This is a genomic window from Paenibacillus oleatilyticus (assembly GCF_018998565.1).
Classification (GTDB): domain Bacteria; phylum Bacillota; class Bacilli; order Paenibacillales; family NBRC-103111; genus Paenibacillus_G; species Paenibacillus_G oleatilyticus.
Genome location: NZ_JAHNZO010000006.1, coordinates 1 through 115343, shown reverse-complemented (window position 1 = coordinate 115343; position 115343 = coordinate 1). Strand labels below are relative to the sequence as shown.

The 115343-nt window shown below is 51.7% G+C and carries 124 protein-coding genes, 1 tRNA gene, 1 pseudogene, 1 riboswitch and 1 other annotated feature; of the genes and pseudogenes, 118 read left to right on the top strand and 8 right to left on the bottom strand.

Translation table 11 applies throughout. From position 1 onward, the window contains the following. The first annotated feature begins 65 nt into the window (after positions 1 to 65). From KQX66_RS09780 to KQX66_RS09745, 8 genes and pseudogenes are all read left to right on the top strand, one after another. Entirely contained in the window at positions 66 to 1322 is a 1257-nt protein-coding gene (locus tag KQX66_RS09780) for a Gabija anti-defense Gad2 family protein (protein ID WP_216792265.1), read from the top strand. 228 nt (positions 1323 to 1550) lie between these two features. Continuing rightward, a complete protein-coding gene (locus KQX66_RS09775) occupies positions 1551 to 1745 on the top strand; it encodes a hypothetical protein (protein ID WP_216792264.1) in 195 nt (64 codons plus the stop codon). 86 nt (positions 1746 to 1831) lie between these two features. Then, positions 1832 to 4396: a PHP domain-containing protein gene (locus KQX66_RS09770; protein WP_253957045.1), complete on the top strand. Its 2565-nt coding sequence runs from the start codon at positions 1832 to 1834 to the stop codon at positions 4394 to 4396. A gap of 259 nt (positions 4397 to 4655) precedes the next feature. Further along, complete coding sequence (locus KQX66_RS38090; RefSeq protein ID WP_216792263.1) at positions 4656 to 5423, top strand: NUMOD1 domain-containing DNA-binding protein; 768 nt, start codon at positions 4656 to 4658, stop codon at positions 5421 to 5423. 33 nt (positions 5424 to 5456) lie between these two features. Continuing rightward, complete coding sequence (locus KQX66_RS09760; RefSeq protein WP_253957044.1) at positions 5457 to 6848, top strand: helix-hairpin-helix domain-containing protein; 1392 nt, start codon at positions 5457 to 5459, stop codon at positions 6846 to 6848. Between the two features lie 328 nt (positions 6849 to 7176). Beyond that, entirely contained in the window at positions 7177 to 7836 is a 660-nt protein-coding gene (locus KQX66_RS09755; protein ID WP_216792262.1) for a hypothetical protein, read from the top strand. A 268-nt stretch (positions 7837 to 8104) separates the two neighbouring features. Further along, entirely contained in the window at positions 8105 to 9709 is a 1605-nt protein-coding gene (locus KQX66_RS09750) for a recombinase family protein (RefSeq protein WP_216792261.1), read from the top strand. Positions 9710 to 9728: 19 nt separating this feature from the next. Next, positions 9729 to 9986: pseudogene (locus KQX66_RS09745) on the top strand (peptidylprolyl isomerase); the annotation flags it as partial. A gap of 68 nt (positions 9987 to 10054) precedes the next feature. Here KQX66_RS09745 and KQX66_RS09740 read toward each other — a convergent pair. Together KQX66_RS09740 and KQX66_RS09735 are read right to left on the bottom strand one after the other, a co-directional pair. After that, positions 10055 to 10249 (bottom strand): hypothetical protein, encoded by a 195-nt coding sequence (locus KQX66_RS09740; protein WP_216792260.1) that lies wholly within the window; start codon positions 10247 to 10249, stop codon positions 10055 to 10057. A gap of 35 nt (positions 10250 to 10284) precedes the next feature. Beyond that, positions 10285 to 10452, bottom strand: coding sequence for a hypothetical protein (locus tag KQX66_RS09735; RefSeq protein ID WP_216792259.1), 168 nt, complete (start codon positions 10450 to 10452; stop codon positions 10285 to 10287). A 200-nt stretch (positions 10453 to 10652) separates the two neighbouring features. Beyond that, a riboswitch (FMN riboswitch) is annotated at positions 10653 to 10813 on the top strand. Between the two features lie 313 nt (positions 10814 to 11126). On the opposite strand from KQX66_RS09735, the gene ribD reads away from it, so the two are divergent. The 20 genes from ribD (at position 11127) to KQX66_RS09635 (ending at position 29606) form a co-directional block, all read left to right on the top strand. Beyond that, positions 11127 to 12242, top strand: coding sequence for a bifunctional diaminohydroxyphosphoribosylaminopyrimidine deaminase/5-amino-6-(5-phosphoribosylamino)uracil reductase RibD (gene ribD / locus KQX66_RS09730; protein ID WP_308647216.1), 1116 nt, complete (start codon positions 11127 to 11129; stop codon positions 12240 to 12242). 48 nt (positions 12243 to 12290) lie between these two features. Further along, positions 12291 to 12965 carry a riboflavin synthase gene (gene ribE / locus KQX66_RS09725; RefSeq protein ID WP_216792258.1) on the top strand — a complete coding sequence of 225 codons (675 nt, stop codon included), beginning with the start codon at positions 12291 to 12293 and terminating at the stop codon, positions 12963 to 12965. Between the two features lie 40 nt (positions 12966 to 13005). Beyond that, positions 13006 to 14220 (top strand): bifunctional 3,4-dihydroxy-2-butanone-4-phosphate synthase/GTP cyclohydrolase II, encoded by a 1215-nt coding sequence (locus tag KQX66_RS09720; RefSeq protein WP_216792257.1) that lies wholly within the window; start codon positions 13006 to 13008, stop codon positions 14218 to 14220. A gap of 37 nt (positions 14221 to 14257) precedes the next feature. After that, a complete protein-coding gene (gene ribH / locus KQX66_RS09715) occupies positions 14258 to 14728 on the top strand; it encodes a 6,7-dimethyl-8-ribityllumazine synthase (RefSeq protein WP_036680785.1) in 471 nt (156 codons plus the stop codon). Between the two features lie 38 nt (positions 14729 to 14766). After that, the gene (locus KQX66_RS09710; RefSeq protein ID WP_010498962.1) at positions 14767 to 15552 is read left to right on the top strand and encodes a segregation and condensation protein A; all 786 of its coding nucleotides are present in this window, start codon (positions 14767 to 14769) and stop codon (positions 15550 to 15552) included. Next, positions 15521 to 16135 carry an SMC-Scp complex subunit ScpB gene (scpB, locus tag KQX66_RS09705; protein ID WP_216792256.1) on the top strand — a complete coding sequence of 205 codons (615 nt, stop codon included), beginning with the start codon at positions 15521 to 15523 and terminating at the stop codon, positions 16133 to 16135. The genes KQX66_RS09710 and scpB overlap by 32 nt, the downstream gene beginning before the upstream one ends. Positions 16136 to 16256: 121 nt before the next feature. After that, the gene (locus tag KQX66_RS09700) at positions 16257 to 16931 is read left to right on the top strand and encodes a DUF2953 domain-containing protein (protein WP_216792255.1); all 675 of its coding nucleotides are present in this window, start codon (positions 16257 to 16259) and stop codon (positions 16929 to 16931) included. A 151-nt stretch (positions 16932 to 17082) separates the two neighbouring features. After that, positions 17083 to 17580: a GerW family sporulation protein gene (gene ytfJ / locus KQX66_RS09695; RefSeq protein WP_216792254.1), complete on the top strand. Its 498-nt coding sequence runs from the start codon at positions 17083 to 17085 to the stop codon at positions 17578 to 17580. Positions 17581 to 17857: 277 nt separating this feature from the next. Continuing rightward, the gene (locus tag KQX66_RS09690; protein ID WP_216792253.1) at positions 17858 to 18964 is read left to right on the top strand and encodes an HD-GYP domain-containing protein; all 1107 of its coding nucleotides are present in this window, start codon (positions 17858 to 17860) and stop codon (positions 18962 to 18964) included. Positions 18965 to 18981: 17 nt separating this feature from the next. Further along, positions 18982 to 19659: an SOS response-associated peptidase gene (locus KQX66_RS09685; RefSeq protein WP_216792252.1), complete on the top strand. Its 678-nt coding sequence runs from the start codon at positions 18982 to 18984 to the stop codon at positions 19657 to 19659. A 185-nt stretch (positions 19660 to 19844) separates the two neighbouring features. After that, positions 19845 to 21017 carry a D-alanyl-D-alanine carboxypeptidase family protein gene (locus tag KQX66_RS09680; RefSeq protein WP_216792251.1) on the top strand — a complete coding sequence of 391 codons (1173 nt, stop codon included), beginning with the start codon at positions 19845 to 19847 and terminating at the stop codon, positions 21015 to 21017. Between the two features lie 19 nt (positions 21018 to 21036). Then, positions 21037 to 21636, top strand: a complete 600-nt coding sequence (locus KQX66_RS09675) for a nucleoside recognition domain-containing protein (protein WP_216792250.1) — start codon at positions 21037 to 21039, stop codon at positions 21634 to 21636. Between the two features lie 6 nt (positions 21637 to 21642). Next, complete coding sequence (locus tag KQX66_RS09670; protein WP_216792249.1) at positions 21643 to 22176, top strand: spore maturation protein; 534 nt, start codon at positions 21643 to 21645, stop codon at positions 22174 to 22176. Between the two features lie 139 nt (positions 22177 to 22315). Beyond that, the gene (locus KQX66_RS09665) at positions 22316 to 22657 is read left to right on the top strand and encodes a peptidoglycan recognition protein family protein (RefSeq protein ID WP_216792248.1); all 342 of its coding nucleotides are present in this window, start codon (positions 22316 to 22318) and stop codon (positions 22655 to 22657) included. A 19-nt stretch (positions 22658 to 22676) separates the two neighbouring features. Then, on the top strand, positions 22677 to 23438 hold the full coding sequence (locus KQX66_RS09660; RefSeq protein ID WP_216792247.1) for a pseudouridine synthase: 762 nt from the start codon (positions 22677 to 22679) through the stop codon (positions 23436 to 23438). A 73-nt stretch (positions 23439 to 23511) separates the two neighbouring features. Further along, positions 23512 to 24051 carry a thiol-disulfide oxidoreductase ResA gene (gene resA, locus KQX66_RS09655; RefSeq protein WP_216792246.1) on the top strand — a complete coding sequence of 180 codons (540 nt, stop codon included), beginning with the start codon at positions 23512 to 23514 and terminating at the stop codon, positions 24049 to 24051. Positions 24052 to 24053: 2 nt separating this feature from the next. Next, positions 24054 to 25733: a cytochrome c biogenesis protein ResB gene (gene resB / locus KQX66_RS09650; RefSeq protein ID WP_216792245.1), complete on the top strand. Its 1680-nt coding sequence runs from the start codon at positions 24054 to 24056 to the stop codon at positions 25731 to 25733. Next, complete coding sequence (ccsA, locus tag KQX66_RS09645) at positions 25730 to 26977, top strand: cytochrome c biogenesis protein CcsA (protein WP_216792244.1); 1248 nt, start codon at positions 25730 to 25732, stop codon at positions 26975 to 26977. The genes resB and ccsA overlap by 4 nt, the downstream gene beginning before the upstream one ends. Positions 26978 to 27046: 69 nt before the next feature. Further along, complete coding sequence (locus KQX66_RS09640) at positions 27047 to 27763, top strand: response regulator transcription factor (RefSeq protein ID WP_025846431.1); 717 nt, start codon at positions 27047 to 27049, stop codon at positions 27761 to 27763. A 1-nt stretch (position 27764) separates the two neighbouring features. After that, positions 27765 to 29606, top strand: coding sequence for an ATP-binding protein (locus KQX66_RS09635; RefSeq protein WP_216792243.1), 1842 nt, complete (start codon positions 27765 to 27767; stop codon positions 29604 to 29606). 108 nt (positions 29607 to 29714) lie between these two features. Here the strand turns inward: KQX66_RS09635 and serA are convergent, their stop codons facing one another. Further along, a complete protein-coding gene (gene serA / locus KQX66_RS09630) occupies positions 29715 to 31298 on the bottom strand; it encodes a phosphoglycerate dehydrogenase (protein WP_216792242.1) in 1584 nt (527 codons plus the stop codon). Between the two features lie 73 nt (positions 31299 to 31371). After that, positions 31372 to 31613, bottom strand: a binding site (T-box leader). 161 nt (positions 31614 to 31774) lie between these two features. Here serA and KQX66_RS09625 point away from each other — a divergent pair. Beyond that, positions 31775 to 32095 carry a rhodanese-like domain-containing protein gene (locus tag KQX66_RS09625; protein WP_216792241.1) on the top strand — a complete coding sequence of 107 codons (321 nt, stop codon included), beginning with the start codon at positions 31775 to 31777 and terminating at the stop codon, positions 32093 to 32095. 63 nt (positions 32096 to 32158) lie between these two features. Here the strand turns inward: KQX66_RS09625 and KQX66_RS09620 are convergent, their stop codons facing one another. Further along, positions 32159 to 33073, bottom strand: coding sequence for a hypothetical protein (locus KQX66_RS09620; RefSeq protein WP_216792240.1), 915 nt, complete (start codon positions 33071 to 33073; stop codon positions 32159 to 32161). Positions 33074 to 33141: 68 nt separating this feature from the next. Here KQX66_RS09620 and KQX66_RS09615 point away from each other — a divergent pair, with 68 nt between their 5' ends. After that, positions 33142 to 33738: a CPBP family intramembrane glutamic endopeptidase gene (locus KQX66_RS09615; RefSeq protein ID WP_216792239.1), complete on the top strand. Its 597-nt coding sequence runs from the start codon at positions 33142 to 33144 to the stop codon at positions 33736 to 33738. Further along, the gene (locus KQX66_RS09610; RefSeq protein WP_216792238.1) at positions 33735 to 33965 is read left to right on the top strand and encodes a hypothetical protein; all 231 of its coding nucleotides are present in this window, start codon (positions 33735 to 33737) and stop codon (positions 33963 to 33965) included. Before KQX66_RS09615 ends, KQX66_RS09610 begins: the two co-directional genes overlap by 4 nt. On the opposite strand, the gene KQX66_RS09605 is transcribed toward KQX66_RS09610, so the two are convergent. Beyond that, positions 33955 to 34845, bottom strand: a complete 891-nt coding sequence (locus KQX66_RS09605; RefSeq protein ID WP_216792237.1) for a polysaccharide deacetylase family protein — start codon at positions 34843 to 34845, stop codon at positions 33955 to 33957. The two genes, KQX66_RS09610 and KQX66_RS09605, sit on opposite strands and share 11 nt — an antisense overlap. Before the next feature lie 120 nt (positions 34846 to 34965). On the opposite strand from KQX66_RS09605, the gene KQX66_RS09600 reads away from it, so the two are divergent. The 63 genes from KQX66_RS09600 (at position 34966) to KQX66_RS09290 (ending at position 86257) form a co-directional block, all read left to right on the top strand. Further along, complete coding sequence (locus tag KQX66_RS09600) at positions 34966 to 35307, top strand: hypothetical protein (protein ID WP_216792236.1); 342 nt, start codon at positions 34966 to 34968, stop codon at positions 35305 to 35307. 292 nt (positions 35308 to 35599) lie between these two features. After that, positions 35600 to 36199, top strand: a complete 600-nt coding sequence (locus KQX66_RS09595; protein WP_216792235.1) for a genetic competence negative regulator — start codon at positions 35600 to 35602, stop codon at positions 36197 to 36199. A 90-nt stretch (positions 36200 to 36289) separates the two neighbouring features. Then, on the top strand, positions 36290 to 37795 hold the full coding sequence (locus KQX66_RS09590) for a DnaB-like helicase C-terminal domain-containing protein (protein WP_216792234.1): 1506 nt from the start codon (positions 36290 to 36292) through the stop codon (positions 37793 to 37795). A 201-nt stretch (positions 37796 to 37996) separates the two neighbouring features. Further along, on the top strand, positions 37997 to 38689 hold the full coding sequence (gene prsW / locus KQX66_RS09585) for a glutamic-type intramembrane protease PrsW (RefSeq protein ID WP_216792233.1): 693 nt from the start codon (positions 37997 to 37999) through the stop codon (positions 38687 to 38689). Positions 38690 to 38742: 53 nt separating this feature from the next. Then, a complete protein-coding gene (locus KQX66_RS09580) occupies positions 38743 to 38907 on the top strand; it encodes a hypothetical protein (protein WP_167336428.1) in 165 nt (54 codons plus the stop codon). A 140-nt stretch (positions 38908 to 39047) separates the two neighbouring features. Then, positions 39048 to 40409 (top strand): germination protein YpeB, encoded by a 1362-nt coding sequence (gene ypeB, locus KQX66_RS09575; RefSeq protein ID WP_216792232.1) that lies wholly within the window; start codon positions 39048 to 39050, stop codon positions 40407 to 40409. 356 nt (positions 40410 to 40765) lie between these two features. Then, positions 40766 to 41419 carry a flagellar brake protein gene (locus KQX66_RS09570; RefSeq protein WP_216792231.1) on the top strand — a complete coding sequence of 218 codons (654 nt, stop codon included), beginning with the start codon at positions 40766 to 40768 and terminating at the stop codon, positions 41417 to 41419. A gap of 66 nt (positions 41420 to 41485) precedes the next feature. Further along, positions 41486 to 41719 (top strand): hypothetical protein, encoded by a 234-nt coding sequence (locus tag KQX66_RS09565; protein WP_216792230.1) that lies wholly within the window; start codon positions 41486 to 41488, stop codon positions 41717 to 41719. A 121-nt stretch (positions 41720 to 41840) separates the two neighbouring features. Beyond that, positions 41841 to 42521, top strand: a complete 681-nt coding sequence (cmk, locus tag KQX66_RS09560; protein WP_216792229.1) for a (d)CMP kinase — start codon at positions 41841 to 41843, stop codon at positions 42519 to 42521. Position 42522: 1 nt separating this feature from the next. Further along, entirely contained in the window at positions 42523 to 43104 is a 582-nt protein-coding gene (locus KQX66_RS09555) for a lysophospholipid acyltransferase family protein (RefSeq protein WP_216792228.1), read from the top strand. A gap of 91 nt (positions 43105 to 43195) precedes the next feature. Next, the gene (rpsA, locus tag KQX66_RS09550; RefSeq protein WP_216792227.1) at positions 43196 to 44413 is read left to right on the top strand and encodes a 30S ribosomal protein S1; all 1218 of its coding nucleotides are present in this window, start codon (positions 43196 to 43198) and stop codon (positions 44411 to 44413) included. 51 nt (positions 44414 to 44464) lie between these two features. After that, the gene (gene fni / locus KQX66_RS09545) at positions 44465 to 45520 is read left to right on the top strand and encodes a type 2 isopentenyl-diphosphate Delta-isomerase (RefSeq protein WP_216792500.1); all 1056 of its coding nucleotides are present in this window, start codon (positions 44465 to 44467) and stop codon (positions 45518 to 45520) included. Positions 45521 to 45592: 72 nt separating this feature from the next. Beyond that, entirely contained in the window at positions 45593 to 46231 is a 639-nt protein-coding gene (locus KQX66_RS09540; RefSeq protein WP_438804185.1) for a YphA family membrane protein, read from the top strand. A 43-nt stretch (positions 46232 to 46274) separates the two neighbouring features. Continuing rightward, complete coding sequence (locus tag KQX66_RS09535; protein WP_216792499.1) at positions 46275 to 47189, top strand: YIEGIA family protein; 915 nt, start codon at positions 46275 to 46277, stop codon at positions 47187 to 47189. A gap of 5 nt (positions 47190 to 47194) precedes the next feature. Next, positions 47195 to 47377: a capping complex subunit for YIEGIA gene (locus KQX66_RS09530; RefSeq protein WP_216792225.1), complete on the top strand. Its 183-nt coding sequence runs from the start codon at positions 47195 to 47197 to the stop codon at positions 47375 to 47377. A gap of 177 nt (positions 47378 to 47554) precedes the next feature. Then, positions 47555 to 48877 (top strand): ribosome biogenesis GTPase Der, encoded by a 1323-nt coding sequence (der, locus tag KQX66_RS09525; RefSeq protein ID WP_216792224.1) that lies wholly within the window; start codon positions 47555 to 47557, stop codon positions 48875 to 48877. Between the two features lie 12 nt (positions 48878 to 48889). Next, positions 48890 to 49489, top strand: a complete 600-nt coding sequence (plsY, locus tag KQX66_RS09520) for a glycerol-3-phosphate 1-O-acyltransferase PlsY (protein ID WP_216792223.1) — start codon at positions 48890 to 48892, stop codon at positions 49487 to 49489. A 24-nt stretch (positions 49490 to 49513) separates the two neighbouring features. Then, positions 49514 to 50563 (top strand): NAD(P)H-dependent glycerol-3-phosphate dehydrogenase, encoded by a 1050-nt coding sequence (locus KQX66_RS09515; RefSeq protein WP_216792222.1) that lies wholly within the window; start codon positions 49514 to 49516, stop codon positions 50561 to 50563. A gap of 82 nt (positions 50564 to 50645) precedes the next feature. Further along, on the top strand, positions 50646 to 50924 hold the full coding sequence (locus tag KQX66_RS09510) for a stage VI sporulation protein F (protein ID WP_216792221.1): 279 nt from the start codon (positions 50646 to 50648) through the stop codon (positions 50922 to 50924). Between the two features lie 113 nt (positions 50925 to 51037). Continuing rightward, a complete protein-coding gene (locus tag KQX66_RS09505; RefSeq protein ID WP_216792220.1) occupies positions 51038 to 51217 on the top strand; it encodes a DUF2768 family protein in 180 nt (59 codons plus the stop codon). A gap of 15 nt (positions 51218 to 51232) precedes the next feature. Beyond that, a complete protein-coding gene (locus tag KQX66_RS09500; protein ID WP_216792219.1) occupies positions 51233 to 51526 on the top strand; it encodes a 2Fe-2S iron-sulfur cluster-binding protein in 294 nt (97 codons plus the stop codon). Positions 51527 to 51553: 27 nt separating this feature from the next. Continuing rightward, on the top strand, positions 51554 to 52168 hold the full coding sequence (locus KQX66_RS09495) for a nucleotidyltransferase family protein (RefSeq protein WP_216792218.1): 615 nt from the start codon (positions 51554 to 51556) through the stop codon (positions 52166 to 52168). 17 nt (positions 52169 to 52185) lie between these two features. Further along, entirely contained in the window at positions 52186 to 52527 is a 342-nt protein-coding gene (locus KQX66_RS09490) for a 2Fe-2S iron-sulfur cluster-binding protein (protein ID WP_216792217.1), read from the top strand. Further along, positions 52527 to 53252, top strand: a complete 726-nt coding sequence (locus KQX66_RS09485) for a YphF family lipoprotein (RefSeq protein WP_216792216.1) — start codon at positions 52527 to 52529, stop codon at positions 53250 to 53252. The genes KQX66_RS09490 and KQX66_RS09485 overlap by 1 nt, the downstream gene beginning before the upstream one ends. A 254-nt stretch (positions 53253 to 53506) precedes the next feature. After that, complete coding sequence (spoIVA, locus tag KQX66_RS09480; protein WP_054977384.1) at positions 53507 to 54985, top strand: stage IV sporulation protein A; 1479 nt, start codon at positions 53507 to 53509, stop codon at positions 54983 to 54985. A 194-nt stretch (positions 54986 to 55179) separates the two neighbouring features. After that, complete coding sequence (locus KQX66_RS09475) at positions 55180 to 55452, top strand: non-specific DNA-binding protein Hbs (protein ID WP_010494971.1); 273 nt, start codon at positions 55180 to 55182, stop codon at positions 55450 to 55452. Positions 55453 to 55615: 163 nt separating this feature from the next. After that, positions 55616 to 55689: transfer RNA gene (locus KQX66_RS09470), tRNA-Pro, on the top strand. 177 nt (positions 55690 to 55866) lie between these two features. After that, a complete protein-coding gene (gene hprK, locus KQX66_RS09465) occupies positions 55867 to 56775 on the top strand; it encodes an HPr(Ser) kinase/phosphatase (protein WP_216792215.1) in 909 nt (302 codons plus the stop codon). Positions 56776 to 56973: 198 nt separating this feature from the next. Then, on the top strand, positions 56974 to 57900 hold the full coding sequence (locus KQX66_RS09460; RefSeq protein ID WP_216792214.1) for a phosphatase PAP2 family protein: 927 nt from the start codon (positions 56974 to 56976) through the stop codon (positions 57898 to 57900). Positions 57901 to 57988: 88 nt separating this feature from the next. Further along, complete coding sequence (gene mtrB / locus KQX66_RS09455; RefSeq protein ID WP_216792213.1) at positions 57989 to 58210, top strand: trp RNA-binding attenuation protein MtrB; 222 nt, start codon at positions 57989 to 57991, stop codon at positions 58208 to 58210. Between the two features lie 107 nt (positions 58211 to 58317). Further along, positions 58318 to 58839, top strand: a complete 522-nt coding sequence (locus KQX66_RS09450; protein ID WP_216792212.1) for a hypothetical protein — start codon at positions 58318 to 58320, stop codon at positions 58837 to 58839. A gap of 88 nt (positions 58840 to 58927) precedes the next feature. Next, positions 58928 to 59791: a heptaprenyl diphosphate synthase component 1 gene (locus KQX66_RS09445; RefSeq protein ID WP_216792211.1), complete on the top strand. Its 864-nt coding sequence runs from the start codon at positions 58928 to 58930 to the stop codon at positions 59789 to 59791. A 10-nt stretch (positions 59792 to 59801) separates the two neighbouring features. Then, positions 59802 to 60542: a demethylmenaquinone methyltransferase gene (locus KQX66_RS09440; protein WP_284439796.1), complete on the top strand. Its 741-nt coding sequence runs from the start codon at positions 59802 to 59804 to the stop codon at positions 60540 to 60542. A gap of 4 nt (positions 60543 to 60546) precedes the next feature. Then, on the top strand, positions 60547 to 61422 hold the full coding sequence (locus KQX66_RS09435; RefSeq protein WP_216792209.1) for a UbiA-like polyprenyltransferase: 876 nt from the start codon (positions 60547 to 60549) through the stop codon (positions 61420 to 61422). Further along, positions 61419 to 62024: a UbiX family flavin prenyltransferase gene (locus KQX66_RS09430; RefSeq protein WP_010495117.1), complete on the top strand. Its 606-nt coding sequence runs from the start codon at positions 61419 to 61421 to the stop codon at positions 62022 to 62024. Before KQX66_RS09435 ends, KQX66_RS09430 begins: the two co-directional genes overlap by 4 nt. Further along, a complete protein-coding gene (locus KQX66_RS09425; RefSeq protein ID WP_216792208.1) occupies positions 62017 to 62880 on the top strand; it encodes a menaquinone biosynthetic enzyme MqnA/MqnD family protein in 864 nt (287 codons plus the stop codon). The genes KQX66_RS09430 and KQX66_RS09425 overlap by 8 nt, the downstream gene beginning before the upstream one ends. Continuing rightward, a complete protein-coding gene (locus tag KQX66_RS09420) occupies positions 62877 to 63851 on the top strand; it encodes a polyprenyl synthetase family protein (protein ID WP_216792207.1) in 975 nt (324 codons plus the stop codon). The genes KQX66_RS09425 and KQX66_RS09420 overlap by 4 nt, the downstream gene beginning before the upstream one ends. 241 nt (positions 63852 to 64092) lie before the next feature. Beyond that, positions 64093 to 64536 (top strand): nucleoside-diphosphate kinase, encoded by a 444-nt coding sequence (gene ndk, locus KQX66_RS09415; protein ID WP_216792206.1) that lies wholly within the window; start codon positions 64093 to 64095, stop codon positions 64534 to 64536. An 18-nt stretch (positions 64537 to 64554) separates the two neighbouring features. Then, on the top strand, positions 64555 to 65334 hold the full coding sequence (locus KQX66_RS09410) for a CheR family methyltransferase (RefSeq protein ID WP_216792205.1): 780 nt from the start codon (positions 64555 to 64557) through the stop codon (positions 65332 to 65334). A gap of 83 nt (positions 65335 to 65417) precedes the next feature. Next, complete coding sequence (locus KQX66_RS09405; RefSeq protein ID WP_216792204.1) at positions 65418 to 65582, top strand: hypothetical protein; 165 nt, start codon at positions 65418 to 65420, stop codon at positions 65580 to 65582. Between the two features lie 204 nt (positions 65583 to 65786). Next, entirely contained in the window at positions 65787 to 66950 is a 1164-nt protein-coding gene (aroC, locus tag KQX66_RS09400; protein WP_216792203.1) for a chorismate synthase, read from the top strand. 17 nt (positions 66951 to 66967) lie between these two features. Continuing rightward, positions 66968 to 68065: a 3-dehydroquinate synthase gene (gene aroB / locus KQX66_RS09395; RefSeq protein WP_216792202.1), complete on the top strand. Its 1098-nt coding sequence runs from the start codon at positions 66968 to 66970 to the stop codon at positions 68063 to 68065. 3 nt (positions 68066 to 68068) lie between these two features. Then, the gene (aroH, locus tag KQX66_RS09390; protein ID WP_216792201.1) at positions 68069 to 68446 is read left to right on the top strand and encodes a chorismate mutase; all 378 of its coding nucleotides are present in this window, start codon (positions 68069 to 68071) and stop codon (positions 68444 to 68446) included. A gap of 321 nt (positions 68447 to 68767) precedes the next feature. Then, complete coding sequence (gene trpE / locus KQX66_RS09385; protein ID WP_216792200.1) at positions 68768 to 70309, top strand: anthranilate synthase component I; 1542 nt, start codon at positions 68768 to 68770, stop codon at positions 70307 to 70309. A gap of 30 nt (positions 70310 to 70339) precedes the next feature. Then, complete coding sequence (gene trpD / locus KQX66_RS09380; RefSeq protein ID WP_216792199.1) at positions 70340 to 71383, top strand: anthranilate phosphoribosyltransferase; 1044 nt, start codon at positions 70340 to 70342, stop codon at positions 71381 to 71383. Beyond that, positions 71373 to 72182, top strand: coding sequence for an indole-3-glycerol phosphate synthase TrpC (gene trpC / locus KQX66_RS09375; RefSeq protein ID WP_216792198.1), 810 nt, complete (start codon positions 71373 to 71375; stop codon positions 72180 to 72182). The genes trpD and trpC overlap by 11 nt, the downstream gene beginning before the upstream one ends. Positions 72183 to 72189: 7 nt before the next feature. Then, complete coding sequence (locus tag KQX66_RS09370; protein ID WP_216792197.1) at positions 72190 to 72882, top strand: phosphoribosylanthranilate isomerase; 693 nt, start codon at positions 72190 to 72192, stop codon at positions 72880 to 72882. Further along, the gene (gene trpB, locus KQX66_RS09365) at positions 72875 to 74080 is read left to right on the top strand and encodes a tryptophan synthase subunit beta (protein WP_216792196.1); all 1206 of its coding nucleotides are present in this window, start codon (positions 72875 to 72877) and stop codon (positions 74078 to 74080) included. The genes KQX66_RS09370 and trpB overlap by 8 nt, the downstream gene beginning before the upstream one ends. Further along, positions 74067 to 74879 carry a tryptophan synthase subunit alpha gene (gene trpA / locus KQX66_RS09360; protein ID WP_216792195.1) on the top strand — a complete coding sequence of 271 codons (813 nt, stop codon included), beginning with the start codon at positions 74067 to 74069 and terminating at the stop codon, positions 74877 to 74879. Before trpB ends, trpA begins: the two co-directional genes overlap by 14 nt. A gap of 46 nt (positions 74880 to 74925) precedes the next feature. Further along, positions 74926 to 76026 carry a histidinol-phosphate transaminase gene (hisC, locus tag KQX66_RS09355; RefSeq protein WP_216792194.1) on the top strand — a complete coding sequence of 367 codons (1101 nt, stop codon included), beginning with the start codon at positions 74926 to 74928 and terminating at the stop codon, positions 76024 to 76026. Beyond that, positions 76023 to 77111, top strand: coding sequence for a prephenate dehydrogenase (locus KQX66_RS09350; RefSeq protein ID WP_216792193.1), 1089 nt, complete (start codon positions 76023 to 76025; stop codon positions 77109 to 77111). Before hisC ends, KQX66_RS09350 begins: the two co-directional genes overlap by 4 nt. 395 nt (positions 77112 to 77506) lie before the next feature. Beyond that, positions 77507 to 78100 (top strand): RNA polymerase sigma factor, encoded by a 594-nt coding sequence (locus KQX66_RS09345; protein WP_025846334.1) that lies wholly within the window; start codon positions 77507 to 77509, stop codon positions 78098 to 78100. Next, positions 78097 to 78723 (top strand): anti-sigma factor family protein, encoded by a 627-nt coding sequence (locus tag KQX66_RS09340; RefSeq protein WP_216792192.1) that lies wholly within the window; start codon positions 78097 to 78099, stop codon positions 78721 to 78723. The genes KQX66_RS09345 and KQX66_RS09340 overlap by 4 nt, the downstream gene beginning before the upstream one ends. 65 nt (positions 78724 to 78788) lie before the next feature. Further along, on the top strand, positions 78789 to 79379 hold the full coding sequence (locus KQX66_RS09335; protein ID WP_216792191.1) for a histidine phosphatase family protein: 591 nt from the start codon (positions 78789 to 78791) through the stop codon (positions 79377 to 79379). Between the two features lie 185 nt (positions 79380 to 79564). Continuing rightward, positions 79565 to 80692, top strand: coding sequence for a hypothetical protein (locus KQX66_RS09330; protein ID WP_216792190.1), 1128 nt, complete (start codon positions 79565 to 79567; stop codon positions 80690 to 80692). A gap of 92 nt (positions 80693 to 80784) precedes the next feature. Next, positions 80785 to 81297, top strand: coding sequence for a gamma carbonic anhydrase family protein (locus tag KQX66_RS09325; protein ID WP_216792498.1), 513 nt, complete (start codon positions 80785 to 80787; stop codon positions 81295 to 81297). A gap of 54 nt (positions 81298 to 81351) precedes the next feature. Beyond that, entirely contained in the window at positions 81352 to 81543 is a 192-nt protein-coding gene (locus tag KQX66_RS09320) for an IDEAL domain-containing protein (RefSeq protein WP_025846329.1), read from the top strand. 115 nt (positions 81544 to 81658) lie between these two features. Further along, a complete protein-coding gene (locus KQX66_RS09315) occupies positions 81659 to 82111 on the top strand; it encodes a DUF2487 family protein (RefSeq protein WP_216792189.1) in 453 nt (150 codons plus the stop codon). Positions 82112 to 82351: 240 nt separating this feature from the next. Continuing rightward, positions 82352 to 82897, top strand: a complete 546-nt coding sequence (locus KQX66_RS09310; RefSeq protein ID WP_010501010.1) for a Rieske (2Fe-2S) protein — start codon at positions 82352 to 82354, stop codon at positions 82895 to 82897. 19 nt (positions 82898 to 82916) lie between these two features. Continuing rightward, the gene (gene qcrB / locus KQX66_RS09305; protein WP_054977352.1) at positions 82917 to 83588 is read left to right on the top strand and encodes a menaquinol-cytochrome c reductase cytochrome b subunit; all 672 of its coding nucleotides are present in this window, start codon (positions 82917 to 82919) and stop codon (positions 83586 to 83588) included. A 57-nt stretch (positions 83589 to 83645) separates the two neighbouring features. Next, positions 83646 to 84542, top strand: coding sequence for a menaquinol-cytochrome c reductase cytochrome b/c subunit (locus KQX66_RS09300; protein WP_216792188.1), 897 nt, complete (start codon positions 83646 to 83648; stop codon positions 84540 to 84542). Between the two features lie 152 nt (positions 84543 to 84694). Next, positions 84695 to 85318, top strand: a complete 624-nt coding sequence (locus KQX66_RS09295; RefSeq protein ID WP_216792187.1) for a DUF1405 domain-containing protein — start codon at positions 84695 to 84697, stop codon at positions 85316 to 85318. 54 nt (positions 85319 to 85372) lie between these two features. Beyond that, positions 85373 to 86257, top strand: coding sequence for a sporulation protein YpjB (locus tag KQX66_RS09290; RefSeq protein WP_216792186.1), 885 nt, complete (start codon positions 85373 to 85375; stop codon positions 86255 to 86257). 7 nt (positions 86258 to 86264) lie between these two features. Here the strand turns inward: KQX66_RS09290 and KQX66_RS09285 are convergent, their stop codons facing one another. After that, complete coding sequence (locus KQX66_RS09285) at positions 86265 to 87131, bottom strand: YitT family protein (RefSeq protein WP_216792185.1); 867 nt, start codon at positions 87129 to 87131, stop codon at positions 86265 to 86267. A 208-nt stretch (positions 87132 to 87339) separates the two neighbouring features. Between KQX66_RS09285 and KQX66_RS09280 the strand changes: the two genes are divergently transcribed. The 14 genes from KQX66_RS09280 (at position 87340) to KQX66_RS09215 (ending at position 100755) form a co-directional block, all read left to right on the top strand. After that, on the top strand, positions 87340 to 87675 hold the full coding sequence (locus KQX66_RS09280) for a nucleotide pyrophosphohydrolase (RefSeq protein ID WP_010501017.1): 336 nt from the start codon (positions 87340 to 87342) through the stop codon (positions 87673 to 87675). An 89-nt stretch (positions 87676 to 87764) separates the two neighbouring features. Then, positions 87765 to 88286 (top strand): tetratricopeptide repeat protein, encoded by a 522-nt coding sequence (locus KQX66_RS09275; RefSeq protein WP_216792184.1) that lies wholly within the window; start codon positions 87765 to 87767, stop codon positions 88284 to 88286. Between the two features lie 43 nt (positions 88287 to 88329). Further along, on the top strand, positions 88330 to 89133 hold the full coding sequence (gene dapB, locus KQX66_RS09270; protein ID WP_216792183.1) for a 4-hydroxy-tetrahydrodipicolinate reductase: 804 nt from the start codon (positions 88330 to 88332) through the stop codon (positions 89131 to 89133). Positions 89134 to 89224: 91 nt separating this feature from the next. Continuing rightward, complete coding sequence (mgsA, locus tag KQX66_RS09265) at positions 89225 to 89644, top strand: methylglyoxal synthase (RefSeq protein WP_216792497.1); 420 nt, start codon at positions 89225 to 89227, stop codon at positions 89642 to 89644. After that, the gene (bshB1, locus tag KQX66_RS09260; RefSeq protein WP_216792182.1) at positions 89641 to 90345 is read left to right on the top strand and encodes a bacillithiol biosynthesis deacetylase BshB1; all 705 of its coding nucleotides are present in this window, start codon (positions 89641 to 89643) and stop codon (positions 90343 to 90345) included. The genes mgsA and bshB1 overlap by 4 nt, the downstream gene beginning before the upstream one ends. 45 nt (positions 90346 to 90390) lie before the next feature. Next, positions 90391 to 91557, top strand: coding sequence for an N-acetyl-alpha-D-glucosaminyl L-malate synthase BshA (gene bshA, locus KQX66_RS09255; protein ID WP_216792181.1), 1167 nt, complete (start codon positions 90391 to 90393; stop codon positions 91555 to 91557). 22 nt (positions 91558 to 91579) lie between these two features. Then, on the top strand, positions 91580 to 92875 hold the full coding sequence (locus KQX66_RS09250; RefSeq protein WP_216792180.1) for a CCA tRNA nucleotidyltransferase: 1296 nt from the start codon (positions 91580 to 91582) through the stop codon (positions 92873 to 92875). Then, positions 92875 to 93846 (top strand): biotin--[acetyl-CoA-carboxylase] ligase, encoded by a 972-nt coding sequence (locus tag KQX66_RS09245; RefSeq protein WP_216792496.1) that lies wholly within the window; start codon positions 92875 to 92877, stop codon positions 93844 to 93846. The genes KQX66_RS09250 and KQX66_RS09245 overlap by 1 nt, the downstream gene beginning before the upstream one ends. Positions 93847 to 94181: 335 nt before the next feature. Continuing rightward, entirely contained in the window at positions 94182 to 95057 is an 876-nt protein-coding gene (gene panB, locus KQX66_RS09240) for a 3-methyl-2-oxobutanoate hydroxymethyltransferase (protein WP_216792179.1), read from the top strand. A 21-nt stretch (positions 95058 to 95078) separates the two neighbouring features. Then, the gene (gene panC / locus KQX66_RS09235) at positions 95079 to 95966 is read left to right on the top strand and encodes a pantoate--beta-alanine ligase (RefSeq protein WP_216792178.1); all 888 of its coding nucleotides are present in this window, start codon (positions 95079 to 95081) and stop codon (positions 95964 to 95966) included. Between the two features lie 56 nt (positions 95967 to 96022). Continuing rightward, positions 96023 to 96406: an aspartate 1-decarboxylase gene (gene panD / locus KQX66_RS09230; RefSeq protein WP_010501035.1), complete on the top strand. Its 384-nt coding sequence runs from the start codon at positions 96023 to 96025 to the stop codon at positions 96404 to 96406. Between the two features lie 118 nt (positions 96407 to 96524). Beyond that, positions 96525 to 97172, top strand: coding sequence for a tetratricopeptide repeat protein (locus KQX66_RS09225; protein ID WP_216792177.1), 648 nt, complete (start codon positions 96525 to 96527; stop codon positions 97170 to 97172). A 113-nt stretch (positions 97173 to 97285) separates the two neighbouring features. Next, positions 97286 to 100138 (top strand): ATP-dependent DNA helicase DinG, encoded by a 2853-nt coding sequence (gene dinG / locus KQX66_RS09220; RefSeq protein ID WP_216792176.1) that lies wholly within the window; start codon positions 97286 to 97288, stop codon positions 100136 to 100138. Beyond that, positions 100135 to 100755, top strand: coding sequence for a redox-sensing transcriptional repressor Rex (locus tag KQX66_RS09215; protein ID WP_216792175.1), 621 nt, complete (start codon positions 100135 to 100137; stop codon positions 100753 to 100755). Before dinG ends, KQX66_RS09215 begins: the two co-directional genes overlap by 4 nt. A gap of 83 nt (positions 100756 to 100838) precedes the next feature. Here KQX66_RS09215 and KQX66_RS09210 read toward each other — a convergent pair whose 3' ends face one another. Both KQX66_RS09210 and KQX66_RS09205 read right to left on the bottom strand, forming a co-directional pair. After that, a complete protein-coding gene (locus KQX66_RS09210; RefSeq protein ID WP_216792174.1) occupies positions 100839 to 101840 on the bottom strand; it encodes an inorganic phosphate transporter in 1002 nt (333 codons plus the stop codon). A 57-nt stretch (positions 101841 to 101897) separates the two neighbouring features. Next, positions 101898 to 102518: a DUF47 domain-containing protein gene (locus KQX66_RS09205; RefSeq protein ID WP_063183934.1), complete on the bottom strand. Its 621-nt coding sequence runs from the start codon at positions 102516 to 102518 to the stop codon at positions 101898 to 101900. A 275-nt stretch (positions 102519 to 102793) separates the two neighbouring features. On the opposite strand from KQX66_RS09205, the gene KQX66_RS09200 reads away from it, so the two are divergent. The 10 genes from KQX66_RS09200 to KQX66_RS09155 all read left to right on the top strand — a co-directional run. Beyond that, positions 102794 to 104092 (top strand): amidohydrolase, encoded by a 1299-nt coding sequence (locus KQX66_RS09200; RefSeq protein ID WP_308647206.1) that lies wholly within the window; start codon positions 102794 to 102796, stop codon positions 104090 to 104092. Between the two features lie 36 nt (positions 104093 to 104128). Further along, the gene (locus KQX66_RS09195) at positions 104129 to 104623 is read left to right on the top strand and encodes a cell wall elongation regulator TseB-like domain-containing protein (protein ID WP_216792173.1); all 495 of its coding nucleotides are present in this window, start codon (positions 104129 to 104131) and stop codon (positions 104621 to 104623) included. Between the two features lie 265 nt (positions 104624 to 104888). Beyond that, positions 104889 to 105422 carry a hypothetical protein gene (locus tag KQX66_RS09190; protein WP_253957043.1) on the top strand — a complete coding sequence of 178 codons (534 nt, stop codon included), beginning with the start codon at positions 104889 to 104891 and terminating at the stop codon, positions 105420 to 105422. Beyond that, positions 105415 to 106914 carry an AAA family ATPase gene (locus tag KQX66_RS09185; RefSeq protein ID WP_216792172.1) on the top strand — a complete coding sequence of 500 codons (1500 nt, stop codon included), beginning with the start codon at positions 105415 to 105417 and terminating at the stop codon, positions 106912 to 106914. The genes KQX66_RS09190 and KQX66_RS09185 overlap by 8 nt, the downstream gene beginning before the upstream one ends. Positions 106915 to 107131: 217 nt before the next feature. Then, positions 107132 to 109015: an N-acetylmuramoyl-L-alanine amidase gene (locus KQX66_RS09180; RefSeq protein WP_216792171.1), complete on the top strand. Its 1884-nt coding sequence runs from the start codon at positions 107132 to 107134 to the stop codon at positions 109013 to 109015. A gap of 13 nt (positions 109016 to 109028) precedes the next feature. After that, the gene (locus tag KQX66_RS09175; RefSeq protein WP_216792170.1) at positions 109029 to 109637 is read left to right on the top strand and encodes a GerMN domain-containing protein; all 609 of its coding nucleotides are present in this window, start codon (positions 109029 to 109031) and stop codon (positions 109635 to 109637) included. A gap of 44 nt (positions 109638 to 109681) precedes the next feature. Next, positions 109682 to 112435: an S-layer homology domain-containing protein gene (locus tag KQX66_RS09170; protein WP_216792169.1), complete on the top strand. Its 2754-nt coding sequence runs from the start codon at positions 109682 to 109684 to the stop codon at positions 112433 to 112435. A 169-nt stretch (positions 112436 to 112604) separates the two neighbouring features. Beyond that, the gene (gene nth, locus KQX66_RS09165; RefSeq protein WP_216792168.1) at positions 112605 to 113312 is read left to right on the top strand and encodes an endonuclease III; all 708 of its coding nucleotides are present in this window, start codon (positions 112605 to 112607) and stop codon (positions 113310 to 113312) included. 28 nt (positions 113313 to 113340) lie between these two features. Then, positions 113341 to 113613, top strand: a complete 273-nt coding sequence (locus KQX66_RS09160; RefSeq protein ID WP_010501064.1) for a hypothetical protein — start codon at positions 113341 to 113343, stop codon at positions 113611 to 113613. A gap of 101 nt (positions 113614 to 113714) precedes the next feature. Then, positions 113715 to 115343 (top strand): dynamin family protein (locus tag KQX66_RS09155; RefSeq protein ID WP_216792167.1); only part of this gene is annotated, 1629 nt, incomplete at its 3' end.

Sequence of the window (115343 nt, the reverse complement as noted above, 5' to 3'; positions counted from 1 at the left end):
TTCAAGTGGAAATATAAGCCAATAAAAGTATCATTTTATATAAAAATAAAAAAGGAGAAATGTAAATGTCAAATAATCTTTTGAATGTAGTAGAAGAAGCTGTTAAAAATCATATTGAAACAAGCAATCGAAAATTGTACCAGTTTGAAAAGAATAAACTGTATGACTATCTGGGAACTGCGCTAGTGAATCGACTGAAAATGCATAAATGTTTTATTGCTGGAGGTGCCATTACAAGTCTTTTTACAGGCACAAAAATCAATGATCTGGATATTTACTTTAGAAATGAAGATTTATGTGTTAAATTTGTTGAGGATAGCTGGGAAGATCGTGATGATTGGATTAATATGCTGACCAAGAAATCAATTTTGATGAGAGTGGAAGACAAAGAAATACAAGTGATTCATTTCAATTTTTTTGAAAGTGCTCAAGAAATTTTTGACTCATTCGATTTTACTGTATGTATGGGGGCTTTCGATTTTGAGACAGAACAATTTACTTTACATGAAGAATTCCTAAAACATAATTCCCAGAGAATTATTAAGTTTAATAAAAATACAGCCTTCCCGGTTGTTTCATTGTTAAGAGTTCATAAATACAATAACAAATCTTACACTATTTCAAAGCCAGAATTCCTACGCATTGCAATGAAGTGCATGGATCTGGATATCAAAAACGCGGAGCAGCTAAAAGATCATTTGGGTGGTATGTATGGTATTAATTACGACAAAATTATCAAATTCAGTGAAGGTGAAGAGTTTAGTCTAGATAAGGTAATTGATAAAATTGAAGATTTGTGTCTTGATGAGGATTATTTCAAGAAACCTGAAGAAGTTAAATTTGATGATTTAGATGACGTTATTGATACAATTAAAAAGAAGAACATTAAGATCACAACAATTAAAGATAAAGTATATAAAATTAGATATAATAATACACTTAGTGTATTGGCACTTAAACCAGCGTTTTATGATGAAGTTTCAGGAAAAGAATACATAGAAAATAATAAGTTTTATAAATTTGTTGAAAAGGAAGACAATACATATAAAAGCCATTGGGATAGTAATTTTACTTATAAAATTGGCGAGATTGCAGAAGCAAAAGGTGATTTCCTATACTTCAATGAGAAAAATGAAATTGATAAGTCCTCATATAAATTTAATGGTGCTCTACTTGAAGTGAAAATTGAATATGATGATTTTCAGAAGAAATACGACAATAACATTCTTGCTAAGAAGTGTTTTGTTGTTAGAGAGGTTCCAAAGGATGAGTATATGAAATGGGTCAATGAAGAAGAAGAAGGATGTCCATTTGAAGATTAAGCGAATAAAAGAGTTATTTTACATGAGTTTTGGGGGGAGAAAAAAATTATAGTTTCGGTGGAGATTGAATCCTGCGATAAATGCCCACATGCTGAAGTTAAGAAAGTGTGGACTCCTGATTCATGGGAAGATGTTAGAAAGATTCATTGTAAGCTTTTGAAAGAAGATGTTTATGGTTATTAGACTGGTATGATAAATCAGCCATTCCCGACAAGTGTCCATTTAATAATGAAAGCAAGTGAAAGAACAATTGCATGGGGAGTTGGTCAAATGGAGCAGTGTCCAAATGGTTGTGGAGAGATGACAGAGGCAAGATACAAGGATCTTGAACTTGAGGATGGCAAAGGTAATTCAGTTATGATTACGATCTATTATGAATGGTGTCCAGAATGCTATTTTGAAAATAATATTTGGACAGGTTAATGTCGCTAAAAGGAATCCTTTATAGCTTATATTTAAGTTAATTGAGAACATGGTTATCATACGCCGTGTTTGAAGGAGGTAAATGTTTGGAGAAATGTTGTGGATACATTGGTCTTCATAATCATACTGCTAAGTCCAATATTCGTTTAGTTGATTCAATAAACAAAACAAAGGATTTAATCAAAACAGCAGCGAAACTAAATTATAAAGGCTTAGCGATCACTGATCATGAAGTGTTATCGGCACACGTAGAAGCTATAAAAGTAACGAAAGAAATGAAGAAAAAAGGAGAGATGCCAGAGGATTTTAAGCTTATTCTTGGTAATGAAATTTATTTGGTTGATTCGCTTGAAGACGTTCGTGACAATTATCAGAGTGGAGTTACAAAATTTCCTCACTTTATTCTACTTGCATGCGATTCAACTGGTCACAAACAGCTAAGGGAACTATCCTCAATAGCTTGGAGCAATAGTTTCACGACAGGATTAATGGAGCGCGTACCTACAGAAAAACAAGTGCTCGCTGATATTGTTAATAAGGATAAAGGACATCTTATTGCGACTTCAGCTTGTCTTGGTGGGGAACTAGCTATCAATACTCTTAAATTAATTGAAGAAGAACGAAAAGAAATAAAAGATGCAGAAGCTATTAGTGAATTAAAAGAAGAAATTGATGAATTTATTAATTGGTGCATCAATGTTTTTGGAATAGACAAATTCTTTATCGAATTACAACCAGCATTATCAAAGGAACAGATTACATTTAATCAAAGAGCTATCAAGATTGCCAATTATTATCGTCTAAAGACCATCGTCGCAACTGATTCACATTTTTTAAGACCAGAAGATTTAATTATACATAAAGCCTATTTAAATTCAAAAGATGGCGAGCGTGAAACAGAAAGTTTTTACGAAGCATGTTTTGTTCAAAGTATTGATGAGATTATTAAACGTTTAGGACATGAAGGAAGTCTAACTCAAGAGCAAATCACAGAAGCAATACATAACACATTAATGATTGGTGATATGATCGAAGAGTATGATCTTTTTCATGATCCAGTAATACCCAAGATTGAGTTGCCAGAATTCAATTTAAGACATTTATTCAAACCAGCATATGATAAATATCAATACATAGCTTTGATGGCTAACTCAAATGAAGAACAAGATAGATATTTAATGAAACTTATTGAAGACGGTTTTGATGATAAGTTTCCAAGAAATTTACTCACAAGAGAATATTTTCATAAAATTTTACACAGGATTGACATTGAACTTGAAGAGTTATGGAAGATCACTGAAGCCTTAAAGCAAACAATGTCCTCCTATTATATTACTGTCCGTGAAATTATTAATATTATTTGGGATGATTGTGGAGGGAATAGCTTAGTAGGAATTGCGCGTGGATCAGCAGCGGGTTTCTTGATTAACTATCTACTCGATATTACTCAGTTTAACCCGATGGATTATAACCTTCCACACTGGAGACATTTACATCATTCACGACCAGATATGCCGGATATAGATATCGATACGGAAGGTTCAAAAAGGTTGACAATCCTAAAGGCTTTTAAATCTAGGTTTGGCGAACGCCGTGTACTCAATATTGCAACGTTTGGCACTGAAGGCTCTAAAAGTGCAATACTTACGGCATGTCGTGGGTTAGGTATAGATAACGACATTGGAATGCATATTGCCTCTTTAATTCCGTTCGAAAGAGGTAGCAACTGGTCGCTTTCTGATTGTCTAATTGGAAATGAAGAAAAACAAAGGGAGCCTGTTCAAGAATTTATAAATGAAATAAATAAATATGAAAATTTAAAAGAAGTAGCTCTAAAAATTGAAGGGATAGAAAATAAACGAAGTATTCATGCTGGTGGTATATATATATTTAATGGTGATTTTATTGAAAGCAATGCAATGATGAAAGCTCCAAATGGTCAGTGGATAACTCAATTCTCAATGGGTGATAGTGAATATTTAGGAAATGTAAAATACGATCTTTTGACAATTGAAGCTCTAGATAAAATAAGGGAAACCATGAACCTGTTGGTTGAATATGGAGAAATTGAATGGCAGGGCAGTTTGCGTGCAACATATAACAAATATTTTCATCCTAATACCCTTGAATATGAAAACCCAGAGATGTGGAAAAAACTTGGCGAGGGAGAAGTGATAGATCTTTTCCAATTTAATACTCAGATAGGAATTGAGACAGCCAAGAAGGTGAAGCCATCAAATTTATTAGAAACAGCAGTTGCAAACTCTCTGATGCGACTAATGAGTGATGGAGGAAATGAGCAGCCTGTTGACCAATATGTACGATTTAAAAATGATATCTCTCTTTGGTATGAAGAGATGTCTAGTCATGATCTAAATGAAGAAGACATAACAACCATGGAGAAGTATTTGAAGGATATCTATGGAGTTGCAGATACCCAAGAAGTGGTAATGCAAATAGTTATGGATGAAAAGGTAGCTGCTTTTGATGTAGCATTATCAAATAAATTAAGAAAAGCAATAGCAAAAAAGTCTGAAAAAGATATGAAAGAAGTTCGAGATATCTTTTACAGAAAGGGGAAGTCAGTTGGAGCTTCAGAAGCGTTATTGAATTACGTCTGGAATGTGCAGATCAAGCGACAAGAGGGGTAGTAAATGCTCCACTATGTAGTAATACATAGTTAAAAATGTGGTGAACTTGGAAAAAACAAGGTGTCTTATCAACGTTAGTTCAAGTAGGAAATGACTTGTTAGTGATAAGGCTAACAGGGGAAGCCTAAATCCTTGGAAACGGTGATCCTGTGCCAAGCCCTTGCAGGGAAGGTTAAACGACTATTCCGAAAGGAAGTAGCTTGCAGGTGCGATTCCTGCTTGCGAAGTGCCACACATCCACACCAAAGGAGGTGACAGAGTGGAAGAATGGAAAAGAATATACATAAAGAACAAGAAAACAAATTATGAAATTTCAAATTTTGGAAGATGCAGAAATGTATTTAGACTAGATTGGAAGAATAAAGGAATTCTTAAGCCCAAATATAATAAAAAGAATGGTTACAATCAATATTGTTTAAAAATAAATAATACTGCTTATTACAGATATGCGCACAGATTAGTTGCAGAATATTTTGTTGAGGGAAGTTTACTTCTTCATGTAAATCATAAAGATGGAAATAAGAGAAATAATAATGCAACTAATCTTGAATGGGTTACACAATCCCAAAACATGAAACATGCTTTTGATCATGGATTAGTTCCAACATCCAAAGAAGTGGAGCAATATGATCTAAAAGGAAATTATATTGCAACTTATATATCAATCTCTGAAGCAGCAAGGAAAACAGGAATTAACGTAAGTTCTATAAGTGCAAGTGTTTTGAGAAGAAATATGTTCTCCGGTAGATTTCAGTGGAGATATAAAAATGATTCTCATGACATAAAAGACATTAGTAAGAAGATAGTACAATATAATAATGGTGTCGTAAAACTCACATTGGACGGTCAGTATATTACTGAATATGAAACAATTACAGAGGCATATAAAGAACTGAATAAAATTGATAATGGCATGATTTCGCAGGTTTGCAAAGGAAATAGAAATCGTTATTCTGGTTTCAAATGGATGTATAAAACAAATTATTATGGTGTGGATGAAGATATAGTCTACTCCCACTCAAATTAATGAGTGTTAAAGTACCTCGAAAGAGGGGGTAAAATGGATTCTTTCTCTTTACTACACACCTTGGCATATAGTCTGATAGCTCTTCAAGAACTTAACATTTATTTTAAATATGATCCTCTCTACTGGAACACGGCTTGTTTAACTGTAAATTCAGCAAGCACTGAAGAAGACGAAGACGAGGATGAAGAAGAAAAGAAAAACAAGTCTACAAACTACGGAAAAGTTGCAGCAGCAATAGGCATGATGCAACAGCATGGAGTAAAGATTGGCCTACCTGACATTAATAAAGCTTCATTCGGTTTTAAGCCCGATTTTGAAACTAGACGAATAATTTATGGATTCAAAGGTCTTGTTGGTATTGGAGATGAACTTGCGTCTTTGCTAGTGGCAAACAGACCATATAAATCACTTAATGATTTCATGGAAAGAATGTATGATTCCGGTCAAGTAAAGAAATCTCAGGTATTGCAATTGATTAAGGCAGGTTGTTTTGATTCCTTTGGAGATAGAGTTGGATTGATGAAACAATTTATTGCTTCAAAAATTCATACGTCAAAAGAGAAGCTTACAATGCAAAATTTCAATATGCTTATTGAAAATAACCTAATACCTGAGGAACATCAACTTTATCAGCGACTATACAAGTTTAGAAAATATGTTACCAAAAAGGTGTTTCGAGAAGAGGATAAAAATAAACTTTACAAATTAGATAAAATTTCAACTGATTTTTATTATGAGCAATTTACCAGTGATGGCATTGTTGAATATGAAAATGGGCTACCTATTATCTCAGAGAAAATATTCAAAAAAGAATACGATAATAAAATGAATGGTATAAAGGATTGGCTTCAAAATGAAGACACATTGAGTGATGTAAATCATTATTTATATGAACAAGAGTTTCAAAAGAACGCTTCAGGTAACCTAAGTAAATGGGAAATGGATTCATTATCGTTTTATTATACTGAACACGAATTGAAACATATCGATAAAAAAATGTATGGAATTCAAGACTTTAATTCATTGTCAGAAGAACCTGTTATTATTGGACACTACACTTCAAAAGGAAAGCAAAGACCAAAATTCAAATTAACTTGCATTGCTGGCACTGTTCTTGATCGGAACAAAAACAAACACACGGTCACCCTTTTAACAACTGATGGAGTGGTAACGGTTAAATATTACGACGGTGCCTTTGCTCACTATAATAAACAAGTGTCTAGATCCAAGGCTGACGGCTCAAAAGAAATACTGGAGAAAAGTTGGTTTACACGTGGCACTAAACTAGTTATTCAAGGGTATAGACGTGGATCTCAATTTAAGCCACATAAATATTTTGACTCAAAGGTAAAGCATACAACAATACTTATTTCTCAAGTAAATGAAGATGGGACTATCCTTGTGAAAACTGAACGAACACAATGAAGGAGGTAGAAATGACTCGATTGAGCAATTCACCTTCAAAAATATCAAGGAGTTACTTGGTTTATTTAGACGAAAATTCCGATAAAATCACTCTTTCATTCAGAAATGAGAAAGGAGGTGGTATAACTGGATCGATTTGAATATACAGATGAGGGTGAATCCCCAGAAGAATATTCTATATGTGCAAATAATTTATGTAGAAGAACTTTATTCGTAGGCGATGAAATTTTAGAACACTATGGACTAGTTTGTTGTAGATCATTGAGATGTCTTATAGCAATTACTGAGACAAAAGAAATGATTGCTGAAAATAATGAGGAGTGATTGATTGAGTAATAAAAGTAAAACGAGTGAAGGAAAGAGATTTGAGGAGAATTGGAAGAATAGTTATAAAGATCTGCCTATTTATTATCTTCGTTTGAGAGATGCTGCCAAATGGAATAGAGGAAACAAATCTACATTTACGCCAGAAAATCCGTATGATTGTCTTCAGTTTAGCCCACCGTTTCTTTGGTTATTGGAATTAAAAAGTACAAAAGACGCATCCATTAGTTTTAATCCAATAAAACCATATGAGACACCACAAAACGAGAAGACAAAAGTTATGATTAAACATAATCAAGTTATTGCATTGATGGAAGCTGCAACAAAAGATGGAGTAATTTCAGGGCTTGTTTTAAATTTTAGAGAACGAAATCTTAAGACTAAATCTGAACCCAATATAGTTTACTTTGTACATATTAATGACTTTTTAATATTCGCTGAAGAGAGCAAAAAGTCAACAATAAATAGAGATGACTGTGAAAACATTGGCATTCAAATTAATTATCTAAAAAAGAAAGTTAATTATACATATTTGATTAGTGAATTTGTAGAACATTCATCCGAAATTTATTTGAGAAAAAATTATATCGATATTTCAAAATTGAAAAGGAATCATGAGTGGATAGGAAGCTTAATTCAAAAAATTTCAGTAAAGGAAGACTAGATCATTAATAGTCTAAGGTGAAAAGTGTTGGAGCCAGTTTTTTTTAATGAAGAAAAATATAATTATGATCGAGAAAATAGAACACTATCATGTGAGAGAAACAACCACGGATTTAAAGTACTTATAAAATTTAGTGATGATTCTAATGAAATTAATAACTCAATAAAACAGGTAGGAGAATTCTTTGCAAGAGAAATCTTGTAGAGAATTTTCTTTTTTTATTTTATAATAATAATGTAGGCAAAATATGCATATTGGAGGAAATGATATGACAGCTTTTCTAAGGGTTTGGACACTGTATAGGGTATCAACCAAATCTCAATTAACTAATGATGAAATTCCAACACAAAGGACCTCATGCAGAAAATATATTGAAACACAACCACATTGGAAATTAACAAAAGAAGTTAGTGAAAATGGTGTCTCAGCATTTAAGAATAAGGCGATGGACCGAGAACTTCTTAATTACATTTTAGCAGCAGCAATAAACAAAGAATTCGACATTTTATTGATATACAAAGGCGACAGACTTGGTAGATTATTTATGGATACCACGCTATATCTTCTTGAGTTATTTAATAATGGGGTAAAAACGTACTCCACTGTTGAGAATTATCTTAACGTAGAAACACATGCATCCAGATTAACAACCAGTATTATATTTTGGCAGTCTGAGGGAGAAAGTTTAAGCACATCTCAACGAGTAAGTGATTTTATGAGGCAATACAACGAAGAAGGGCAATTCATGGGGGGAACTCCACCATACGGATACAAGGTAATAGATACAGAGATTCCACATCCCAAAAAAGACAAGACGATAAAAGCATTGGCTATTTTTGAGGATGAGGCAATTATTATTAGAGAGATATTCGATCTTGCTTATTACTCTGGATTTGGCTCTGAAAGAATCGCGTCATACCTAAATGAACATAATTATAAAACAAGGGTGGGTGGTGAATGGAGAAGTAATGTCATTGTGAGACTTTTACGAAATTCTGTTTATATTGGATACAAAAGATTTAATACTGTAGACAAAAACAATCGTATAAAAAGCAAGGAAGAGATATTATTGCAACCATTTAATCCATCACTTGTTATGATTGAAGAATATAAGTTTTGGAAGGTTCAAGAATATATCTCGAATAGGTTGACGAGAGATTTTAATGACACAAATAATGCAAATAATCCGACGAAAGGGAGAATGCAATTCACTGGTATTGCTAAATGTGGCTATTGCGGAATTAAATTGAAAGCAGATTATAGTATAAAGTATCATACAAAAAAGAATGGGGAAGTTTCACGCTACAAGGTGCTAAGGTATTCATGTAATAATGCAAAAGACAATAGGTCTCCTCATGAAATAAAATATTTTTCTGCAAAAAAATTTGAAAATATGGTGGAGCAATTAATCATTGAGTTTATATCAAAATTAGACATTAAATCATTTGAGGGACAATCTAAAAAATTCATTCATGATGCTATTAGCAAATTGGGAAAAGAAATTAATCAAATAAAAAATGAAATATTGAAGAAGGAGAAAGAACTAGGGATGCTAAAAGCAGAAGTAACCAAGGTGATTATGGGGGAGAGTAAATTTAGTAGCGAATTATTACAGGAGTTAATTTTAAAAAAAGAAGAGGAAATTAAAAAAGATAAGATAAGACAGAAAGAAATTGAAAATGAACTAAATAGTGCGAAACTGGAAATGACGAATTCAGAAAAACTAAAAGAAGAATTCTTTGAATGGAAGGACAAATACAAGCATGCCCCAATTGAGCAGAAAAAGATGATGTATTCAAAAATAATTAAAGAGTTAAAGTTTAAAAAAGATAATGTATACTTAGATATAGCTCTCCCATTTGAATTGAAATAATTATAGGTACATAATATACCCTATTCCGACAGGCACCGGCGGCCCAGGCTATACGATCAACTGCGAGATCAACCCGAACAAGCATGAGCGCGGAACGCTCGCCATGGCGCATGCCGGCCGCAACACCGGCGGCAGCCAGTTCTACATCTGCTACCAGCCGCAGCCTCATTTGGACGGTCAGCACACCGTGTTCGGGAAAGTCGTCAAAGGCATGGAGCATGTCGATGCGTTCAAAGGTCGCGACAAAATGGAATCCGTTCAAATCGTGGAAGTTTAATCGGTTTCGTGTCTTGACGCGAGAAAACGCCGAAGCCCTGTTAAGCAAAGGGATTCGGCGTTTTTTGATTAGTGGTGTCTTTTTTTCTTAAAGATAAACACATTCTTTTTGATGTTGATTTTCTTCTTGACGATACTTACATTGGAAGCGTTGATTGCGAAGGCATTGCCCTGGCCTGCTCTTGCTTTGCTCGATTGCCAGACGTCGACTTTAATGTGTTTGCTTCTTTTCTTGTCATGTTTTTTGTCCTTTTTGAATGACATGGTCATCACCTCCTTTCCCGAGAGGATAGGGATGATTATACTTTTCGCAGTTTCGGTTTCTTGAATATTTTCACGTTAACCGCATTGCTGGCCAAAGCATTGCCGTGTCTTACTTTTGAGATCGCCTTCTGGAAAATTTTAATGATGACAAACTGATTTTTGCCTACTTTATGCTTGAACGTTTTTACAACCGTCCGGTTCATCGCTTCGTCCTCCTTTGTTATTGGATTCTCTATACTTTATGTCAGAGTTAACAAACGAGTCTCGGCGAATGCTAGGGAGCAAGCGAAAAGGGTATGTGGCCCCGTTTAAGGGCAAAAGGCAACTTGCAATTTTTACTTCGCGATGGTACTATTGCAATCAATGCTAGGTATGTTTTTCTGGTAGACCACAAGTTCATACAGCTTACCTTCGGGGCAGGGTGAAATTCCCTACCGGCGGTGATGTTTCGGCTGGTTTGTGTAGGCCGAACTCAGTCCGTGACCCGTGCAGCCAATTCTGGTTGCCGGTGGACTCGGTGCAATTCCGAGACCGACAGTATAGTCTGGATGGGAGAAGGGAAAGCGGAATCGGCGATAGACTGTCTGCGTGCGTATGTGCGTTATTTCACATACTCAACTTGCCACAGGTGTATCTGTTCGAGCATGTCTTCTTGCCATGTGTTTTTGGACATGGGCAAGGTTTATTTAGGCATGCATCGACGCGGCCTTAGCAGCATGCATGGCATTGCATTGCGATCTCTCGCTGCAAGGGATTCCGCCTGCGTTTTTTTACCTGAACGCGACACTTCTCACAAGCCCCTTTTTGTTAAGCAAAAAGAGGGCTTTTTCGCATTTTCCGGCAAGCTAATCAGGAGAGGAGGCTGCGTCAATTGACTGTGAGGTTGCTGAACGACGAGTATTACATGAATCTGGCTTTGCAGCTGGCCGCTTCGGCGGCCGGACAGACGGGCATTAATCCGGTCGTTGGCTGCGTCATCGTCAAGGACGGACGCATTGTCGGCATGGGCGCCCACCTGAAGCGGGGCGAAGCGCATGCCGAAGTTCACGCGCTGGACATGGCGGGAAGCGAAGCGGCGGGCGCCACGGCCTATGTGACGCTGGAGCCGTGCAGCCACTTCGGCAGGACGCCGCCGTGCAGCGACCGGCTGATTCGCGAAGGCGTCAAGCGGGTTGTCGTTGCGGCAACCGACCCGAATCCGCTTGTAGCTGGCAGCGGAATCGCCCGGCTTCGGGCGAGCGGCATCGAGGTGACGGAAGGGGTGCTGGAACGGGAGGCCAACGCCTTGAACGAAGTGTTCAATACGTTCATTGTCACCCGGCGGCCGTTCGTCACCGTCAAATCAGCCAGCACGCTGGACGGCAAAATCGCTGCGAGGACGGGCGACAGCAAGTGGATTACGGGCGAGGCTTCCCGCGCCTGCGTTCATACGCTGCGGCATCGCCATCAGGCGATTATGGTCGGCATCGGCACCGTGCTGGCCGACGACCCGTCCCTGACGACCCGGCTGCCCGTGCCGGGTCTGCACCCCATCCGCGTCGTCGTCGACTCGACGCTGCGGCTCCCGCACGAGGCGAAGCTCGTGCGGGACGGGACTGCGCCGACGGTCGTGCTTACGACCGAACAGGCGCCGGCGGCGCGCCGCCGCGAGCTCGAAGCGCGCGGCGTAGAAATCGTTGACTGCGGGCCGGGCCCCGCTGTCGATCTGGACGCCGCCATGGCGCGGCTCGGCGAGCGCGAGATCGGCTCGCTGCTCGTGGAGGGCGGCGGCAAGCTAAGCGGGGCGCTGCTGGAGCGCAGGCTCGCCCACAAGCTCGTGCTCTTCCTCGCGCCGAAGATCATCGGCGGAGGCGCGCTGGCGCCGGCGAACTTCGATTTCGCCGGCTTTGGGCAAATGCGCGAGGCGATTCGGCTGGAGCGCATACAGGTCGAGACGCTCGGCGACGATCTGTGCCTGATCGGGTACCCGAGGTACGTCGAACCGAACGAGTAGACAAGCTGTTTCGAGAAGACGAATAGCGATGAAAAGGAGGGACATTCCGTGTTCACTGGAATTATCGAGGAAATTGGCACGCTTCGCCGCATGGCGAAGCAAGGACAGGCGATGGTGCTGACGATCGGGGCGAAGCGTATCCTGGACGATGTCAAGCTTGGCGACAGCATTGCGGTGAACGGCGTCTGCTTGACCGTCATCGCTTATGACGAGGTGTCATTCACCGTCGATGTGATGCCGGAAACGTTCCGGCGGACGAACTTGTCCCGGCTGTCGACCGCGTCGCCGGTTAATTTGGAGCGGGCGATGACGGCAGGCGGACGGTTTGGCGGTCACATCGTGCAGGGGCACGTCGATTCGACCGGCATCATCCGGGGGCGGACACCGGAAGAAAACGCCGTCGTCTTCCGCGTAGAGCCGCGCGACCCGGGTATCTTAAAATATATTATCCCGCACGGCTCGATCACGATCGACGGGATCAGCCTGACGGTCGTCGAGCTGGGAGACACGTCGTTTACCGTATCCATCATCCCGCACACGCTGGCGGAAACGGTGCTTCAGTACAAGAAGCAAGGGGATGAAGTCAATCTCGAAGCCGACGTTCTCGGCAAATACATCGAGCGGCTGCTGACCTTCCGAACGGGAGAAGGAGCCGCTGCAACCAAAGGGACAACCCCAGGCGGTCTGAGCGCGGCGTTTTTAACGGAGCACGGGTTTCTGTAATTCGGGCCCGGCTCCCATCGACAAAAAGGAGGAGAGAGGAATGGACGAACCGATCCGGTTTCATCCGATTGAAGAAGCGATATACGATCTGATGCTGGGCAAAGTCGTTATCGTCGTGGACGACGAAGACCGCGAGAACGAGGGCGACTTCATCGCTCTGGCCGAGAAAGCGACGCCGGAGGTCATCAACTTCATGATCAAGGAAGGACGCGGCCTCGTCTGCGCTCCGATTACCGAAGAGCGGGCTAGGGAGCTGGACTTGCCGCAGATGGTATCGCGCAATACGGATTACCATGGCACGGCCTTCACGGTTTCGATCGATCACGTCGAAACGTCGACCGGCATTTCCGCATCGGAGCGTTCCCGGACCGTGCAGGCGCTGATCGATCCGCAGACGAAGCCGCAGAGCTTCCGCCGTCCGGGACATATTTTTCCGCTCACGGCCAAGAAAGGCGGCGTGCTGCGCCGCGCCGGACATACGGAGGCGGCAGTCGATCTGGCGCGCATGTGCGGCGCTTATCCCGCTGCCGTCATCTGCGAAGTAATCAAGGAAGACGGCGAAATGGCCCGCGTCCCAGACCTGATCGAGATCAGCCGCAAGCATGATCTGAAGATCATCACGATCCAGGACCTGATCCGCTACCGCAATCAGAAGGAGAAGCTGGTGCAGCGCGAGGTCGAGGTGCGGATGCCGACGGACTTCGGCGTCTTTACCGCGATCGCCTACTCGAATGACGTTGACCGCAAAGAGCATGTGGCGCTCGTGAAAGGTAAGATCGATAGTAATCGTCCGACGCTTGTGCGTGTTCATTCCGAATGCTTGACCGGCGACGTTTTCCACTCTCACCGCTGCGATTGCGGACCTCAGCTCGCGGCGGCACTGAAGCAGATCGAAGAGGCGGGCTCCGGCGTGCTGCTGTACATGCGGCAGGAAGGACGCGGCATCGGCTTGATCAACAAGCTGAAGGCGTACAAGCTGCAGGAGCAGGGGCTCGATACCGTCGACGCGAACCTGAAGCTGGGCTTCGCCCCCGATCTGCGGGATTATGGAATCGGCGCGCAAATCTTGAAGGATCTCGGCATCGGACGCATCCGGCTCATGACGAACAATCCGCGCAAAATTCGCGGTCTGGAAGGCTATGGGCTTGAAGTGGACGAGCGTGTGCCGCTGCAAATGGAAGAAAACGAGGACAATACGAACTACCTGCATACGAAGCAGGCGAAGCTGGGGCATCTGCTTGATTTTACCATCTAAAAAAATATTTCATCAAATGAAGGGAAGTTGAAGGGATATGGCGAAAGTATACGAAGGACATCTGGTCTCGCAAGGTTTAAAATACGGGATCGTGGTCGGACGGTTCAACGAATTTATTACGAACAAGCTGCTGGGCGGCGCGCTGGATGCGTTGAAACGGCACGGCGTACACGAAGACGAAGTCGAGATAGCCTGGGTTCCTGGCGCGTTCGAAATTCCGTTGATCGCCCAGAAAATGGCCGAGAGCGGCAAGTACGACGCCGTCATCACGCTAGGTGCGGTCATTCGCGGCTCCACTCCGCATTTCGACTACGTTTGCAATGAAACGGCCAAAGGCGTGGCTGCCATTTCGCTCAAAACCGGCATTCCCGTTATTTTCGGCGTGCTGACGACCGACTCGATCGAGCAGGCGGTGGAGCGCGCGGGGACCAAAGCCGGCAACAAAGGCTGGGAAGCGGCTGCGAGCGCCATCGAGATGGCCAATTTGACGAAACAGCTGACTACCTGACGAAAGCTGCATGAGGATTAAGGGGGAACGAGAGGAAAGTGAAAGTCACAGTAAAGCTGGAAACCTTTGAAGGCCCCCTTGATTTGCTGCTGCACTTGATCGATAAAGCGGAAGTCGATATTTACGATATTCCGATCAAAGAAATTACGGATCAATACATGGAATACCTGGACGCCATGCAGGAACTGGAGCTCGAAGTGACGAGCGAGTTCCTCGTCATGGCAGCGACGTTGCTTTCCATTAAGAGCAAGATGCTTCTGCCGAAGCCGCCCGTCGTGGATCTGGAATTCGACGATTACATGATGGACGAGGAGTACGACCCCCGCGCCGAGCTCGTAGCGAAGCTGATCGAATACCGCAAGTATAAGGCGATTGCGGATCATCTGCGGGACAAAGAGATGGAGCGCAGCCTCATTTATACGAGAGAGCCCGAGGACTTGACCCCGTATGTGCCTGCGGTGCAGGAAAACCCGGTCAAAGGGCTGCATGTGGCCGATCTCGTTAACGCGTTTCGCAAGGCGATGCGGCGGATGCAGAGCCGTCAGGCGATTGCCAAGATCCGCAAGGACGAAATCTCGGTGAAGGATCGCATGTACGAGGTGGTCGATACGCTCGAGAAGTGCGGGGGCAAAGTCATGTTTTCGAAATTGCTGGACGACGACGCGACGAAAGACGCGATTGTCGTTACATTTTTGGCGCTGCTGGAGCTGATGAAAGTCAAGCGAATCGTCTGCTTCCAGCATAAGCTTTTTGACGATATTGTGATTCAGGCAAGAGAGGAAGGAACGGCGGATGGATTTTGGGCAGATGAAATCAGTTATTGAAGGCTTGTTGTTTGTGGCGGGAGACGAGGGATTGGACGCCAAACAGCTGGCTGATGTGCTGGAGCTCAGCGCCGAGTTCGTAACCGACCTTGTGCTGGATCTGCAGGAGGAACTGAAGCGGCAGGGCCGCGGAATCCAGATTGTCGAGCTGGCGGGTACTTATCAGCTTACGACCGTGCCGGAGCACGCGCCGTATCTTGAGCGGCTGGCCTACTCTCCCTCGCGGACGTCGCTTTCTCAAGCGGCGCTGGAGACGCTCGCGATCGTAGCGTACAAGCAGCCGATCACGCGGGTGGAGATCGAAGAGATTCGCGGGGTGAAATCGGATCGCGCGCTGCAGACGCTGGTGGCCAAAGACTTGATTCAAGAGGTGGACCGGGCAGACGCGCCGGGAAGGCCGATTCTGTACGGAACGACCAAATCGTTTCTCGATTATTTCGCGCTCAGTACGATTGAGGATCTTCCGGAGACATCGATGTTCGAAAATGACGATAATTTGGAAGAAGAGACAAGGCTGCTTTTCGAGAAGCTGGACGGTAAACAAATCACGTTCGAGGACGTGGCGGAGCCGGAAGGCATGTAACGTACGCATGTTTTTCCATTGCTGGGCTATACTAACTCCTGAGGAAACGAAGCAAACGGCTTCCGGCTCAGGAGTATTTGTGCTGCCCGCAGCGTCTCGGGCCGAAGAGGAGGAACATCGCATGATATGGGCTTGGATCGCCGGAGCGGTCGCGGTCTTGATTTTTGCTGTAGCGCAAAGCAAGGTCAAAATTTGCCTGTCTTTTGTTCATATGGAACAAAATGACGAAATTCGAATCGATCTCCGCTCTTTATTCGGACTTATTCGCTACAGGTACATCGTACCGCTGCTCCGCTTCCAGGGATGGCTGGAAGGGCTGGAACTGAAATCGGAGAAGACGAATCCGAACAAGGGTCAATATCAGGGCGAGCCCAAACGTAAAATCGACTTCGATAAAATTAAAGAGGCGATTGATAATTATCGTGTATTACTTCACAACTGTTTTAAGTTTAACCAATGGTTTCGTCGACTGCTCAGCCGTTTTCATTGCACCGAGTTGAACTGGAAAACGTCGGCCGGCATCGGGGACGCGGCGGAGACGGCCGTTGTCGTGGGCACCATATGGGGGCTCAAAACGTCGCTTCTAGGATATATATTCCGGACGATCCGGCTTGAGGCGAAGCCGGAGCTGCAAGTCATGCCGGTGTTTAATCAGAACGTGTTTATTACCGAAGGCATATGCCGCCTGCATATCCGCTTCTGGCATCTTGCCGCGGCGGGCATCCAACTGCTTTTCCGGATTTTAAAAGTAAAAGGCGGGCTGCGCGCTTGGAAGAAAGTGCTGCTGCGCACCTGATGAAGCTGTCGTGAACTGCGTGGCGCAGAAGCGGCGGCTTTTCGGCATTTCCGGACTGCAACCCGCATACCGTTTTCGGCTTTGGGCAATGCTAAAAAAGCAATCGAAAATTGTAGCGTTCAAGCCTTTTCGAAAAGGAGGATCATCATTCATGTCTGAGCATCCGATTCAAGGACTCATGAAAACGGCCATGGAAAACATCAAAGAAATGGTCGACGTCAATACGATTGTGGGCGATCCGGTCGAAACCCCGGATGGCAGCGTCATTATGCCGATCAGCAAAGTAGGGTTCGGCTTTGCGGCCGGAGGCAGCGAGTTTGTCACCGACGAATCCTCTGCCAACGGCATCAGCCGCAACGATGCGCATAACGCTAATGTGGCCCTGCCTTTCGGCGGCGGCAGCGGCGGCGGCGTATCCATCACGCCGATCGCTTTTCTGGTCGTAGGCAAGCTTGGCGTCAAGGTCGTGCCGCTCGATAACCAGACTCACCTGCTTGAGCGTTTGATCGACTCGGCGCCGCATGTCGTCGACCGCATTCAAACGATGATCAAAAATGGGGTGAAATCCGGTACTGGGGCGATGACGGAAGGAACCGGGGGGGCTACTACCGTCACGAACAACATCGAGAATCAGAACTTTATTGTCTGATTTGTAGGCGTTTGGAAAGAGTTGCTTAGCTTTCCAGCAACACTTTCTTTTCACCCGACCGTTTTTTGGTCATAATAAACCTGTAGACAAAGACATAAATGGATATGAAAAAGGTTAGATCGTATCACTCGGCGAGCTGCTCTTAGGAGCAGCTTTTACATATTTTTTACTGTTTTTTGATTCATTAACATAAGAAATATTGCTCTTTCCCGCTAGTTGCACTATAGTTATTTTTGTAACCGTAGGACCGAAGACATGGGGAAAGAGGTATACGTTCATGCGGCTGTTGCCCACCAGATCGTGCGAACCGGGTATGCGCCTCGGGAAGTGCATTTATAGCGAAGAAGGCGTCATTCTATTAAATGAAGGAGTGGAATTGACGGGAGGATTAATCGGGCGTTTGGAGAGACTCGGCATCGATTATTTATATATTGCCGACAAGGCGACGGAAGACCTTAAGATTGAGGAACCGCTTGCAGATGAAACGAGAATCAGAGCGCTAACCGAAATCCGCACTCATTTTCGCAGCTTCATGGAAAACGAAAGCCGATCCAAATTTTCTAAAAACCACGTGCTCGGACGTTCGTTCGGAAATGTCATGAAGATGATTATCGACGACTTGAACGAAAAGCAGGGTACCGCGATTATGCTGCTTAATATGAACGTTCTGAACAACTATTTGTACCAGCACTCGTTGAATGTTTGCATCTATGCGACCATGCTCGGCATGGTCAGCGGCTATACCAAAGACGAGCTGATGGCGCTCGGACTGGGCGCGCTGCTGCATGACATCGGCAAGACCAAGATCAACCTGGACATTATCAAGAAGCCCGGACCGCTCACGGCGGAGGAATTCGAAGAGGTAAAGAAGCATACGGAGATCGGCTTCCGCCTGCTCAAGGACGAGCCGAATATGCCCCTGCTTTCCGCCCACTGCGCCTTTCAGCATCACGAACGGGAAAATGGCAGCGGATACCCGAGGGGGATTACGGGAAAGGACATTCACGAATACGCCAAGTGGATCGCCGTCGCAGACAGCTATGACGCGATGACGACGCACCGCCCGCACCGGCTCGCGATGCTTCCGCATCAGGCAATGGAAGTGCTGTTTGCGGGCGTCGGAACGCTGTACGATCAGCGCAAAGTAGCGATGTTCCGGGATAACGTCGCCATCTATCCGCTCGGCTTGACCGTCACGCTAAGTACGGGAGAGCAGGGGGTTGTCGTCAATATTAACCCTGCGGTGCCGCAGCGTCCCGTCGTCCGGGTGCTGATCGACGCCTATGGCCAAGTGCTGGGGCAGCCTTACGAAATCGATTTGGCCGAGAAGCTGACGGTATTTATTAACCATGCGGATAATATATCTCAAGCCCGCCAAGCTTGAAAGGGGGACGCTCCGGCATGTGCGGACGCTATACCGTTACCGTAAGTTTCGAAGAGCTGGTGCTGCATTTTATGCTGGACCGGCGTCCGGCGCCTTTTCAGCCGCGCTATAATGCGGCGCCGGGTCAATGGATTCCCGCGATTATCGGGGGTGCAGGCGACGGGGTGAACCGGCTTGGCGAGCTTCGCTGGGGCCTGGTGCCCTCCTGGGCGCAGGATGACAAATCCGGCGCGCGCATGATGAACGCGCGGGCCGAAACCGCCGCCGAGAAGCCTGCCTTCCGCGGCCTGCTGAAGCGGAAGCGCTGCCTCATTCCGGCCGACGGCTTTTATGAATGGAAACGGATCGGCTCGCGGAAGCAACCGGTCCGTTTCGTGCTGGCGGACGGAGGATTGTTCGGCATGGCTGCATTATATGACACATGGCTGGCGGAGGACAGAACGAAGCTGCACACTTGCACAATCCTTACGACTGCCGCGAACGAATTGGTAGCCGAGGTTCACGAGCGGATGCCCGTCATTTTGCCGCGAGAGCACGAAAGCTTGTGGTTAAACCGGACCGTGCAGGACGAAAGGGAGCTGCTGCCTGTTTTGCAGCCGTATCCCGCCGAGCGGATGAGGTATTACGAGGTCGACCCGAAGGTCGGCCGCGTTTCCTATAATGAGCCCGATTGCATAGAGCCTTTAGCCTTGTAGTTTGTGGGAATACCCACGGACGCAAGGCTTTTTTATTTGATTTCTTTTCCCATACGCTTCAAGTTGCGGCTTGTCATGGGCCGTTCATAACCTGAAGTGACAAGCATATACTTGTACAAAGACATGGAGTTGTCCGATCGATACCGGTCGGCCTTTCCTGTAGGATGGCGTGTGGGAGGATAAAGATGAGAAAAGGATGTTTGCTTTTGCTCACTTTGCTGTTGGTTTATATGGGCGCGCTTCCGCCGGCGGGAGTCAGCGCCGCTCCGGGCGTATCCACCGGCGCGGCGGCTGCGGCATTGATCGACGTCGCTTCCGGGCGGCTGCTTTACAGTTCCAGGGGAGACACACCGATGCGCATCGCCAGCTTGACCAAAATCATGACGGCGATTGTCGCGATTGAGCATGGGCGTTTGACCGATCGGGCGAAGGTGAGCAAGAACGCGTTCGGCAAAGAAGGGTCTTCCATTTACTTGAGGTTGAACGAGGAAATGAATCTTAAGGACTTGCTATACGGCTTGATGCTCCGTTCCGGGAATGATACGGCGATTACGATTGCCGAGCATGTGGGCGGCAGCATGGAAGGCTTCGTCTTCTTGATGAACGAGAAGGCGAAGGTCGTCGGGATGACGAATTCCAGCTTTAAAAATCCTTCCGGCCTGGACGAGCAAGGGCACTATTCGACGGCGAACGATATGGCCAAGCTGACCGCTTATGCCCTCAAAAACCCCGTGTTTCAGGAAATTGTGAAAACGAAAGTGAAGAAGGTGCCGAATCCGAACGAATCCTGGGATTACAGCTGGATCAATAAAAATAAAATGCTATCGCTCTACGAGGGAGCGGATGGGGTAAAAACCGGCTATACGAAGCTGGCGAAGCGGTGCCTTGTCTCTTCGGCGACCCGAGGCGGGCAGCAGCTCGCTGTCGTGACCTTGAACGATCCCGATGATTGGATCGATCACTCCCGGCTTCTCGACTTCGGCTTCAAGCATTTTCCCCTGCTTTCTTTAGCCGAGAAGGGGGAGGCGATTGAGGGGACCGGGCTTGTCGCCGGGGCATCGTTTCGGTATCCGGCGGAACAGGCGGAACGCGGACGACTGGCGCGTCAGCCGATTTTATACGATGCGGCTTCCGTCGAGAGTCGGCTGGGGGAAGCGGGGCGATTGCAATTTTTGCTGGACGGCAAGCCGGTCGGTTCGGTCCCGCTGTTTGCCAAGGAAAGCCCCCGGTTGAACCAGAAAGAACGGTCCGCCTATTCATTTGCGGATACGGAAGAGCTTGGCGGCGGCAATTCGCGCAAATGGCTCTATATCTTGACCGAGCTGACCCGGGTACTGTTTACCGGGCAAGCGGATTAAGCGGAAGGGAGCGGCGGGCATGGTCAACTGGATATGGTTGTTTTTCATTGTTGCGGGGTTTGTCGTCGCTGCTTTTCAGGGCAAAATCGAATTGGTCACGGAGGCGGTATTTGACGGCGCCAAGAGCGGAGTGACGGTCTGCTTCGGGCTCATCAGCATTATGGTGTTCTGGCTCGGCATCATGCGAATCGCCGAGGATGCGGGTTTGCTGCAGAAGCTGGCGAAGCTGCTCTCGCCGATCGTGCGCGCGCTTTTCCCAAGTGTACCCAAAAATCATCCGGCACTCGGATACATTATGTCGAACATGAGCGCCAACATCCTGGGACTGGGCAATGCCGCCACACCGATGGGCATTAAAGCAATGCAGGAGCTGCAGCTCCTGAACAAGCATAAAGACATCGCGAGCCCCGCCATGTGCACGCTCCTTGCGCTCAATACGGCCAGCATCACCCTGATTCCGACAACGCTGATCGCCATTCGAATGAATTACAATTCGGCGAATCCGGCGGAAATCGTCGGTACGACGCTGCTCGCTACCTTTATCTCGACCTTGGCGGCCATCATGGTTGACCGGTGGTACCGCAAGCGATCAACGCCGCCCGGACAGGGGAAAGGATGAACCCGCGTGTATAACTTGGTCAATTGGATATCGGCATGGGCCATCCCTGTCGTGATCGTCTTCATTCCTCTTTATGCCGCTTACCGGAAAGTTCCCGTCTACGAATCGTTTGTGGAAGGAGCTAAAGAAGGCTTCGATACGACAATCCGGATTATACCGCATCTGGTCGGCATGATGGTGGCGATCAGCGTGTTCCGCGCATCCGGGGCGATGGATCTGATGATTGGCTGGCTCAAGCCGATTTGCGAGCAGCTTGGCATTCCGGGCGATATTATTCCGCTCGCTTTTTTGCGCCCGATTACAGGCGCCGGCTCGCTTGCCTTTACGACAGACCTGATCTCCGAGTTCGGCCCCGATTCGATGATCGGACGGATCGCTTCCACGATCCAAGGAAGCACGGATACGACGCTGTACGTCATCACGGTTTATTTCGGCGCCATCGGCATCCGCAAGGCCGGCTATGCCCTTAAGGTCGGCCTTATTTCCGACGCCGTCGGATTTATCGCTTCGATCGCGATCTGCTCGTTGGTCTTTGCCTGAACGCAGCAGGTGAATCGCATGCCGCATGCGAGCGGACCCGTTTTCCGCCCGCTCCGGCTTATTCGCCGGGCCCCGCATCACCCCCCATTCTCTCCGCACATATACTGTGAGCAGTCCAGTCCTTAACGAGGTGAACCGCATGCAGTATTACGGCATTGTCATCCATCACTCCGCCTGCTCCTCCATTAACGGAAAAGGGTATGATTATTTCATCGCCAAAAACGGCGACATCATCCCTTCTTCCGAGCAAACCGATCCGCTCTACATCCACCTTTGTCTCGAAGGGGACTTCTCCGGGCCGCGCGCCGTCCGCGCTCCCGCGGAAAAAGAGCAGCTGTTTTTGATGAACAAGCTGATTCTCCGGCTGGCGGAAACGTACGGTTTTCAGCCCGACGACATTTTTCCTCATTCGATTACGTGCCCGGGCGGCGAATTTCCGTGGGCGCAACTTGTGATTTCACCCGAGGATAGGTATCATTAGCTTGAGGTGAATCCAACAGATGGACAGATTGCAAAAAGTGTTGGCCGAAGCGGGTGTGGCCTCCCGCCGCAAGTGTGAAGAATTGATTACCGCAGGACGTGTGGAAGTCAATGACAAGGTAGTAACGACCCTGGGGGTGAAGGTAGATCCTTCCCAGGATTTCATTAAAGTGGACGGCAAGCCGATCCGCCGGCAGTCCAAAGTGTATGTGATCTTCAACAAGCCGAAAGGCGTCATCACGAGCGCCCAAGATCCCGAAGGACGCAAAACGGTAACGGAGTTTTTCAAAAACATCAAGCAGCGCATCTATCCGATCGGTCGACTGGATTATGATACGGAAGGCTTGCTGCTGCTCACCAATGACGGGGAGTTCGCCCATTTGCTGACGCATCCGAAGCACCACGTGCCGCGCACCTATTTGGCCACGGTCAAAGGTGTGCCTCATGGCAGCTTGCTGGACAAGCTGAAGAACGGGATTCAGCTGGAAGACGGGATGACCGCGCCCGCCGAGGTGGAATACCAGGACGTCCGTCCGGAAACCAATGAAGCCGTCGTGAAAATTACGATTTACGAAGGACGCAACCGACAGGTGCGGCGGATGTTCGATGCGATTCATCATCCGGTCATTAAGCTGAAACGGATTCAATTCGGGCCGCTTCAGCTATCCGGCATTCCTCGGGGCAAGTTTCGCCACCTGACCCCGCAGGAGGTCAACGAGCTTCGTCAGGAAGCGCTTAAAGCGGGAGAAAGCAAGTCACATAAAATTCAAAAAGGCGAATAATTACATGGACCATTTTCGATATAATGGAAGTGTGATATTTGTCAGTCAACTCTCGTTTTAAAGGTGTGAGAATATGGGAAAACATAGACGATGGGTCCAAATTTCCATTTTTGCCGTCATTATCGTCATCGGCGCGCTCACGCTCGCGAGCAACCTGTTCGGGAGCGACAAGAAACCGACGCAAGGCTCGGAGGCGCCGGACTTTAAGCTGCTCGGCCTGGACGGCACCACCCGCAAGCTATCCGATTACCGCGGCAAAGTCGTCGTCGTCAACTTCTGGGGAACATTCTGCGAGCCCTGCCGCAACGAGATGCCGGCGCTCGAAAGACAGCGCGCCAAGTGGGCGGATAAAAATGTAGAGATTCTCGGCCTCAATCTGGACGAGCCCAGAGTCGCGGTCGAAAACTTCGTCAGCCAATACAAGGTTACGTTCCCGATTTTGCTCGACAAGAACGAGGAAACCCGCAAGCGTTACGGTGTTTCCCAGTATCCGACCACGTTCTTCATCGGACCGGAAGGGAAGGTCGAAGTCATGCGGATCGGCGAAATGGACGAGGCGTACATTGAGAAGACCATCACATCGCTATTACCGCAAAAGCAAGGGTGGAAGTAGGCATGATTCAAAACACGAAATGCGAATGCGGACACCAGAATCATGTCGGCACCATGCTGTGCGAGTCCTGTGGCAAGCCGCTTTCGGACGAAGGCGGCAGCGAGCCGCTTGAGATGCGGTACGACGGGGTCGCCCGGCGATCCCAGCGTGCGAATCCCGGCGTGCTGGACCGGGTGTGGAATTTTTTCTCGTCCGTCAAAATCGCCGTTTATCTCATCGCGATCACGCTGCTGGGCTCGATTTTGGGGACCGTATATCCGCAGGAAAATACGTTTCTGAACATCGATCCTGCGGTGTATTATAAAGAAACGTACGGAACGATCGGATACATTTATTATTTGCTGGGGCTATCCCATACGTTCGAATCCTGGTGGTTCATTACGCTGCTGTTCATGATCGGCACGTCGCTCGTCGTCTGCAGTCTGGACCGCGTGCTGCCGTTGTATCGGGCGTTAAGCAAGCAACAGATCCGCAAACATTTAAGCTTCATCACGCGTCAAAAAGTAGCTTTTATCGGACCGCTTCCATCCGCTGCCGAGGGCTCGGGACAGACGCCGGAAGCTTGGACGGAGCAGGCGGCGGAGGTGCTCCGCAAGCAGCGCTACCGCGTACATACGGACGGCACGGCGCTGCTGGCGGAGAAAAATCGCTTCAGCCGCTGGGGACCTTATATCAATCATATCGGTTTGATTATTTTTCTGGGCGCCGTATTGATGCGCAGCATTCCGGGCTGGCATATGGACCAGCATATCGCTTTTCCGGAAGGCAAGCTTGTCAAAATTCCTGAGACTTCTTATTATTTGAAGAACGAGAAATTTACGTTGGAGTTTTACAAGCCGGAAGAGATGTCGGAGAGCTTCCGCTCCAAAGGACAGGACGTCCCGAAGGTATTCGAGACGAAAGCGGTGCTCTACCAGTGCAAGGCGGATTGCGACGATCCGGCGAAGGAGCCGGTGCTTGAAGAAGTGCACCGCCAGGATATTGTCGTGAACAAGCCGCTGGAGTACAATGGATTTCTCGCGTATCAATTCGACTTCAAGCCGTCTCCGACGCTCATATCCGTCAAGCCGACGCTTAAGAACAAGCAAACCGGCGAGACGTACGGAAGCTTCGAGCTGCCGATGAACAAGCCTGCGGAATCGTATACCGCAGGTCCTTACCAATTGAAGCTGAAGGCGTATTTCCCCGAATTCGCTTTGGACGACAAAGGCGTGCCGATGACCAAGTCCAACGAACCGAAAGCTCCGGCGTTCGTATTTGCCATTTCGGGTCCGGGCTTGAAGCTGGAAGGGGAGCCTTATATGTACTTCCCGCGTCAGGTGGATAAAGTCAATTTCCGTCAAGACGAAATCAACGGAGAGCTTGGCGCCAGGCTGGAGCTGTCCGTTGGTTCGATGGCTGACGTAGCCATTTCGGAGTATGTCAGTTACTTGAATATCCGGGTCGACCGGGCCATGCCGTATATCTGGGTCGGTGCAGCTATTTCGATGATCGGCTTGATTATGGGCTTTTATTGGCACCATCGCCGGATCTGGCTGCGCATCGATAACGGACAGCTTGCGCTCGGCGCTCATACGAACAAGAACTGGTACGGTATCCGGAAGGAAGTGGCCCAGGTCTTGATAAAAACGGGAATCGACATCGATCCGAAGACGCTGGAAAGAAAGGTGATTGAAACGTGAGCAGCACGTTTTTGCTGATTGCTTTTATCGTGTACGCCCTGGCACTGCTCGGCTTCGTCATAGCCGTTACCGGGAAAAAATCGGTTCAGGAGGCGGACCCGGAAGGGTTCGCCAAGCGGTGGGGCTTCATCGGCTTCATCCTGACCGTGATCGGATTTTTGTGTCATGTGACGTTTTTCTTTACCCGCTGGGCGGAAGGCGGGCATATTCCGACGAGCAACATGTACGAATTCATGACCTTCCTCGGAATGATGATCGTGCTCGCGTTTATCGTCGTCTACTTGATTTATCGCACGCCCGCGCTTGGCGTATTCGCGATGCCTGTATCGATTATTATCATCGCTTATGCTTCGGTGTTTCCGCGCGAAGTGCAGCCGCTTATTCCGGCGCTGCAAAGCTACTGGCTCAAAATCCACGTGACGACCGCGGCGCTCGGTGAAGCATTTTTCGCCGTCGGGTTTGCCGCAGGCTTGATGTATCTGCTCCAGAACGTCAATTTCGGCGGAACATCCAAAGCGGACCGCAGGGAGCAGCGCGGCGTTGAGTTTACCATTTTTACCCTGCTCATGATTATCTCGTTTGTTGTTGCCATCTTCGGCTTTAATGCAGCAGGGTATAAAGCGACATTCGTCAGCGACGTCAAGATGACCGATATCAATAATATCGAGCAGGTCGTGAAGCAAAATGTCGAGTACGTACTGCCGCCGATCGTAAAACCGTATCAGAGCGAGCAGTTGGAAATGAAGCCTTTTCTCGGGATGACCGAGCCGCTGTTCGAAGCTCCGTCCTGGATGGAGGGGGCGAATGCCGGGCGGAAGTTCAATACGGTCATTTGGTCGGTTCTTCTGGGCACCTTGCTGTACGCGCTGATTCGTCTTGTGGTCCGCAAGCCGTTGGGCCGGGCGCTTCAGCCCACGATGCGAGGGATTGACTCGGAGGATGTCGATGAGATCGGCTACCGGGCGATTGCTATCGGCTACCCGATCTTCACGCTCGGGGCGCTCATTTTTGCGATGATTTGGGCACATGAAGCATGGGGACGCTTCTGGGGCTGGGATCCGAAGGAAGTGTGGGCGCTGATTGTCTGGTTGTTTTATGCGGTGTACCTGCATCTTCGTCTTTCCCGCGGCTGGCAGGGCAAAAAATCCGCCTGGCTGTCCGTGATCGGGTTTCTCGTCGTCATGTTTACGCTCATCGGCGTAAACCTGGTAATCGCCGGCTTGCATTCGTATTCCGGCACGTAAACCGGCACAGCGGAAGCATGCCGAGTTTCAAATAACGGTCGTTAATCTCAATTGAAAAGAGGTTCAGCCATGAGCGAGACGAAGTTGAACATATTGGTTGTAGATGATGAGGAACGGATTCGCCGCCTGCTGCGGATGTATTTGGAGAAAGAAAATTACAGCATTGACGAAGCCGAGGATGGCGAATCGGCGCTGCGCAAAGCGCTGGATCAGGATTACGACCTGATTCTGCTCGACGTGATGCTGCCGGGCATCGACGGCAATGAAGTATGCGCCCGGCTGCGCCAGGTGAAATCGACGCCGGTCATTATGCTGACGGCCAAAGGCGAAGAAACGAACCGTGTCCAAGGCTTCGAATCGGGAGCGGACGACTATGTGGTGAAGCCGTTCAGTCCCCGCGAGGTCATTTACCGCGTCAAGGCCATTCTGCGGAGATCTTCGGTCACCGCGTATTTGTCCAAGGAAGTGAATTCGAGCAATAATATCGTATTCCCGAATCTGGTGATCGAGCACGACGCTCACCGCGTCACGGCCGGAGGACAGGAAGTGGCATTGACTCCGAAAGAATACGAGCTGCTTCATTATTTGGCGGTGTCGCCGGATAAGGTGTTTTCCCGGGAAGAGCTGCTCAAGGATGTATGGAACTACGAGTTTTTCGGTGATTTGCGCACGGTCGATACCCATGTGAAACGGCTGCGCGAGAAGCTGAATAAAGTGTCGCCGGACGCCGCTTCCATGATTACGACGGTTTGGGGCGTAGGCTACAAGCTCGAGGTCCCGAAATAACGTGTTTATTTTAAAAAGTGTTGTCGGTAAACTGTGGATTACGATTATCGGGCTGGTTGTTGTCGTTTTATTGACGCTCAGCCTTTTTTTGTTCCGATATATCGAAACGTCGTTCCCCAAGTCCAAGGATCAGGCGGAAACGCTCACGAGGCTGGCCGTCAAGGTGGCCAATGAAATCTCCCTCCATAAGGAAGAACGGCGGTATTTGCAGGTTGTCAACGAGCTGCTCAGCGCCCAGGGGGCCAGCATCCTGATGGTGACTGCCAATTTCGAGCAGATCGATCCGCCGTTTGCGCAAGCGCCGGACAAGACGTTCCGTTATACCGATTTCTTCACGAAGGCGGATTTACAGAAAGCGTTCGCCGGGCAATCGGTCGATAACCGCAATACGAGCTCGGGTCCGCGCGCCCCTTTGAGCAATCAATACACGGCTGTAGCCGTGCCTTATATGAATGAAGGCCAGACGCAAACCGCCGGAGCGCTGATCCTGTATCAGCTCACGCAGTCCGCGGAGGAGACGCAGGCTTATGTCAAAAAGCTGTTCGTCGTCGTTGGCGTCGCCGGCTTTCTGATGACAACGTTCTTCGCCTTCTTCCTGCTGACCAAAATTACGCAGCCATTGCTCCAGCTCAAGAAGGCGGCTGATCTGATCTCGAAGGGCGAATATGATACCCGTGTGCCGATCACGTCTTCCGACGAGCTGGGCGAGCTGGGCAAAACGTTCAACCATATGGGACAGAAGCTTTCGGATACGATCAAGGCGCTAAGTCACGAAAAGGAGCACTTGGCCAGCGTGCTGCGAAGCATGGGGGATGCGGTGATTACGTTCGACGCCGACGGGAAAGTTATTCTGACCAATCCTCCGGGAGATAAGGTCGTAAGGGATTGGAACGAGATTCATTGGACGGACGACTGGTTCGGTCAGGACGATAGACAGATGCCGCAGAAACCGGAAACGGTTCCCGAGCCGCTTCAGCCGTTATTCCAAGGGGTCATCTCCGAGGCGAAGGAAATGACGGCGAAGCTGCATGTTCAGAGCGAGGTATGGTCTGTCGTGATGGCGCCATTGTATTCGCATGAGATTGTGCGCGGGGTCGTCGCCGTTATGCGGGATGTCACGGAGGAATTCCGGCTCGACAAGCTGCGCAAAGATTTTGTCGCCAACGTATCGCACGAGCTGCGCACGCCGCTGTCGATGCTGCAGGGCTACAGCGAGGCGTTGATCGACGATATCGCAGCTACGCCCGAAGAACGCAAGGATCTGGCGCAGGTCATTCACGACGAGTCGCTTCGTATGGGGCGGCTGGTTAAGGATTTGCTCGACCTCGCGAAGATGGAGACGGGCAATATGGAATTGAATTTCCGCGAGCTGGAAGTGAACACGTTCTTAAAGCGGGTACACCGTAAATTCGCGGGCTTGTCCAAGGAGCACGGCATTACGATGACCTGCATCCTTCCTGAGGAAGAGCTGGTGCTGTACCAGGCCGACGAAGACCGGATGGAGCAGGTGCTGACGAATCTGCTGGACAATGCGATCCGGCATACGCCGTGTCAATCGCTAATTCAGCTGAGCGCGGCGCCGACGCGCTACAAAGGGGAAAACGCGGTATTGATCGAGGTGGCGGACCAAGGCTACGGCATTCCGGCGGAAGACCTGCCTTACATCTTCGAGCGCTTCTACAAGGCGGATAAAGCCCGTACGCGCGGAGCTACCGGCGGAACGGGATTGGGGCTATCGATCGTAAAAAATATCATAGAAGCCCACGAGGGCACCGTACATGTCAAAAGCCAGCCGGGGCAGGGGACGACATTTTCCATCACGCTTCCCTGCAAAGCGGTGTAAAACCAGACAAAAGCCTCCGATTCGTCATCGGAGGCTTCTTTCTTTTTGTAGAACGAACGTCTTTTTTCTTGTTGTTCGTGAAACAATCGTAGAACGTTCGATATTCGATTAGAGCGTCAGCTCGCGAGCATTGGTCAATTCCGGAAGCTGGATGAGACGGTCGAGCACTTCCTTCGGCGTTTCTTTATCGGTGGTCAGAACCATGATGGCCGAGCCGCCGACCACTTTACGTCCGACCTGCATCGTCGCGATATTGACGCCGTTGTCGCCAAGCAGCGTTCCGACTTTACCGATGATGCCCGGCTTATCGTTATGCGAGATCAGAAGCAGATGGCCGGATGGCGCGATATCGACAGGATATTGGTCGATTTGAACGATCCGCTCGCCATAGCCGGAAAGCAGGGTGCCGGCAAGCACGCGCTCTTCTTGCTTCGTTTTCAGCGTAACGGAAACGAGGTTTGTAAAGCTCTTCGCCGTGGACGATTTTTGAACGACGACATTGAGTCCGCGCGTTTTGGCCAGATGCATCGCATTGACGATATTCACGCCTTCCAATTGGTTGGCGAGAATGCCTTTGACGATGTAGCGGGTGAGCGGCGTCGTATCGACGTCGGTCAAATCGCCGGAATAGTTGACCACGATTTCGCTGACCGGTCCGTCGATCGTCTGACCGAGGAAGACCCCGAGCTTCTCGCCGAGATTGAAATAAGGCTGCAGCGCATTGAGCACGTTAGCGGGTACCGGCGGCATGTTGACGGCGTTCTTAAACGGCTGGTCGCGCAGAATGTGAAGCACTTCCTCGGATACGTCGATCGCGACGTTCTCCTGCGCTTCGACCGTCGATGCGCCAAGGTGCGGCGTGACGACAATTTTCGGATGGTTCAGGAACGGGTGATCGGCAGCCGGTGGTTCCTTCTCGAACACGTCGAACGCTGCTCCGGCGACGATACCGGCATCGATCGCTTCGACAAGCGCCATTTCGTCGATAATGCCGCCGCGTGCACAGTTGATGATGCGCGCGCCTTTTTTCATCAGCTCAAATTGCGGCTTGCTGATCATATGACGGGTTTCGTTGGTCAGCGGCGTATGAACCGTAATGAAGTCCGCTGCGGCACAAATTTCGTTCACGGTGCCGAGCTTTACGCCGAGCTTTTCCGCACGCTCTTCGGTCAGGAAAGGGTCATAGCCAAGCACTTCCATCCCGAACGCTTTCGCCCGTTTGGCAACCTCGCTGCCGATTCGGCCCATGCCGAGCACGCCGAGCACCTTGTTGCGAAGCTCCACGCCGACGAACGTTTTGCGGTCCCATTCGCCGCCGACCGTTTTCTTGTACGCTTGCGGAATCATACGGGCGACGGACATCATCATCGCAAAAGTCAGTTCGCAGGTGGCGATCGTATTGCCGTCCGGCGCATTGATGACGACGATGCCGCGCTTCGTCGCCGCTTCCAGATCGATATTGTCGACGCCGACACCGGCGCGTCCGACAACTTTCAATTTGCTGCCGGCGCCCATAATGCGTTCAGTTACCTTCGTGGCGCTGCGCACCAATAAAGCGTCATAGTCCGCAATAATCGCCACAAGTTCGTCTTCGGACAATCCGTTCTTTTTTTCGACCTCAACATCCGGTGCGTCATACAACAGTTGAATCCCCATGTCGCTGATTCCATCCATCACTAGCACTTTGTACATTTTTCCAAGACCTCCATGAAGTTAATTACGAAAAAAACACAAAAAACTCCCCGCCCCGACACGACTAGCGTATACAAGGGACGAGGAGCTGATTCTCGTGGTACCACCCTACTTCGCTGTGCGCTCGCGCGCTACAGCCTCATGAGGTCTGCTATGAACAGACCGGGAAAAATAACGGTTTCCAGCCGGCTGCGCCTACTGTAATGTTCGGCACAACAACTCAGGAGTGCTCCGCATATCGAATTCGTCCGGTTCGCACCGACCACCGGCTCTCTGATCGATTCGGGTTATGCTTGGCTCCGTCAAAGTTTGTTGCAGGTGAAATTTTTCATTAGCGTAACATGACTATTTCGACATTGTCAATAGGCTGCCCGCCGATTTGCAAATCCGAAATATTTGTGAAAAATAAATTCGCCGTGCTAAAATAAACCGTGCAGCCCGCATGAAATTATCGTACATAGAAAGGGGCATTTATCATGTTCGAAAGTATAGAGCCCGAAGCGTTTCGGGCAAAAGCGGACAACGGAGAGCTGGGGGATGCGCTGATGCTCGACGTCCGGGAACCTTACGAATGGGAGTATTATCATTGGGAACAAGCTCAACTGATGCCGATGAACAGCATACCGGGAAGGCTGGCCGAGCTTCCGAAGGACAGGAAGATTTATGTCGTATGCGCCCACGGCGTGCGAAGCGCCAACGTGTGCTACTATTTGAAACAGAATGGCTTCGACGATGTGATTAATGTCGAGGGCGGCATGGCTGCGCTCGCAGCGCTTCGCGGGTTCCAATACGATTAATAGGCGCAAAGCAAAAAGCCACGAGTACGGGAACCGGACATCGTGGCTTCGGAAGCCTACGTATTAATTGGCAGTGAAAAACGGAAGCTGCGGCAGCGTTTCCTTGCCGTAATATTTGTCTTTGTTATGTATAAAATCGCTTTTGCGTACGGCATCGGTAGCCATTAGCACATCGACGACTTGCCCCACGTCGTTCAAATTCATTTTTTGCGCTTGCCCGGATTGGATCATTTCGTCGATCCGGCTGGTCAAATCTTGCGGGGTGAACGGTTTAAAAAGCTTATTCCCGAGCATCAGCTGGGCGACGTATTCGTTTTTCATATTCAGGCTTTGGCTCTTCCAATCGTTCAGGGAGAGCGGCTTGGTCACATCGACAGGCTTAAATTGCGGGTTGATCGTAGCATACCATTTGTCGATCGATTCGTAGTAGCTTTTTTCAGCCTTGAGCGCAAACGTCTTCGCTTCGCCGAGATAAGGATCCGCTTGAAGCTGCGCGATCAGCTCGGCCGCCGGAATGCCGTTTGCCTTGGCTGAATAGCTTTTCAGGCCCTCGCCGAACAGTTTTAAGCTTTTCATGTAATCCTTGTGCGCTTCCTGCAGCAGCGGAGAGGAGTCCGGCATCGATTTCGAACTGAGACTGTCGTAGTTTTCCTGCGCAAGCTTGCTCAAGTCCTTGAGAATCAAGGAAGCGTCGGCCGTACGATTCGTCTGCAGCTCGTCGGTTTTCTCAAACCACTTTTTATGAAATTCCCTGTATGGCTGATAAATGGTATGATAGAAAGACACCAAGTACTGCTGATGGTAGGCGGTAAAGCTCTTGGCCGCTTCATTTTGCTTGTTGAGCAGATCTTCGTATTTCAGCGAAGAACGGTCCTGTCCCATTTTTAAACCGAAGAAGAAGGCCCCCATAGCCACAACAAGCATGAAAATGAAGGTAACGGCGAATAAGTAGTCCGTTCGGGTAAGCCGTTTTTCCATGATCGAGCACCTCAAATTCTTGTTCTATGCAGATAGTATAGGTGAAATTGTCGAAAAAGGGAATCAGAATGAAAAAATTTGACTTTAAACGGATCAAGCTGCGAAAAATCAATCCGGACGAAATCGACGAGCGCTTTCTGCTCGTGAACTTGTATGTGACGCAGCTTCTCGTCTTCCTTGCAGCGGTCGTTCTGATGCTCTTTCAGAAGCCGGACCTGCGGACGATGTTTTCCCCGGGATCGGGCTATACGATCCTGCTATGGGGAGCGGGCTTTGCCGTCGCCGTTCTGCTCGTCGATCTGCTCGTTTCCAGATGGGTGCCTCCCGAAGTGACGGACGACGGGGGCATCAACGAAATGCTGTTTAAAAACAGGCCGCTTTGGCATATTGCACTCATCTCGCTCATTGTCGCATTTTGCGAAGAACTGCTGTTCCGCGGTACGATCCAAGCCTGGTGGGGACCGTACTGGACCAGCATCTTGTTCGCGGCCATTCATGTCCGCTATTTGCAGCACTGGCTGATGACGGGACTTGTCTTCAGCATCAGCTATGGGCTCGGCTGGATTTATATTCGGACCGGGTCGCTGTTAACACCGATTATCGCCCATTTCCTGATTGATTTCGTCATGGGCTGCATTCTTCGTTACAGGAGAGAAGAATCATGAACAACAAGTATCTGCAACCTCCGTACCGACCGAAGGAGGAGGCCGATCATCAACCCGAACCGGCGAAGGAAGAGGGACCCGACGATCATTATTTGCCTCCCCGCAAAACCGTGCATCCGACAGAGAAAGAAAAGTGGCTGCCTTATTTTTATCGGTCGTTGCTGTGGATTTTTGTACTCCTTGTTGCAGGTCTTTCCGTTTGGGGCTGGAAACTCGTCATGATGTAGTTTCAATTTCTTCCGGATCCACGAATCCGTAGCCTTTTTCCTCGAGTTGTGTCAAAAGTTTGTCCAACGCCTCCACGGTCCACGGCAATTCATGCATCAAAATATTGCTCCCCGGGTGAAGCTGACTCAGCACGTTGCTGATCACTTGCTCGGGGCTGTTTTTCTTCACCGTCATTTCCCAATCCTTCGATCCGTTGGACCAGGTCATGAACAGCAGCCCCTCTTCCTTGGCCTTGGCCCGAACGTCGTCGCTGCCGGAACCGAACGGCGGACGGAAGAAGACCGGCGCTTTGCCCGTCAACTCTTTGATCGCTTTTTGCACATCTCCGATTTGTTGGTTTACCTTTTCTTTGGCTTCCTTTTTCAAATCGATATGATCCCAGGAATGATTGCCGATCGTTTGACCGCTGGAGGCAAGCAGCTTGACGAGCTCAGGTTTTTGCTTGACACGGTAGCCGTTTAGGAAAAAGATGGCCTTCGCTTTATGCTTTTGCAGCGTTTCGAGCAGCGCTTTATTCATCTCAAGGTCCTTCGGACCGTCATCGAACGTCAGCAGAACGACTTTTTTGGGCGCCCCGTTCGGATCGATCGGCACGATATCGTAGGTTTTCGGATTCATCGTATAGCGCTTCGCGACTTGCTGCTCTTGTTTTTTGACGCTATCCGCGGGTGCAGATTCTTTGCCGTCCTTGGCAGAAGCCGGTGCAGGCTGATTCGAAGCGGAGGCACCCTCCGCGGCTTTCGGTTTCTCGCCACCCGAGATCGGCTGCGAAGCAGGCGGTTCCGTTTTGGCCGCGGTGTCGGGCGAAGCGTCCGGTTTGGAACCGCAGGAAGTCAGAAGCAGAAGCGCGGCCAGAATAGCAATCCATTGTTTAGACATGTGTAATCCCCTCGTTACGTTTGGTATGAATCTTTTGGCTTTCCTTATTTTATCATGCATGATTCATAGGATATAGCGAAAAATAGTAACGAATTAGAAAACAATACGGGAGGGATTGGCATGAGATGGGGTGTTTTTCTGCTTGGCGGGCTTGTCGGGGCGACCGCAGCGGTCGTACTAACGGGCAAAAGAAAACCGATGTTGTTCTCCGCAATGACGAATAGCGACGCCATTGGAGGTTTCCTGAACCAGGTCATGGATCGATCTGGCAAAAAAGAAAAGGTTTTGACGGATTCGGCCGAGCCGAACGGCGATTACGGCAAGAGCGCCGCCGACGTTGCGACTTCCGCCGCGGGCCTCGGCAAGGTTCAGGAGTTGATCAATCAGGATTCGGGGCTTAAGGCAGCGGTGAACGATATTTTGGCCAGCAACGGGGAAAAATCAGAAATTCGGGCGCATTAAGCGTCCGGTTTGCGCGTGAAGACACAACTCCGCCTCCTCCAAAGGGCGGCGTATGTGTCTTTTTGTATGAAAAAGGCATTTTTTCAGGCGAGAACCGTTCTTTTCTTCGCGGTTTGTGATATAATAGTCATAGCATGGCAAACAAGCTGTAACGTTTCCGAGGGGAAGGGCAGGAGGACGCAATTTCGAACGCGTTTTCGAATCCTTTATATAGGCGGAACGAACGCGGCTCACCTTTGTTTACCAAACTTCATAAGCTGTTTATTATTAGTCGGCAAGGGAGGAATCCAGTATGAAAATGGAGCGTTTAAGTCAAGACAAGATACGGATTTTCCTCACATTCGATGACTTAACGGAGCGCGGGATTCACAAGGATGACATGTGGAGAGAAATCCCCAAGGTTCACGAGCTGTTCAGCGAGATGATGGACCAAGCCTATACCGAGCTTGGCTTCGACGCAACCGGACCGCTTGCCGTGGAAGTCCTCGCCATGCCGGCGCAAGGGATGATGGTGATCGTCACACGCGGCCGAATGAATTTTAGCCAAGGCGACGATACGCTAGAGGACGAAATGGAAGAAGTGTACGAGCTTGAAGTGACGATGGATGAGACCGATGAAATCATTTATGCTTTCCATGATTTTGAGGACCTCCTTCGGCTTGCCAAAGTCATCAATCCGCTCCTGACGGACGGAGGAACGTTGTATTCCTATAAAAATAAATGGGTCCTGCTGCTGGATGCCGTCGATATGGAAGAAAAGCGGCTTCAATCGGTCGTGGCCGTCTTGTCCGAGTTCGGAGAAGCGACATCCGTCACGCAAGCGGTTCTGGAGGAATACGGCAAGGTCGTGATTGAATCCGATGCCGTGAAGGTGCTTTGTTCCAAGTTTTAATGAAAGCTTATTCAGCTTAAAGAATCGTAAGCATTCTCAAAAACAGCGTTGTTTTTGCGGAATGCTTTTTTTGCGGGGGGGAAGAACGTCATGAGCGAAGTTCAACACATTGGCGCAGCCAAGACCGCGTTTGATTTGGAGGAGCTTGTCACCCATTACCACAAACAGCTTCGGGAAGAAGCCTATGCTTATTTGGAGCGGCGGGGTATCCATCAGGAGACGGCGGAGCACTATCGAATCGGCTTTGAGCCGGGCAAGTTCGGGTTTTACATCAACTCGGACAAGCTGGGGGATTTCTTTGAGAACCGCATTATTATTCCGATTACGAACGCGGATGGAGTCACGGTCGATTTAGTCGGACGATCGGTCGACCAGCGCGAGCCGAAATATAAACTGCTGCTCGGAGAGGGCGATTATTTATTCAACGAGCAGATCCTGGAGCAGACGGAGGACGTCATCGTGTGCGGCGGGGTGTTCGACGTCCTCAGCTTGGCTCAGGCGCACCTGCCGGCGGTATGCGTGCCGATCTGGATGTCCTTTAAAGAAATCCATGCGGACAAGCTGCGGGACAAGCGGGTGTTCATCTGTCTGGGCAACGATGAAGCGGGGCGCCGCGAAAGCGTCAGAATCCAGGCGCTGCTGCAATCGACGGCCAAGCAAACGTTTATCATGCAGCTGCCCGAGTCGATCCGCGACGTCAACGATTTCTTCGTGCGGGTGCAAAATCCGCTGGATTCGTTCATGCGGCTGTTGAACGAAACGATGGAAGAGACGATGCTGCTTCCAATTGCTCCCGATACGAAAAATATTACCATATATACCGAAGAGTTCATGAAGCGGCATCGCGGCCAAGCGTCGGGCGTGCCGACCGGTTTCGCCGCACTGGACGAAGCGTTGTTCGGCGGGCTTCGGAGCGGGCTGTATTTGCTGGCCGGAGCCGCTTCTTCGGGCAAAACGATGCTCATGAAGCAAATGGCGGATCATATCGCCCTGCACCAGACCCCGGTCGTTTACGTATCCTGGGACATGACGGGATTCGAGCTCTGGGCGCGCAGCATAGCCAGACTCATCGGCACCGAACCGCAGAACGTGCTCAGCGGGAAGATGGAGCCGCGGCAAGTGGCCGAAGCCAATAAACGCTATATGCCCATCAGCAATATGCTTTGGACGATCGAATGCTCGCTCGATTCCACGATCGATCGCGTCATGACCAATGTCGAGCGGATTGCGGGGATGTCTGGCAGAACGCCCGTCGTATTCATCGACCATATTAACCGCATCCCGGCAGGCGGATTGCCCAATCCGCCCCGCACGTCCGCCGAACATCAGACAATAATCGCTTATATGCTCAAGCATTGGTCCAAGGAATGGGGAGGCCCGGTTATAGCGGCCGTTCCTTCGGATATCGGGGATGAGCGTCTGCCGGAAGGGGCGGAAGCGTCAGCCGACGTCATTATGCGGCTGAAGCCGGAGCCGGACGGAACGTCTTCTAACGGGATACGCTCAAGTCTGCAGCTTCTGAAACACCGAAATGGGACGCTGGCGACTATTCCGCTCCGGTTTTACGACCAGCAGGCGCGTTTTGCGGAAGAATGAAGCTTCTGATGCCGGGTGAGAGCGGAAGTGTATGCCAGATTCCAAGAAATGATGGAAAAAGCCATTCAAAATGTCTATAATATTCATAGATAAGAAATATCGACAAGCGCCTGCCCGTATCACGGTCGGCATCCGCAAAAATTGCGGGGGCCGGCCGTTGCTGCGGGCGGGTTTAACCTATTGTAACGGAGGGGAGACACTTTGAGCGTCTTAACTGTCCTGACGGCGGCTATCGCGCCGGGTGTCGCTCTGCTGGCCTATTTTTATTTAAAAGACCGATACGATACGGAGCCGATCTCTTTAGTAATCAGGCTGTTCTTGTTCGGCGTTTTGATCGTATTCCCCATCATGGTGCTGCAGCGGGCTCTGGTGCATGGGCTCGGTGAGGACCCGTTCGTTTTTTCGTTCCTCATCTCTTCGCTGCCTGAGGAATTTTTCAAGTGGTTTCTTGTTTATTTCATTACCTTCAAACATGCTTCGTTCGACGAACCGTACGACGGCATCGTGTACGCGGTAGCGGTGTCGCTCGGATTCGCCACGCTCGAAAACGTTTTTTATGCGTTTTTGAACGGCTCCAGCTTTTCGTCGCTTATGATTCGGGCGTTCCTGCCGGTGTCCGGTCACGCCATGTTCGGCGTCATGATGGGCTATCATCTCGGAAAAGCAAAGTTTACGCCGGAGCATACCCGCAAGCATCTGCTTTTGTCGTTGGCTCTGCCGGTATTTTGGCACGGGGTGTTCGACTATACGCTGCTCCTTAGCAAAGCGTATTGGATCTGGTTCATGGTGCCGCTGATGAGCTTCTTGTGGTTGCGCAGCCTGCGCAAAGTGAACCGGGCCAATGCCAAATCGCCGCTCCGGGTCGCCACGCGGGAGGATCAGGTTAAAATTTAGCCGGAATGACCATAATGGATATATAAAACCATAGGTCGTACCGGAGGGATATGATGAATGTCGTTAGTCCGCGGGTGAAAGTCGCCATCCGCTGCAAGCATTGCGGCGAGAAATTCATCTTGAAGGGCCGGAAAGAAAAGGAAAAGATCGATACCGGGTTCAAGCAGTGCATATGCAACAATGAAAAAGATTTCGATATTGAAACCCTTGATTTCTAGTCCGGGAAAGAGTCGGCCAAGCGCCGGCTTTTTCTTTTTATGAACGGCTGGATTGCGATCTCTGCGCTTCGTGAATAATCCGTCTCGCTTCAGGCGAAAACTAAGCCCAAGTTTTGCTGATGAAGGGAGATTTCTCGAACATGTACAAAAGACTGAGTATGGTCATGTTTCCGATTCTGTTGGTGGCGCTCATCGGCACCGGGGTCTGGGGCTACATGGAGCATCAAGAGAAAAACGCCGTCTTGATCAAGGCGGAAAACCATTATCAACGGGCGTTCCACGATTTGTCGTTTCACGTGGACAAGCTGCATACGGAGCTTGGCAATACGCTCGCGGTGAATTCGACATCCCAGGACGCCTATAAAAAAGGGCTGATCAACGTTTGGCGGATCACGAGCGAAGCGCAGAACGAAATCAGTCAGCTGCCGCTGACCATGCTGCCTTTTAACAAAACCGAGGAGTTTTTGGCTAATATTTCAAATTTTGCTTATCGGGCGGCAGTCCGGGACCTTTCCAAAAGTCCGCTGGACGGAAACGAAATGAAGACGCTCAATACGCTGCACGAGCGCGCGGCGGAAATTTCCAAAGAATTGCGCGGGGTTCAGAGCAAGGTCATCCAGAACAACTTGCGCTGGATGGATGTCGAGCTGGCGCTGGCTACGCAGAAGGAACCGCATGACAACGTCATCGTCGACGGGTTCACAACGGTGGATAAGAAGGTGCGCGAATATCCGGAAATCAACTGGAGCCCGGCGGTCATGAGCATGTATCAGAAGCGGGACATGCACATGCTTTCCGGCCCGGAGGTGAGTGCCGACGAAATTAAGCAAAAAGCCGCTCAGTTTCTGGGCATCCAGGACCCGTCCGGACTCCAGGTCGTAGAAAACGGTCCCGGGACCGAGTACCAGTCCTTTAGCGTAACGGCTCCCAAACAGGGCACGGCGGACGGCGCTCATATGGACTATTCCAAAAAAGGCGGCCAGCTTCTGTGGTTTGCGGCTTCCCGCAACGTCCCCGAGAAGAAGCTCGACTTACGGCAGGCGCGCGACATCGGGGCGCAGTTCCTGGATGAGCACGGCTACAAGAATATGACCGCGGTCAGCTACGACGAATACGGCAACATCGCCCATATGACGTATGCGGCGCGCACGAACAACGTGATCAATTACGTGGAAAAAATCGCGGTTCAGGTGGCGCTCGACAACGGGGAAGTGACGGGGCTGGAAGCGACCGACTATGTTTACGGCAAGAAGGACCGCCAGCTCAAAGCGCCGAAGCTGACGGCGGACGAAGCCCGTAAAACGCTAAATGCCGATTTTAAAGCGGATAGCGTCAATCAGGCGCTGATCAAGAACGACATTGACGAAGAGGTGCTCTGCTACCAGTTTATCGGCCGCGTCAACGGCGGATTGTACCGGATCTACGTTAACGCCGAGAGCGGCGCGCAAGAGAAAATCGACCGCTTGGGCGCGGAAGAAGCCGCCGCCGTCACCCCAACCTGATGGTTTATGTTTTTTAGTCCTCTCCCAAGCCCGATGCGTTCGGGCTTTTTTTGCATTTGTATTAGGATTGCGGGATGATGAGCCGAAGGCGAAATCGCGATTGGCGGCGAGTTTTTTGACCTGGTCCCAATTCCATAAAAAATTGTTCCATGGGACCGGGTCAAAACGTGTCTGAGCATTAGCCAATCGCGATTTCGCCGCAGGCCGCTCCACCGTTCATTCCGCCATTCCCTAACAATCCAAAGAAGCTTCGACAAAACTCCGAACGCCGCGCGCTCACCCCTTCCCATATTCGCTTCACGTGCTATAATAAAGCTTGGACTTATCGAAGTTTACACTCCGGGGAGGTGAGCCGATTGCTGCCGAAAGTAAACCAGACGCTTTTTATCCAAATCAATTCCATCGATGAAGAAGAGGCAAAGCAGGAATACAAATCCAGAATTGCGGACGTCTCGGATGCATATATCAGGATGGAAATACCCATGAACGACAAATCGGGGAAGCTGAAGCGTTTGTATCCGGGCGACGAGCTTTCCGTTTATTTTATAACCGAGGGCGGCGTCAAAAACTACTTCAACTCGTCCGTACTCGGATTTTCCGATGATGTGATCCGGCTTGTCCTGATCAAAAAACCGGACCCCGAATCGATCACGAAAGTGCAGCGCCGCAACTTTTTGCGTGTGCCGGCCATACTCGAAATCGCCGTGAAGTTCTCCGAGCAGCTGCAGTTCGTATCGCTGACCGACGATGTCGGGGGTGGAGGCATATCGTTTCTATGCGAAGGCTACGTGCCGGTAGAGTCCGGCCATACGGTCGAATGCTGGCTGCTGGTCCCGTTCAAGAACGGCCAGATCGAGCATGTGCCGTTCAAGAGCGAAATCGTGCGCGTCAAAGAGCTGGAGACGGGTAAAAAGCAGGTTATGATGCGATTTTCGGAGATCACGGACCGCGACCGCCAAAAAATTATCCGTTACTGCTTTGAGCGGCAGCTTGATTTCCGCAAAAGATAATACATAATAGCTTGGCACGACGGGCACACTATCCCCCAAATATTGGATGGGACGAGGTGGCCGCTGATGAATACAAAGAATCAAAATGAATCGGACGATAGGTACGAAGAATTATTTTTGCAGTTTGCCCAACGGATGGAACGATGGATTACCTGGGCATTGGCGGGATGCGCCATTGCTTTGGTCGCTTCCCAGTTGCTGCTTCTTAACCCGCGAATCCGCTATGTTTTAGTCAAGGTGGAGCAGTTGGAGGGACTTCCTTATTCGATGTCCCGGCTTCAGACCGCGGAAGGAAAATAATGGAGGGCGCGCGGGTTTTGCAATCCACGGTAAAACTATGGTATAATTTTCTTCGTTCGAGGCTTCGGCCTGTTTTTTTTTCAGGCTGCTCGTCCGCTTCATTTTGTAAGGAGGCCGCATCTTGGAAAAGTTTAACATCGCAATCGACGGTCCGGCGGGAGCGGGGAAAAGCACGATCGCTCGTCTGGTCGCCGGTGCGCTCGGCTTCGTTTATGTCGATACGGGAGCCATGTACCGAGCCGTGACCTGGAAGATTTTACGGGAAGGCCTTCAAGCGGAACAGATCTCGGACATGATTGCGCTCACAGGCCGTATGGACATTCGCTTAGTGCCGGGCAGCGATGGCCAAATGGTCTTTGTCGATGGCGAAGACGTGACGGGCATGATTCGCCTTGCGGAGGTGACCGGAAACGTCTCCAGAATTGCTTCCATCGCTGAAATTCGCAATATCCTTACCGCCAAACAGCAGGAAATGGCCCAAAGCAAAGGAATCGTCATGGACGGCCGGGATATCGGCAGTCATGTGTTGCCGGACGCTGAGGTCAAGGTGTTTTTGACCGCAAGCGTCAGTGTCCGCGCCCAGCGCCGGTTTAAAGAAATTTGCGATTCGCAGCCGGATATCACGCTTGAGCGATTGGAGCGCGATATAGCGGAGCGGGACCGGATGGACGAGCAGCGAGAGGCATCGCCGCTTGTAAAAGCGCCGGATGCCGTGCTGCTGGATACGACCGATATGACGATACCGCAAGTGGTGGATCGCATTTTGGAGCTTTGCAAGCTCCAGGTCGGTGGGGGGCAATAGCATGTTGTACGTCTTTTTTCGAGGGATTTTTCGCGTCTTGTTCCGCACCGTGTTTTTTTTGCGGGCGGAAGGGCTTGAGAACATTCCCGCCGAAGGCGCCGTCGTTCTGTGCGGCAACCACACCAGCAACTGGGACCCGCCGCTGATGGGCTCTCCGCTGAAGCGAAAGGTGCACTACATGGCCAAGGCCGAGCTGTTCGACGTTCCTGTTTTAGGGTACATTTTGCCGAGAATAGCAGCATTTCCCGTCAAACGCGGGGGTGTCAGCAAAGAATCGATCCGCTTGTCGCTGCAACTGCTTAAAGACGGCGAGGTTATGGGCATTTTCCCGGAAGGGACGCGCAGCAACGCGGGAGGCATGGGTAAAAAGGGAGCGGCCAGCCTGGCATTGAAGTCCGGGGCTGTGGTCATTCCGGCAGCCATTATCGGCAATTATAAGCCGTTTCGGCAAATGAAGGTCGTGTATGGTCCGCCAGTCGATTTGAGCGAATTTGAGAACAGCGGTTCGGAAGGCTTGGAACAGGCGACCGACAAAATCATGAGCACGATCCGAAGCATGGTCAAGCAGCACGAATCGAAATGATAAATTGTGGCATACTTAAGAAAATGATGAAGTAAATTTTTTATCCAAATACATTACACGTTGTCAGGTTGTTTAAGGAGGGTAATTGGACATGTCAGAAGAAACAAAATTCGATCAAGAAGTTCAATCCGCAGAGGTATCTCAGGAAGAGTCCATGGCGAATGTCAGCATCATCAAAAAAGGCGACATCGTTACCGGCAAAGTCATTAAAGTGGATGCGGATCAAGCGGTTGTCGACGTAGGCTACAAATACGATGGCATCGTGCCAGTGCGCGAGCTTTCGTCCGTCCAACTGGACAATGCGGAAGAGATCGTACAAGTCGGTCAAGACATCGAGCTGAAAGTTGTTACCATCGATGACAATAAGGAAAAGCTTGTGCTTTCCAAGCGCGCCATCGACAGCGAGAAATCGTGGGAGAAGCTTGCAGCCGACATGGAAAACAAAACGATCCTCGAAGCGAAAGTCGCCGAAGTGGTTAAAGGCGGTCTTGTCGTTGACGTAGGTCTGCGCGGATTCGTTCCGGCTTCCATGGTTGAGCGCACGTTCGTCGAAGATTTCAGCGATTACAAAGGCCGCACGCTGCGTCTGCGCGTGAAAGAAATGGACCGCGAGAAAAACAAAGTCATTCTTTCTCAAAAAGACGTGCTGGATGAAGAGTTCGAAGCGCAAAAGCAAGAAACGATTTCCAAACTGTCGGTCGGTCAAGAGCTGACGGGTACGGTTCAACGTTTGACGCAATTCGGCGCATTTGTCGATATCGGCGGCGTAGACGGACTCGTTCATATCTCCGAGATGGCTTGGCATCATGTCGAGCACGCGTCCGAAGTCGTGAAGGAAGGCGACCAAGTCCGCGTTCAAGTTCTGAAATTGGATCCGGCCAACGAGCGTATCTCCTTGAGCATCAAAGCAACGCAGCCAGGACCTTGGGAATCCGTTAAGAACAAGATCAATATCGGGGATATCGTCACCGGTACCGTTAAACGGCTCGTGCAATTCGGCGCGTTCATCGAAGTGGCTCCCGGGGTTGAGGGATTGGTTCATATTTCCCAAATCGCACACCGCCACATCGCAACGCCGTTCGAAGTGCTGAAGGAAGGTCAAGAGGTTCAAGTGAAAGTGTTGGATATGAACCCAGGCGAGAAGCGCATTTCGCTCAGCATCAAAGAAACGGAAGAAGCGCCTGCCCGCGAGCCGAGACCGGAAAGAGAGCGCGCGCCGAAACGGGAATCCGTTTCCCACGAAGAGCTTCAAGGTCTGAACCTGACGCTCGGAGAGCGTTTTGGCGACAAGCTGAGCAAATTCAAGTAAACCGCTGTCTATAGACGAAAAGAGGTATCAGGGGTGCGCATACCGCGAAAAATGGAGCATGTTCATCATGCACTCCGGCTTGGACAAAGCGGCGAGCAGGGCTTCCGCGACATTAAGCTGGTCCATAATTGTCTCCCCGGTATTTCTTCGGAATCCATAGCATTGTATACCCGAATCGGCGAACTCTTATTGAGCTCGCCGATTGTTATTAATGCGATGACCGGAGGAGCCCGCGAGACCGAAGAAATTAACCGGGAGCTTGCCGTTGCCGCTCGAGAGACAGGACTTGCCATGGCGGTAGGCTCGCAGATGGCCGCCATCAAAAACCCGGAGACGGCTGAAAGCTACCGTATCGTAAGAAAGATAAACCCGAGCGGCATCATATTTGGCAATCTTGGCAGCGAAGCGACGCTGGAGCAAGCGCTAAGAGCGGTGGATATGCTGCAGGCCGACGGGCTTCAAATCCACCTGAATGTGATGCAGGAGCTGATCATGCCCGAAGGGGACAGAGATTTCCTGGGAATGCTGGAGCGGATCCGGACGATCGTCGAACGGGCGGGCGTTCCCGTTATCGTCAAGGAGGTCGGCTTCGGCATGGTGCGAGAGAGTGCCGAGAAGTTGATCGGCTGTGGGGTCGGTTGTATCGATGTCGGCGGATCGGGAGGCACCAATTTCGCCGCAATCGAGAATGCCCGGCGTGATCTGCCGATGGATTGGTTGAACGATTGGGGCTGCAAGACCAGCATCGCGCTGATGGAAGTATTGGAGGCTAAGCATCGTTTGGACCGGCAGGACGTGGCAGTCGTCGCGACAGGCGGCATTACAGGCGCGCTTGAGATTTGCAAAGCTTTAACGCTTGGAGCCTCCGCGGTCGGTATGGCCGGAGCCATGCTGCGAGTGCTGCGAACATCGGGGACCGAAGCGCTGATCGAACAAATCACGTCATGGCATCAAGAGCTCCGGCTGCTCATGACGGCGTTGGGCGCATCCCGGATTGAAGCTCTGCACGAGCTTCCGATCGTTATTACATCGGAAACGGCAGAGTGGTGCTCGGTTCGGGGAATTGATATCTCCACCTATGCAAGGCGATCGGGCTACGCTAAGTAATTGACTAAAACTAAATAAAGAAAGCCATACTAAGGAAAAAGAGGAACAAGCTTTTTCTGCGGGTGAGAGCGAATGAATGCGGGTTACGTGTCCTTATTGCTAATCGTCGTTGCGCTGATTTTGTTCGCCAGTGGCTGGAAGAACGTCATATTAAGAGGTATTACTCCTACGAGTCTACTTCTTTTTTTTATGCTTTGGATATTGTTTATGCGGTGGAGCACGGATTGGGGCGGGATTCGGGTGTATGGCTGCACGTTGCTGCTGCTGGCTGTTTCGCTCTGGGTCATGGTTCGCACGCCGAGTTTTTTGTATCGGTTCCATTTACTTTCCATCGCCCTGCTGCTCGGTTCCGTTTATTTCTTCATGAGAGAGACGCTTCATCTGATGCCCGCGGTCATCTGGTTCAGCCCGGAATGGACCGTTGCCGCAAGCGTCGGTTTTTTGGCAGCGGCTCTGCTGCTGTGGCCGCTACTGCAGATCGCGGGGCTGTCGCTCGGACTGCTGATCGGCGACGTTATGTCAGCCTGCGCGCACCGGGAACAGATGGCGATGACGCTCGGGCAAACGGAATTTCAGGATGTATGGTGGCTGACGGCCTTTGCGGCCCGAGGCTGTTCTCTGCTGATGGAAGGGATGGTCGCGGGGACGAAGCTGGCTTTTAAGCGCGTGCGGCAAAGGGTGAGGTCGGGCAGAGAGCCGGAGAACGATTGACTGGCAGAAGCTGTTGCCCAAAAAGGAAGGAGACGTGATCGACGTGTGGGCTTGGCTGGTGGAACAAAAATATACCGTAGGAATCATACTGGGCGTCGTGTTCGGTGTGCTGGCCCGGCTGACGATGCTGCGGACCGATTACCGGCAATATCCGACTTATCCTCACGGCAAAATCATTCATCTTTCCTTGGGCGTCATCGCGGCAGGGCTTGGATCGGTTGCCGTCCCTTCACTGCTGGATAAGAACTATACGGCCATGACGTTTCTGGCTATGGCGGCGCAGCAGTTCCGGGATGTCCGCAATATGGAGCGCCAGACGCTGAGCAAGATCGACAGCCTGGAGCTGGTGCCGCGGGGAGCGACCTATATCGAAGGGATTGCAATGGTGTTCGAAGGACGCAACTATCTTGTCATTTTTACCGCGTTTGCCACGGCGTTCTTCGGTATCGTGTTCCCCTGGTATTGGGGGATTGTGGCCGGCATTGCGGCTATTCTGATTACCAATATGTTCAAGACGGGCAAAACCTTGTCCCGCATTGCAAATGTAAACATCGGCCAAGTGCGGCTCGACGGACCGAATCTGTTCGTTGACGACATCTATATCATGAACGTCGGATTAAGCGATACGCAAAACGTCATCCGGAAGAATGCCATTGGCATCGTGCTTGCGCCCAAAAACAAAAATGCAAGGGTCACCTTGGCTAACCCGGGACAGCGGCAGGCGCTGCTGCATGACGTGTCAACGATCATGGGCGTCCATCGCGACGAAGGCGAACCGGCGCTCATTCCGTTGGCCAAGCTGAATATGGATGACGGTCGGCTGGCGGTGCTGCTGCTTCCGCAGGAGCAGGATCCGGAGAAAGCCCGGCAAGTCGCGATGAACTCGCCGGTGCTGGAAAGCGCAGTGCGCATGCCGAGTGAAGCGCATGTGCAAACCGGCGGAAAAGCGGGAGGATAACGCCTATGGGACAAATTATGGCGGTGGTGGCGACGGAAGCAAACCGGCAAACGGTGGCCGGCGGAGCTCCCATCTTTATTGCAGACGATGCCAATCATCAGCAGAAAGTAGCCTTCAAGCTGGAAAAAATTTTGGATGCGGCGGCCCACGATTTGGAGAACGGGATCGTTATTTTAGTAAAGCATTAGCGGTTGGAAGGTTGCCCACTAACGTTTCGTTCATTTACTTGTGAATTCGATTTTGATATAATATCAGAGCTTGCAAGCCTTGAAAACAGGCTTGTCTTTGTACATAACGCCCCTCGGCCGAACGGCGGAGGGAGACATGAAGCAACATTGCGGTAGTCGAAGAAGGGAATGAAGTGCATGGCAAGACCAATCATAGCGATTGTCGGCCGTCCGAACGTGGGCAAATCTACGGTATTTAACCGTATTATCGGCGATAAGCTGGCTATTGTGGAAGATAAACCGGGGGTAACCCGGGACCGGCTGTACGGCAGGGGAGAGTGGCTGGACACCGAGTTCAGTGTCATCGACACCGGCGGGATTGAGATCGACGGGGAAGACCAGATCATGAAGTCCGTACGCGTTCAAGCGGAGCTTGCCATCGAGGAAGCGGACGTCATTGTGTTTATGGTGGATGCCAAAGCGGGCATTACGCCGGCGGACAGCGAAGTCGCGGAAATGCTGTTCCGGGCGAAAAAGCCGGTTATCGTTGCCGTCAACAAAGTCGACAATCTGAAGCGGATGGACGATATTTACGAGTTTTACAGCCTCGGCTTCGGCGATGTCGTCGGCATCTCCGGCTCTCATGGTACGGGAATCGGAGACTTGCTTGACGAGGTGATCAAGCATTTTCCGGACACGACCGAGGAAGAGTACGGTGAGGATGTGATCAAGGTCGCATTGATCGGCCGTCCGAACGTCGGAAAATCGTCGCTCGTCAACGCGATCCTGGGGGAAGAGCGTGTCATCGTCAGCAACGTCGCCGGAACGACGCGCGATGCGATCGATACGCCTTTTGAGAAGGACGGCCAAAAGTACGTCATCATCGATACGGCGGGGATGCGCAAGCGCGGCAAAGTATACGAGACGACGGAGAAGTACAGCGTCATGCGCGCTATGAAGGCGATCGAGCGGGCGGACGTCGTATTGGTTGTCATCGACGGCGAGGAAGGTATTATCGAGCAGGATAAGCACGTTGCCGGATATGCGCACGAGGCGGGCAAAGCGGCGATCTTCGTCGTGAACAAATGGGACATTGTGGAAAAAGACGACAAAACGATGCATCAATTCACGCAAAAAATCCGCGACCATTTTTTGTTTATGACCTATGCTCCCGTCGTTTTTTTGTCGGCCAAGACGAAGCAGCGGCTGCATAAGCTGTTCCCGGTCGTGACCAACGTGGCCGAGCAGCATGCGGCGCGCGTGGCGACGCACGTGCTGAACGACGTCGTGTCCGACGCCGTGGCCATCAACCCGCCGCCGACGGATAAAGGGAAACGGCTGCGCATCAATTACGCGACGCAGGTGGCGGTTAAGCCTCCGACCATCATCTTCTTCGTCAACGATCCGGAGCTGATGCATTTCTCCTATCAGAGATATTTGGAAAACAAAATTCGCGGCGCGTTCGGTTTCGAGGGGACGCCTCTACGCATGTTCACGCGTCGCAAATCGGACGACGAATAGGAGAGAACCGCGGTGACTAACTTGCTCTCACTTTTGATCGGTTATTTGCTCGGCTCGATCAGCTTTAGTTATTTGGCAGGCAAAGTGCTGAAAGGCATCGATATACGTGAACACGGAAGCGGGAACGCGGGGGCTACGAATACGCTGCGGGTGCTCGGCAAAGGGCCGGGCATCGCAGTGCTTCTCCTGGATGTATTGAAGGGTGTGGCGGCCGTCTGGGTCGGCACATGGCTGAGCGGGGGCGATCCGCTGTTTGAAGTGCTTGCGGGGATCAGCGTCATCGTCGGACACAATTGGCCCGTCTTTTTCGGATTTCGGGGAGGCAAAGGCATTGCTACGACGATCGGAGTGATGGCGACACTTGCCTTTTTGCCTGCGCTTATCGCCGGGATTGTTGCTATTGTTTCTATTGCTATTACGCGTTACGTTTCTCTGGGATCTCTATTGTTTACCGCACTTTTGCCGATCTTAATATGGTTTATGGTCGATTCCCGGGAGATTTTCGCGCTCAGCCTGCTTCTCTTCGTATTCGCTTGGGTCAAGCACCGGAGCAATATCGTGAAGCTGTTAAAAGGACAAGAGAACAAGCTTGGTGCCAAAAAACAAGTTTGACGAAATAGACGGAGGTGTTCGTTCATGCCGGTTTCCGGTAAAACCGCCGTGCTGGTAGCGGGAAGTTGGGGAACGGCCATTGCCTCGGTGCTGGCGGATAACGGCCGCGACGTGCTGTTGTGGTCGCGCAACCGCGATCAGGTACGGGAAATTAACGAGGAGCACCGCAACAGCCGGTTTCTGCCCGAGGTTTTGTTATCTCTGCGGATTCGGGCGACCGATTCGATGGAGGAAGCCGTAAAAGAGGCGGAAGCCGTCGTGGTTGTAGCGCCGTCCTCGGCCATGCGGGATATCGCCGGTCAGCTTAAACCGCATTTAAGCCCGGATTCGCTTCTGGTACACGCAACCAAAGGATTCGAAGCCGGCAGCTTAAAGCGCATGAGCGAAGTGCTGGCGGAAGAGCTGCCGTCGTATGATTCGAACCGGCTGGTCGTTCTGTCCGGACCAAGCCATGCGGAAGAGGTTATCCGGCAATGCCCGACAACGGTTGTCGTGGCTTCGCTGGACAAAGAAGCCGCCGAGCAGGCGCAGGATCTGTTGATCAACTCCTATTTTCGCGTATATACGAACCCCGATGTCATTGGTGTCGAGGTTGGCGGCGCGCTCAAAAATATTATCGCGCTCGGAGCAGGTCTTAGCGACGGGCTGGATTTCGGAGATAATGCCAAGGCTGCTCTGCTTACCCGGGGACTGGCCGAAATCGCCAGACTTGGGACAGCGATGGGGGCGAGTCCGTTGACGTTCGCGGGATTGGCCGGAATCGGGGATTTGGTGGTGACGTGCACGAGCAGGCACAGCCGCAACTGGCGGGCCGGGTCGATGCTGGCGCAGGGACATTCGCTGGAAGAAGTGCTTCAGCGGATGGGAATGGTTGTAGAAGGCGTCAAAACGACGCAGGCCGCCTATCAGTTGTCCCTCCGTTATGAGATTTCCATGCCGATTACGGAACAGCTGTACCACGTCCTGTTTAACGGGAAAAACCCGAAAACGGCCGTAGAGCATTTGATGGGACGGGGGCCCCGCCACGAAACCGAAGAAATCGCCGACGATTCTCAAAACGGTTGGCTTCGTTAAGGAAAACGCCTATACCGACGGCAACTTTTCCACATATACTACCTCAGGCTTTATTGCATAACCAGTCTGAGGAGGGACAACGATGGCAGATAAAAACATGCCGAAAGACGTGCTCAATGTGGTTAAGAAAAAAACCGGCAAAAACGTTTCCGAGAAAGATATATACAAGCTTGCGAGCGGGGTAAAGCCGTCCACGCTGCAGAGCGATACGCAGCTGCGGCAGCTGATTAAGCAAGTTGCGGGCCTTGTGAAAGTTCCCGTTTCGGATCAAACGACAAACGAGCTGATCCAGGCCATCAAAAGCAGCAAAGTGGGCACGGACAATTTGGAACAGCTCATGAAGATGATCATGAAGAAGTAAGGTGACATTTTTAACAGTTTTATGGCATGAGCCGCCGGTCAAGCGCGCTTATGCTTTTTTTATGTTATGATGGAGTCAATTACGTTACCATGCTAGGGGTTGGAAAATTTATTATGTCGCCGTTGGACAAAATGTGGGCATCTTTTATTGCGATCGGTCTCATGGTTCTCGCTTCACTGCTGATTACGTTTGCGAGAAATAGAACGACGGGCATTGTCCGGTTTGTGCTGTCGCTGGTCGCGTTTTTGATGTTTATCCCGATCTTTATTTATATGGTCGTATCCCTATTATAAGGAGTTTGGCTGGTCATGATAACTTTAAAAGGACGCAGAGTAACGAAAACAGTCGAACCGGTGACCGGGTTCACGATCTTGGATTTGGCGCTGAAGGCTGAAGTGGATTGGGGCTTCTCCTGCATGCGCGGCACCTGCTCCCGTTGCCGCTGTCAAGTAAGCGAGGGCATGGAGCACTTGAACGCTCCGACGGAAGAGGAGCTGGACAATTTGGAGCCGGACGAGCTGGAGCAAGGCTTTCGGTTAGGCTGTCAGGCGAAAGTAAAAAGCGAGGGCGCCATCGCGGTTGCGCATAAGCCTTATTTTTGACCATTTTGCTTAGCATAGGATGATAAGATGAATACTCAACAACTTGGCACGGTGCCGGAACCGCTTAAGGAGATTTTTTCCAAGCTTGACGTACATACACGGGGAGCTGACTCCATTTGGCTCGTCGGCGGCAGTACCGGACTGCTGCTGCAAGGCGTACAGCTTAATGCGCTACCCCGGGACTTGGATTTATACGCTGACCGGCGCGCTGCGGAGGATTTGCATATGGCGCTCCGACGGTACGCGACGGACGATCAGACGGAGAGTGAAACGCCCATCTATCGGTCGATTCTCAGCCATTATGAGATGAACGGCGTCAAGGTGGAGCTGGTCGGTGCTTTCGAGGTGCGGGCGATGGACAGCGAATATTGCGTGGAAGCCGAGTACTTGGCACGGAAGCATGCGCTTGCTGTTCCGTATGGCGAAGGAAAGACTGTCCGGCTAATGCCGCTGGCCCACGAGCTGGTGTTTAACGTGCTGAGGGACCGCCCGGACCGTTATGAAGCGATTGCAAGGGTGTGCCGGGCCCGGGAGCCGGAGCGTCACAGTCGGGCTCTCGATGATTTGATGGTCCGCAACCGCTTCAGCGGGGACCTCGCCGACAGGCTGCGTACGCTGCTCGACCCGAAAGCGAATAGTTAACCGGAAGGAGGGCGCGTATGGCTGCGAAAGTCACTTTTTTACCCGATAACAAAACGTTTGAAGCAAGACCCGGCACGACGCTTCTGGACGCGGCACGGCGCGCCCGCGTGCATATCCGTACCCGGTGCGGGGGCAAGGCGGCTTGTCTGATGTGCAAGGTTCGCGTGACGGAGAATGCCGGTACGGGGCTGGCTGAGCCGAACCGCAACGAGGAGCTGAAGCTTGGCGGCTTGCAGCAGGACGGATATCGTCTTGCCTGTCAGGCGAAAATCACCGGGCCTGTTACCGTGCTCGTGCCGGAGGATCCGTTAAAGAGCGCTATACGAAAGCAGTTGGAAAAGCAGGAGGAGGAATGGTGATGAAGCGTTGGCTGCAGGCGGCGTCTTTGCTGCTGGTCTGCACGCTGCTCGGCGGCTGCATGTATCCGAAGGAGATGCGCAAAGAGAACCAGATCGCGAGCGGCGAGTATGTGATCGTCGTTCAGAACGCGGTCGATCAATATAAGGCGAAAACCGGCGTGCTGCCAATCAAAAACTTCGAGGCGACCACGCCGCTGTATGAGCAAAATCCGATCGATTTCAAAAAGCTGAAAGGGCGTTACCTTAGCGAAGTGCCAGCCAATGCGTTCGAGAACGGCGGGACGGCGACCTACGTTCTGATCGATGCGGAGACGAAGCCGACGGTCAAGATGATGGATTTGCCTTCGTTCCAGCAGACGGTCGAACTGCAGCAGGAGGTGGACCGTTACAAATCGAAGACGGGCACGCTGCCGACGGGAGAAGCGGTCGCTCCCGGCTTTTTCGCGATCGATTACGCCAAGCTGAACCGGAAGCCTCTGGAAGTGACCAGCATGTATACACGCTCGGTAAAGCTTCCGTTCCTGATGAGCGAATCGGGGCAAGTCGCCATCGATTATGCGCCTGAAATAATGCGGCTTATCGATAAGAAACAGCTTCAAAGCAAGCTTGATGCTAAGCAGGATTTGCGCGCACTGCTCGTTCAGGAATCGTATTTCATCCCTGCGCGCTCGTTTGCTTACATGTGGAAAGACAATAAGCCGGTTCCCGTTCCGGAATCGTTCTAATCTAGCCTCTATCAACCTTCTTTCCAAGGTGATAGAGGTTTTTTTCTTGCCATAGCTAGAATAATCGTAGAATCTCCTACATATATTTGTCAGGGATGAAGTTAAGGACGCAAGCGGCGAACACGGTAAAGCCGGATTTCCGGCGAAAATTATTTCTGCGCCTGTCATCATATTTTGAACCGCCGTACATATATTTGTACTAGTCCAAAGCGTGTACGAGTTTCGTCTTAAACAACCTGTAGGAGGGATTCTCATTGGAAAAAGTGGATATCTTTAAGGACATTGCAGAGCGTACTGGCGGGGATATTTACCTGGGGGTCGTTGGAGCGGTCCGTACGGGAAAATCAACGTTCATCAAGCGCTTTATGGAGTCGATCGTGCTGCCGAACATCCAGAATGAAGCCGACCGGATTCGGGCAACCGACGAATTGCCGCAAAGCGCCGCCGGACGGACGATTATGACGACGGAGCCGAAATTCGTACCGAACAATGCCGTGCAGCTGCATGTTGCTGAAGGACTGAATGTCAACGTTCGACTGGTCGACTGCGTCGGGTATGTTGTCGAAGGCGCCAAAGGATATGAGGATGAGAACGGCCCGAGGATGATCAATACGCCGTGGTTCGATGAAGCGATTCCGTTCCAGGAAGCCGCGGAAATCGGCACGCGCAAGGTGATTCAAGAGCATGCGACGCTTGGTGTCGTCATTACGACGGATGGGTCGATCGCCGAAATTCCGCGCGCCTCCTACGTCGATGCGGAAGAACGCATCATTAACGAACTGAAAGAAGTCGGAAAGCCGTTCATCGTCATCGTGAACTCCACCCGCCCGCAGAGCGATGCCGTGATTGAGCTGCGCAACGAGCTGCAGGCGAAGCACGACGTGCCGGTCGTGGCGATGAGCGTTGCCAATATGAGCGAGGACGACATGATGTCCGTGCTTCGCGAAGTGCTGTACGAATTCCCGGTTCACGAGGTCAATGTGAATCTGCCCAGCTGGGTCATGGTGCTGGAGGAAAACCACTGGCTCCGCTCCAGCTTCGAGAACTCCGTTCGCGAGACGGTACAGGACATCCGCAGGCTCCGTGACGTGGATCGGGTCGTCAGTCACTTTGAGGAATACGAATTTATCGATAAAGCGGCGCTGGCCGGAATGAACATGGGGCAAGGCGTTGCGGAAATCGATCTGTACGCGCCCGATGAGCTGTATGACCGCATTCTTATGGAGGTCGTCGGCGTGGAAATCCGCGGCAAGGATCACCTGCTGCAGCTCATGCAGGATTTTACGCATGCCAAGCGGGAGTACGATCACTTCGCCGAAGCGCTCGAAATGGTCAAGACGACCGGCTACGGAATTGCTCCGCCGACGCTCGCGGAGATGGCGCTCGACGAACCGGAGCTCATCCGGCAAGGTTCCCGCTTCGGCGTCCGGCTTAAGGCGACGGCACCGTCGATTCATATGATCCGTGTCGACGTGGAGTCGGAATTCTCGCCGATTATCGGGACAGAGAAGCAAAGCGAGGAGCTCGTTCGCTACCTGATGCAGGATTTCGAGGACAACCCGCTCAAAATCTGGGAATCCGATATTTTCGGACGGTCGCTGCACTCGATCGTGCGCGAAGGCATTCAAGGCAAGCTGGCCATGATGCCGGACAACGCGCGCTACAAACTTCAGGAAACGCTTGGACGGATTATAAACGAAGGCTCCGGCGGCCTCATTGCGATCATTTTGTGAGATGCTTCTCATTTTTCGTGAAAAATGCACTCCGAAGGGTGCATTTTTTGTGTTTGCACTTGAAAATGGTTAACGCGTGTATTACTATAATGTTGTTTCTTTCACCTTTGCATCGTTCCGAATGTATATTTTTCAGCGAAACGGTTAACAAAGAAAGTAACAGGACTCGTTTGTTTCGGGGGGAGGTGAATCGCATGAATAAATCCGATTTGATCAATAAGGTAGCGGAATCCACGGAGCTTTCCAAAAAGGACGCAACCAAAGCGGTTGAAGCTGTATTCGAAGCTATTTCCGAGGCGCTTCAAAGCGGAGATAAGGTACAATTGGTCGGATTCGGCAACTTCGAAGTTCGTGAGCGTTCCGCCCGCAAAGGTCGCAACCCGCAAACCGGCGAAGAAATCGAAATTCCTTCCAGCAAAATCCCGGCCTTCAGACCTGGCAAAGCGCTGAGAGACGGAATCCAGTAAGCTCTTGTGGCTTTAGGCTTTCTACATAATGCGAGCCGGTGCCGGCTCGAAAAGGCGCTCGAATGCGGTTCGGGCGTTTTTTCTTTTCTATGGAAAAATTCTTTACAATCGATAGGACATAAGATATAATATTCTTTGCCGGATTTTTTTGCCGGATCATTATCGGGGTATGGCGCAGTCTGGTAGCGCGCACCCTTGGGGTGGGTGAGGCCGTGGGTTCGAATCCCGCTACTCCGATAGCACGTTACGACCGAATCGCTTTCTTGGCGGATAAGCCCGCCGGAGGAAGCGGTTTTTATTTTCTCCAAATCTATTCATAGGTCGGGGAAGCCGAAGAGGGAAACGCTGTCTTGTGTAGAATTAGTTAGCAGATTCCGTTTGGCATAGTTGTAGAAGGCGAAGGGGGATGAACGGGTGAAATCTGTAACCGTAGAAGATTTGGTAAAACGATTTTCATTGGAAGTATTGGCCGGGGCTACGCAGCTCCATCGAACGATTCCCAAGACCAGAGTCCACCGTCCGGGGCTGGAATTCGTCGGGTATTTCGATTTTTTCTCGCAGTCCCACCTGCAGGTGCTCGGTAGCAAAGAAATCACTTATTTACATACGCTCACGGAAGAGGAACGCAATGACCGGATCGGAAACATTGTGAAGTATCATCCGCCGTGCTTTGTCGTAACCCGTAATCAGGAAGGGCTTAAATATTTGATGAAATATTGCGAGGAAGAGGGCATTCCCTTACTGCGGACGCCGCAGCCGACGAACAAATTCATCGAGCTGGTGGACGCTTTCTTGACGAAATCGATGGCGCAGGAGATTGCCGTGCATGGGGTTTGCGTCAACGTTTCCGGGATCGGCATTTTGCTCCGGGGCAAATCCGGGGTAGGCAAAAGCGAAACGGCGCATACGCTCATTCGGCGGGGACACCGGCTGGTGGCGGACGATATCGTGGTCCTTAAAAAGATCAGCCCGGAGACGCTTCTCGGTACGCATAACGGTAAGACAAAAGAGTTTCTCGCCCTCCGCAGCATCGGACTCATCAATGTTTCTCGCTTGTACGGCCGCAAAGCGTTTCAGGACGAGACGCGGATCGTTCTCGATATCGAGCTGACAAAGTGGCAGGATCATGCGCTCAATAACGAATTGGAGCTGGTCCCGAAGTTTTCGGATTACATGGACATCAAAATTCCGCATATCGAAATCCAGCTGCAACCCGGCCGGGACGTGGCCGGCCTGGTAGAAGCGGCAGCCAACAACTGGTATCTCCGGCAGCAGGGCTACAGCGCGGCAGAGGACTTTATGAAGCGTCTGCAAGAGGAATAAAAGAGGCTGGCGATTCAGTACGCAAGCGCAAGCGACACGGGACATTGCCCCGTGTTTTTTAATTCTGAAGCTTTTCTTAAATGTAAAAAAATTATGAAGCAAAATCCTCGTTTTTTTGTTATACTAAGTTGACCTTATTTCACGAAATGGGCATGCGACAAGCGGGTTAGGTACAGTATTTAGGGGGAGTTACCGAAAATGTCAGAGAAACTTAGACGATGGTCGAACGCAAACGATTGGACGATGTACGGCATACTGGCATCGATCTTTTTGGTATGGCGTATCGGCGTGGTCGGGAATTGGAGCTTGGAATGCTGGGTCTTGCTTTTCATATGTCTGATGGGCGTCCGCAAAGATCAGATTGACGTCGATTGGAAACGTTTTTTTGTGGTAGGCATCCCGCTTCTTGGCGCCTTCTATTACTTCTATGGCTCCGGCAGCGGAGTATGGTGGAAAATTGCCAATTGGATGTTCGAAAACAATCGTCACGTATGGAAATGGGATGACATGATGAACAGCATCCCCCTCAACGATGCGGCATGGGCCCGGGCGATCAACCATCCGGTGTTCGACCGGATCATGGCTTGGATCTACAACTATGGCTTCGTGCTTTCGCTCTGGATCTGCATTGTCCGAAGCTATTGGACCAAGAGCGTAAAAAAGATGATGTCCTACGCCTTATCCGGACATTTGATGCAGTTTCCGCTCATCCTGCCGTTTTACAACTTGATTTTGCTTCGCGAGGTATGGTGGGTCAAAGGGCAGCCTGACTTGCTCGAGCGCAAATTTGCTACGGAAAACGATATGCTGGTCAATGTCATGAACTGCTTTCCGAGCATGCATACGTCGATTTCGTTCGCTATGCTGCTGTTGGCGCTTCGGGAGAAAGACCGCATTTTCAAATACATGATGGTAACTTATTGCTCCGCGATCATTTTCTCGACGATGTATCTGCAGATTCACTGGGTGCTCGACGTTATTGCGGGCATGTTGTTTGCTTACGGTGTCGTTAAGCTTGCTGATTTGATCATCCATTTGGCTTCCAAGCTCGTACCGAGCCGTTTCAAAGGGTTCTACAACAAAAAAGATCAAGCTTACGCGACAGAGAAAACGGTAGCCGCCTAAGAGGGCGGCTTTTCTCTTGAGTTGACAGCACGAGTATTTTTCTGCATGATAAAGGTAATTGGACAGATTAGCCCCGGGGGGAATCAGGATGGACGCGAGTCAGAGTGAATATTTTGTGGTAAAAGCCAAGGAAAACGGAGTACAGGTCATCGGATTGACGAGAGGGCAGGATACCCGTTTTCATCATACGGAAAAGTTGGATAAAGGCGAAGTCATGATCGCTCAATTTACCGAACATACATCAGCTATCAAAATCCGTGGGAAAGCGGTTGTGGTCACGAAATTCGGCATGATCGATACGGAGGAATAATTTTTCGGATAGCGGCAGGCATAGCCTGCTTTTTTTCGTTGTACAATGTAACAGACAGGGCATAAGCCAAGCATTCGGACCCCGTCAAAAGGAGGGAGCGGTTCGGGATGAAATGGGCACCCCGTTTGTTCATCATTACAGCCTTATCGATTGCGGTAGCGTCGGCTTTGTCTTATTTGTCTCAGCTGGATGAGAGCCTTAGCGTGTTTCGAACCGTTAAAGCGCATCCCGTATCCGAAAACAATATTGTCGACGTCGTATCGAGGATGCAGCTTCATTTAAGAATTCGCCGGGTGGAGGTTAATCATGCCGTCGTGTCGATCGATTTGCTGGCTGTAAAAACAAGCGACAAATCCGACATGCTCAGCGATATGTACGAAGTGCCGACAGTGATGTTCGCTTCGTCTACAAATATTAATCAGGTGTTGGTCCGCGTGCTGGATGCCTCCGGGGACCGGGAAGGGAATCCCCAGCCCCTGGCAGCGGTAGACGCCAGGCGGGAGAGATGGCTTCCGAACGAAGCGGGACTCCGCACAAGGAACGCGGAAGAGCTGCAGCAGTATTTGGATACCCGCTTCCGGATGACGTATACCTCGAAATGGCAGGAGCGTTTTACTCCGAAAAGCTGATCCGGTACATGCGAAAATAATTCGATTATGCTATAATAGTTTAGATTGCGAGTGAAGAGATTTTTCTTATCGGTTCGGAGGCTTACATATGAACACTTATCGGATTCCGGAGATGGCCAAGAAGTACACGGAGCATGACATGATTCAAAAGCATACGGATCTGCCGCTCTTTCCCGAATTCCGCACCCGGCTTCTGTATGCTTTTTTAAATAAACACAGCACATTAGCCGGCTACAGCGAGCTTTATACGCTTGTGACGTCCCTTGTACAGCTTGGTTTGGATACGCATGATATGGTCAGCGTAACCAACGACGCCAAGGAGCAGAAATCTGCCCGCTCCCGGCAGCTCAAGGTGCTTGCGGGAGACTATTTCAGCAGCCGCTTTTACTACCTGCTGTCTCATTCCGGACATATTGATTTGATCGGAATACTGTCCGCAGCGATATGCGAAGCCAACCGCCTCAAAATGAACCTGTACCTCAAGATGAAGCAGCTGAAGCTTACGGCGGATGAATACATTGGGCAGTTGGTCGAAGTGAAGACACAATTGTTTCTATCCTTCGCCAATCTGCTTGAGGAGCGTTTTTACGTCGTGTGGCCCGAGGTGCTTCGCCTGTTTACCCGCTGCGAGGTGCTGCTTCAGGAAATTGGCCGGTCCGAGTCATCTCAGCCGTATCGGGATAGCTGGGGCTTTTGGCATGTTCTGCAGCAGGCGACCCGGGAAGAAAAGAAGCTGCTGCAAAGCGAAGAGCCGGACCCGGCAAAATGGCGCCCGTTGTGGCTGAAGTATAAGGTAACACCGCAGTTGCACCAGATGCTCGACGCCTGCATGAAGGAGCTTCAAGACAAGCTGCAGTCGCTTGAACCGGAGAAATTAGGCAAAGAGCTGCAGTCGATCGGTGAACCGTTCCGCCGGTATTTATCGGCCCCGCGGGCGACTCAAGAAGTTTGAGGTGACACTTATGGAAATGAAATCGACTAAAGAACAGTTCGTTCACTCCGTCTTTGAAAGCATTGCGCCGAAGTACGACTTGATGAACGACATTTTGAGCTTCCGCCGGCATAAAGCCTGGAGAAACTTTACGATGAAGAAAATGGACGTGAAGCCGGGAGCAACGGCGATCGACCTGTGCTGCGGCACCGGTGATTGGACGATCAGCCTCGCTAAAGCGAGCGGCAGCGGCAATATCGTAGGTCTCGATTTTAGCCAGAACATGCTGGATGTAGGCGAGGAAAAAGTCAAGCGGCTCGGAATGGACAAGCAGATCAAGCTCGTGCAAGGAAATGCCATGGCACTTCCGTTTGACGATAATTCGTTCGATTATGCGACGATCGGTTTTGCGCTCCGCAATGTACCTGATTTGGTCAAAGTCATCGAAGAAATGCAGCGGGTTGTCAAACCCGGGGGAATGGTCGTCTCGCTGGAGCTGTCCAAGCCGACCTGGAAGCCGTTTAAGGCGATTTACTTTTTTTATTTTCAAAAGGTTCTGCCGCTGCTCGGCAAACTGATCGTCAAACGGTACGAGCAGTACAAATGGCTGCCGGAATCGCTTAAGAACTTCCCGGACCATAAGGAGCTCGCCGACATTTTCCGAAAGACCGGTTTGACCCGCGTCGAGGCTTACCCACTAACCGGCGGGATCGCGGCGCTTCACATCGGCATTAAGCCGCAAGCGGCAAATGGATCTAAGGGAGATGTCTGACAACATGCTATGGAGAAAGACCAAAATCTTTTTGGAAATGATCAAAATCGAGCATACGCTCTTCGCGCTTCCATTTGCTTTCATGGGAGCGCTCCTCGGCTCGGTAGTAAGCTTTAACCATCTTCCGTCGTGGGGGCAGATCGGCTGGATCCTGCTGGCGATGATCGGGGCGCGGAGCGCAGCCATGGGATTGAATCGGGTCATCGACAAAGTGTTCGATGCCAAAAATCCGCGGACGGCGATGCGAGCCATACCGGCAGGCTTGATTTCTTCAAAAGAAGCTATCATTTTTATTATTATTTCGTTCGTATGCTTGTTCTGGGCGGCCTATCACTTAAGCCCTCTGGCGATGAAGCTGCTGCCGGTTGCCGTATTTTTCTTGGTGTTCTATTCTTACACGAAACGCTTCACGTGGACATGCCATTTGATTCTGGGGATGACGGTCGCGCTCGCGCCGCTGGGCGGCTGGATCGCCGTGACAGGGGAGTTTTCGCTGGCAGCGCTTGTGTTTTACGTGGCCATCGTCTTTTGGCTGGCCGGCTTTGATACCATCTATGCGACGCAGGACGTTGAATTTGACAGAAAAGAAGGGCTGCATTCGATACCGGCCCGATTCGGCATTCCTAAGGCGCTGCTCATCGCTCGCTGGTTTCATATCGTCACTGCGGCAGGTTTGATCAGCCTGTTTTTTTTAACGGATTTGAGCTGGGTTTACTTGTTCGGGGTGCTAGTCTCCTATGCTCTGCTGATGTATGAGCATCTGATTGTAAAGCCAACGGACCTCACCAAATTGAATACGGCCTTCTTTACGATGAACAGTGCGCTTAGCATCTCGCTGTTTGTATTCACCTTGATCGATTTGGTGGTGTTTACCGGGTGAAAAGACCGTGGGTAGTCGGCATTACCGGGGCGAGCGGCGCAGCGTACGGCGTGCGGCTTTGCCGCTTTTTGCTGTCGGCGGGGGAAGACGTTCATCTGATCGTAACGGATGCAGGCTGGCGCGTCCTAAAGGAAGAGCTCGGCTGGGACGCCTCGAAGCGGCAGGAAAGCGTTCGTCTGCACTTCGAGTCGGATAACTGGCCGGGGAAGCTCGAATACGTGCCTGTGCAGGATATCGGCGCGAAGACGGCCAGTGGCTCGTTCCGGACGCAGGGCATGGTGGTCGTACCGTGCTCGATGGGCACCTTGTCCGGCATCGCAAACGGAGCCTCGGATAATCTGCTTGAGCGAACCGCGGACGTGATGCTGAAAGAAGGGCGCAAGCTGATTGTTGTGCCGCGGGAGACGCCGCTGCATGCGATTCATCTCGAGAACATGCTGAAGCTGGCAAGGCTTGGCGTGCGTATCCTGCCGGCGATGCCGGCGTTTTATCAAGGTCCGCAGACATTAGACGATATGATCGATTTTGTAGTCGGGAAAATATTGGACTGCATGGAGATCGAACATCAACTGTATAAAAGATGGGGTATGCCAAATGATTAACAACCAGGCGTCCGTGCGCATCGGCCGTATCGACTTCACCAATGTGTGGCCGCTCTTCTATTACTTTCCTTTCTCTTCCTTCGGCAGCGATCTGGAGGTAACGCAACAGGTACCGTCGGGGTTGAACCGCGCCATGGCCGAAGGACGAATCGATATCGGAGCCATTTCGTCATTTGCGTACGGAGAAAATTTTGACGAGTATTTAGTATTTCCTGACATGTCGGTCAGCGCTTTCGGACAGGTCAATTCCATTCTTCTGTTTCACCGAAAACCGCTGGAGGAGCTGGGGGACGCGAAGATTGCGCTCCCGACGACTTCCGCCACCTCCATCAATTTGCTAAAAATTATTTTAACCAAGTTTTACGGGCTTCAGCCCGAGTATGAGTACGCGGCTCCGGAGCTTGAACCGATGATGAAGAGTGCAGATGCCGCGCTGTTGATTGGCGATCATGCGATTCGGGCAAGCTGGGAAAAGAACGGATATCTCGTTACCGATCTCGCGACGGAATGGACACGTTTAACCGGCCAGTGGATCACGTTTGCCGTCTGCACCATCCGAAAGCAAACCGTGGAACGGTACCCGGAGCTTGTCAGCCGTATCTATGAGGCTTTTCTCGAGAGCAAGAGCAAGTCGCTTGCCGATCCGGCGGCGTTGGTTCGGGACGCGCAAAAGTTGATTGGCGGGACGGAAGCCTATTGGCAGCGTTATTTCTCCGAACTGTGCTACGAATTCGGTCCGAAGCAATGGGCCGGGCTCTCGTTATATTATCAGTATGCCGCAGAGCTCGGTTTTCTGAAGCGGAACGTTCCTCTGCAAATATGGAAAGACAATTCTGTAGTACGGGTGACGGAATGAAACTGTTGGATTTATATGCTAAATTAAAAAAAGATATCAATTTGATTGAAAAAGAGCTGGAGCGAAGCATCGATGTCGATCATCCGGTGCTTCGCGAAGCTTCCCTGCACTTGCTGAAAGCAGGCGGTAAGCGGATTCGTCCGGTATTCGTACTGCTTGGCGCCAAGTTCGGGCAGTACGATCTGGGGCGGGTCAAGTACGTAGCCGTGCCTTTGGAGCTGATTCATATGGCTTCCCTTGTGCATGACGACGTCATCGACGATGCGAACACGCGGCGCGGTCAATTGACGGTCCGCTCCAAATGGGACAACCGGGTTGCCATGTACGCCGGGGATTATATTTTCGCCAAAGCGCTTAGCATTGTCACCCAACTGCCGGACCCGTCCATCCACCGGATCATGTCCAATGCGTTGGTCGAGATGTCGATCGGAGAAATGGAGCAAATCCGCTTCTTCTTCCACACGGGGCAGACCGTCCGTGACTACATGTTGCGCATTAAGCGCAAGACGGCGCTGCTGCTTGCGATCAGTTGCCAATTGGGAGCGATTGCGGCTGGCGCTCCGGAGCAGACGGCCAAACGGTTGTACGATTTCGGCTATTATACCGGCATGGCGTTCCAAATCCGGGACGATTTACTGGATCTGTGCGGAACGGAGAAAGAGATCGGCAAGCCGCCGGGCAGCGACATCAAGCAGGGAAATATTACGATTCCCGTCATCTTTGCGCTTCAGAATCCGCAGCTTCGTCCGGCTCTCCTGGAGGAAATCTCGCGTATTGAGGCCTGTGACGGGCAAACCGACATCACCGCGTTTTTGAATATGATCCGGCGCAGCGAGGGAATCTCCCGCGCCGAAGCGATGGCGTCGGCATACATAGATAAAGCGATTCGTTCCCTGGAGGGCTTGCCCAATATCCAGGCGAAAAAAGATTTGGTCAGTATTGCTCATTTTGTGGGGAACCGTTCTTATTAGGAGCTTGGTTTGACACCGTGAAGAACTGCATTCATCTGTAAGTTAGTCGGGTAAACATTGTCACTCCACCGCTCTTGAAATTCAAGTTGTCATCAATTTACCTTGCGGTAACAACTTGATTTCAAAGGCGGCCGTAAACTTTCCGTGACAATCTTTACCCTATGCGGATGATGAATGCCTAAAACTAACTCCAAAACCAATCTCCTAATAAACTTTATTATAGTGGTAGGAGGAGAAAAATATGGAAAAAACGTTTTTGATGGTTAAGCCTGACGGGGTGCAGAGAGGGCTTATTGGGGAGATCGTGAGCCGCTTTGAACAAAAGGGGCTGCAATTGGTTGCGGCCAAGCTGGTGCAGGTCAGCCGTGAGCAAGCGGAAAGGCATTATGCGGAGCATGTGGGCAAGCCGTTTTTCGATAACTTGATCAATTTTATTACTTCTGGGCCCGTATTTGCAATGGTTTGGCAGGGGGATCAAGTGATTGCGCTGTCCCGGACGATGATCGGCAAGACGAACTCTTTGGAAGCGCTGCCCGGTACGATCCGCGGCGACTATGCGGTCCATACGAATTTGAACTTGATTCACGGGTCCGATTCTCCGGAAAGCGCCGAACGGGAAATTGCAAACTTTTTCCGTCCAGAAGAAGTGCTCGATTACAGCAAAGCGATACAAACTTGGATCTGATAAGGCGGGGATGGCGGCATGGAGGATAAAGATTTCCTGTTATTCATCAAGAAAGTCAAGGACTACACGTCCATCGACTTGTCCCAGTATAAGGAAGCGCAGATGAAACGCCGTCTGACTACGCTGCGGATGAAAAAGGGGTATACGACGTTCGCTTCGTTTTTCGAGGCGATGACGAAGGACAAAGAGCTGTTTTACGAGTTTCTCGATCGGATGACGATCAACGTCTCCGAGTTTTGGCGCAATCCGAACCGCTGGGAAGTGCTGGAACAAAAGTTTTTGCCGGACATGCTCCGCAAATCGCGCAAGGTCAAGTGCTGGAGCGCCGCATGTTCCACAGGGGAAGAGCCTTATACGCTGGCGATGATCTTGGCGGAGCTGAACGCGCAGGACAGCGTGGTGCTGGCGACCGATATCGACGATGGGGCTTTGGAAAAAGCGAAGAAGGCGGTTTATTCGGACCGTTCGGTGCGGGACGTGCCGGCCAAATATTTGCAGAAATATTACCGTCAGGAAAATTTGACTTATCATATTGCGGATTCGCTTAAAAAATCGATCCGCTTTCAAAAGCAAAACCTGCTGGTCGATACGTTCGATACGGGATTCGATTTAATCGTGTGCCGCAATGTGATGATCTATTTTACAGAAGAAGCCAAGCACTTATTGTATCATAAATTTGCCAATGCGTTGAAGCCGGGCGGCATCTTGTTCGTCGGCAGCACCGAGCAGATTTTCAGCCCGGCCCAGTACGGACTGGAATCTGCCGAAACGTTTTTTTACCGAAAAACGGAAGCGTAATGAATAAACGTTTCCATACGATCCCATACTATGAATAAAATGTAGAAGATCCTTTTTGCCCGAAAAGTAGCAGGAGGAATCGCATGGATAAACGTAAAGTCATCAACGCTTACCGTCGGGGCTTCATCTCGGTACAGGAATGCGCCCAAATTCTCGGGATCGATTCGCTGCAAATTATGGGGTTGGTTCATGATCCGCAGACTCCGGAACGCCCTCAAGTGTTAAAAAAACAACCGGCCGGAGGCTGACATACCTTCGTCCGACACGGAAAGAAGCGCAGTCATCGGCTACATGCCTTTGGCCGGCGCTTCTTTTTGTTCTTGCATATTCTTGTCAAAGCCGCAGGCCTATACTATAATTAGCACATGACTCAGCACATAAAAGCGCTAAAGCGTTTTGTAAGAAAGAAAGCTTACGCTTTTCATGGGATAGGATGAAAGGAGAAAAATCAGGTGAGATATTTAACCGCAGGGGAAACGCACGGACCACAATTAACAACTATTATTGAGGGATTTCCAAGCAACGTAACGATCGATTTCGAAGCGGTGAACGAACAGCTCGCCAGACGGCAGAAGGGCTATGGGCGGGGACGCCGCATGCAGATTGAGAAGGATACCGTCAACATTGTCGGTGGCGTGCGCCACGGCAAAACGACCGGCGCCCCGATTGCGCTTGTGGTGGAGAACAACGATTGGAAGCATTGGACTTCCATCATGAACATCGAACCGATTGAAGGCAACGACGAGTCGAAGCGCCGGGTGAACCGCCCACGTCCGGGTCATGCCGATTTGAACGGCGGTTTGAAATACAATCAGCGCGATTTGCGTAACATTCTCGAGCGCTCCAGCGCGCGGGAAACGACGATGCGCGTAGCTGTCGGCGGCATGGCCCGCGAGCTGCTGAAGGAATTCGGCATCAAAGTCGCCGGTCAGGTGATTCGCATCGGGGAAGTGGAAGTGCAGCGGCAGGACCTGCCGATCGACGAGCTGATCCGCATCACCGAGGAATCCCCGGTGCGGGTGACGGATAAAGACGCGGAAGCGAAAATGATTGCAGCCATTGATGCGGCCAAGGACGACGGCGACACGCTTGGCGGCATCGTGGAGTGCATCATCGAAGGTGTGCCTACGGGTCTCGGCAGCCATGTGCAATGGGACCGGAAGCTGGACGGACGCATTGCGCAGGCGGTGCTGTCGATTCAAGCGTTCAAGGGCGTAGAATTCGGGATCGGGTTCGAAGCGGCCAAACGCAGAGGCTCGTCCGTCCACGACGAAATCATGCACGACGAGGAGCGCGGCTTTTATCGTGCGACGAACCGTGCAGGCGGATTCGAAGGCGGAATGACGACCGGCGAGCCGATCGTCGTACGCGGCGTCATGAAGCCGATCTCGACCCTCTATAAAGCGCTGCAAAGCGTAGATATCGATACGAAGGAATCGTTCACGGCACAGGTGGAGCGCTCCGATACGTGCGCGGTACCGGCGGCCGGCGTCATCATGGAGAACGTCATTGCTTGGGAAGTGGCGAGAGCGTTTATGGAAAAATTCGGCGGCGACTCGCTGGAGGAAATCCGCAGAAATTACGACAGCTACTTGGAGCAAATCAAATCTTATTAAGCGGGAGAACCGGATTTATGGTCAGAGAGCTAACGGTAGACCTTGGTACGAGGTCCTACCCGATTTATATCGGGGAGGGCCTGCTCGCGGATATCGCCGCGTACTTCGAGAAGCACGGGATTAGCAAAGCGTCGCCGCTGCTTGTTGTAACCGACGATCATGTGGCGAAGCATCATCTGAGGCCGGTTATGGACCGGTTGGCGGAAGGCGGCTATACGGCGGTGTCCTATACCGTTGCGGCAGGCGAGAAGTCCAAATCGCTCGCGGTGCTGGAAGACATCGTCGGCGCCTGCTTGCAGGCAGGACTGGACCGCAAATCGACGGTCGTCGCGCTTGGCGGAGGCGTTGTCGGGGATTTGGCCGGGTTTGTGGCGGCCAGTTACATGCGCGGCATCCGGTTTGTGCAGATCCCGACGACGATCCTGGCTCACGATAGCAGCGTGGGCGGCAAGGTCGCCGTCAACCATCCGCTGGCGAAGAATATTATCGGCGCATTCCATCAGCCGGAGATGGTATTGTATGACACGTCTACGCTGCTGACTCTGCCGGATCGGGACGTACGCGCGGGATTGTCGGAAATGATCAAGCACGGGCTGATCTGGGATGCGGAATTTACCGCGTGGTGCGAAGCGAATGCGGAGAAGCTCATCGGGCTTGACCCGGAAGCGCTCCAGTACGGTCTGTACAAAGGCTGCGCCGTCAAAGCGGCGGTCGTGTCGCAGGACGAGCGGGAGAACGATCTTCGCGCCATCCTGAACCTTGGGCATACGATCGGTCACGCGCTGGAAGCAGTGGCCGGCTACAACGAGCTGCAGCATGGCGAAGCGATCTCCATCGGCATGGTCGGCGCGGCGATGCTGTCGGTGCGTATGGGCAATCCGGAAGAGATCCTTACGGTAACCGAACGCATTTTCAAGAAGTTCGGCCTTCCTACGCGCATTCCGGCGCACTTCGATACCGAGGCGATCATGCGTGCGATGATGCACGACAAAAAATTCAGCGAAGGCCGCATGGTTTATATCATTCCGACGGCCATCGGCAAAGTCGAAATTAACAAGAACGTATCCGCGGAATGGGTCAGAGAGATCGTGGATCGGTTAAAACGGGAGGACTGACGGATGTTCGTAAGAGGAATCCGCGGAGCAACGACCGTGGAGCGCAACGAAGAGAATGATATTTTAACGGCAACAACAGAACTGCTCAATCAAATTATCGCGGAAAACGGGATCATTCCGGAGGAAATTGCCAGCGTATTCGTTACGGTGACACCGGATTTGACGGCGACGTTCCCTGCGCGGGCCATTCGCCAGATGCAGGGTTGGGACCTGGTCCCGCTGATGTGCTCGCTGGAAATCCCGGTAGAAGGCGGATTGCCCCGCTGTATTCGTTTAATGGTGATGGTCAATACGGACAAACAGCAAAATGAAATCATCCATGTTTATCAAAGAGAAGCGATGCGGCTTCGTCCCGATTTGTCCAAATTGACAAAAGCATAATTGAGGTAGTATAGTTGATTACAACGAGTTAAGCAGATAAGAGTGAGTAAGCAGTAACAGAGCAGAGTAGAGAGTTAGCCTAGTTCAGTTTGAGATGAGAAGAGAGAAGACTACCCGTTCGTGGAAAGAACCGTCAGGATGCGTACGGCGCACTACCGGCAGGTTTATTTTAACCTACCCTAGGGCTGTTCGACGTACTTTGGGCATACTTTCCGTGTGAACGAATCCTTCATCCGCTGAATACCGCCTCTACGATGCGTAGAGGCTTTTTTACGTTTGCAGAGCCTAGTTATTTTTGAGTTGAGAAGAGGAGAGATGACGATGCACACACCGGAAGCAAAAGAAGTCGTTCGGCTTGCCAGCCAATATAACCTGATCCCCGTCGTCCGCCATCTGATGGCCGATACGGAGACGCCGATCCGCGTATTTCAGCATTTTTACGAAGAAAAGCGTGCCTTCTTGCTGGAAAGTGTGGAGGGCGGGATCAAATGGGCGCGATATTCGTTTATCGGAACCGACCCGTTTATGTTTATTCAGGCCAAAAACGGTGTGACTCGCATCGAAGGTCCGGAAGGAACGACGACCTCGAAGGAAAAGCCGGTGGATGTGCTTAAAGCGCATTTAAGCGCGTATACGAGCCCTTCGCTGCCGGACTTGCCGCGTTTTACGGGCGGAGCCGTCGGATTTTTCGGTTATGATCTGCTGCAGTATTACGAGAAGCTGCCGGCGCATCGGCAGGACGATCTGCAGATGAACGATTTAGACTTTATGTTTTGCGATCAAGTGATCGTGTTCGATCATTTTAAGCAGCAGTTGAAAGTTATCGCCAACGTGCATGTGCCTCCCCACGGTACGGAAGCGGACATCGTCGCCGCTTACGAAAAAACATGCGCCAAAATCGATGCGACCATCGAACGCCTGAAACGCCCGCTGCCAGCGCTCAAGATGAATCACCAGTCCATCCCCGATGACGTTGATCTGGGGGAAGTCCGCTCGAACGTGACGAAGGAGCAGTTTCTGGCGAACGTCGATCAAGCGAAGGAATATATCCGGGCGGGCGATATTTTTCAAGTGGTTCTGTCCCAACGCTTCGAGATCGAAACGGATATTTCGCCGCTGCATGTGTACCGCATCCTAAGAACGATGAATCCGTCGCCGTACATGTACTGCCTTAAAATGGATGAGGAGGTCATCGTCGGCACTTCCCCTGAGCTGCTCGTCCGCGTCGAAGACGAGAAGGTGGAAACACGGCCGATCGCCGGAACCCGTCCCCGCGGGCGGACGACCGAAGAAGACCTCGCGCTCGAACAGGAGCTGCTGGCGGACGAGAAAGAGCGCGCCGAGCATTTGATGCTCGTCGATCTCGGCCGCAACGACCTCGGGCGCGTCTCTGAATTCGGCACCGTCCAATGCGACACATTCATGCAGATCGAACGGTACTCTCATGTCATGCATATCGTGTCCAACGTTTCCGGCAAGCTGGCGAAGGACAAAGATTTCTTCGACGCTTTCATTTCGTGCCTGCCTGCCGGTACCGTCTCGGGCGCTCCGAAGCTCAGAGCGATGGAAATCATCGCCGAGCTGGAGAACGAAGCGCGCGGTCCTTATGCCGGAGCCATCGGTTATTTCGGCTTCTCGGGCAACCTCGATACATGTATTACGATCCGCACTATCGTATTCAAAAATGGCAAAGCTTATGTCCAAGCAGGCGCCGGAATCGTCTGGGATTCCGTTCCGGAGAACGAGTATCAGGAGACGATCAACAAAGCCAAGGGCATGCTGAAATCGATCCGCATGGCGGAAGCCGTTTTTGCAACGAAAACGCCGGAGTATGCATTGATCAATCACGATTATTATCAGTAATAACATCGGGATAATGGGGAGGCACGGACAATGGAGCAAACGACTTTGACGGTTCAACAGGCGATTGGGAAAATTATTGGGCTGCAGCATTTGACGCGGTCCGAGGCGCGCGATGTGATGTCTGACATTATGGAAGGCGGGGCGACGCCTTCGCAGATCGGCGCTTTGCTTACAGGTCTTCGCATAAAAGGGGAAACGATCGAGGAAATCGCCGGATTTGCCGAGACGATGCGGATGAAAGCAAGCCGGGTCAGCACCAGACAGACAAATCTGCTTGATACGTGCGGTACCGGCGGCGATGGCGCAGATACGTTCAACATTTCGACGACGGCGGCCATCGTGGCGGCGGCGGGCGGAATCCGCGTGGCGAAGCACGGGAACCGGGCCATGTCCAGCAAAAGCGGCAGCGCCGACGTGCTCGAAGCGCTTGGCGTCAATATTCAATTGAATCAGCAGCAGGCGGCGCGCTGCCTGGAGCAGGTCGGAATCTGCTTCATGTTTGCGCAGCTGTATCATCAATCGATGCGGCACGTTGCCGCCCCGCGAAGGGAGCTCGGCGTCCGCACCGTGTTTAACCTGCTGGGTCCGCTCACGAACCCGGCCGGAGCCGATCGCCAGGTGCTCGGCATCTTCGACCGCGGCAAAACGGAAACGATCGCCCATGTGATGCAGGCGCTCGGCGTAAAGCGTGCGCTCGTGGTCGCCAGTCTCGACGGGCTGGACGAAATCAGCATCTCTGCGGGCACGCAGGTGACCGAGCTGAAGGACGGGAACATTCGTACTTTTGAAATCACGCCGGATGAGTTAGGGCTTCGCACTTACAGCATCAAGGATGTCATCGGAGGAGACGCCCACGTGAACGCGGGCATTATTAGCCGGATTTTCGCCGGTGAGACCGGCGCTTGCCGCGACATCGTGCTGGCCAATGCCGGAGCGTGCTTCTACGTTACCGGAATGGCCGGAACGCTGCGGGAAGGCGTCAAGCTTGCCGCATCGGTTATCGATTCGGGCCGGGCCCAGGCGAAGCTGGAGCAATTAGTCCAATGTACGGGAGAAGAGAGCTATGTTTCTTGATCGCATTGTTGCCACCAAACGGCAGGAAGTAGCGTCGCTTAAAGAGCGGATTACAATCGCCGAGATGGAAAAAACGATCGCCGGACTGGCGCCGTGCCTCGGGTTCGAGCGCGCGCTCAGCGCAGGACGGAAGCGTCCGATGGGACTGATCGCGGAGGTGAAGAAGGCTTCGCCTTCCAAGGGCTTGATCCGGGAAGATTTCGAGCCTGTCCGGTTGGCGAAGGCTTACGAGGAGGCCGGGGCGGATTGCCTTTCGGTGCTGACCGACGCTCCGTATTTTCAAGGCTCCAACGATTATTTGAGCCGGGTGAGGCAGGCCGTCGGCGTGCCGCTTCTGCGCAAAGATTTTACGATCGATCCGCATCAAATCTATGAGGCGCGCTGCATTGGAGCCGACGCCATTCTGCTGATCGCCGCGATCCTGACGACCGAGCAGATGCGCCAATTCCAGTCGATTGCCCATAGTATCGGTCTCGATGTGCTGATTGAAGTGCACGATCAGGAGGAACTGGCCCGCGTGCTGGAGCTGAACCCGACCATGGTCGGCATCAACAACCGCAATCTTCAAACGTTCGTGACCGATCTTCACACGACGGAGCAGCTTGTGGACGCCATCCCGAAAGGGACGACTGTCGTCAGCGAAAGCGGCATCTCGAAGCCGGAGGAGATCGAATGGCTCCGTTCGGTCGGAGCTCATGCGGTGCTTGTAGGCGAACATTTTATGCGGCAGCCGGACGTTTCCGAAGCCGTGCATGTCTTGATGGGTTCTTACTCCGAAGCGGGTGCCGATAAGGAGTGAGCGGCGGATGACAACACGGGTGAGCGTGAAAATATGCGGTCTGCGGACCGCTGACATGGCGGAACAGGTCTCCGCGCTTCCGGTAGATTATGTCGGCTTCGTCTTTGCGCCGAGTAAGCGGCAGGTAACGCCGCAGCAGGCCGGCGTGATGATCCGCAGCATGAAATCGGCTGCCGGGGCGAAGGCGCCTGCAGCCGTCGGCGTCTTCGTTAATCCGACGATGGAAGAACTGGAGGCGGTACTGCGGGAGGCGGCGCTGGACGTCGTGCAGCTTCACGGAGAAGAGAGCGCCGAGTTTTGTCGCGCTGTGAAGCATGCTTTTCCAGGGACGCGCGTATTTAAGGTATTTACCGTAAAGGCCGGTGAAACGAAGGCGGGGAATGAGGCCCAAGGCACAAGCAGGCTGGAGCCGTACCGCCATGTTGTAGACGGCATGCTGCTGGATACGCACGATCCGGTTTACGGCGGGGGTTCGGGCAAAACGTTTGCTTGGGATACGATTCCGCCTTATCTCGCCTGGTGCCGGGAGGCCGGCATTCCGCTGCTTGTGGCCGGAGGGCTGCAGCCGGATAATGTGCGGGACCTGCTCGATGCGTATATGCCCGATGGCGTAGATGTGTCCAGCGGTGTTGAAACCGAAGGCGTCAAAGATATCGAGAAAATTAAAAAATTCGTCGAGAGGGTGCAGACCATTGTATAACGGACCGGATATTCACGGCCGATTCGGCAAGTTCGGCGGGCGTTATGTGCCGGAAACGCTGATGAACGCTTTGATCGAGCTGGAAGAATCGTTTAAAAAATACGCTAAAGACACTCGGTTTCAGGAGGAGCTGAACTACTGGCTGCACCGTTATTCGGGACGTCCGACTTCCTTGTATTACGCAGGAAGACTGACCGAGCATTTGGGCGGCGCCAAAATTTATTTGAAGCGCGAAGATTTAAACCATACGGGCGCCCACAAAATCAACAACGCGCTCGGTCAAGGGCTGCTCGCGAAGTGGATGGGCAAAACGAAAATTATCGCCGAAACCGGTGCCGGCCAGCATGGCGTTGCGACTGCGACGGTTGCCGCGCTGCTCGGCTTTGAGTGCAAAGTGTTCATGGGCGAAGAAGATATGAAGCGTCAGCAGCTTAACGTGTTCCGGATGAACCTGCTCGGCACGGAAGTGGTTCCGGTGCTTTCCGGCACCCGGACGCTGAAGGACGCCTGCAACGAGACACTCCGTTATTGGGTAAGCCACGTGGACGATACGTTCTACATCCTCGGTTCGGCTACGGGACCGCATCCGTACCCGATGATGGTACGGGATTTTCAACGCATTATCGGCGACGAATCCCGCAAGCAAATTCTTGAGCTGGAAGGGCGGCTGCCGAATGCGGTTATTGCGGCCGTAGGCGGGGGCAGCAATGCGATCGGGATGTTCTATCCGTTCGTGCAGGACGAGAACGTGCGTTTGATCGGTGTAGAGGCCGCCGGACGAGGCGTCGATACGGATAAGCATGCCGCGACGATGACGAAAGGCAGCCAAGGGGTGTTCCAGGGCTCTTACAGCTACTTGCTGCAGGACGAATTCGGCCAAGTGCAGGAAGCGCACTCGATATCCGCAGGTCTTGACTATCCGGGCGTTGGGCCGGAGCATGCTCATTTGAAAGATACCGGCCGGGCGGAATACGTCCCGATTACGGATAAAGAAGCGCTGGACGCGCTGCAACTGCTAAGCCGCAAGGAAGGGATCATCCCGGCGCTCGAAAGCGCGCACGCCATCGCCGAGACGATCAAGCGGGCGCCTGCGATGAGCAAAGACGATATCATTGTTGTCAGCCTCTCCGGACGCGGCGACAAGGACGTGGAAGCGATTATGAGTTATTTGGGAGGAACTGCCGATGAATCGCATTGACCGGAAATTTGCCGAGCTGCGTGAACAAAAACAGCCGGCTTTCATCCCGTTTTTGACGATCGGAGACCCGGACGTGCGGACCTCGGTCGACATCATAAAAGAGCTTGAGAAAGCCGGAGCGGCGATGATCGAGCTGGGCGTTCCGTATTCAGACCCGCTGGCGGACGGCCCGGTCATTCAACGCTCGTCCATGCGCGCGCTCAAAGCGAACCGCATCTCGATTCTCGATTGCATCGGAGCGGCCCGTGAGGCGCGCAGCGAAGGCTGCGAAATCCCGTTTATTTTATTTACTTATTATAATCCTGTGCTGCAGACGGGGCTTGACCGTATATTCAAGCTTCTGCAAGAAAATGGAATTGACGGACTTATTATTCCCGATCTCCCGATGGAGGAGGATGAAGAGGTACGAGTGCTGGCGCAGCAGCACGGCCTTCATCTCATCCCGCTTGTCGCCCCGACGTCCAAAGAACGCGTGCAGCGAATCGCTTCGCGTGCCAGCGGCTTCGTTTACTGCGTATCGTCGCTCGGCGTTACGGGGACGCGGACCGAGTTCCACAGCGGCATCGACGAATTTTTGACCACTGTTAAATCGTCGACCGATCTGCCGATCGCCATCGGCTTCGGCATCTCTACGCCGGAGCAGTTTGCGCGGTTCGCGGGGACGTGCGACGGGATCGTGGTGGGCAGCGCTTTGGTGCGCACGGTGGAAGAAACGCTGCCGCTCCTCACGAATGAGTCGACAAAATCGCAAGGGCTCTTGCAAATTCATGAATTTGTGCGAAAATTAATGGGGAACTGATTCCGGTATTGGAGCTACTAATTCATGTGACGAGGTGACCTTTGTCGTGCAGCCTAAACAAAATATCGTACATCTCCCGGTCTACCAGCCGGGAAAACCGATCGACGAAGTCAAGCGCGAGCTTGGTCTGACGGAAGTGATCAAGCTTGCTTCCAATGAAAATCCTTTCGGGTGCTCGCCCAAAGCGAAAGAAGCGATTGCCGCTATGCTCGACCAAGTCAGCATCTATCCGGACGGCGGCGCCGTTGAGCTGACGAATGCCGTTGCCGGCAAACTGGGGGTACAGCCGAATCAAATTATTTTTGGACTCGGGTCGGATGAAGTGATCTTGATGATCGCCCGCGCCTTCCTGACCCCGGAAGACGAGACCATTACCGCCTATCCGACGTTTCCGCAGTATAAGCACAACGCCGAGGTCGAAGGGGCCAAGGTGATCGAGGTGCCCGTGGATGCGAACGGAAAGCATGATCTGCAAGCGATGCTGGGCAAAGTAAATTCCCGGACGAAGATTGTCTGGATCTGCAACCCGAACAACCCGACAGGGACGATGCTGAACGAAGCGGAAATTACGGCGTTCCTGGAGGCCGTGCCAAAGAACGTTATGGTCGTGCTGGACGAAGCTTACGCGGAATACAACGTGAGCGGGCAATATCCCGACAGCGTCAAGCTGCTGGAGAAACACAATAATGTTGTCGTGCTGCGCACGTTTTCCAAAATCTACGGCTTGGCGTCTTTGCGCATCGGTTACGGCGTAGGCCATCCCGATGTCGTTCGCTCGATCAATCAGGTGCGAGAGCCGTTCAATACGACGAGCTTCGCCCAAAAAGCGGCGCTGGCAGCGGTAAACGACGATGCGTTTATCGAGTCCTGCCGCGAGGCAAACGCCCAAGGTATCCGGAAGCTGACAGCGAAATTCGCCGAGCTGGGACTGCCGTACTTCGATGCGCACGGCAACTTCATTATGGTTGACGTGAAGCGGGACGGAGGCGCGGTGTTCCAAGGGCTGCTGCGCAAAGGAATTATCGTCCGTCACGATCCGAGCTGGGGCTATCCGACCATGATCCGGGTAACGGTAGGCAGCGAAGAGCAGAACAACAAATTCCTTGGAGCGCTGGAGCAAGTTCTGAGCGAAGTGGCCGTCTCATGACAAAGGTTGCCATATTCGGAGTCGGATTAATCGGCGGCTCGTTGGCCCTGTGCTTCAAGGGGAAGCCGGGACTGACGGTCGTCGGCCATTCCAATAATCCGAAATCCGTAGAGAAATATTTGAAGCGCGAAGTCGTGGATCATGCAACCACTTCGATTGAGGAAGCAGCGGCGGAAGCGGATTTTATATTTTTGTGCGTTCCGGTTGGTAACCTTGATGAGTATTTGCACAAATTGTCCGTGCTCCCGTTGAAACCGGGCTGCGTCATCACCGATGTTGGAAGCACGAAAGCAAGCGTAACTGCTTGCGCTTCGCGCCTTCAACTGTCGGGTGTTCATTTTATCGGAGGGCATCCGATGGCTGGCAAGGAAAAGTCGGGCGTTGAGGCAGCAAGCTCCCGATTGTTCGAGAACGCCTTCTACGTGCTGACGCCGGATGCCGGAACGCCGAAGGGAGCTTATGACCGGCTTGCGGAGCTGCTTCAGCATACTCGGGCGCATCTGGTGAAGGTAGACCCGGTCCTGCATGACGAGATTGTCGGCGCAATCAGCCATCTGCCGCATATTATTGCCGTGGCGCTCGTGAACCAAATCGCTCGTTATAACGAATCGAACGAGCTGTATCAGAATTTGGCGGCGGGCGGCTTCCGCGACATTACGCGCATCGCTTCCAGCGACCCGGTCATCTGGCGGGACATTCTGATCAACAACCGAGAGGTGGTCCTGAAGCTGCTTCGGGATTGGAATGACGAAATTGCCGGGTTTATCGGTCGGTTGGAGGCGGAGGACGGTCCTGGCATCGAACGAGAGTTTCAGAAGGCCAACGAGTTCCGCAGCGGGTTGCCGGAGCGGCGCAAGGGCGTCATTCATTCGTTCTACGATATTTATGTGGACGTGCCTGACCATCCGGGGATCATCGCGCAGATTACGACGCTGCTCGGCAGTCACCGGATTAACCTCAGCAACATTCAGATCATCGAAAGCCGGGAAGATGTCCCCGGGGTTTTGCGCTTGTCGTTCCGGGAGGAAGGACAAATGGACAAAGCGCTGGAATTGCTTAAAAAAGACTACGCGGTTCACGTGTAGTCTTTTTTTTAAAAAAAATCGAAACCGTTTTCAAAAAAACCATTGACATTTTGTAAACGTATACATATAATAAAAGTACAGTATGGTTTCTCTCCACTCCTATCCGAATAATGGCACACTGTGCAACCGCCTGAATTTCAGGCGGTCTTTTTTTTGCCGGTGTGCATATACAGAAAATGGGTCGATAAAGAAGTAAAAGTGCACACCTGTTTTTGGAAAAAGTTATGAATCTTGTCGGAAAAGCAGGATTTTTGGCTAGTTACCTCGAATCTTATATGATCGTCCCCAATTCTAAAAAAAATTTTAAAATCGACCGCAACTTTTTTACTCCCCAATAGTACAACAAAGTAGCATCGCTGGGAGTAAGCAGGAATCACAAGGAGGGTCGCACTCGCATGACCGATTCCCAGTTGATCAGAGAAATCAAGGACGGCAACGTCCAACTATACGACGAATTAATGCGCCGCTACGAACGTAAAATATTGGCATTCATCTTTCATATGCTGAAAAGCGCACAAATGGAATCGCTGGCGGAGGACTTGTGCAACGAGACCTTTTACAAGGCTTATCGCAGCCTGCATTCGTTCCGCGAGGTAGAGGCGACCTTCTCCACTTGGCTCTACACCATTGCGCGCAATACGGTTCTTAGCGAGCTGCGTAAACATAAGAACACCCAGGTTTCATTGGAGCAAAGCGGATACACGCCTCAAACCGCAGTGGAAACATTACCGGAACAAACGGTGCTTCGCAACGAAAAGGTGACTATGGTTCGCGATGCGATCAACAATTTGCCTGAGAAGCAGCGTTCCGCGCTTATATTGCGAGAGTATGACCAGCTTGACTATCAAGAGATAGCGAATATCCTCGGACAAACGGTGAGTTCGGTCAAGTCTTTGTTGTTCAGAGCAAGGGCCAGTGTAAAGCTTCAACTGGAGCCATACTTTCTTGAACCGATCTTTGAGGAGTATGAGGAGATGAATCGACGATGAAATGCGATGACGTTTATGATTTTTTCGGCATATACTGGGACCTGCCGGAAGACGATCCGAACCGGCTGGCGGTGGATGAGCATATCCAGAATTGCCCGGCATGCGCTGAAGAATTTCAAATATGGCAAGAGAGCACGGAATTAATCCGCACGGCCGGGGGGGAAACGACGTTCGACAGCGGCGAGGTTTCCGTATCCACCAGCGTAATGAAGCGAATCTATGCGGATGAGTCGTGGCGCACTCCCGTGGGCGACCGTCTGTATCAGTTCTCTTTTAAGCTGCGGCGGAACCTGACTGCGGTGATCGCTTGCTTTATCGCTTTGTTTATGGTCACCTTTTACTTTTCGTTTATGAACGACGGTCGGTACGAAGCCGGCTCGGCGCACGAATCCGCGGTTTTCGGGCGGATGAACGATCCCGTCGTTGCCGTAGCCGGGCAATCGGATTCGATGAACGTGCATGCGATGCCTACAGCCGTAGCAAGCCTTCGTGGGTTTAGCGATCCGTTCATGTACCAGGTCGGACCGATTCGTACGGTCAACGATTATATGCTTTTCGTTTCGTTATTCGGATTGACCGGCACGCTCCTGATCATGAATTGGTTTTCGCGCACGCGTCAGTAACGAGAAGCCCCGTTTCCGGGGCTTTTGTCTTTTGCATCAGACAGAAAAGGAGAGTCGGCGAACGAATGTTAACGCTTGGGTTTATACGTCATGGGACAACGGAATGGAATTTGGCTGGACGCATGCAGGGGCAGATGGACACGCCCTTGGCAGAAGTCGGCAGGGTACAGGCCGAGTTGCTGGCAAAGCGGCTTGCGGGAGAGGCATGGGACGGCGTTATTGCCAGCGATCTGCTTCGGGCTAAAGAAACGGCTCTTACAATATCCCGTCTTACCGGAACTCCGCTTCTTGGGTTGGATGCCAGGCTGAGGGAGCGGGCATTTGGCGAGCTGGAAGGGACCACGCTGCAGGAGCGCACTGATCGTTGGGGCGAGGGTTGGAGAGATTTGGATCTCGGCGTGGAGAGCGATGAGAAGCTGCTGGCGCGCTGGGCGTCCTTTCTCGTCGATGTGGACCGCGAGCATCAGGGCAAACGGATCTTGCTCGTCAGCCATGGCGGATACATCGCACCGGTGCTGGCACAGTTTATCGGAAGAAAGATTGAAGAGCATCTGAGCAATACGTCGCTCACGGTCATGGAACGGACGCCGGGCGGCTGGCAGTGCCGTCTGCTAAACTGTACCGTCCATCTTGCGGAGCTTGGGCAAGGAGCTTGACAGTAATACCATACTTAGCCGAAATGAAGCGGCTTTGCACGCATTACTATTTTTAGAAGCGCGTGCAAAGCCGCTTTTTTACATGGAACGGAAATAAACTTTTAAACGACCGCGTTTAAATTTAGAACATTTTCCCATACTGGGTACTAAGAAAGTTTGGAGGGAAGTTCTGGAGGGACGAACGGATGAATTTAGCCGACATGTTAAGCTATGCCGACATTCACCAGTTGAGCCGCATCGCAGGTACGTACAACTGCGAGTGCAACGGACATTCGAAGAACGAGCTGATTCAATCGATTTTGTCGACCGTAGGACGAAGAGACATTTTCGACAGTCAGATCGGAGCGTTGTCCACCCAGGATATCCGGTTTCTTAATTCGCTGCTGTTCGACCAGCGGGGATCGTTCAGTCTCGAAGAGCTTGTCGCCCGGGTGCAGCAGAGCCGGTTCGAGAAAGAAGAAACGGATGCGGCTTGGAATCCGCGAGATACGATTACCCGCTTCAAGCAGCTAGGCTGGCTGTTTAACGGCCATTCGCAGCAGACGAAATATTTGTTTCAAGTGCCTGCGGATCTGAAACGCCGGTTTGTTACCGCCCTAGCCAAGCGATTCGAGCAGCAGCTGGATGCTGCCGAAGAGCCCCCGGTCTACCGGGACGAGCAAAAGTTGATCCTGGACGACATCGCGAATTTCCTGCTCTTTCTACGCGATCAGGAAGTCATGCTGACGAGCGATAACGCGATGTACAAAAGGAGTCTTCAGCAGGTGCTGGAACGGATGGCCATACGGGAGGAGCCGGTAGGGAAGACGGCCTGGCGTTTCGGCTACGGACGGATGTTCCGCGAATATCCGAACCGCTTCTCCTTCATTTACGACTATTGCTACTATAACGACCTCGTCACCGAGCATCATCAGGTGCTTGCGCTGACGGAGCAAGGGCTGGCCCGGGTTAACGAAGGAGGGAAGGAAGACCCGGTTCAGGTGTACCGTTTCTGGTTAAGGCTTTATAAAGGCCCTGTTCCTCACCTGCAATCGATCGCCCAATGGTTGAACCGTCTGTGCAAAGACTGGGTGACGCTTGATTCCGTGAAGCGGGCGCTCGTACCGCTGATCCGCTCCTTTTATTACGATACGCCCGATTCCATCCTGGAGCAGCGTATCATCCAAATGATGATGCATCTGGGACTGCTGCGGATCGGAGAAGAGGAACGGTGCGGCCGTGTCATTCAGGTAACGAAGCTCGGCAGCAGTATTATCGAGGGCACCTATGTGCCGGACGAAGAGAAGATTGAACTGCCATTTGACAACAGGTAATCCCCTTGCTACAATCACTCCATTTAATCCGCCTGATCCGTCCGATCGAAGTAAGAGCGGATGCTCAGGCTTCCAAAGGAGTGGCGACAATTATGCTTCACAGCTATAACGGCATTACCCCTACGGTTCATCCTACCGCTTTTCTCGCACCGGGCGTGCAGATCATTGGCGACGTGGAAATCGGCGAGGGCGCAACGATCTGGTACAATACCGTGCTGCGCGGCGATCTGGCCCCGATCCGAATCGGAAAAAGGAGCAACATTCAAGACGGATGCATCGGTCACGTCAATACGGACCAGCCGCTCATCGTCGAAGATGAGGTTTCCGTCGGACACGGTGCGATTATTCACGGGTGCCGTGTAGGCAAAGGCACATTAATTGGCATGGGGGCGATTGTACTTAACGGCGCCGTGATCGGTGAATATGCTTTAATAGGAGCGGGTTCACTCGTGACCGAAAACAAAACGATCCCCCCGTTTACCCTGTCGCTCGGATCCCCGGCTAAAGTGGTGCGCGAGCTGAAGGAGTCGGACCTTGCACGAATGAAACGGACAATGGAAAGCTACTGCTTAAAGGGCGAGGAATATCGGAAGGAACGGAAGTAAGGGAATGCTGGAATGAATCGAAATAATCATGACCCGGTTTGGAGGTAGGTTCTCATGGGCAAAATGAATGTGACGAACGAAATGATGCTGAGTTTGTTTGCTGAAATGTTGCTTGATGAAGCACTGCGTAACTACAAAGAGCAGGTTCTATATAAAGAGATCGATCAAGCTCTGGCCAAGGGAGACGAACAATCCTTCATTGCCCTAACGACCGAACTCAATGCGCTGCGCTCTCTGGGGAAATGACGATTTCAAGGCAGTCCGGAACACAAACGTGTCATTTTTGCGAAAAGACATATGAAGCCCGTTCATATGTCTTTTTTCTATGTTAAAGTAAAGATCAGGAAAGAAGGTGATACCTATGAAATTCAGCGAAATTCAAGAAACGCAGTGGGAGGAGCTTCATCCTTACTTGGACACGTGCCTGCTGCCCGTGACCGGACTGCGGGGAACCGAAGCGCCGTGGCAGGCGGCAAGCGAGCTCGAGCGGCTGCGCGACGCTCTCGATTTATTGGAGATCCCGTTTAAAGGCCGAACCGTTACCTACCCGGCTATTCACTTCGTTCCGTCGAGTCCGGGAGAGACGTTCCTTGGAGAAACCTGTGCCAGGCTTAAGGAAGCCGGTTTCCGGTATGTCGTGATCGTGACGGCCAAATCGGAGGAAGAGCTTGTTCTAAACCCGGAAGAGCTGAGAGGAAAAGCGGATCTATGGCTTCGATTTACACCGGAGGAACTGCGCCAATCCGCCTCCGACGCGAAGAGACGGGCTGCCGAAGAGGTAACGGCTTTATGGAACGGAAGGCAAACGTTGTGAAGCATGTATGATCTGTGGGAACTATGCAAATTCTATGCAAGAGCCCTCGTTTTCAGGGTGTTCCGGCAGTTGTGACAATTTCGTTAACACTGTGATCAGCGGCCAGAATTACACGCCGGAATGGCCTGTCTGCATTCTTGACGCACCCAGAGACGTAAGCTATTATTAGTTATGTCCTAGTATATGGTGTAAAGTTATGTCGAACGACTGATATATGTTGCAAAAGGGGGTAGAACGAAAATGAACGATCACTCGAATCAAGAGTCGCAGCATCACGGTGAGAAGCCGGTGGCGCGTCGTGAAATGTCCAGACGCCAGTTTCTTAACTACACCCTTGGCGGAGCTGGAGCTTTCATGGGTGCCGGGATGCTGGTTCCGATGATTCGGTTTGCGGTGGATCCGGTTCTTCAGCCTAAAGCTCAGGCTCAATGGGTTAAGGTTGTAGAAGAATCGAAGGTAACGAACGAGCCGAAATCCTTTAAATTTAAAGTACATCAAGTGGACGGCTGGTACGAAAGCGAACCGGAGCTTGAGGCGTGGATTTCCAAAGGGAAGGACGGCAAAGTCTTCGCGCTCAATCCGACGTGTAAGCACCTTGGCTGTACGGTCAACTGGAACGGCAGCCCGGAGTATAAGGACCAGTATTACTGTCCTTGCCACGGCGCCCACTATACCGCAGACGGCAAAAACTTGGCCGTCGCACCGCTGCCGCTCGACGAATACGAAGTGAAGATCGAACAGGGTTTTGTGTACCTGGGTCAGCTCGGTCCGAACAAACGGGTGTAATAAGGAGGCGTAACATCAGATGTTTAAAAGTGTCTATAACTGGATTGATGAACGTCTGGATATCACGCCGATGTGGAGGGACGTAGCGGACCATGAGGTACCGGAGCACGTAAACCCGGCGCACCACTTCTCCGCATTCGTCTATTGCTTTGGCGGGTTGACATTCTTTATCACAGTTATACAAATCTTGTCCGGGATGTTCCTTACCATGTATTACGTGCCGGATATTATCAATGCCTATGCGAGCGTCGATTACCTGCAGCATAAAGTGGCTTTCGGCGTTATTGTCCGCGGCATGCACCACTGGGGAGCCAGCTTAGTTATTGTGATGATGTTCTTACATACGCTCCGCGTTTTCTTTACGGGTTCTTACAAGGCGCCTCGCGAGATGAACTGGGTTGTAGGTATGCTCATCTTCTTCGTCATGTTGGGACTTGGTTTGACGGGTTACCTGTTGCCTTGGGATAACAAAGCCTATTTCGCAACAAGCGTTACGCTCAAGATCGTTGAGTCGGCGCCGTTCATCGGTCCGTATGCCAAGACGCTTCTGCAGGGCGGCGAGATCGTAGGCGCACAGACGCTGACAAGATTCTTTGCTCTGCACGTGTTCTTCCTGCCGGGAGCTTTGCTTGCCCTGCTCGCCGGACACTTCTTCATGATCCGCAAGCAAGGGATTTCCGGTCCGCTGTAAGAACCGGTGAGGCCTGCTGAGCCGGTATTCATGAGAAAATGAGAAGGAGGGCGAATCGTGGCTCACGGTCATAAAACTGATGAAAAAATCGTTTACGTCGGGGATTCGCGCGTACGTGCCAAGTCGTCACGGATGATTCCCCAAGATTATTCCGCTTATCCCGGAAAATCGGAAGTATTTATTCCGAACTTTCTATTAAAAGAATGGATGGTTGGCGTTGTCGTTCTGGTCGGGATTCTGACCTTGGTTATGTCCGAAGCGGCCCCGCTCGGTTATCCTGCTGATCCAACGAATACGCAGTTCATCCCAATGCCGGACTGGTACTTCTTGTTTATGTACCAGCTGCTGAAATATCCGTACACTTCGAACCAATTTGTGGTCCTAGGTACGGTAGGCGTTCCAGGTATCCTCTTCGGCGGGCTGTTGCTGGCGCCGTTCTTGGATACGGGGAAAGAAAGACGCTTTTATAAGCGTCCGATCGCTTCTTCTTTGATGTTCTTGAGCTTGATTGCCGTCACTTATCTGACGTATACATCCTGGCATCACTATCAGCTGGAACTGAAAGAGAAAAACGTGATTCCCGAGCACATCAAGCGGGAAGAGGAAATGCACGCCAACAAGGGGAAAGCTGGCGGAGAAGGCGGCGGCGGAGCCAAGAAACCGGCTGCGCAAGCTGCGGCAATCGTTGCTCCGGATGACCCGGCTGCAGCGATCTACCAAAAATCCACTTGTCTTTCTTGTCATGGCGGCGAACTGAAAGGAATGCCTTCCGCCAAAATTCCGGCACTTCGCGGAGTTGGCGACAAGCATTCGAAGGACGAGATTCTCGGCATCATCAAGAAAGGCCAAGGCAGCATGCCGGCCCAATATGATGCGAACATCTCAAAAGGTTTGACGGAAGCTGACATCGACAAACTGGCCGATTGGCTCTCCAAGCAAAAAGCAAGCAAATAAATTAACCGAACCTGACCGTTAAGCGCGGTCAGGTTTTTTTAAAATCGAGGGAGCTAAGTCGAGGTTGAACACATAAGGAGCTGGAGGGAACTGTTTTGTTGGGAAGGAGCTTGTCATACTGGTTTTCGCGCGAATTTTTGAGCAGCCGGTTCATGCTATGGAGTTTGTTCTGGATTAATCTGCTTGGGACAATATACGGCTATATATGGTATGGCAATCAGTTGGTCTATACGATTGTTGAAATGTCGCCGCTTTATTTGCCATTTGTGCCGGATAGCCCTACGGCCAGTTTGTTTTTTACTTGGGCGGTAGGATATTGGCTTCTTGACCATTATCGATCACCGGCCGATACTTTGAATCCAACAAAGAAAAGCGGCTGGAGAAGCTTTGTTGAAGCGTTCGCTGTCGTGACCTCGTTTAAATATGGGATTTGGGCCGTTGCGATCATTTTTGCCGGGGCGTATAAGGGAGATAGTCTTGTATGGCAGGATTGGATGCTGGTATGCTCCCATCTTGGCATGGCGGCCGAAGCGGTTCTGTACTTTCGCTTGTACCGATATCGTTGGCTATCTGTCATTCTTGTCGCATGCTGGGTATTGTTGAACGATACGATGGATTACGGGCAAGGGGTGTATCCGTGGCTGCCGAAAGTGCTGGAGGACAACCTATCTGAAATTGCCACGTTTACTTTGACCTTGAGTATAGTTAGCGTTGCCGTGGCGCTCGTGTTGTGGCTCATAAGAGAGCTTCGGCCGGCCAGAACCTCGTCCAAATAGTCGGTCTAATCGGCACTTTCTCTCCATAGGATGAACTTAGGAGGGGATGTCCCAATGGCCGGAAAGGTTCGAAGATGGCAAAGGTTCGGGGTTTGGCTGGCCCTGTCCGTCAGTTTAATGCTGGTTGCAACAGGGTGCGGGGAGGAAAAAAGCGCAAAAGAAACGTCGGTGTCCAAGCCCTCGGCGGAGCAGGTGCAGAAGACAGAGTTGCTGGGCCGGACGGCGGAAGAACTGTACCAAAAAGCAAAGCAAGGAGACGTTCCGGGAAGTCTGATGGCGCTTCAGCAGCTAAGCGATCAAATACCGAAAATACGCTTTGAAGGCATCACGTCAATCGAAGGGATGAACGCGCTGACGAGGGCCGTTACGGATGCTAAGCGGGTGTTCCATGCGGCAAGCTTCAAGCCGGAAGAAGGATTGATGGCGGCTGCCAAAATTCGCCTCGCAGCGGATGCGCTGACGCACCCTCATACGCCATTATGGCTGCAGTATGACAAGCTGCTCTCCGACGATGTGAACCTGCTTGAAAAGGCCGCTACCGATAAAAATAGAGCCGAGGTTCGAAAAGGAGCGGCATTGCTGGAGCGGCATATTGGCCTCATCCGCCCGAGCTTGCTGATCAGCCGCAATCCTGCCGACGTCGAGAAGCTCGATTCGCTTGCAACTTTCATTAAGCTTCAAGCTCAAGGAGAAGGCGAGCTGTACCGCAACGTGCTCAATGCGGTTCCTCCGCTCCGCGGCCTGTTAGATAAGCTGTTTTTGAAACGTGAGACGACCGCCTATTTGCCTTACCCCGAACAGCAGAACCCGATCCTATGGATTGTGACGCTCGGTTCCGTCATCTTGGCATCGCTCGGTTTTGCCGGCTGGCGGTTATCCAAGAAAAACGGCGGCCTTGTTCCGGTCCGCCGTCCTGACCAAGAAAAGCCGGGAAGCTGAATAAGGCTTAATTTGGCTTAAAGCCTTCTCCGACAACGTCGTGAACCTCCGTTATGATGAGAAATGCGAGGGGATCGATGGAACGGACGAGGTCTTTAAGCCTTTTCATTTCGCTCCGGGCTACGACGCAGTAGACGACGTTTTTGGGCTGCTTGGAGTAGGCTCCGACCGCAGGGAACAGGGTGGCGCCCCGGTCCAGTTCCTTCGTAATCGCCGCAGAAACCTCATCGGCGTGATCGGTGACGATCATGAACGATTTAGCGGCGTACGCCCCTTCGATAAGAATGTCAATCAGCTTCGAAGCGATGAACACGGCGACAAAGGTATATAAGATTTTCTCTTTCGGGAGAAAGAAGAGCGAGGCGCCGATGACGACGACGTCCATAATCAAGATCACTTGCCCGATACTCCAGCCCTTCAGTTTGTGAGCGACTCTCGCCAAGATGTCCGAACCGCCGGTCGTTCCCCCGTACCGGAAAACGATACCGAGACCGAGGCCGAGCGTAAACCCGGCATAAGCCGTTGCCAGGAAGAAATCGTGTTCCGTCCGGAACGGAACAAGCCACCCCGCCTTAATGAGCCGCTCCATGACCCATAGAAAGAACGATACGGACAAGGTGCCCAGCACCGTATATCCCATTGACGCTTTGCCCAAAATACGCCACCCCAAGTAAAATAGAGGGATGTTCAGACCTAAAGTCGTCAAGGACGGCGGCAGCCCGAAAATATAAGAGAGCAGCAGCGCAACCCCGGTCACTCCGCCTTCCATCAATTCATTGGAGATCACGAAATAATGAATTCCGAACGCATAAATCGCCGTGCCAAGCAAGATAGGAACGATGTTTTTCAGATGTGCTTTCAGGGATTCCGGCATAAATCCACCTCGATTCGAAAAGATGTTTATAGTAACATTCTCTTAGGTTATCGCGTTGCCCTTTTTTTCATGATAAAGTAAATGAAAAAGTTTTAAGAAGCAAAAAAAATTTGTCATTCCCCCTCACTTTGCGTTAACATGGTACTGATACGGTTGTCTCGCACAACCGTTCGTCATCTGATAATAAGGTGGGTGAACATCTCCCGGTATGTCCGAGAAAACATTAAAGGACCTCCAAGGCGAGGTGCACGAATACATATCGCAGTTTAAGGAAGGATACTTCAAACCGCTGACGATGCTGGCCCGGATGTCGGAAGAGGTAGGGGAGCTGGCGCGGGAAGTAAACCATCGTTACGGCGAGAAGCCTAAAAAGGCGACGGAAGAGGAAAACTCCATCGAGCTTGAGCTTGGCGACATTTTGTTCATTACCATCTGCTTTGCGAATTCGCTAGGCATCGATTTGACGGAAGCGCATGATAAGGTCATGCACAAATTCCGGACGCGGGACGCGGACCGTTGGACGAAAATAAACACGGACGCTTGATCCTTTTCATATACTGTATCATCACCTTGCACTTCTCATGTCGGCGGGAAGGCTTGCTTCCGGCTTGGCTGAGGAAGGAGATGATGGAGTTGAAAGGCGAAGAGGCAATCAAGAAAGCGTACGAATCGATTCTTAATCACGACTTCGAACAGGCCATTACCTGGTTCGAACGTGCGATTGCGACGAATCCCGAATGCGCGGCGTACCATTACAAGCTGTCCATTACGTACGCTCGCAGCGGCAAGCTGGATAAAGCAACGACGCATGCAAGCCAAGCGGTACGGCTTGAGCCGGAGGATGAGCATTACACGTTCCATCTGCAGCACCTGCAGGCGCGGCAAATGACCTTTCAAGCAGAGAAGCTGTTCGAGGAATCGGACGAACGGCTTTGGCTGGCGGTGTCGCTGCTGCAGCAAGCGGTGAAGCTTGATCCGCTTTCGCAGGAAGCTTTTTTACTATTGGGTGTCGCTTATTCCCGGCTTCGGGAGTTCGCTCCGGCCGTGCAGGCCATTCAGGAACTGCTCAGGCTGGATCCGCAGCATTCCATCGGCTTGCGGCTGCTCGCGGACTACCGGCAAAAGTGGAAGGAATATATGAGCGTTACCTTATAAGTGCCAATGATCGACACCTAAGCGGAAAGGAAAATGAATTCATATGAAACCAATCATCAAAGTAGCGGTTGCCGGAGCGGGAGGCCGTATGGGGCGCGAGGTCGTCAAGCTGGTTTTGGGCGATCCGGAGCTGGAGCTGGCCGCTGCGGTTAACCGTTCCGCTGTAGGAACGGATGCAGGCAGACTGATCGGTCTGGATGCTTGCGGCATTGCGGTTACGGACGATTTGGAGCTTGCTCTCGCGGAAACGAAACCCGACGTGCTGGTTGATTTTACGGCTCCGCACTCGGCGGTAGAGCATACCCGACTGGCTATAAAGCATAAGGTTCGCCCCGTCATGGGGACGACCGGCTTTACGCCGGAAGATATTACCGAACTGGACAGGCTGTGCAAGGAAGCGGGGATCGGTGGCTTGATCGCTCCGAATTTCTCGATCGGCGCCATTTTGATGATGAAATTCGCTGCGCAAGCTGCCAAATATTTTCCTCATCTGGAAATTATCGAGTATCATGGCGACCAGAAGCTGGACGCGCCTTCGGGCACGTCCGTGAAGACGGCGGAGCTGATCTCCGAAGCGCGTCAGGAGCTGCGTCAAGGCAATCCGAACGAAGTGGAGACGATCGAAGGCTCGCGCGGAGGATATTATAACGGTTTCCGGATTCATAGCGTTCGGCTGCCGGGTATTTTTGCCCAGCAGGAGGTCATCTTCGGTGCGTTCGGACAATCCTTGAAAATCCGTCACGACTCGTATGACCGGGCCGGGTATATGCCAGGTGTGAAGGTAGCCGTTCAGAAAGTCATGGAATATACCGGTATGGTTTACGGCTTCGAACATTTTATCGATTAAAAACGAAAGAGGACATGGGGCCGGACCGAAAAGGACCGCTCGAGTGTCCTCGTTTTATAGGAGTTTAGAGAGGAGCTGCCATCCTATGGCAATGAAAATCGCACTTATCGCACACGACCGCAAGAAGGAAGAAATGGTAAATTTCGTTACAGCCTATGAGAACGTGTTTCAAGATCATACGTTGTATGCGACCGGAACGACAGGCACGCGCATTATGGAAAATACGAACCTGCAGATAAACCGCTTTATGTCTGGTCCGCTCGGAGGGGACCAGCAGATCGGAGCCTTGGTGGCGACCAATGAAATCGATTTGATTATCTTTTTGCGCGACCCGCTGATGGCGCAGCCGCACGAGCCCGATATTATCGCTTTGCTTCGTCTGTGCGACGTTCAAGGGATTCCTTGCGCCACCAATATCGCGACCGCGGAAATTTTGGTAAAGGCGCTTGACCGGGGGGACTTCGCATGGCGGGAGCTGGTACATAAATACAAGCCGGGGATCGACCAATGAACGAGTCGCTTGATTTGCTCATTTTTGGCGCTCACCCGGACGATGCGGAAATCGGTATGGGCGGTACGATTGCGAAGCATACGGCAGCCGGGCTTAAAGTCGGCATTTGCGATTTGACTTTGGCGGAAATGTCCTCCAACGGTACCGTCGAAACGCGCCAACAAGAAGCCAAGGCGGCATCGGAGGCGCTTGGTCTGACCGTACGCACCAATTTGCAGCTGCCGGACCGCGGACTTTATCTGCTGCCGGAGTATGTGGAGCGCATTGCTTTGGAGATCCGTACATGGAAGCCGCGCATCGTATTCGCTCCGTATTGGGAGGACCGGCATCCGGACCATATCGCCTGCAGCAAGCTGGTACAGGAAGCGTTGTTCAATGCCAAGCTGAGACGGTACTTGCCCGATCACCCGGCGCATACGGTAGAAGAAAGCTACTTTTATTTTATTAACGATGTGGTAGAACCGGACGTGATGGTTGACGTGACCGCCCATTATGAGATCAAGCGCTCGTCGCTGCTGGCATACCGGAGCCAATTCGAAACGTCTGGCTCGGCTGTAGGGAACGACATCGTACGCACACCGCTAAATCAAGGCTATCTGGAACGGGTGGAGGCCCGGGACTCTCTGCTTGGGCAAAAACGGGCGGTCCGTTATGCGGAAGGCTTTATCAGCAAGCTGCCTTATTTGACAGAACTGTTCTAAAAAGCGTGATCAAATTCAGGAGCAAAAGGAGGCGGCTCGAAAACAATGAACCGGTTAAAAATCGGAATTACATGCTATCCCACGCTAGGGGGTTCGGGCGTCGTCGCCACCGAGCTCGGCAAGCTGCTTGCGGAAAAAGGGCACGAGGTTCATTTTATTACGCACAGTATGCCATTTCGACTTGGAAAGTTCGATCGCAACATCTTCTATCACGAAGTCGAAGTCAACGACTACTACGTGTTTAAATATCCGCCATACGATTTGTCTTTGGCCAGCAAGCTTGCACAGGTGGTGAAGCTGGAAGAGCTGGATTTGCTGCATGTCCATTATGCTATTCCGCACGCCGTTTGCGCCCTGCTTGCCAAGCAAATGGTCGGGCCAGAGCTGAAAGTGGTAACGACTTTGCATGGCACCGATATTACGGTCCTGGCGCAGGACGAATCGTTAAGCGACCTGATCCGGTATGCGATCAACCAAAGCGATGCGGTGACCGCCGTATCCCAGGATTTGATCCAGGAGACGCGGCAATTGCTCGGCATCGAGAAGCCGATCGATTTGGCCTACAATTTCGTGGACAAACGGGTGTATTATCCGCGTGAAGTGGCAGCGCTTCGCAAAGAGTTTGCGCATCCTGACGAAAAGATTTTGATTCACATTTCCAATTTTCGTCCGGTCAAGCGGGTAACGGATGTCGTGGACATTTTCGACCGCGTCCGCAAAGAAGTGCCTTCCCGTCTGCTGTTCGTAGGCGAAGGCCCGGAGCTGTCCAAGGTGCTCTGCAAGGTAAAGGAGCTCGGTTTGTTGGATCGGGTGACCTTCTGTGGCAAGCAGGACGATGTCGCTCAGTTGCTGTCGTTAGCCGACCTGATGCTGCTTCCGTCCGAGAAGGAAAGCTTCGGTTTGGTTGCGCTGGAAGCGATGGCCTGCGGCGTGCCGACGATCGCATCGAACGCCGGCGGTATTCCTGAGTTGATTACTCATGGGGAAACCGGTTACTTGGCCGACATCGGCGATGTGGAACAAATGGCGGCATATGCGATCGCGCTGCTGAAGGACGAAAGCTTGTACAAAAAGACGGTGGACGCTTGTTTGTACCGGGCGCGCTACACGTTCTGCAACGATTTGATTACGCGGCAGTATGAAGAATTGTATTATCGGGTGCTTGGGCGGCCGATCCCGGAATCGATTCGGGAGAATCCGCTTAATTGCTGACAAAGGAAGCGGGATTACATAGATGAGCGATGCTTTAAAGCAGGGGGCCATGCAGATTGTCCGGCGCTTGTGCGAGGCGGGCTTCGAGGCTTATTTGGTGGGCGGATGCGTTCGGGACGAACAGCTCGGCCGTCCCGTAAAGGATTACGATATTGCCACCTCCGCTCATCCTGACCAGGTGCAGGGGCTCTTTGAGCGCACCGTGCCTACCGGCTTGCAGCATGGGACGGTCACGGTCGTTATCGGCAAGAAGCCCTACGAAGTGACTACATTTCGGCGGGAAGGCGGATACGAAGCATTCCGCCGCCCGACCGAGGTGGAGTATATCGAAAGCTTGACTGAGGATTTGCAGCGGCGCGATTTCACGATGAATGCGATGGCTATCGATCAAAGCGGCGATCTGATCGATCCGTTCGATGGCCTGAAGGATTTGGAACGCGGCGTACTTCGCTGCGTCGGTCAAGCGGAAGAACGGTTCGGGGAAGATGCGCTGCGAATGATGCGTTGCCTCCGTTTTGCGTCGGAATACGGCCTGAGGGTGGAACAGGCGACCTGGGACGCTCTGAATTCCGGCATTTCGCTTCTGCGGCATATCGCCATGGAACGTATCCGGGCGGAGCTGGAGCGCATGGTTGGGGGCAGCGATCCGAACAGGGCCCTGGAGTTGCTCGCGGAAAGCCGGGCGCTCCGTCATGTGAAGCAGGAGCTGCTGCTTTCCGGTCTGGACAAGGAGACGGAGTGGCCGCCTCTCTCTCGGTTAATGGAAATGGAGCATCGGCTGGCTTTTATCTACATTCGACTGGAAGCCGATCCGGCGGATGTTGAAGCGGATATGATCAAGCTAACCTTTTCCAGACAGCAGATGGAGACAGTCAAACGAATCGTTGCCGCGCACACCGTTCTTGTATCCGGATTGGATGACGCGAAGGAATGGGACGAAGAATCATACTTGAGACGAAGATGGATCGCCGCCGCGCTTACCTATGGCGTTTCTGCGCTCCGTACGTTAAGAGAGATTTACCTGCTGGAGTCCGCCCCGATTCGGACTGACAACGTCAAGGTAGGCAGGGCAGTGGATGTATGGAGAAGATTAGGCCCCGTATGGCATGAGCAGATGCCCGTTTCGGCTCTTGCAGAGCTTGCTGTCGGAGGGAAAGAGCTTATGGGCCATCTGGGAGTCAAAGGCGGTCCGTGGACCGGCCGGCTGCTGCACCGATTGCTTGAAGCTGCTGCGCTCGGCGAACTACCCAATGACAAAGAAACGCTGCTAGCAGCAGCCCGGGAGCATTACGATAAAATGCAGGAGAACGATGAATGATGACGGATCGACTGATCGGACTGTTCGAGCAATCGGACGGCAAATTTTTGTCAGGCGAACAGCTGAGCGAGGAGCTTGGAGTCAGCCGGACGGCCGTTTGGAAGCAGATCGAGCGTTTGCGGCAGCAAGGATACCGTTTCGAAGCGGTATCGCGCAAAGGCTACCGGCTGCTAGCCAAGCCGGACAGGCTGGATATGAGCCGCCTGCAATTGAAGCTGGAGACGGAACGGTTCGGCCGGTTCGTGAAATATTACGACCAAGTGGAGTCGACGCAAATCGTCGCGGCGCGCTGTGTCGCGGAAGGTGCGGAGGAAGGCACGCTTATTCTGACGGAAGAGCAAACGGCCGGGAAAGGCCGGATGGGACGCCAGTGGCATTCTCCGATCGGAAAAGGCATCTGGATGAGCCTGATTTTGAAGCCGGTTTGGATTCCTTTGTTATTTACTCCTCAATTGACTCTGCTCGTTGCTGTCGCTTTATGCCGGGCCATCCGCAGCGCGACAGGGGTGGAGGCGGGGATCAAATGGCCTAACGATCTGCTTGTCGGCGGCAAGAAGGTCGCCGGCATTTTGCTCGAATCGAGCGCCGAGGATGAGCGGCTGCAGCACATTGTCGCCGGAGTCGGCATCAGTGTGAATCTGCAAACGGACGATTTTCCTCCGGAGCTGCGGGATACGGCCACATCGCTGGCCATCGAGGCAGGTCGTCAGGTGGACCGAATCGAGGTGCTCAGCCGGTTTTTGCTGGAGTGGGAGCAGTTGTACGAGTTGTACCGGTGGGAGGGCTTTGCTCCCATCAAATTGTTGTGGGAAGCGCTGAACGTATCGCTTCACCGGAATATCCGCTGCCGGACGCCTCAAGGAGAATTCGAAGGATTTGCCGAGGGAATCGATGAGCATGGCGCTCTACTACTTCGCCTTGCAGACGGATCGGTAAAAAAGCTGTATTCCGCCGATATCAGTTTTGGGTGACACAAGTTGAAAACTTTGGTATAATGTACGGTACGAAGACGGTATCCGTATGGAGCTGTACTTCAACCGTATGTTTTTTTGCTTGAACAACCGAATAGCAATACCCAAGCATTATGTCGGATTCTGCTCTGAGCCTAACCGGACCGAGACAGAAGGATCATATGAGAAGGACATGTGAACCTTTTAGCCTCCGTATGGGCTGAAAGGTTTTTTTGCTCTTTGCAACAATCCGGCCGATTATCGCAATACTATCAGGAGGAAGGACGGCAGAGGGAGATGCTCCCCGAGCGGACGGAACCCTGAACCATTCCAACCCGGAAGGCAAGGTGTTAATCATGAACATGCGCAAACCGGTAACGACGGCCAAACTGAGAAAAATGAAAGAAGACGGGATTCCGATCAGCGTGATGACGGCCTACGATTACCCGACGGCTATGCTGGCGGAGGAAGCCGGCATCGATGTCATTCTTGTGGGAGATTCGCTGGGCAATGTCGTGCTCGGCTACGATTCGACGGTCCCCGTCACGCTGGATGATATGATCTATCACTCGCGTGCGGTGACGCGTGCGGTCCGGACCAGCTTTGTGGTAACGGATCTTCCGTTTAATACGTATCACGGCAGCATCGATGCGTCGCTGCGGAATGCGGGACGGATTATGCAGGAAGGGCTGGCCAAAGCGGTGAAGATGGAGGGCGGAGCAGAGATTGCGCCGACGGTTGAAGCACTTGTGCAAGCCGGCATTCCTGTGATGGCCCATCTCGGTTTGACCCCTCAGTCGATTCACCAGATCGGCGGTTATAAAATCCAGGGCAAGACAGTCGCGCAAGCGCAAAAATTGCTTGACGATGCCAAAGCCTTAGAGCAGGCCGGTGCTTTCTCCATCGTGCTGGAGCTGGTGACCGACCAAGTGGCCGCACATCTGACAAGCAAGCTGTCCATACCGACCATCGGGATTGGCGCCGGCAAAGATTGCGACGGTCAGGTGCTCGTATTTCACGATGCGCTCGGCTACGGATCGGACATTCATCCGAAGCGTTTTGTGAAGACCTACGGAAATGTCGGCGAGATGATCCGCAGCGGGCTTCGCCAGTATGTAGACGACGTGAAGCAGCGCAGCTTCCCCGGGCCGGAGCATTCGTTCCGTATGGACGACGAAGTGGCGGAGTCCTTGTACGGTGGCGGGAAACCTGTAGCAGCATATAGAGAATAAGAAACGGAGCTTCGATTACCGATGCAGACTGTTCATCAGATTGAATCATTACGACAGTTGATTAAAGCAAAACGGGTCGCCAATCCGGCCGTACGCATCGGCTTCGTGCCGACAATGGGCTTCCTGCACCGAGGCCATGCCTCGCTGCTCGAAGCCGCGCGCAAAGAGTGCGACGTCGTTATCCTGAGCATTTTCGTCAATCCGCTGCAATTCGGACCGAACGAAGATTTGGAACGGTATCCGCGGGACGAGGAGCGGGATATGGCCGTCGCGCGTGAAGCCGGGACAGATATCGTATTTTTCCCGCAGGCAAGCGAGATGTACCCGAAGCCGACCAGAACGATAGTCTCTGTCTCCGGAGTAACCGAGCGTCTGTGCGGAGCTTCCCGGCCTGGCCATTTTGACGGTGTTGCGACGGTCGTTACCAAGCTGCTGAATATCGTACAGCCTGACAAAGCTTATTTCGGGATGAAGGATGCCCAGCAGGTAGCGGTCATCGAGCAGATGGTGTACGATCTGAACATTCCTGTCACCATCGTCCCATGTCCGATTGTCCGGGAAGAAGACGGACTCGCGATGAGCTCGCGCAACGTGTATTTGAGCGAGGAAGAGAGAAAGCAAGCCCTTGTCCTTTCCGCAGCTCTGGAAGAGGCGGAATCGCTGCTCAAAGCTCGTCAAGAAGCGATTTCCCCGGAAGAGCTGAGGCAGAAGGTCGTTCGGCATATTCAGTCCGCACCTTTGGCCGATATCGATTATGTGGAGCTGCTGTCTTATCCGGATCTGGCTCCATTGGATTTTTGGAGCAGTGAAGAAAGAATTATTATCGCTGTGGCCGTCCGTTTCGGGGGAACGCGCTTGATCGATAACCGGATACTTCATGCTCCCGTTGCTTCATTGAGCCATTCGTAATCCGACAGCTTAGGGACAGGTATCCCGAGAGCGCAAAAACGTAGGAGGCGTCAGCCATGTTTCGTACCATGCTAAAATCGAAAATTCACCGTGCGACCGTAACGGAAGCCAATTTAAACTATGTCGGGAGCATTACGATCGATCAGGATTTGCTGGATCTGGTCGACATGCTGCCAAACGAAAAAGTCCAAATTGTCAACAATAATAACGGTGCCAGATTCGAGACCTATATCATTCCCGGACCGCGGGGCTCGGGTGTCGTCTGCTTGAACGGCGCTGCGGCCAGAATGGTCCACCCGGGAGATATTGTCATTATTTTATCGTACGTCATGTTATCGGACGAAGAAGCCCGCAAGCATACCCCGAGCATTGCCATTATGGGCGAGAACAATCAAGTCGTCGGTGTGTTGAAGGAAGAAATTCATTCCACGGTCCTTTAAACGAGAATGAAACGGGACGGGTAGACGCACAATGTAGATACGATCACAGCTGGCGCCACAGCCGCGGCGAAGACGTTTAAAGCTGCTGTGGGAAAAGAAGCAAAGGTGGGATAGGCCGATGTTTAAACATCTTTTTGCTTCCATGAACGAAATGCTGGATGAAGTCATCTCGCAATACCCGTCCTCCCAAGGCGCCGCACGCAGGGAGCTGCAGGAAAAGCTGCGGGCTCTGAAGGCGATGAGCGACGCCTGCATTGAAGAATGGCTGCAGTTCGAAGAGAAATGGAGTAAGCTGATAAGCATTGCCGGCATTTCATTGAACGGTATGGGAGCCGATCCGCTCGATCCCGAATTTTCAGGCAAACGAACCGATTTGTTTATCCGGGGACAAGGATATTACAAGCTCCATATGTTCGACCGGGCGATTGCCGAATTCGACGAGCTGATCCGGCTCCAACCCGATTTCAATTTGGCTCGGATTTATTTGGCCATGTCTTACTTGCGCAAAGGGGAAGCCGGAGAAAGCTACCTGCATTTTCAATTTTTATCCCGGCTGACCGAAAACATGCAGCTCAAAGCGATTTCCTTTAATGCCATGGGATGCATACAAGCGCAGCTGCACAATATGGACAAAGCGTGCGAACTGTTTAATATGGCTTACCGGACCGATCCTTCCAGCGTTCAGCCTTTGCTCGATTTGGGGGTTTGTTGCGAGAAAAAGGGCGGGCTTCAGTTTGTATTCGACATGTCGCGGCCTACGGATTAACCGAATGTTCGTTCCTGTTTTTTTGTAAAAAGGGTAAGTTTGCTATTCCCTTTTTCCCTCAGTATTGGTATGCTTATGAGAAGAGTGGGAATGAAGGGATTGACACGACTCCGATGAAATTTGCAGTTTTAGATTTTGAAACGACGGGGAGCACGGCGACGGATCGCATTATCCAAGTCGGGCTCTTTCTTATAAACGACCATGAAATGACCGACAGGTATACTTCTCTCGTCAATCCGGGCATAAGTATACCTTCTTCAATTACAACGCTTACCGGAATCGACGACGATATGGTTAAGGATGCACCCGCGATGGAAGAGGTTATTGCCGAGATGGTTCCTCTCCTTCAAGACGCAGTTCTGGTGGGTCATAATATTTCCTTTGACCTTGCTTTTCTGCAGCGGGCGCTGGACGATAACGGTTACTTCCCGTTCGACGGACGCGTATTGGACACGATGGACGCGCTGCGCGTCTTGTTTCCCGGTTTGTCGAGTCTGCAGCTTTCGATGGTTTGCCACGCTTTCGGGATCGAACACGAACGGCCGCATCAGGCGGATAGCGATGCCGAGGTCACCGCGCTGATCTGGCTCTGTTGCATGGAGCGGTTTCAATCGCTACCGCTGCTTACTCTGCAAAGGCTGGAGCTGGTATTTGCCGATTCGGCGGGAGATTTCGGCTGGCTTGTGAGCGAAATGCGGCAATATAAAGAGCTGCATCAGCCGCTTGATCCGGACATGGATCGTTATTTCCGCCAATTTGCCTTGAACGTTGGAGAATGGGGAGAAGAAGAGCCGGTGCGGGAGGAGGAAGATGTCCTGCGCCTGCCGGACGATTTTCCTTCATTTTACGATCAACTTAAACGAGAGCTTCAGCAGCGTTTTGCCGCTTACGAGGACAGGGAGTCTCAGGTGCAAATGCTCAGTGAGGTGGAGACGGCATTCGAAGACGGCAAGCACCTGATGATCGAAGCCGGCACAGGCACCGGGAAATCGCTCGGCTACCTGATTCCTTCGCTGTATTACGGGCTCAAACAGGACAAGAAAATGCTGGTTAGCACGCATACCATCAATCTGCAAGAGCAGCTCCGAGAACGGGATGTGCCGTTGCTGCACGAGCTGTTCCCCGTTGGCTTCCGGGCGGCCGTTCTGAAGGGGCGGAGCCACTACTTGTGCCTGCGCAAATTCGAGCATAAAATGAATATGCTCGACTTCGAGCACGGCAAGGAAGACCGGATTACAGCCGGGCAGATGCTTGTCTGGCTGGGAGAAACGAAGCATGGAGATGAAGAGGAGCTTCATTTCGCCAATAAAGGAAAACAGTTTTGGCAATCGGTGGAAAGCGATACGGATTCCTGCTTGAACCGCGCCTGCCCTTGGTTTAAAAAATGCTTCTATCACCGCGCCCGTCACGAGGCGAACACCGCAGATGTCATCATTACCAACCACTCGCTGCTGTTCACCGATATGAAAGCGGAAAACCGGCTGCTGCCGGGATACAAGCATTTGGTTATCGACGAAGCTCATCACTTCGAGGAAGTGGCCGGCAAGCATCTCGGGATCGAGCTGCACTACCATGGTTTGTCAAACACGCTCCTCTGGCTTTATAAAGATGCGCGTTCAGGACAATTGTCCAATCTGCGTATTCGGCTGCAGCGGTTCGAGGACGAGCGTGCGCAAGGCTGGTGCATAACGATTGATCGCGTTGTCGAGAAGCTTCTGCAGCTGAAGGAAGAATGGGATCAGCTGACGGAGCTGCTGTACCAGCTTCTGGCTTCGCGAAGCGATCCGTCCCAATCGGAAGGAAATGGCCTTGTCTATCGGGTCAAAAAAGACTCGCTGCCTACAGGCTGGGATAAGCTGGAAGTGCTTGAAGAGAATATGCAGCTTAACTTCGGGGAAGCTCTGAAGCCGCTCGACAAGCTGATCTCGGAGATCAAAGAGGTGCAGGACGAATACGATGTCCAAAGCTTGATCACGGACCTTAGCGGGACCGTTAAGGAGCTGTTCCGGCACAGGGATTCGCTTCATTTCTTTATGACGATGCCGGATGCGAACTATGTTTATTGGCTTGAAGCCGGGACCTATAGCAGAAACCGGTCGCTTCAGCTTTTCTGCGTGCCGATTGACGTCAGCGAGATGCTGAAGCAGCATTTCTTTGGACCGAAGGATAGCGTCATTCTGACCTCGGCCACGTTATCCGTGGGCAAATCGTTCGATTATACGTGCGACCAGTTGGGCTTGCGAGAAAACGGAGCGGATGGCAAACTGAAAACCGTTCAGCTTCCTTCGCCGTTTAATTACCGCGATCAGGCGCTCGTGGCCATCCCTCGGGATTTTCCTACGCTGCGCGGAGCCAGCGGCGAGAAGGAATTCGTCGACCGGCTCGTGCCGTCGCTGGCTGAGGTAGCGCTGGAAACACGGGGCCGGATGCTGGTATTGTTCACGTCCAACCGGATGCTTAAGCTGGTTCATGGCGCGTTGAAAGAAATGTTGAGCCCGTTCGGCATCGGCGTGCTGGGTCAGGGTGTGGACAGCAGCAACCGGAGCAAGCTGACAAGATTGTTTCAGAACAGTCCGAACTGCGTTCTGCTGGGTACAAGCAGTTTCTGGGAAGGTGTCGATATTCCCGGAAATGCGCTTACTTGTCTGGCGATCGTCAGGCTGCCGTTTCAACCGCCGAACCATCCGTTGATCGAAGCAAAGACGGAGATGATCAAGCAGCGAAACCAGAATCCGTTCATGAAGCTGTCGGTACCGCAGGCGGTTATCAGGTTCAAGCAAGGTTTCGGCAGGCTGGTGCGCACGGCTACGGATAAAGGCATCGTCATCATATACGATACCCGGGTGATTGACACGAATTACGGCAAATATTTCCTGTATTCGCTGCCAGGCCCCAAAATCGAGCACATGAATTCGAATCAGCTCGTACCAAGAATAAAGCAGTGGATGGGTGAGAACCAAGCATGAAGACGATGAAAATTTCCGAGGCCGTCGTGCGCCGGCTTCCGGTGTACCTCCGGTTTTTGAACGAACTCAGTAAAAAGAACGTACAGACGGTATCCTCTCAGGATCTGGGGCAAAAGCTGGACTTGAATCCGGCGCAGATCCGTAAAGATCTAGCTTATTTCGGGGAATTCGGCAAGAAGGGGATCGGTTACGATGTCGACTATTTGATCGAAAAAATCCGTCAAATTTTAAAGCTCAACAAAATCATCCCCGTAGCGCTGGTAGGCGCGGGAAATCTGGGCCGCGCCTTATGCAATTATAATGCCTATCTGAAGGATAACATGAAAATCGTAGCCGTCTTCGATTCGCACGAATCGAAGATCGGGGATACGATCAACAATTTGAAGGTCAAGTCGACGAGCGAAATGAAGGCAACCATCCAAGAGTTAAAGGTACGCATCGGGATTATTACCGTCCCGGCGGCAGAAGCGCAACAGGTAGCCAATCAGTTTGTGGAGGCCGGTGTCGAGGCAATTCTAAACTTTGCTCCGATGATTATAAAAGTGCCGGGTGAAATGCGGGTGCATCATGCCGATTTTACGACGGAGCTGCAAAGCTTGGCTTATTATCTGGATTAAGCATGAGAAAAGGATAGGGCTTGACAGAACGTTGTTCTGAAGCTCTATCCTTTTTATATTTGCCGGATCGGGCTTGTCCGTTCTTATGCGACAAGCGCGAACAAAATTTTATAAATGATAAAAGCAAGTACCATACTGATCGGAATGGTAATCACCCACGTCAAGACCATGCGGGTGACCGTCCCCCATTTCACATCGTGAAACCGCATCACGGAACCTGTTCCGATAATGGAAGACGAGATGACATGCGTCGTCGAGAGCGGCATGCCAAGATGCGTAGAGGTCTGAATAACGATAGACGAGTTCAAGTCCGAGGCGAAGCCGTTGATCGGTTCGATTTTCAGCAGCTTTTTGCTCATCGTCTTGATAATTCTCCAGCCGCCGATCGAGGTTCCCAGCCCCATGGCCGTCGCGGCTGATACTTTAACCCACATCGGCACGTCCAAATTGTTTTGATACCCTAATGCAACAAGACCAAAGACGATAATCCCCATCGCTTTTTGCGCGTCGTTACCTCCGTGGGAGAAAGACAGCAGGCCCGCTGAGAGCACTTGGAAGCTCTTGAAGGTACGATTCATCTTCGAACGGGATTGGTTGCCGCTAACCAGAATAAGCTTGCGGATGATCCACATGACGACAAAGCCCGTTGCGAAAGCGATAATCGGCGAAAGGACGAGAATCAATACGATTTCTTTAAATCCGGACCAATTGAGCGCCCCGACTCCCGCTCCCGCAATGACCGCTCCGGCGAGAGAACCGATCAGCGTATGGGAGGAAGACGAAGGGATGCCATAGTACCAAGTCAGCAAATTCCAGATAATGGCGGACAACAGCGCGGCAATAACGATATATACGCCGTTGTCGATCGTAGCGGGATTGGCGACCTTACCTCCGACCGTTTTGGCGACCTCCGAGGAAAAGACCGCACCGATGAAGTTCAAAATCGCGGCATAAAATACGGCAAAACGGGGCGATAACGCCCGGGTTGAAATCGATGTGGCGATGGCGTTGGCCGTATCATGGAAACCGTTAATAAAATCGAAGAGCAGCGCCAGAGCTACGATGATAATGATAGTGGTTAACATAGTTTCCTCCTAGGCAGGCTGAGTCGTACCCATGTTCCGAATCGTAAAACGGTCCTGTTAAGAATACCGCAGGACTACGCTATCCAAAATGTTGGCTACGTCTTCGCATGCGTCGGTCGTTTGCTCCAGGCGCTCGTAAAGTTCTTTTAATTTAAAATCGTGATAAGGATCTTTAGGGTGGGTGAAAATCTCACGAATGCCTTCTCTCATAAGGCGGTCGGCTTCATTTTCCAAGCTGTTGATCTGTACGGTATGCTCGGTAATTTGCATATATTTTTTCTTGGACAGCAGCTTGAAAGAGTCCAGAATATGCTGACAGCTTGCAACGAGCACGGCCGAAAATTCTTTCATATATTTATCCGAGGCGGTTATGTTCAAGTAATCGAAACGGGCGATTGTGGCTTCGATCCCGTCGAGCACGTCATCCACTTTGGAAGCCAGCTCCATAATATCTTCGCGGTCCAGCGGCGTGATGAACACTTTGTTCAATCCTTTGAAGATTTGGTGTGTGATTTGGTCTCCTTTGTTTTCGAGTTCTTTCAGCTGCGGGTAAAACGTAGCCGGCGGCTCGCTACCCATGACGGCGTTCCGAAACATCTGCGCGGCGTCAAGCGTATTTTCCGACGCTTTAATGAGCAGCAGCAGAAAATCGGTGTCATTCTTTTTTGTAAACAACATACAGTTTTGGCCTCCCAAGTAATTGAAGATTTACAAGAAATTAAAATTAAAAGAAAGAAATATGTAGAAAAAACGCGCCAATTCACACAAAATTAAAAATAACATAATCAAACAACGGATTGCAATTCTTAGTTTATCCATTTTACCATATGTTCATGAATCTTTTGCTATGTAAGCGTATTACCCCCGGAGGGTATGGTCAGCTTGATTTTTGTCCTCCGCAGGGTGTACATTGAAAACGAGATTGTATTTGAATTGGGAGGGGATTGTGTCCGGTGAAGAAAACAATTATTGAAAACGGAACGTTTCTAACGATGAATGAAGAGGCGCCTGTCATCCAGGGGTGCATGGTCATTGAAGGAAACCGCATTACATATATCGGAGAACAGGCGCCGCTTCCTGCGGAGTCATATGACGAGCGTATCGACGGCTCGGGCAAGCTGTTCATGCCAGGGCTCGTCAATACGCACGGGCATGCCGCGATGTCGCTGCTTCGCGGTTACGGCGACGATATGGCCCTTCAAGTGTGGCTTCAGGAGAAGATGTGGCCGATGGAAGGCAAGTTCACGGCCCAGGATGTACGTGCAGGCACCCGTTTGTCCGTGCTGGAAATGCTGAAGGGCGGAACGACGACCTTCGTCGATATGTACGATCATATGAACGAAGTCGCGAATGCGGCGGTCGAGAGCGGTATCCGCGCCTGCCTTACGCGCGGCGTGATCGGGCTGTGCTCGCGGGAGGTACAGGACGCGAAGCTGGCCGAGGCGATTGCTTTTGCAAAAAATTGGCACGGTCAAGCGGACGGCCGCATCACGACTATGATGTCGCCGCATTCTCCTTACACCTGCCCTCCGGATTATATCGAACGTATTGTGCAGGCGGCGCACGACTTGAATTTGCCGATCCACACCCACATGTCGGAGACGGCCAGGGAAGTGCAGGAAAACGTCGATCAATACGGATTGCGTCCGGTAGCGCATTTGGAGAAGCTCGGCGTATTTTCCCGACCGACGCTCGTGGCTCATGGCGTACACTTGACAGACGAAGAGATCGAAGTGCTGAAACGGTACGACGTGCGTATTTCGCACAACCCCGGCAGCAACCTGAAGCTGGCTAGCGGCGTAGCCCGCGTGCCGGAGCTGCTGAAAGCGGGCGTGCTCGTGTCCCTGGGAACGGACGGGGCCGCCAGCAATAACAATCTGGACATGCTCGAAGAGGTGCGGCTGGCCGCCCTGATTCATAAAGGCGTATCCGGCGATCCGGTTGCGGTATCCGCTTCGGAGGCTTTGAAGCTTGGCACGCTCGACGGCGCCCGTTCGATCTGGCTAAACGACGTCGGTGCGCTTCAGCAAGGAATGAAGGCCGACTTTATCGCGCTGGATATCGATCAGCCGCATTTCTACCCGCGGACGAATTTCATCTCGCACGTCGTTTATTCCGCCGTTTCCAAGGATGTGACGGACGTCTGCATCGACGGACGTTGGGTCGTCCGCAAAGGCGAATGTCTGACGATGGACGAAGAGAAGGTCAAATTCGAGGCGCAGCAAAGCTTCGAGCGTTTGACGGCACTATAAGCGTCCCAACACGACCAGGCAGAAAGGAGGCCGCCGGTGCGCAAAGCATGGAAGATCACGATCATTGCGGGGGCCGCGGCAGTTGTGATTGTGACCGGAATGAGCATGGCTTTTAACTTTATTATGGATAAGGAATGGACGGAGCAGCGTGCTGCCGTCCTTACCGCTTACGAGAAGACGGTACTGACCAAAGCGGTTAAGGTCGAACGGTTCGTTGCAGAGAAACCATACACGGTTATTACCGGGGAAGATAAAATCGGCCAGCCGGTGTATGTATGGGTAGGTCAAGACGAGATCCATACGGAAATGGGAAGTGCAGGAATCGATGCAGCGCAGGCTGAAGCGAAAGTGAAAGCGGCGTATCCGGAAGCGAAGGTGCTCCGGACGACGCCGGGAATCCGCAGCGGCGAACTGGTCTGGGAAGTATTTTACAAGCTGCAGCCGGAAGGAAAGATAGAACAGCACTTTTACGATTATTACGCTTTTAAGGACGGCCAAGCGATCGATACGCTGCGCTTGACCATTCAGTAGCACGATCCGGCGATCAAACGCTGAAATCTGCCGCGGGAAACGCCGAACGAAGCGGCATCTTCCGCGGCTGTTCTTTATAGTTCGCTTGCAAGCGGGGTCCAGGGAGCAGTGAAGGCATACACGGCCATTCATTCAATTGCCACACATTGCATCAACATTCGTATATACGATATGATATACTTACGGTATGGCTAAAACGTATAGATGGAAAACTTCGTCGGAAGATTTTTCACATGAATTTTATAGAAAGGGGGACGTATAGCTGATGAATATGAAGTTACGTCTCTTGCCTGTCGTATTGAGTGTTCTTGTGTCGGCAACGCTGCTGTTCGGCGGTTATTTTGCTTACCGGACATTGGCGATGGAAAGTCCGCTGCAGAAAGTTGTATCCGGCATTTCCGGAGTTGAGCTGGTTTCTATGGATTTAAGCGGGCCGGATGCCCGGATGGAATTGAAACTCGCACCGGGTACAAACCTGCGTGAAGTATATAGCAAGATCCAAACCGAAGGCCGTTCGACGCTGGGCACCAAGGAATTGAAGCTCAAAGTCGTGAACGATCCGTCACCGAAGCTGGAGCAATGGTGGTCTTCCGCTTTGTTCGAGGTGGCTCAGGCCATGGAAACGAAGCAGTATGCGCAAATCCCGAAAACGTTGCAGGCTCAAGGCAGCGACGGGATTAAAGCGTCCACCGAGATGGACGATAAATATGTGTACGTCACGCTATCGGACGGTACGGTAAGCAAATATGTCATGCTGCCAAGAACGCCTGCCAAACTGGGGGTGTGGCCGAATGAGTAAGTACGGTAAAGAGATTTTGCTGGGCTTTATCCCGGTTCTTGTTATTTTCCTGCTTTATATCGGAGTCAATCTGTTTCCTATCGTATTTATGGCCGCGATCTTGGGTACCTTTTTGTATATGGCCCGTGCCCGCGGAGGGTTGAATGTAGGCTCGGAGCGCAAATCGCGCGGCAAAACGCCGGGCTTCCTGACGTTCGACGATATCGGCGGACAGGATCGGGCAAAGGGCGAGCTGAAAGAGGCGCTTGATTTTCTGATCCGTTACGACGATATTAAAAAGCTCGGTATTCGTCCGTTAAAGGGCATTTTGCTGACCGGTCCTCCGGGAACCGGGAAAACGCTGATGGCAAAAGCTGCCGCTCATTACACGAACTCGGTGTTTCTGGCGGCATCCGGCAGTGAGTTCGTCGAAATGTATGTCGGCGTCGGGGCGAGCCGCATCCGCGACTTGTTCAAGGAAGCCCGCTCGCGCGCCGCGAAAGAGAACAAGGAGAGCGCCATTGTATTTATCGACGAAATCGACGTGATCGGCGGTAAACGGGACGGCGGTCAGCACCGGGAGTATGACCAGACGCTGAACCAGCTGCTCACCGAGATGGACGGAATTCATACGAGCGATACGCCCCGCGTATTGATCATTGCGGCCACGAACCGCAAGGAAATGCTGGACGGCGCGCTGCTGCGTCCGGGACGGTTCGACCGTCATATCGAAGTCGATTTGCCGGACAAGAAGGGCCGGTTGCACATCTTGAACATCCATGCTAAAAACAAACCGCTGGCCGAAGGGGTCGATCTGGATGCCATCGCGCGGGAAACGTTCCATTTCTCCGGCGCACAGCTGGAAAGCGTCATGAACGAAGCGGCGATATATGCTATGCGGGACGAATCGGATGTCATCGGACAGCAGCACTTGTCGCTGGCCGTCGATAAGGTCATGCTTGGGGAGAAGACGGACCGTGAATCGAACAAAGAAGAGCGGGAACGCGTCGCACTTCATGAGCTTGGACACGCTATTGCCGCCGAGCTGGTGCGTCCGGGCTCCGTCTCTCAAGTTTCGCTCAGCCCTCGCGGGAAAGCGCTCGGTTTTGTGCGTCATAATCCGCAGCAGGATCAGTATTTGTACACGAAAGCGGAGATTGAGCAGCAGATTATGGTTGCACTAGGCGGCGCCGTAGCGGAGGAAATGTTCTACGGCGGACGGAGCACCGGCTCCCGCAACGATTTCGAGCAGGCGCTGAATATGGTGCGCACGATGATGGATTCGGGGCTTACAAGGCTCGGCATCATTGACCGCGAGATGGTCACGAAGCAGGAGCTTATGAAAGAAAATGCCGCGATTTTGGACGAGCTGACGGAGGCAACCCGGCGCATGCTTGAAAGCCACAGAACCGTATTCGAACAATCGCTTGACATTTTGATTGCCGAAGAAGTGCTTTCCGGAGACCAGTTCCGCGAGCTTCTCAAGCAATCGTCGCAAGTCCAAATTGCCTGAAAATCATCGAGAACCGAAGCCGAAGGCGAAAAGCCTTCGGTTTTTTCGTATTTCCTCGCGAATTCTACGAAATTTGCCGAACGTGCAACTTTTTTGATAGAATTTAGTCTAATATATTGGTAGTTTTCGCCACGGTATTCTTTTTGTCGGCTGGGAGTCGCAATCGCTTCCAGCTTTCTACATAAAGCAAAAAAATTACAAGATTTTGAGGTGCAAAATGAAATTTTTAACGGCTTGGTTCACCCTGTCGATCGCGTCGCTCCTGTTGCTGCCGGCCGTAGGCTCGGCGGCTGCTCCGTCCAAGTCATCTACGCCGAAGTCGTCAAAGCCGCCCGCGCCGCCAATTCAGTTAGTTTTAAACGGGAAAAAACTCGCGCCGGAAGTCGCTCCGCGCAACGTGGACGGGAATGTCATCGTGCCCGTTCGTATCATTGCGGAAGAGCTCGGCTCCAAGGTTGCCTGGGACGAGAAGCAGCGAAAGGTTACGGTAGTTAAAGACGAAACCAATATCCAGCTGTTTATTGACAAAAAGAACGCAACGGCAGGCGGAAAATCGTTTCAGCTTGAGGCGGCGCCCACAATCATCGAGGGCAATACGATGCTGCCCGTACGATTCGTAAGCGAGCAGTTAGGGGTAAAAGTATCATGGGAGGAACCCACCCAGTCGGTTATTTTGTCAACGCCGGAAAAGAGTAAAGACGATAAGGCTCCTTCAAAAACGGACAAGCCGGGCGTAAAAGAACCCAGCGTACCGGCTGACGGCAAGCCCGCTTCCTCGTTCGATCCGGACAATACGGTAAAAGCAGGGGATAAGCCGGACAGCGAAAAGAAAGCTGGGAAGGACAACGGTACTTCGCCGTTGCCTGGAGGAACCACGCCAGCGGGAGGGACATCGCCGGCGAAAGGCGGTTCCGGGCCGTTGCTGGCTTGCGTCCCCGCGGCCGGGGGCATGCAATCGACTAGCGGCGGTGCAACAGCGGCCGCAGGAAGTCAACAGGCAGCGACCGGTGGCACGCAAACGGCTGCTGGAGGAAATCAGCCGGCGAACGGTGCTGCGCAAACGGTGACCGGCAGTGCTCAAGCCTCAAACGGAGCTGTGCAAGGGGCGGCAAACGGAACGGGACAGCCGGGAGGCGATGCCCAACAGAAAATGGGCGGGACGCAACCGCCGGCTACGGGCAAACCGGAAACGGCAGGCGACAAAAGTGCGGCGAACGGCTTGGTTACCGTACAGTCGATTTCGCTGCAAGGCGACACGTTGACCATCAAAACGTCGGATTGCGCCAGAAAGCCGAGTATATTCCGTTTGGCCAATCCGGACCGGATCGTCATGGACTTGCCCAATGCGCAGCTTGACCCGGCGCTTATGGCCAAGCTCAATCCGCAAGGCGAAGGAACTTTGCCGGATAAGAGCGAATTTGTCACACAAATTCGTTATTCGCTATTTTCAAAAGAGGCGTCTATCGTTAGAATGGTATTAGATTTGCCGCAAAAGGGGGAGCTTCGCTTAGCCTCCGTGCAGCAAAACGGGGAAATTACCGGGAAAATATCTTTCGGTAAAACCCGCTACCGGGTCTTCATCGACCCCGGACATGGCGGCAAGGATAACGGCGCCAGCTCGCTGAATAAGCGGCACGAGAAAGATTTCGTTCTCTCGCTCGGCCAGAAGGTGGCGGCACTGCTGGAGAAAGAACCGAAGATCGAAGTGACGATGACCCGCTCGGACGATACGTTCATCGAACTGGAAGAGCGCCCGAACCTTGCGAATAACGCCGACGCCGATTTATTCGTCTCGATTCATGCCAATTCCGCAGGAAAAGAAACCGTCGGCGGGACTGAAACGTATTATTGGACGGAGCAAAGTCTCGATTTTGCCAAGCTGATGCATAGGTATCTGGTCGAGGCTACCGGTTTTCCGGACCGCAAATTGAAGCAGGAACGTTTTGTTGTCATTAGGAACTCAACGATGCCGGCCGTACTGCTGGAGATCGGCTTCTTGACGAATCGAGCGGAAGAGGAACTGATGTATCAGGATGCTTTTCAAAGCAAGGTCGCCGCATCCATCGTGACTGCGATCAAGAAGCAGTTGAATCTCGAGTAAGGAGTTGGTGACGATGCACAAGACATGGCAAAAAGGAATGGCTGCTGCGGCAATCGCGGCTCTGCTGCTGGCAGGCTGCGGAACAAGCAAAGCGCCGTTACAAGGCACCGCAGAAACACCGCCCTCCAAGAGCGGACAAACTGCGCAGCCCGAGACTGGCGGAGACAAAACTCTGACTCCAACGACTCCGTCGGAGACGTCCGCTCCGAAGTCGGACCCGGAAAAGAAAGAGCTAAAGATCAAAGCGTATTACAGCGATGCCCAGCTTGAGAAACTGATTCCAAAAGATGTGACGATTAGTATCAAGCAGGATCAGGACAAATATTTGGCCGTGCTTAACCAGTTGAAGAAAAGCCCTGACGACAATACGATTCCATTATTCAAAGGGTTTACGTACAAAAGCGTCGCGTTGAAAGACGGCCAGTTGAACCTTGACGTATCCATTGCGGATGATGGAAAGCTGGGCTCCGGCGGGGAAGAAATGCTGCTGGATGCGCTGCAAAAGACGATGTTCCAGTTTTCCGAAGTCAAATCCATCGAAGTGCTGGTTGACGGAAAGCAGGTCGAGAGCCTGATGGGACATATGGATTTGCCGCATCCGATCAAACGCAGCCAAAGTTAACGTACATCATGAACGAACAGAAGTCGATCGAGAGGAGCTATTTCATGAAAAGCATCAATTCCAGACAAGCACGCAGACTGGCGGCAGCCGTTTTGGCGCTGTCGCTGGCGTTCGGAAGCCCGGCCTTTGCCGCCGCGGCCGAAACCAAAAGCAACATTTCGACGGGAAGCTCCGTAAACTCGCAGCGCTTTACCGACGTCGGGGACCAGCACTGGGCGATCAAGCATGTCACCAAGCTGGCTTCTCTCGGGGTAATTGAAGGATATGAAAAAGGGGAGTATCGTCCGGAACACTCCGTATCCCAGCAGGAAGTCATCGTTATGGCACTGCGGTTTATGGGCCTTGAATCGGAGGTAACGAAAAGCAAGGCGGGAACGGCGCTGCCTTTCAGTGTGGACAATTTCTTCAAGCCGTATGTCGCCTATGCGATCGATCGCGGCTTAATTAATATTCAAGAGGAAACGGCAGACGGCACGAACGCCAAAACGGCTTGGGGATCTAAGGAAGCATCCCGCGAATGGGTGGCCAAACTGGTCATCCGTGCCATCGGCAAACAAGAGCTGGCCAATCAGCAGACGCAATCCTCCTCTTCATTTACGGACAGCAAGGATTTTTCGTCGTGGGCAGCCGGTTATATCAATGCAGCGGTGTCGCTCAAGATCGTACAAGGCTTTGAGGACAACAGCTTCAAGCCGAAGGATAAAGTTACCCGCGCTCAAATGGCGACGTTCCTAAGCCGCGCGGATAAAGAAGCGACCTCCCGCTCCTCCCGGGTCGTTACCGGATATGTGATGGAGATAACGGACCGCAAAATCAGCGTGCTGAATGCCAATGGGCAAACGACAGAATATACGCTGTCTTCCGATACGGCCCTCTATAGCGGCAAAGACGACAGCCGGATTTCGCTGTCCAACATCAAGCTGACGAACGAAGTGTATCTGGTGCAGAATCAAGGCGCGGCACTGTACATAGAACTCACCAACGATCAACAAAAGATGGAAACCTACGAAGGAACGCTGGCGGAAATATTCACCGACCGGATGATGGCCTCGATTCAGCGAAACGGAAAGAACGAGCTTTACGATTTGTTCCCGACCGTCACAGTGACGGATAAAGACGGCCGCGGCCTGAGCTTGAGCTCTTTGACGCCGGGAAGCATCGTCGAATTGAAGAAGAACACGCTGCTGAAAGAATCGAAAATCTCGCAAATCGTACTTAAGCAGACGCCGGTCAGCAAAACGTCCGAAGGTACGGTACTCACTCTGAATAAAGAACAAAACCAAGTGACTTTCTTGGAGCAGGGGACCGGGCAGAACGAATCGTTCACGCTCACTACGCGTACAGTCGTGAAGCTGCAAGACGGCTCGACGGCCGATCTCTCGAAGCTGCGCGTCGGCGACGCGGTCAGCTATGAGGTGAAAGCGAACGAGCTTCAAGTCGTTTCCGTGAAGAAGCCGGCCGATTTTAGCCAATCCGTCGAAGGAACGATGGCGAGCTTAAGCAGCGACAAACGGATCTTGACCATTAATAAAGCAGGCGGCTCGCTCGGAGCCTATCATATCGCTGACAATGCGATTATAACGATTGAAGGGTTGACGAATCCAAGCTTGTTCGACATCGAATCCGGAGACCAACTGAAGATGGATTTGGTAAACGATAAAATCGTCAAAGTTTCCGTTACCAGCCGCTCGGTCAAGCAGTTCGTATACGCTACGATTCTTAGCTATGACGCCAATTCTAAAGCTGTGATGATCAGCACCGAGAGCGACGGAGTAGGCGCTTACCGGTTAACGGATAATACGATCATCCGCTTTATGGGTGGTCCGATACAGCAATCCAACTTCCAGAGCACATTCATAGGCAACGGCAACGACAAGAAAAGAGTGGACTTGAAAGTGTCCAAAGATAAAATCGTGCAGATCGAATCGACAATGAATGTGGAAGGCACGATCGCTCAAATCAATACGAGCAATATTACAAACGACTTGACTATTCGTACCGCCGGAGGGCAGAACTTAACGTTCAAAGTCAATTATGGCGCGCCAGTGGAAATGTTTAATAAAACGAACGGCACCATTTCGGACTTGAAAGTCGGCGATGCGATCCGTTTGACTTTGACTCCCGGGCAGGATTTCGTAACGAACCTGATGGCCAAGAAAACGGGCGTATACAAAGTACTGGTCACTAACTCCAGCACGAACCAAGTCACCGCGAAGGACGAGACGGGTTCGCAGCTGACGTTCAAAGTGGAGAACAACGATCAAATCATTAACCCGGGCAAGCAATCCCATGCCTTTTCGGATATTTTGATCGACGAGTACGTCAAAGCCAGCTTTAGCGGTACCAAGCTCGACAATCTTCAATTGCTTAATTCGGTGCGCGGCAAAGTAACGAATGTGGACGTAGCGGCAGGCACGCTGACCGTTCAGGACTTCCAAGGGAACATCCAGGTAATCACGGTCGGCCAGCAGTTCACAATCAGACAGAATGCCAATACGTCCGCCGCGTTGAATACGATCAAGCAAAATGACCGGGTGGAAATTATCCGGGACGCGAACGATAAGGCGATCATTCAAGTGGCGACGGCAACGAAACGGACGGTATCCTCTTACGATACGGTGCTGAATCAGTTGCTTCTGAAGCCGACGGCGAATAACGATAAAACATCGTACAATTTATTCGCCAAAGCGTACTTGCACAAAGGCACCCAAACGGTGGCCCCAAGCACGTTTATGGAGAACGAAGAAGTTATGGTTTACGTGATCGACGATAAAATTTTCGAAATTGAAAAGCCCTAATTGGTTTATTTGAAACTTTTATCCGGTTTGAGCCGTCTGTGTAGTGAGAACTTCTTGCTGCATAGGCGGTTTTTTCGTAAAAAGTTCGCATTTTGTCGGCATTAGTCATTGATTCGACTGCTGTGTTTCGGTAAACTGTAAGAAACAGGCGAAAGAAAGGACAGGGAGCATGAATCAGACGCAAGCGAGAACCATACTGGATACGATTGCCGATATGTTCCCGGATGCCCATTGCGAGCTAAACCACTCGAATGCGTTCGAGCTGACGATCGCCGTCCTGTTGTCGGCCCAATGTACGGACGAGACGGTTAACAAAGTAACCGCCACGTTGTTTCAGAAGTACAAGAGGCCGGAAGACTATTTGGCCGTGCCGCTCGAAGAGCTGGAGCAGGATATTCGGCGGATCGGTTTGTTCCGGAACAAAGCCAAAAATATTCAGGCTTTGTGCGCAATGCTTTTGGACAAGTATAACGGGGAAGTACCCCGTGAACACGAGAAGCTGGTGGAATTGCCGGGCGTCGGACGAAAAACGGCGAACGTCGTTGTTTCCAATGCTTTCGATGTTCCTGCGATAGCCGTCGATACGCATGTGGAACGGGTATCCAAACGGCTCGGGCTTGCCGGGGTTAACGATTCGGTGCTCGAAGTGGAAAAAAAGCTGATGAAACGGGTGCCGCGCGAAGAATGGACGCAGACGCATCATCGGCTTATTTTTTTCGGACGCTATCACTGTAAAGCGCAAAACCCCAAATGCGAGGTTTGCCCGCTGATCGATCTTTGCCGGGAAGGTAAAAAACGAATGAAATCGAACTCGAATAGGAAGCCTATACCAAAAGCGAAAGCAGCTGTCAAAGCTGCAAAAACTAAAGAAGCGTAAAGCGTAATACGAAAGGATAGGATTAGAGATGAAATGCATATCGGTTTACACCAGCGATTTTGAACTGTTTTCGGATATTTACGAGAAGGTGCTCGAGACTCCTTTGCAGGAAAACGAAGAGAAGCAGGTTGAAGGCGTCGTCGTAACGGAGTCGGGCAGCGTACCGGAAAATTATTTGAACCGCATGAAGCAGCGTCCGGAAGTGGTCGTCATGAAAGTGAAAGATAAAGACATTACGATTTTGCAGCATCGCGATGTTTTCGAAATATTTATTCCGGAGACGGAAAATATGGTACACTAAAAACCGAAGCGATTCGGTTTTTTCTTTTTGTTCGGAAAACAAAAAGATAGGCGACCAAGCGCTTGGATTTAGACAGAGGATGAACAGGGGCAGGAGAAACGATGAAAAGCGAATTGACTATAGCAGAAGCAACGTCTGTAGAAACAGGGAACGAAACGGGGCTGCAAGGCGGGGCTCCGCAGGATGAAATGCTTGCCGCCGTTCAAGGGCTGCTGGCGAAGGTAGAGCAAACGGGGGACGGAGAGCACGGAAAGAAGCTGCGGCAGCTGTTGGCGAAAGCGCAGAGCGAGCGGCTTTATTTGGCGTTTTGCGGGCACTTCTCGGCCGGGAAGTCGAGTCTGATCAACCGGCTGTGCGGTCATATGCTGCTGCCGTCGAGTCCGATTCCGACGAGCGCGAACATTGTGAGCATCGTGAATGGGGAAGCCGGGGCACGGGTTATTTACCGCAGCGATGAGGCAAGCGATCAGGCTCAAGGAATGGGCGAGCCGCGGTCCGAAACGGTGCCGTTGGACGAGTTGGCAGAGCATTGCCGTAACGGTGAAGCGATTGAAACGGTGGAAATCCGTTACCCGATCCCGTTCCTGGGAGAGCATGCGGCGCTGCTGGATACGCCGGGCATCGATTCGACGGACGATGCGCATCAGTTGGCGACGGAATCGGCGCTGCATTTGGCTGATGTTGTGTTTTACGTGATGGATTATAACCATGTGCAGTCGGAAATTAATTTGGCGTTTGCGAAAAAAATGACGGAGTGGGGCAAGCCGCTCTATTTGATCGTGAACATGATTGATAAGCACCGGGAGCAGGAGCTTTCGTTCGCCGCATATCAGGAAGGCGTCCGCGAAGCGTTCGCCAGCTGGGGCGTGCGGCCGGACGGAATCGTCTACACGTCGGTCAAAGTGCCGAGTCATCCGTCCAGCGAGTGGAGCAAGCTGGAAGGGCTGCTCGGGCAGTTGATCGAGCTGCGGCAGCCGCTCGTGCGGCTCAGCCTCGAGAAGTCGGCGCGGGCTCTTGCCGCGGCGCACGCCGAGAAGATGGCCGAGCGGAACGAGCCGGCCAAGGAAGCGCTGCGAGAGCAGCTCGCTGCCTCCGGCGAAGATCTGGACGCCGTCCAGGCAGAGTATGCGGAGGCACGCGCCGAGCTGGCGCGGCTCGAATCGCTGCCTGCGGAGCTGGAGGCAGCCGTGCGCAAAGACGTGGCGGCGGTGTTGGACAACGCCAACGTCATCCCTGCCGTGACGCGGGACCTCGCGCACGCGTATTTGGAAAGCCGCCGACCCGGCTTCAAGGTAGGCTGGTTTGGCGCCGCCGCGAAGACGGCGGCGGAACGGGAGCAGCGGCTTGCTGCGCTGCATAAGGATTTCGCGTCGCAAGTGGAGACGCAGGTGGCCAGACACGTGCAGCAGACAGTCAAAGCGAAGCTGGAGGGCCACGGCCTGCCGGCCGGCGCCATTACCGAGGCGGCCGACCGGATCAACGTGGAACTTACGCCGCAATGGCTGGCCGGTCAGGTGAACGAGGCTGCGGTGTTCGGAAACGAGTATACGTTGACGTACTCGAAGCAGATTGCCGCGGAAGCGAAAAGCTTGTACCGCAGGGAGGCGTATGCCATCAGCGACGAAGTGATCGCGGCGCTGGCGGCAGCCCTGCAGCCGCGCCTCGCGGCGCTGCGCGCGCAGCTCGCCGAGCTCGACGCGCGGCTCGCGGGCCTGCGCGAGCTGGAGCGC

Bases quoted from the DNA above. Each gene is read 5' to 3' on its own strand.
- der (WP_216792224.1), top strand. From the start codon at position 47,555: ATGGCAAGACCAATCATAGCGATTGTCGGCCGTCCGAACGTGGGCAAA.
- KQX66_RS09615 (WP_216792239.1), top strand. From the start codon at position 33,142: ATGAAAAAATTTGACTTTAAACGGATCAAGCTGCGAAAAATCAATCCG.
- KQX66_RS09180 (WP_216792171.1), top strand. From the start codon at position 107,132: ATGAAATTTTTAACGGCTTGGTTCACCCTGTCGATCGCGTCGCTCCTG.
- KQX66_RS09210 (WP_216792174.1), bottom strand. From the start codon at position 101,840: ATGTTAACCACTATCATTATCATCGTAGCTCTGGCGCTGCTCTTCGAT.
- trpC (WP_216792198.1), top strand. From the start codon at position 71,373: ATGTTTCTTGATCGCATTGTTGCCACCAAACGGCAGGAAGTAGCGTCG.
- KQX66_RS09665 (WP_216792248.1), top strand. From the start codon at position 22,316: ATGCAGTATTACGGCATTGTCATCCATCACTCCGCCTGCTCCTCCATT.
- KQX66_RS09450 (WP_216792212.1), top strand. From the start codon at position 58,318: ATGAAATGGGCACCCCGTTTGTTCATCATTACAGCCTTATCGATTGCG.
- KQX66_RS09685 (WP_216792252.1), top strand. From the start codon at position 18,982: ATGTGCGGACGCTATACCGTTACCGTAAGTTTCGAAGAGCTGGTGCTG.
- KQX66_RS09250 (WP_216792180.1), top strand. From the start codon at position 91,580: ATGAGCGATGCTTTAAAGCAGGGGGCCATGCAGATTGTCCGGCGCTTG.
- KQX66_RS09425 (WP_216792208.1), top strand. From the start codon at position 62,017: ATGATTAACAACCAGGCGTCCGTGCGCATCGGCCGTATCGACTTCACC.
- KQX66_RS09215 (WP_216792175.1), top strand. From the start codon at position 100,135: ATGAAGACGATGAAAATTTCCGAGGCCGTCGTGCGCCGGCTTCCGGTG.
- ypeB (WP_216792232.1), top strand. From the start codon at position 39,048: ATGTACAAAAGACTGAGTATGGTCATGTTTCCGATTCTGTTGGTGGCG.
- KQX66_RS09620 (WP_216792240.1), bottom strand. From the start codon at position 33,073: ATGGAAAAACGGCTTACCCGAACGGACTACTTATTCGCCGTTACCTTC.
- KQX66_RS09160 (WP_010501064.1), top strand. From the start codon at position 113,341: ATGAAATGCATATCGGTTTACACCAGCGATTTTGAACTGTTTTCGGAT.
- KQX66_RS09760 (WP_253957044.1), top strand. From the start codon at position 5,457: ATGGATTCTTTCTCTTTACTACACACCTTGGCATATAGTCTGATAGCT.
- KQX66_RS09590 (WP_216792234.1), top strand. From the start codon at position 36,290: ATGAGCGAAGTTCAACACATTGGCGCAGCCAAGACCGCGTTTGATTTG.
- KQX66_RS09205 (WP_063183934.1), bottom strand. From the start codon at position 102,518: ATGTTGTTTACAAAAAAGAATGACACCGATTTTCTGCTGCTGCTCATT.
- KQX66_RS09440 (WP_284439796.1), top strand. From the start codon at position 59,802: ATGGAAATGAAATCGACTAAAGAACAGTTCGTTCACTCCGTCTTTGAA.
- KQX66_RS09540 (WP_438804185.1), top strand. From the start codon at position 45,593: ATGAATGCGGGTTACGTGTCCTTATTGCTAATCGTCGTTGCGCTGATT.
- ndk (WP_216792206.1), top strand. From the start codon at position 64,093: ATGGAAAAAACGTTTTTGATGGTTAAGCCTGACGGGGTGCAGAGAGGG.
- KQX66_RS09490 (WP_216792217.1), top strand. From the start codon at position 52,186: ATGGCTGCGAAAGTCACTTTTTTACCCGATAACAAAACGTTTGAAGCA.
- KQX66_RS09735 (WP_216792259.1), bottom strand. From the start codon at position 10,452: ATGAACCGGACGGTTGTAAAAACGTTCAAGCATAAAGTAGGCAAAAAT.
- dapB (WP_216792183.1), top strand. From the start codon at position 88,330: ATGAAACCAATCATCAAAGTAGCGGTTGCCGGAGCGGGAGGCCGTATG.
- KQX66_RS09675 (WP_216792250.1), top strand. From the start codon at position 21,037: ATGGTCAACTGGATATGGTTGTTTTTCATTGTTGCGGGGTTTGTCGTC.
- KQX66_RS09410 (WP_216792205.1), top strand. From the start codon at position 64,555: ATGGAGGATAAAGATTTCCTGTTATTCATCAAGAAAGTCAAGGACTAC.
- KQX66_RS09340 (WP_216792192.1), top strand. From the start codon at position 78,097: ATGAAATGCGATGACGTTTATGATTTTTTCGGCATATACTGGGACCTG.
- panD (WP_010501035.1), top strand. From the start codon at position 96,023: ATGTTTCGTACCATGCTAAAATCGAAAATTCACCGTGCGACCGTAACG.
- KQX66_RS09445 (WP_216792211.1), top strand. From the start codon at position 58,928: ATGAACACTTATCGGATTCCGGAGATGGCCAAGAAGTACACGGAGCAT.
- KQX66_RS09580 (WP_167336428.1), top strand. From the start codon at position 38,743: ATGAATGTCGTTAGTCCGCGGGTGAAAGTCGCCATCCGCTGCAAGCAT.
- KQX66_RS09225 (WP_216792177.1), top strand. From the start codon at position 96,525: ATGTTTAAACATCTTTTTGCTTCCATGAACGAAATGCTGGATGAAGTC.
- KQX66_RS09370 (WP_216792197.1), top strand. From the start codon at position 72,190: ATGACAACACGGGTGAGCGTGAAAATATGCGGTCTGCGGACCGCTGAC.
- bshB1 (WP_216792182.1), top strand. From the start codon at position 89,641: ATGAACGAGTCGCTTGATTTGCTCATTTTTGGCGCTCACCCGGACGAT.
- KQX66_RS09505 (WP_216792220.1), top strand. From the start codon at position 51,038: ATGTCGCCGTTGGACAAAATGTGGGCATCTTTTATTGCGATCGGTCTC.
- KQX66_RS09565 (WP_216792230.1), top strand. From the start codon at position 41,486: ATGAATACAAAGAATCAAAATGAATCGGACGATAGGTACGAAGAATTA.
- KQX66_RS09405 (WP_216792204.1), top strand. From the start codon at position 65,418: ATGGATAAACGTAAAGTCATCAACGCTTACCGTCGGGGCTTCATCTCG.
- trpA (WP_216792195.1), top strand. From the start codon at position 74,067: ATGAATCGCATTGACCGGAAATTTGCCGAGCTGCGTGAACAAAAACAG.
- KQX66_RS09315 (WP_216792189.1), top strand. From the start codon at position 81,659: ATGAAATTCAGCGAAATTCAAGAAACGCAGTGGGAGGAGCTTCATCCT.
- fni (WP_216792500.1), top strand. From the start codon at position 44,465: ATGGAGCATGTTCATCATGCACTCCGGCTTGGACAAAGCGGCGAGCAG.
- KQX66_RS09660 (WP_216792247.1), top strand. From the start codon at position 22,677: ATGGACAGATTGCAAAAAGTGTTGGCCGAAGCGGGTGTGGCCTCCCGC.
- nth (WP_216792168.1), top strand. From the start codon at position 112,605: ATGAATCAGACGCAAGCGAGAACCATACTGGATACGATTGCCGATATG.
- KQX66_RS09775 (WP_216792264.1), top strand. From the start codon at position 1,551: ATGAAAGCAAGTGAAAGAACAATTGCATGGGGAGTTGGTCAAATGGAG.
- KQX66_RS09330 (WP_216792190.1), top strand. From the start codon at position 79,565: ATGAATTTAGCCGACATGTTAAGCTATGCCGACATTCACCAGTTGAGC.
- KQX66_RS09495 (WP_216792218.1), top strand. From the start codon at position 51,554: ATGAATACTCAACAACTTGGCACGGTGCCGGAACCGCTTAAGGAGATT.
- scpB (WP_216792256.1), top strand. From the start codon at position 15,521: ATGGATTTTGGGCAGATGAAATCAGTTATTGAAGGCTTGTTGTTTGTG.
- KQX66_RS09475 (WP_010494971.1), top strand. From the start codon at position 55,180: ATGAATAAATCCGATTTGATCAATAAGGTAGCGGAATCCACGGAGCTT.
- KQX66_RS09295 (WP_216792187.1), top strand. From the start codon at position 84,695: ATGCTATGGAGTTTGTTCTGGATTAATCTGCTTGGGACAATATACGGC.
- dinG (WP_216792176.1), top strand. From the start codon at position 97,286: ATGAAATTTGCAGTTTTAGATTTTGAAACGACGGGGAGCACGGCGACG.
- KQX66_RS09185 (WP_216792172.1), top strand. From the start codon at position 105,415: ATGAGTAAGTACGGTAAAGAGATTTTGCTGGGCTTTATCCCGGTTCTT.
- mtrB (WP_216792213.1), top strand. From the start codon at position 57,989: ATGGACGCGAGTCAGAGTGAATATTTTGTGGTAAAAGCCAAGGAAAAC.
- ribH (WP_036680785.1), top strand. From the start codon at position 14,258: ATGGCGAAAGTATACGAAGGACATCTGGTCTCGCAAGGTTTAAAATAC.
- KQX66_RS09740 (WP_216792260.1), bottom strand. From the start codon at position 10,249: ATGTCATTCAAAAAGGACAAAAAACATGACAAGAAAAGAAGCAAACAC.
- KQX66_RS09750 (WP_216792261.1), top strand. From the start codon at position 8,105: ATGACAGCTTTTCTAAGGGTTTGGACACTGTATAGGGTATCAACCAAA.
- aroH (WP_216792201.1), top strand. From the start codon at position 68,069: ATGTTCGTAAGAGGAATCCGCGGAGCAACGACCGTGGAGCGCAACGAA.
- KQX66_RS09310 (WP_010501010.1), top strand. From the start codon at position 82,352: ATGAACGATCACTCGAATCAAGAGTCGCAGCATCACGGTGAGAAGCCG.
- KQX66_RS09345 (WP_025846334.1), top strand. From the start codon at position 77,507: ATGACCGATTCCCAGTTGATCAGAGAAATCAAGGACGGCAACGTCCAA.
- resB (WP_216792245.1), top strand. From the start codon at position 24,054: ATGATTCAAAACACGAAATGCGAATGCGGACACCAGAATCATGTCGGC.
- KQX66_RS09325 (WP_216792498.1), top strand. From the start codon at position 80,785: ATGCTTCACAGCTATAACGGCATTACCCCTACGGTTCATCCTACCGCT.
- KQX66_RS09500 (WP_216792219.1), top strand. From the start codon at position 51,233: ATGATAACTTTAAAAGGACGCAGAGTAACGAAAACAGTCGAACCGGTG.
- qcrB (WP_054977352.1), top strand. From the start codon at position 82,917: ATGTTTAAAAGTGTCTATAACTGGATTGATGAACGTCTGGATATCACG.
- KQX66_RS09555 (WP_216792228.1), top strand. From the start codon at position 42,523: ATGTTGTACGTCTTTTTTCGAGGGATTTTTCGCGTCTTGTTCCGCACC.
- KQX66_RS09285 (WP_216792185.1), bottom strand. From the start codon at position 87,131: ATGCCGGAATCCCTGAAAGCACATCTGAAAAACATCGTTCCTATCTTG.
- KQX66_RS09720 (WP_216792257.1), top strand. From the start codon at position 13,006: ATGGACGAACCGATCCGGTTTCATCCGATTGAAGAAGCGATATACGAT.
- serA (WP_216792242.1), bottom strand. From the start codon at position 31,298: ATGTACAAAGTGCTAGTGATGGATGGAATCAGCGACATGGGGATTCAA.
- KQX66_RS09460 (WP_216792214.1), top strand. From the start codon at position 56,974: ATGTCAGAGAAACTTAGACGATGGTCGAACGCAAACGATTGGACGATG.
- KQX66_RS09435 (WP_216792209.1), top strand. From the start codon at position 60,547: ATGCTATGGAGAAAGACCAAAATCTTTTTGGAAATGATCAAAATCGAG.
- KQX66_RS09350 (WP_216792193.1), top strand. From the start codon at position 76,023: ATGACAAAGGTTGCCATATTCGGAGTCGGATTAATCGGCGGCTCGTTG.
- KQX66_RS09605 (WP_216792237.1), bottom strand. From the start codon at position 34,845: ATGTCTAAACAATGGATTGCTATTCTGGCCGCGCTTCTGCTTCTGACT.
- KQX66_RS09280 (WP_010501017.1), top strand. From the start codon at position 87,340: ATGTCCGAGAAAACATTAAAGGACCTCCAAGGCGAGGTGCACGAATAC.
- panC (WP_216792178.1), top strand. From the start codon at position 95,079: ATGCAGACTGTTCATCAGATTGAATCATTACGACAGTTGATTAAAGCA.
- KQX66_RS09690 (WP_216792253.1), top strand. From the start codon at position 17,858: ATGCGGCTGTTGCCCACCAGATCGTGCGAACCGGGTATGCGCCTCGGG.
- KQX66_RS09175 (WP_216792170.1), top strand. From the start codon at position 109,029: ATGCACAAGACATGGCAAAAAGGAATGGCTGCTGCGGCAATCGCGGCT.
- KQX66_RS09680 (WP_216792251.1), top strand. From the start codon at position 19,845: ATGAGAAAAGGATGTTTGCTTTTGCTCACTTTGCTGTTGGTTTATATG.
- KQX66_RS09245 (WP_216792496.1), top strand. From the start codon at position 92,875: ATGACGGATCGACTGATCGGACTGTTCGAGCAATCGGACGGCAAATTT.
- KQX66_RS09610 (WP_216792238.1), top strand. From the start codon at position 33,735: ATGAACAACAAGTATCTGCAACCTCCGTACCGACCGAAGGAGGAGGCC.
- KQX66_RS09625 (WP_216792241.1), top strand. From the start codon at position 31,775: ATGTTCGAAAGTATAGAGCCCGAAGCGTTTCGGGCAAAAGCGGACAAC.
- KQX66_RS09530 (WP_216792225.1), top strand. From the start codon at position 47,195: ATGGGACAAATTATGGCGGTGGTGGCGACGGAAGCAAACCGGCAAACG.
- rpsA (WP_216792227.1), top strand. From the start codon at position 43,196: ATGTCAGAAGAAACAAAATTCGATCAAGAAGTTCAATCCGCAGAGGTA.
- resA (WP_216792246.1), top strand. From the start codon at position 23,512: ATGGGAAAACATAGACGATGGGTCCAAATTTCCATTTTTGCCGTCATT.
- KQX66_RS09510 (WP_216792221.1), top strand. From the start codon at position 50,646: ATGGCAGATAAAAACATGCCGAAAGACGTGCTCAATGTGGTTAAGAAA.
- mgsA (WP_216792497.1), top strand. From the start codon at position 89,225: ATGAAAATCGCACTTATCGCACACGACCGCAAGAAGGAAGAAATGGTA.
- KQX66_RS09780 (WP_216792265.1), top strand. From the start codon at position 66: ATGTCAAATAATCTTTTGAATGTAGTAGAAGAAGCTGTTAAAAATCAT.
- aroB (WP_216792202.1), top strand. From the start codon at position 66,968: ATGGTCAGAGAGCTAACGGTAGACCTTGGTACGAGGTCCTACCCGATT.
- KQX66_RS09420 (WP_216792207.1), top strand. From the start codon at position 62,877: ATGAAACTGTTGGATTTATATGCTAAATTAAAAAAAGATATCAATTTG.
- trpE (WP_216792200.1), top strand. From the start codon at position 68,768: ATGCACACACCGGAAGCAAAAGAAGTCGTTCGGCTTGCCAGCCAATAT.
- bshA (WP_216792181.1), top strand. From the start codon at position 90,391: ATGAACCGGTTAAAAATCGGAATTACATGCTATCCCACGCTAGGGGGT.
- KQX66_RS09170 (WP_216792169.1), top strand. From the start codon at position 109,682: ATGAAAAGCATCAATTCCAGACAAGCACGCAGACTGGCGGCAGCCGTT.
- KQX66_RS09190 (WP_253957043.1), top strand. From the start codon at position 104,889: ATGAATATGAAGTTACGTCTCTTGCCTGTCGTATTGAGTGTTCTTGTG.
- ytfJ (WP_216792254.1), top strand. From the start codon at position 17,083: ATGTCTGAGCATCCGATTCAAGGACTCATGAAAACGGCCATGGAAAAC.
- KQX66_RS09335 (WP_216792191.1), top strand. From the start codon at position 78,789: ATGTTAACGCTTGGGTTTATACGTCATGGGACAACGGAATGGAATTTG.
- KQX66_RS09600 (WP_216792236.1), top strand. From the start codon at position 34,966: ATGAGATGGGGTGTTTTTCTGCTTGGCGGGCTTGTCGGGGCGACCGCA.
- trpD (WP_216792199.1), top strand. From the start codon at position 70,340: ATGGAGCAAACGACTTTGACGGTTCAACAGGCGATTGGGAAAATTATT.
- KQX66_RS09290 (WP_216792186.1), top strand. From the start codon at position 85,373: ATGGCCGGAAAGGTTCGAAGATGGCAAAGGTTCGGGGTTTGGCTGGCC.
- KQX66_RS09515 (WP_216792222.1), top strand. From the start codon at position 49,514: ATGCCGGTTTCCGGTAAAACCGCCGTGCTGGTAGCGGGAAGTTGGGGA.
- KQX66_RS09595 (WP_216792235.1), top strand. From the start codon at position 35,600: ATGAAAATGGAGCGTTTAAGTCAAGACAAGATACGGATTTTCCTCACA.
- KQX66_RS09485 (WP_216792216.1), top strand. From the start codon at position 52,527: ATGAAGCGTTGGCTGCAGGCGGCGTCTTTGCTGCTGGTCTGCACGCTG.
- panB (WP_216792179.1), top strand. From the start codon at position 94,182: ATGAACATGCGCAAACCGGTAACGACGGCCAAACTGAGAAAAATGAAA.
- KQX66_RS09700 (WP_216792255.1), top strand. From the start codon at position 16,257: ATGATATGGGCTTGGATCGCCGGAGCGGTCGCGGTCTTGATTTTTGCT.
- KQX66_RS09640 (WP_025846431.1), top strand. From the start codon at position 27,047: ATGAGCGAGACGAAGTTGAACATATTGGTTGTAGATGATGAGGAACGG.
- KQX66_RS09320 (WP_025846329.1), top strand. From the start codon at position 81,352: ATGGGCAAAATGAATGTGACGAACGAAATGATGCTGAGTTTGTTTGCT.